Genomic DNA, 108,207 nt, shown 5'->3' with positions numbered 1-108,207 from the left:
CTCAGCGCTGATGGTACTGCAGGGGGGACCCTGTGGGAGAGTAAGACACCGCCGGACTTAACGTCGCAACAAACAGGAAAGCCATCCCTCACGGGATGGCTTTCCTGCGTTAACCAGCAACGCCGTTCGTCGAGCCTGCCGAGACCACCGCGGGTGCCGGAGCACGATCAAAGGCCACCCGACGTCAGCGGCGGCGAAGACCGTCCAGAGCCACGGCGAGCACGTCTTTAGCGAGCTGGGCGGTATCTTCGGTGCCCTCGGGGCGGTACCACTCGGCAATGGAGTTGACCATGCCGAAGAGCAGACGCGTGACGACCCGCGGGTCGATGTCGCTGCGCAGCGAGCCCTCGTCGCGAGCCTCGACGACGAGCGCCGAGACGGTGCGGTCGAAAGCGCGGCGGCGGGTGAGGGCGAGACGTTCAACGTCGGTGTTTCCGCGCACACGCAGAAGCAGGGTGACGTATGGCAGGCGTGACGTGAGTACGTGCACGCCGCCGCGAAGGACGTAGGCCAGGCGGTCAATCGCGCTGCCGGTCAAGGCCCCCGGTTCCAACAACACGCCCTCGAGGCCGTTGAGGGCCTCGTCGAGGGCGAGCTGTAGCACTTCTTCCTTGGAGGAAAAGTGGTGGTAAATGGCCGCTTTCGAGAGACTCAGGCGCGTTGCGAGCACTCCCATAGACGTGGCGTCGTAGCCGAACTCGTTGAACGCGGTGACCGCGATTTCGAGAATGGCGCGCTGGTCGTAACCGGGGCGTCCGCGTTTGGGCGTATGTACGTCAGGCATAGATACTGAGTCTCTCACGCAGGCGTGCCGTCTACGACCGCCTAGCGCAGGTCGTAGACGCGCTTGTGCTTGCCGGTGCTGCGTTCCAGGGTGCCCGGTTCGACGATGAGCACGTCGACACTCGAACCGATTCGATCCTTGATCAGGGCGATGAGCAGGGCGCGGGCAGCCGCCGAAGCGGCATCGTCGGCGTGGTCGTGCCGTTCGATGCGCACGGTCAGCTCGTCCATGCGCGACGGACGGGTCAGTTCGAGCACGAAATGCGGCGAAAGGTGCTCAATGCCGAGAACGATCTCTTCGATCTGGGTCGGAAAGAGGTTCACCCCACGCAGAATGATCATGTCGTCATTGCGGCCGGTGATCTTCTCCATGCGGCGCATACCCGGCCGGGCGGTGCCGGGCAGCAGTCGGGTCAGGTCGCGCGTGCGATAACGGATGACCGGAAACGCCTCCTTGGTGAGGGAGGTGAAGACGAGCTCGCCAGTTTCACCATCGGGCAGCGTGACGCCGGTATCACCGTTGATGATTTCGGGCAGAAAATGGTCTTCCCACAGGTGCGGGCCATCTTTCGACTCGATGCACTCATTGCCGACGCCCGGGCCCATGACTTCACTGAGGCCATAGATGTCGAGCGCATCAAAGTCGAGGCGACCCTCAAGTTCGAGGCGCATCTGGTTGGTCCACGGCTCAGCTCCGAGCACACCGGCCTTGAGGCTGGAACGGCGCGGATCGAGGCCGGCAGCGACCATGGCGTCGGTGATGGTGAGCAGATAGCTCGGCGTCGACAGAATGACGTCCGGCTCGAAGTCGGTGATCATTTGCACCTGCTTGTTGGTCTGCCCGCCGGACATCGGGATGGCGCAGGCGCCGAGCGCTTCAATACCGGCGTGGGCGCCGAGCCCGCCGGTGAACAGGCCATACCCGTAGGCGTTGTGGACTTTCATACCGGGGCGCACGCCTGAGGCACGTAGGCTGCGGGCCACCAGGCCAGACCAAATCGCGAGGTCGTTCTTGGTGTACCCGACGACGGTCGGCAGCCCGGTCGTGCCCGAGGAAGTGTGAATGCGCGCTACCTGGTCCATGGGTACCGCGAACATGCCGAACGGATAGGAGACGCGCAGGTCTTCCTTGGTCGTGAAGGGCAGCAGCGCCACGTCTTCGAGCGTGCGAATATCATCGGGGTGCACACCGGCAGCATCAAACTTGCGCGTATACAGGGGAACGTTCTCGTAGGCGTGCCGCACGGTGTGCTGAAGGCGCGTGAGCTGAAGCGCACGGATCTCGTCGCGGGACATCCGCTCGGCCGCATCGAGTTCCGCGAGTGCCGGTGCGTGCAGACGGGTCTTGGTCAGCGTTGACATGATGCCTTCCGGAAGGGCTAGAGGTGGTTGCGGGCGGGGACGGACAGGTTGGTGGTGCGGCTGCGGCCGCGAAATTCGGCCACCGTCACATCGTTATCGACGGTGACGCGTACGTCATAGATGCCGTTGCGGCCGCTTTTCACGCGCAGTATCGCGGTCGCGGTGAGATTCTGGCCGCTCGTTGTCGGCTTCAAGAATGTGATGTCGGCGCCAGCAGCGAGCGTGACGTGGTGCGAATCGTTGCAGGCAATAGCGAAGGCCGTGTCGGCGAGGGCGAAGACGAAGCCGCCGTGGGTCACATCGAAACCGTTGAGCATATCGTCGCGCACGATCATCGAGACGACGGAATGGCCCGGCTCGTTACGGAGCACGATCATGCCGAGAGAAGCGGATGCCCGGTCGCGCTGCATCATGGCCTGGCTGCCGACGGGCAGTGCTTCGGTCATTCGGTTCTCCTCGTTGAGTTGCCGTGCGGTGAGCGATCAGCGTTGCGCTGATGAAGCTCATGTCCTCGGGGGTTGCCCGCCCGATAATGTGACTATATACTAACTGAACGATCGGTTGGTAATAGATTGCCGACCAGTGCGCAAAATTCTCAACGCGCATTACCGTAGCGCCGCCCGCACTCTCCACGACCACCGCAGTCAACGCAGACCAGGAGCCGATGATGACAAGCACCATCACGCCCGATACGAGCGCAACCGTCGCTATCAGCGTCGAAGAGCAGCAGTTCAACGACTTGATCGAAGCGGACTCGCGCATTGAGCCGCGCGACTGGATGCCCGAGGGGTACCGCAAGTCGCTCGTGCGCCAGATCTCACAGCACGCGCATTCCGAGATCATCGGTATGCAGCCCGAGTCGAACTGGATCACTCGCGCCCCAAGTCTCAAGCGCAAGGCCATCCTCATGGCCAAGGTGCAGGACGAAGCCGGTCACGGACTGTACCTCTACTCCGCCGCGCAAACCCTCGGTGCCACCCGCGACGACATGACGGATGCTCTCATCGCCGGCAAGGCGCGATACTCCTCGATCTTCAACTACCCGACCCCGACCTGGGCTGACATGGGCTCGATCGGTTGGCTCGTCGACGGTGCCGCCATCTGCAACCAGGTGCCGCTCTGCCGGGCCTCCTATGGTCCCTACGGCCGCGCGATGGTGCGCATCTGCAAGGAGGAGTCCTTTCACCAGCGTCAGGGCTTCGAGATTCTGCTCGAGCTCATGGCCGGCACCGAGGAGCAGCGTGAGATGGCTCAGGACTCGGTCAACCGTTGGTACTGGCCCGCGCTCATGATGTTCGGCCCACCCGATGACGACTCGCCCAACTCGGCGCAGTCGATGGCCTGGAAGATCAAGCGGCACTCCAACGACGACCTCCGTCAGCGCTTCGTGAACATGCTCGTCCCCCAGGCCGCCGTGCTCGGCGTCACCCTGCCCGACCCCGACCTGCACTTCAACGAGGTGACCCAGCAGTGGGATCTCGGTGAGATCGACTGGACCGAGTTCCACGAGGTGCTCGCCGGTCGTGGCCCGAACAATGCCCAGCGTTTGCAGCGCCGACGCGACGCCCACGAGGAAGGCCAGTGGGTGCGCGAAGCCGCCGCGGCCTACGCCCGCAAGCAGTACGCACTCACCACCACTCTCGAAATGGCAGCCTCATGACCACTCCCGGTGATTCTGCAGCAGAAATCTGGCCCCTTTGGGAGGTGTTCGTTCGATCCAACCGCGGCCTCAGCCACGTGCACGTCGGCTCGCTGCACGCTCCCGACGAGACCCTCGCCGTGCGCAATGCGCGTGACTTGTACACCCGCCGCAGTGAGGGCGTCTCGGTCTGGGTCGTTCCCGCCGCTGCCATCACCACGAGTGACCCCGACGCCAAGGGCGCCTTCTTTGAATCACCCGCTGGCAAGAACTACCGCCACGCGAGCTACTACTCCAAGAGCGAGGGAGTGAAGCACCTGTGAGTGAACGCATCAATTCTGACGCCGACAGCCATGCCGACAGCCACGCCGACGACCACGGCCACGCCGACGACCACGGCCACGTCGACGACCACGGCCACGTCGCGGTCGATGTCACCACGCTCGACGCCGAGCTTATTGAGGGCCCGTCCGTCGCCACGGCGGACGTGGCGGAATACGCCCTGTGGCTCGGCGACGACTCGCTCATTTTGGCCCAGCAGCTCGGCGCCTGGATCTCCCGCGCACCCGAGCTTGAAGAAGACGTCGCCCTCGGCAACGTCGCCCTCGACCTGATCGGGCACGCTCGTTCCCTGCTGCACTACGCCGGCACCGCATCGAACCGGACCGAGGACGACCTCGCCTACTGGCGCACCGAGCCGGATTTTCGGTCGCTGCACATCGTCGAGCAGCCCAACGGCGACTTCGCCCACACGATCGCGCGCCAGTTCATCGTGGCCCATTATCTGTTCGAGCTGTACAGCCGGCTGCGGGCATCCGCTGACGCGACCCTCGCCGCGATCGCGGCCAAAGCGGTGAAAGAGGTCGACTACCACCGCGACCACTCCACCCAATGGGTGCTGCGCCTCGCGCACGGCACCGACGAGTCGCGCCGTCGCATGATCACCGCGCTGTCCGACCTGTGGCCCTACGTGGACGAGGTCTTTCGCGACAACCCGCTCATCGACCGTCTCGAAGGAATCGCGGTTCGCCCTTCGACCCTGCGTTCGGCGTTTGACGCCGCCATCGCGCCGGTGCTGGCCGAGGCCGAGCTCGAAATTGCGCGCGGATTTGTAGCCTCCGGTGGCGGCCGCACCGGCACGCACTCCGAGCACCTCGCCTTTCTCCTCGCCGAAATGCAGGTGCTCACCCGCGCCCACCCCGGAGCATCATGGTGACCACCGACCGCCACTCGTCTGAGCTGCACGAGGCCCTGGCCCGCCCCCGTCCCACCGACGCGGTGTCGCTCGCCGCATGGGCGGTTGCCGCCCAGGTCGTCGACCCCGAGATTCCGGTGCTCACGATCGAAGACCTCGGCGTACTGCGCTCGGTGAAAGTCAGCAGCGACGCGGTCGCTGTCACCCTGACGCCGACCTACAGTGGATGCCCCGCCATGGATGCCATGCGCGACGACGTTCTCGAGGTGCTCACGGGCGCCGGCTACGAGAATGTGTCGGTGCAGCTCGTGCTCAGCCCGGCCTGGACCACCGACTGGATGAGCGAGATCGGCAAAGCCAAGCTCCGCGAATACGGCATCGCCGCTCCTACCGGGCGTGCGACCGTGCGCGGTTCCGGCCCGGCCGGTCCGATCCGGCTACAACTGGCCGTGAAATGCCCGCGCTGTTCCTCGCTCAATACCCGCGAGCTCGCTCACTTCGGTTCCACCTCCTGCAAGTCTCTCTACGAATGCCGAGACTGCCTCGAGCCGTTCGACTACTTCAAGGTGCTCTAGTGGCTGCAACACGTCTCGAATCCGTCAACCAGAGCGCCACGACCCTGGCGTCGGTCAAGCACCGCGGGCGTTTCCACACCCTCACGGTGGCCGAAGTGCGCCCGCTCACCGCCGACAGCGTCGAGGTCACCTTCACCGTTCCGCCCAAATTGCAGGGCGCTTTCGACTATCTGCCGGGCCAGCACCTCGCCCTGCGCGCCACGGTCGATGGCCAGGAGCTGCGTCGCAGTTACTCGATCTGTCGGCCGGCGACATCGGGTTCGATCAGCGTCGCGATCAAACGTGACCTCGGTGGCGCGTTCTCCACCTGGGCCAACAGTGAACTGCACCCCGGCGACGAAATCGATGTGATGAGCCCGCAGGGCAGCTTCACCTCGACCCTGCAGAGCCTCGACCACAAGCACGTCGTCGGCGTCGCCGCCGGCTCGGGAATCACCCCACTCATGGCCCTCGCGCACACCGTGCTCTCCGCCTCGACGACATCACTGTTCACGCTCGTCTATACCAACCGCACGGCGCTTGACGTGATGTTCCTCGACGAACTGGCCGAACTCAAAGACCGGTACCCGGCCCGCCTCGCGCTTTACCACGTACTGTCCCGCGAGCAGCGCTCCTCGTCGTTGCTGTCCGGGCGCATCGACGAAGAAAAGTTTCGGCGCATGCTCGACACGATTCTGCGCCCGACCTCGGTCGACGAGTGGTTTCTGTGTGGCCCGTTCGAACTGGTGCAGCTGTGCCGCGACACGCTGGAAAGCACCGGAGTCGAGCGTGCGCGCGTGCGCTTCGAGCTGTTCACGACCGGTGAGCCCTCGGCGGCTAGCGGCGACCGCGGACGGCCGGTCATCATCGGCACGGGTGATAAGACCTTCCAGATCGAGTTCACCCTCGACGGCCAGAGCAACACCGTCACCACCCCGGTCAACGCGAATGAGAGCATCCTGAACGCTGCCCTGCGCGTGCGTTCCGATGTGCCGTTCGCCTGCGCAGGCGGAGTCTGCGGAACCTGCCGCGCCAAACTGGTCAGCGGCGACGTCACGATGACCGAGAACTACGCGCTCGAGCCCGAAGAACTCGCCCGCGGTTACGTGCTGACCTGCCAGTCGCACCCGACCACCGACACCGTGGTCGTCGACTACGACGTTTAACACCGTGACGTTTAACACCGTGACGTTTAACACCGTGACGTTTAACACCGTGACGCCTAACACCGAAGAAAGCGGATGCCGTGATTGAGCTCTCGATAAACAAGGACGTCGCGCACGTGGTGCTGAACGCGCCCGACAAGCTCAACGCCCTCGATGAGGCTGCGATCGTGGAGCTCGACTTGGCCTACCAGACCGCCGAGCGGGCCGGCGTGCGCGCGCTCGTGCTGCGCGGTGTGGGCCGGGCTTTCTGTGCCGGCCGAGACATTTCAGCGGTCGATCCGCAAACCGACGACGTGCTCGGCTACCTCGGCGACCTCGTCACGCCGCTGCTGCAACGAATGAACCGGTTTCCGGCGCCGACCTTCGCGGCCGCGCACGGCGCGTGCCTCGGAGTGGGCCTGGGCCTGCTCATCGCCACTGACGTCGTCTACGTCGCCGACTCCGCACAGATCGGCTCGCCGTTCGCGAACCTTGGCGCGACGCTTGACTCGGGCGGGCACGCCCTGTTCGTGGAACGCCTCGGCGCGCACCGCACCCTCGACCTGATCTACAGCGGGCGGCTCATGTCCGGGGCCGAAGCCGTAGCCGGCGGCCTTTTCAGCCAGGTATTTCCGGCCGTGGACCTGACCGAGGCGACCGTGCAGGCGGCCTCGCGCGCGGCATCCGGTGCAACGCAGGCATTTCTCGCGAGCAAGGCGCTCGTGCAGTCGCTGCGCGACGAACGGCTCGGACTCTGGCAGAGCATGAGCGACGAGACCGCCGCCCAGGCCGCGCTCTGCGCCACCGGCGACTACCGTGAGGGGTTTGCCGCGTTCCAACAGAAGCGCAAACCCTCCTTCACCGGCCGCGCCTGAAGCTGGGCGCCGGTCAGACGGATCCCGCTGACCTGCGCGCACGTTCACCAGGTCGCGGATTGTGGGAGCGGCAGAAGGAGTATTTGGCGGTCGACGCGACGTACTCTGGTGAGGTGGAGGTACGAAAGATATGACGACGCGGTGGGCCCGCTTCGCGCGCGGCTGGATAGTTGCCCTGTTCTCGACTTTTGTCGCCGCTCTCTCACACGCTCTCGGTGGCGCATCAGCGCCCAGCCTGCTGGCGGTCGTGATGTCGCTCGCCTTCGCTGGCATGGTGTGTGTCACCCTCGCGGGCCGCACCCTGTCATTCTGGCGCGGCGTCGCATCCGTTTTAATCAGCCAGTTCATTTTTCACGGGCTGTTCTCGCTCGGGGCATCGGGCGGCGCCCTGTCTTCTGAGGCAATCGCCGCGTCGGGCACGCACCAGCATGAGGTGCTGCCCGGCCTGATCAATGCTGCGCTCGTGCCCCCGGCCCCCCACGGTGGGCATGACGGTACCGCCATGTGGCTCGCTCACCTCGGCGCTGCGATCGTGACGGTCCTCGCCCTGCGTTTCGGGGAACGCGCGTTCTGGGGTCTCGTTGACAACCTTCACCTGGGTATCCGTAGCCTGTTCAGGTCGGCCCGGTGCAGGGTATCGGTGGCGGCCCCGCTGCGCATCGCGCACGATGCCCCGGTACGGACGCCGCGAGATCTGGCTCTTGTGCTCTCTCCCATGCGCCACCGTGGTCCGCCTGCCGCCGCGCTCGTCGCCTGACCCAGCAGACCAGACCATCTTCCCCGCCGCCCCGAACGAGTACCAGAGGCTTCACTCTGCTCCGGTCGGCTCACGCCGGGCACCCCACGCCGAAGGATCATCATGAAGTTCACGACCCCCATTTTCGCTGCAACTGACCGTACCGCTGCCGCCACGCTCGCGCTCGCCTCCCCGCTCGCCGCGAGCAGTCGGTCGAATACCGTGCGCGGCAACACGACGCTTGGCAGAGTGACTCCCCGCATGGTTCGACGTGCGCATCGCCGGCCGGCCGGTCCGACGGGTCGCCGTACGGCCCGAGCCGTGTTCGCGGTCGTCGTCGTAGCCGGGGCCCTCGGCTGGGGAGCGGCTCCCGCATCGGCTCACAACTCGGCCGTTGGCTCATCTCCAACCGCCGACGCGGTCGTGACCGAGCAACCCGGAGTGTTCTCGGTCACCACCAGTGATCTGTTGCTCGATCTAGGCGGAACAGGCTCGGGCAGTGCGATCGTCATCACCGGGCCCGCCAGCGCGCCGCTGTTTTATGGTGATGGGTGCGCAACCGTCTCCGGTGCCACGGTCGAAACTGCGGCTCAACTTGGCGCGGCCGGGCTGTACACGGTGATCTGGCAAACGGTCTCCACCGACGGCCACTCGATCTCCGACGAGTTCACCTTTGACTGGCAGCCGGCTCCAGACCAGTCGCTTGCCGACGGGGCGGCTACTGCTCCGTCTTGCGGAACCGAAGCGGATGCGGCCACCTCGCCCCCCGCAGCTGCCGGAACGACCGGTTCTGGCGCTAACGACAGCACCCTTCAAACCATCGCCTGGATGGGGGGAGCCTTCGGCGCAGTGCTGCTCGTTGTGGGAGCAACCCTCGTCATACTGCGTCGCAAAACCCGCCCCTGACTCTCGCTGGTGCACACTCGCTCGGTGCGGGAACGTGTCAGGGGGCGCGGGTAAAGTTATGCAGGTGAGTTGGAACGCTGAGCTGCCATGGAACCCTGACGACGTCGAACCACCGAGCTCTACTGAACCACCGAGCTCCTCTGAACCACCGAGCGATTTCGACGCCCCCGACGACTTTGACGCACCACCCCCCGAAGCAGACCCGCAATTCAGCGGGCGGCAGCCCGCGTACGCGGGCGCAGCATCCGCTTCACACCAGACCACCGCGACCCGGCCTGCGACTCGCGCCGCGGCACCGGTTCGCGCCGCGACACGCAAATTCGCCACCGCCGCCGAAGCATTGCACACCGTCTTCGGCTACGACTCATTCCGTGGCGACCAGGCCGAGATTATCGCGCAGGTCGTCGACGGCGAGGACGCCGTCGTGCTCATGCCGACCGGCGGCGGCAAGAGCCTCTGTTATCAGATTCCCGCCCTCGTGCGTGCGGGTACCGGCATCGTGGTGTCGCCGCTCATCGCCCTGATGCAAGACCAGGTTGACGCACTCACCGCCGTCGGCGTACGTGCCGAATTTCTGAACTCCAGCCAAGATTCCGCGACCCGTAGCCAGGTCGAGCGCGACTACCTGAACGGCGACCTGGACCTGCTCTACGTCGCCCCCGAGCGACTCTCCAACGAGGCCACCAAACGGCTGCTTGACCGCGGAACCATCGCCCTGTTCGCCATCGACGAGGCCCACTGTGTATCGCAGTGGGGTCACGATTTTCGGCCGGACTACCTGGCTCTCAGTGAACTCGCTGACCGCTGGCCCGACGTGCCGCGCATCGCCCTCACCGCGACGGCGACCGATGCCACGCACCAGGAGATCACAACCCGCCTGCAGCTGGGCGACGCCAAGCACTTCGTGGCGAGCTTTGACCGACCCAATATTCAGTACCGTATCGTCGGCAAGGCCGAGGTGCGCAAGCAGCTGCTGGCATTCCTGAAGACCGAGCACCCCGGCGACGCTGGAATCGTTTACGCCCTCAGCCGCAAGACCGTCGACCAGACCGCCGAGTTTCTGCGCGCGAATGGTGTGAACGCTCTGCCGTACCACGCCGGTCTCGACGCGGGCTTGCGCGCCCGCACCCAGTCCAGGTTCCTGCGTGAGGAGGGCGTCGTTATCGTCGCCACGATCGCGTTCGGCATGGGAATCGACAAGCCCGACGTGCGTTTCGTTGCCCACATCGACCTGCCCAAATCGGTCGAGGGTTACTACCAGGAGACCGGTCGCGCTGGACGTGACGGCGCCCCGGCCACCGCCTGGCTCGCCTACGGCCTGCAAGACGTGGTGCAGCAGCGCCGCATGATCGACGAATCGCCCGGCGACCTCGGCCATCGGCGCAAACTCTCCGCCCACCTCGACGCCATGCTTGCCCTGTGCGAAACGGTGCATTGTCGCCGCGTGAACCTGCTGCGCTACTTCGGTCAGACCAGCGAATCCTGCGGCAACTGCGACACCTGCCTGGAGCCTCCCGAGGCCTGGAACGGCACCATTCCCGCCCAGAAACTGCTCTCCACCATTGTGCGCCTGCAGCGTGAACGCAACCAGAAGTTCGGCGCCGGTCACCTCATCGACATTCTCCGCGGCAAAGAAACCCCCCGCGCCACCCAATACGGACACTCTGCTCTCAGCACCTGGGGACTCGGCGCCGATCTCAGCGACCAGGCTTGGCGCGGCGTCGTCCGGCAGATGCTGGCCCAAGGCCTGCTCGCCACCTCCGGTGAATACGGCACCCTGGTGCTGACGGATGCCGCGGCCGAGGTTCTCAGCGGCGGCCGCGAGGTGCAGTTGCGGCGTGAACCCGACCGCCCCGCACGTTCAAGCGCCGCACGCCGCCCCAGCGCGGCGAAGGTTGCTGCCGCCGACCTCAGTACGGCTCAGGAAACCCTGTTCGAGGCGCTGCGCGTTTGGCGCTCGGCGGAGTCGAAGGAGCAGGGCGTGCCCGCCTACATCGTCTTCGGCGACGCGACACTGATCGCCGTCGCCGCGGCCGGCCCCACCACCCTCGCGGCCCTCGACGGCATCACCGGCATCGGCGCCAAGAAACTTGAGGCCTACGGAGAAGCCCTGCTCGAGGTCGTCGTCGCGTCCGCCTGATCGCAATTTTAGTTCCCTGGTCCCCGAACCGCCTCATCTCAGCATCTCCCGCTCGCCGAACTGTGAGTATTGATCTAAATAAATCGTTTCAACGTCTCAAGTCTCCCGGGCCGAGCCGGGTGCCAATTGGCTAGGTCCTTGTGGGGGTGCGCAGGTCTGCGCGGCTCTGAGTTGTAGTGAACCTACAAAACGGATGCCGTGGGCGGCATATATCGTTGTCGTCGGGGTACCGGGCATTTCGCGACCGTGACCTGCGGTCCTAACGTTGCGATCACCACTCTCGCGCGAACAGTTAGGACCAACCATGGTTGACACGGCCCTGCGCCTCAGCAGCCGATCGACGACGATCGACCCTCGCCTCGACGTCAGCGTTGACACCGGCCCGATCAAGTCCATCGGCGACCCGACCGCCCCGGCGGTCAATGTTGAGGTACTCGGACGTCAGCTGCTCGGCACCTGGGCCGACGTGCGCCTCGCCGCCCGTGAAGTCACCGCGCGCCCCGACATGCAGCGCATCGAGGGCCTCTCGATGGCTGACCACCGCCTGCGCGTGCTCGAGCAGCTCAAGGTGCTCGCCGCCAACGGCCACGTGCTGCGTGCCTTTCCCAAGCACCTCGGCGGGCAAGACGACCACGGCGGAAACATCGCCGGCTTCGAAGAGCTCGTCATCGCTGACCCGAGCCTGCAGATCAAGGGCGGCGTGCAGTGGGGCCTGTTCGGTGCCGCCGTGCTGCACCTCGGCACAAAGACCCACCACGACAAATACCTGCCCGGTATCATGAACCTGAGCGTTCCCGGGGCATTCGCCATGACCGAGATTGGCCACGGTTCCGACGTCGCGAGCATCGGCACCACCGCGACCTTCGACGCCGACACCGGCGAGTTCGTCATCAACACCCCGTTTCGCGCCGCGTGGAAGGACTACCTCGGCAACGCCGCGAAAGACGGCATCGCCGCCGTGCTGTTCGCGCAGCTCATCACCCAGGGCGTCAACCACGGCGTGCACGCCTTCTACCTGCCCATTCGCGACGCGAACGGCGACTTCCTGCCCGGTGTCGGCGGCGAAGACGACGGCCTCAAGGGTGGCCTCAACGGCATCGACAACGGCCGACTGCACTTCGAGAACGTGCGCATCCCGCGCGAAAACCTGCTCAACCGGTACGGCGATGTCGCCGAAGACGGCACCTACACCAGCCCGATCGGCAGCCCCGGCCGCCGCTTCTTCACCATGCTCGGCACCCTGGTGCAGGGTCGCGTGTCGCTCGACGGTGCCGCCACCGCGGCATCCGCTCTAGCTTTGACCATCGCGATCACCTACGGAAGCCAGCGCCGCCAGTTCACCGCCGGAAGCGACACCGACGAAGAGGTCATCCTCGACTACCAGCGCCACCAGCGCCGGTTGTTCCCGCGCCTCGCCACGACCTACGCGCAGACCTTCGCGCACGATGAATTCCTGGTGAAGTTCGACGAGGTGTTCAGCGGCAAGGCCGACACCGACGACGACCGGCAAGACCTGGAGACCCTCGCCGCCGCGCTCAAGCCGCTCTCCACCTGGCACGCGCTCGACACCCTGCAGGAGGCCCGCGAAGCCTGCGGCGGCGCCGGATTTCTGGCCGAGAACCGCCTCGTCGGCCTGCGCGCCGACCTCGACATCTTCGCGACCTTCGAGGGCGATAACAACGTGCTGCTGCAGCTCGTTGCCAAGCGACTGCTCACTGATTACAGTCGCAAATTCGCCAAAGCGGATGTCGGCGCCCTCGCCCGCTACGTCGTGCAGCACGCTGCTGGTCGCGCGTACCATGGCACCGGTCTGCGAACCCTCGGGCAGACGGTTTTCGATCGGGGGTCCACGGCCCGCTCCGTCGGCGCCCTTCGCGATGCCGATGTGCAGCGCGAGCTGCTCACCGATCGGGTCGAGAGCATGATCGGCGAGGTCGCCGGCAAGTTGCGCGGCGCCACCAAACTGCCCAAGAAGCAGGCCGCCGACCTGTTCAACGCGCACCAGAACGAGCTCATCGAAGCGGCCCGGGCCCACGGGGAACTACTGCAGTGGGAGTCGTTCACACGGGCACTCGAGGCGACGGCGGATTCCGGTACCAAGCAGGTGCTCACCTGGCTGCGCGACCTGTTCGGCCTCAGCCTGGTGGAGAAGAACCTGGCCTGGTACCTCATCCACGGTCGCCTTTCCGCCCAGCGCGCTCAGGCCGTCACGGCGTACATCGACCGGCTCATCGCGCGCATTCGACCGCATGCGCTCGATCTCGTCGACGCGTTCGGCTACTCGCCAGACCACCTGCGGGCGACGATCGCGAGTGGCATTGAGCGCGAGCGGCAAACCGAAGCCCGCGATTACTACGCCGCCCAACGGGCGTCTGGGACCGCGCCCGCCCCCGAGAAGCCGGTCAAGAAGTAGTCCTGCCCGTCGTACTCAGGTACGACACAGGTGGCGCACAATCATCCCCATGGTTGATGCGCCACATTGAGGGGAGACCATACCGTTTGATAGGGGGGCTTCAGAGCAGTGAAACGAGGCTCTCCCACTAACGGAATGAGGCGGTCGTGATCCAGGCACAGTCCCTGACCAAGCACTACGGAAGCAAGACCGCGGTCGACGCGGTCGACTTCGTGGTGCAACCGGGCAAGGTCACCGGTTTTCTCGGGCCGAACGGCGCGGGCAAGTCCACAACGATGCGCATGATCGTCGGCCTGGATCGTCCCAGCGCCGGCTCGGTCATCGTCAACGGCAAACCGTACCACGAGCACAAGGCTCCGCTGCGTGAGGTCGGCGTGCTGCTCGACGCCACGGCCGTGCACACCGGTCGCAGCGCCTACAACCACCTGCGCGCCATGGCCGCCACGCACAACATCCCCACCAGCCGGGTACACGAGGTCATCAATCTCACCGGCCTCGAGTCCGTCGCCCGCAAACGCGCTGGCGGATTCTCGCTCGGCATGGGCCAGCGCCTCGGCATCGCCGCGGCGTTGCTCGGCGACCCGGCCACGCTCATCCTCGACGAGCCGGTCAACGGCCTCGACCCCGAGGGCGTGCAGTGGGTGCGCAAGCTCACCAGACAGCTCGCGGCCGAGGGCCGCACCGTGCTGCTCTCCTCGCACCTCATGAGCGAGATGGCGCTCACCGCCGACCACCTCATCGTGCTCGGTCGCGGCCGGGTGATAGCGGATGCCTCGGTCGCCGATATCATCGCCTCGGCTGCCCAGAATACGGTTCGCGTACGCACCCCGCACACCGCGGCCCTCGCAACCCTGCTGGCGCAGACGGATGTGACCATCACCAACATCGAGCAGGACGTACTCGAGATCAGCGGACTGACCGTGTCCGAAATTGGTGAGTGCGCCGCCGCCGCCCAGATCTCCCTGCACGAACTCTCCGCGGTAAGCGCCTCGCTCGAGGACGCCTACATGAAACTCACCCAGAACGAAGTGGAGTATCGCACCGGCGACGCTTCCTCCCCCACCGAAGCGGAGGCGGCTCGGTGAGCACCGTAGCCCACCCCACCCCGCCATCCACTGCGCGCACATCCTTCGCGTCGACCGGCTCCGGGCTCAGCTTCACCGGCCTGCTCCGCTCCGAATCGATCAAGTTGTGGAGCCTGCGCTCCACATACTGGACCTTCTCCCTCGTTGTCGTGGCCGCGCTTGGCATTGCGGTGCTGATGTCGTTTGCCATGTCGGCCGGGTACGACCCGGCCACCGGTGCTGCCATGGGTATCGACACCGCGCAGATGTTCGTTATCGTCTCAACATCTGGGTTGAGCCTCGGACAGCTGATCGTCGCCGTGCTCGGCGTGCTCTCGATCAGTGGTGAGTATTCGAGCGGCATGATCAAGTCGACGTTCAGCGCGGTGCCGAACCGTCTGCCCGCACTCTGGGCCAAGGTCTGCGTGTTGTTCGGATTCACCTTCGTGGTGGGCCTGGTCAGCGTGATCGGGTCGTACCTCGTGGCCATCCCCATCCTGGGAGCCAAAGACATCACCGCGAACCTATTCGACGTTGACGTGATTCTGCCGTTGCTTGGAAACGTGCTGTTCCTGGCTCTGATCGCAGTCTTCGCCATCGGCATCGGCACGATCGTGCGCAGCAGCGCCGGCGGCATCGCGACGGTGCTTGGAATCATCCTGCTCCTGCCGACCGTCGTTGGCCTTTTTTCGATGCTCGTCGGGTGGGTAGCCGACATCGTGCCGTTCATGTTCACCGTGGCCGGCTCCGAGATGATCACCCCGAACACCATGGAATCCTGGCAGGCGTTCCTGGTTGTTCTCGCCTGGGTCGCTGTGAGCCTCGGTACGGCCGCCCTGCTGCTCAAGCGCCGCGACGCCTGACCCGTACCATCGAAGAATGAGAACCCACACGTCTCCCCCCGAGCGCGCACTCGCAGCGGGGGGAGACGTGCGTCTGCCCACCCCTCCCGGAGTCGTGCGGCGGTTCTGGACCCGGCATCCGCACCTGGCCGACACGCTCATCGCGTTGATCTACGTCGTGCCGATGGCGCTCACCCTTCTTGTAAACCTGCTTGACGCCGAGCCGGCCCCGCTGCGTGATATTCTCCCGAACGCCGCCATCATGCTGCTCCTGGCCGCTGCCCTGTTCTGTCGCCGACGGATGCCGCGGCTCGGTCTGGCCCTGACCTGGGTCAGCCTGCTCACCTTTGCCGACTACGGCGAAGCCCACCTCGTGGCTCAGCTCCTCGCGCTCTACGCTGTCGCGGTGTACTCCGACGTGCGCAGCGCCTGGATCGGCTTCGGTGCGTCGACGGTGCTGACGAGTCTGGCCGCGTGGCACACCGTGAATCCGGCCGAGGTGCCCTGGATCCCCGTGGCCATCCAGGTGGCGATCATGATGTTCGCCGCCACCCTGGTCGGCGTCAACATGGGCAACAGCAAACGCTATGTGGCCTCGCTGCTCGAGCTGGCAGCGCAATTGACCCGCGAACGCGACCAACAGGCGCAGTTCTCGCGTATCTCCGAGCGGTCTCGCATCGCTGCCGAAATGCACGACGTGGTCGCCCACAGTCTGTCCGTTATGGTGGCGCTCGCCGACGGTGCCCATGCCATCGCTGCCAAAGACATCGGGCGATCCCGTGCGGCGATGCTTGACGTTGCTGTCACCGGGCGCCGATCGATGACCGAGATGCGGCGCCTGCTCGGGGTGCTCGACGTCGGTACCGCGCCGGTTCCGCTCGCACCGCAGCCGGGCATCGATCAACTCGCCGACCTCGTCGAATCCTTTCGATCGACCGGGCTCCCCGTCGTGTTGGAACGCAGCGGACGCGAACCCACCAACCCGAGCGTGCAGCTGACCATCTTTCGGCTGGTGCAGGAGTCGCTCACCAACGTGCTGCGCTACGCCGATACGCCGACCCGGGTCGTGGTGCGGCTGAATTCGGCGCCCGGAAGAGCCGAGGTCACGGTCAGCGACAATGGTCGGCTGCGCCGCGAACCGAGCGCTCATGCGTTCGGCCGCGGCCTGATCGGCATGCAGGAACGGGTGTCTATCTACGGCGGAACTTTTGAAGCCGGAGCGGGACTCCACGACGGGTGGCGCGTGCACGCCGCTATGACTTTCGAGAATGAACCGCGACAACCGGCCGTCGACGAGGAGAGATGACGGGACCAGGCATGGCCCCGCTGCCCGATCCGATCCGCATCATGCTCGTCGACGACCAGGCGCTTCTGCGCGTGGGTTTTCGCATGGTGCTTGAGGCCGAAGACGACTTCAGCGTCGTCGCCGAAGCGGGCGACGGCGCTCAGGCGATTGCGCTCGCCGCGAGTGTGCGCCCGCAGGTCATCCTGATGGACGTGCGCCTGCCGGGACTCGACGGCATCGAGGCAACCCGGCAGATTATGGCGGCCCAGCCGGAAGCCCGCATCATCATCCTCACGACCTTTGACCTCGACGAGTACGCGTTCGGTGGGTTGCGCGCCGGCGCGAGCGGCTTTCTGCTGAAAAACGCCGAACCGGGGGAACTGATCGACGCCATTCGCACGGTGGTCTCGGGGGAGGCCTCCGTTTCACCGCGGGTGACCCGGCGCCTGCTCGACCTCTTCGGCACCCAGCTGCCGCAGGCCGGCGCCCATGACGCCGATACTGCGGCCGCCGTCGCGGCCCTCACCGAACGGGAGACCGAGGTCTTTCTGGCGATCGCCGAGGGACTCTCCAACTCCGAACTGGCCGAGCGGTTCTTTCTCTCCGAGTCGACCGTGAAAACCCATGTCGGCCGCATCCTGCACAAACTCGGCCTGCGGGACCGGGTGCAGGCGGTTATTCTGGCCTACGAGCAGGGTCTCGTCGGCCGCTGATCCCGGCGGCCCCATGGGCGGGGCATAGGCTCAGGGTATGCGTACCTTCTACCCCGAGTGTGAACCCTACGAAACCGGCATGCTCGATGTCGGTGACAATCAGACCATCTACTGGGAGGCCTCGGGCAATCCCGACGGCAAGCCGGCGGTATATCTGCACGGCGGCCCGGGCGGCGCATCCGGCGCGGACCAGCGGCGGGTGTTCGACCCGGCGAAGTACCGCATCATCCTGTTCGACCAGCGTGGCTGCGGCCTCAGCACGCCGCACGCGAGCGCGCCCGACGTCGACCTGAGCGTCAACACCACCTGGGCCCTCGTGGCCGACCTGGAAAAACTGCGCGAGCACCTCGGCATCGAGCGCTGGCTGGTCTGCGGAGGATCGTGGGGCAGCACCTTGGCTCTCGCCTACGCCGAGACGCACCCCGAGAAGGTCACCGAGCTCGTCGTGCGCGGCATCTTCACACTGCGACCGGTCGAGCTCGACTGGTTCTACGAGGGCGGCGCCGCCGCGATCTACCCCGACCTGTGGGAGTCGTTCCTCGCGCCCGTTCCCGAAAATGAGCGCGGTCACCTGATTCAGGCTTATGGCCGGCTGCTGCACGACCCCGACCAGTTCGTGCGCGAACGTGCCGGCGTGGCCTGGGCCACCTGGGAATCCTCGACGATCACCCTGCTGCAGGAGCCCGACAAGATCGCACACTTCTCAGACCCTGCCTTTGCGGTGGCATTCGCTCGTATCGAAAACCATTTCTTCGCCAACCGGGGCTGGTTCACCCCGAACCAGCTCATCGACAACGCGTCCCGACTCGCCGACATTCCTGGCGTCATCGTGCAGGGCCGCTATGACATGTGCACCCCCGCGTTCACCGCGTGGGACCTGCACAAGAACTGGCCGGAAGCCGAATTCCAGCTGATTCCCGACGCCGGCCATGCCTTCGACCAGCCCGGCATCCTCGACGCCATCATCGAGGCGACCGACCGCTTCGCCGCCTAGTGCGCTGAGAATTTATCAGGCAATCCTGACCGATCTGCAATACTGACCCCATGACCGACTCGATCTTCGCCTCCCTCGCCGTCGTGGTGGTGAATTTCGGGTCGTCTACGTTGCTCGAAGAGAACCTGCAACCGCTGTCCCGATCGGCACCGGGCCTGCAGGTCGTCGTCGTTGACAACTTCACCGATGCGGCCGAGCAGGCCAGAGTGACGGCGCTCGCCGAACGAGAGGGCTGGCACCACGTGCTGTCGCCAACCAACCGCGGTTTTGGCGGTGGAATGAATCTCGGCGTCGCGCGGGCGCAGCAGACCGGCCGCACCCACTTTCTTCTGTTGAATCCGGACGCCGTCATCCCCGCCGACCAGGTCGCCCGCCTGCTCGAGGTTGTCACGGCGCATCCGCTCACCCTGGTATCGCCGCGCATCCTGCGGCCGGACGGCACGGTGTGGTTTGACGGAAGCGATCTGTATCTCGCCGACGGCCGCGTGCGCGCGACTCGCAGACGTGGGGACTTTGTGAGCGCACGGGTCACGCCGTGGCTGAGCGGCGCCTGCCTCCTGATCAGTTCCGAGCTCTGGCGCCGGGTCGGCGGGTTCAGCGACGACTATTTTTTGTACTGGGAAGACGTCGAGCTCTCGCACCGGGTGTTACAGGCCGGGGGAGCCGTTACGGTCTGTGCCAACGCGCAAGCGACCCACGCACAGGGCGGCACCCAGGGCGCCGGCCAGCACAGCGCCGGCCAGGCCAAGTCGTACTCCTACTACTACTACAACGTGCGCAACCGCCTGGTCTACGCGGCCCGCAACCTCGACGACGACGACCGCCGCCGCTGGCGTCACCGCAGCGTGCAGTCGGCCTGGGAGGTCATCTCCCGCGGGGGTCGACGCCAGTTGCTCGTCTCGTTGCAGCCCCTCATTGCTGCGGCTCGGGGGCTGCGTGACGGCCTGGCCTATCGGCCGGCTCCCGCCGCCAGGCCCACGACGGCCCCGACAGGAACGACTCCGACAGGAACGACTCCGACAGGAACGAACTAGCGCCTGCGCCGCCGAGTGAACCGTTTCGCGTATTCGCGCAGGGTCACAAAGTCGGTGCGTCGCACGCCGTAGAACTGCAGAGGGTTGATGCCGAATTTGCGATACATGAACATCAGATTCAGGTTGCTCGAGATCAGGTTGCCGGCCAGGGTTGCCAGCGCGGCCCCCATCGCCCCGAGCGGTGGTGCCAGTAGAATCAGCAGTCCAATATTCACCAGGCAGGCGATCAGCAACGACATGCTGCGCAGGCCGGGGCGTCCGCGCGCGCTCAGGCCGGAACCGCCGATCGACCCCGGCGTACCGAGCACCACCGCGGTGAGCAACACGACGGCCACCGGCAGCGCCGGCCGAAAATCTTCGCCGAATAGAAACGGCAGCCACCACAGCATGCTGATGCCGAGGAACAGCGCGGCCAGGCCGCACAGCATTGTCGAAATGCGGGCCGAGGATGCGAGGCGTGCGTCGACCGAATCGGCAGCATCCGCCACGAAGGTCACGTCACGAACCGCTTGGTTAATGATCAGCGGAAGCTCGCTCACGCTCACCGCGACCACGTACAGCCCGAGCTGATAGGTGCCGGCGAACGGCGTCATGAGCACTTGGTCCAGCCGGGAGAGCAGAATTCCCGACAGCGAGCCGACCCAGATGCGCAGGCCGTAGCTGAGCAGCCCGGCCGTGCGCGCCTCCCGGGGCACCTCGAAGGCGCGCGGGTCGAGGCTGCGCATGCGCCCGATATAGACGAACAGCCCGGTCACCGGCATAGCCGCCACGGCAATCGTCGCCACGAGCGGGGTCAGGGTGCCGGTGATCCAGAACGGAATCAGCACGGCGAGCCGGAGCGACGAGGTGATGATGCGTTCCAGCGCGACCAGCCGCCAGCTTTGGGTAGCGGATGCCACCCCGCGGAACACGCCGACCAACAGGTTGGGCACAATGGCCAGGCAGGCCACCAGGATGAGCTGCTGCACCGTGGGGTCACCGCCGCTGAGCCAGGCGGCCGACAACACGACGGCGCCCATGGCGAGCAGTCCGGCAACGACCAGAATCAGCAAGCCCCGGTTCGACGCATTGCGGGCCAGGGTGGGGTTGCGGGCGATCGCCCAGGTGACAGCTTCGGGAACGCCGAAGGTCGCGACGGTAACCACGAGGGCCAGTGGTGCGGTTGCGGCGGCCACCGCGCCGCGACCGTCGACACCGAGGGCCTGGGCCAGGATCGGACCGGAGAACAGCGCGACGAGGGGGGGGAAAGCGTTTCCAATCAGCGCAATCGTCATGTTGCGCGACACCGAGTTCGACGCCGCCGCCCGACGCGTGGTCGGGCCGGCCACAGGCTCAGCAGGCCGCTGGGCCGGCGCCGGTCCGCGGGGTCGCCTAGGCACCAACGTCGCTCACCACCGGCACGGCAGACGGCTCCAGCGGAAGACTGGACAACCCACCCGAATCGCGTGGGTCATCGCGCAGTACCCGCTGTCGTTCGAGCGCGCCGACGCACGCCGCGAACTGCGCGTCGTTACCGCCCTCGGTCACGTTCAGCCGATAGAGGGTGCCGCGTTGCGAACCGGGAATCGCCGGATATTCCGCCTGGCTTTCGCCGACCTGTCGCGCGCGAATGCCGTGCCGCACTCCCACCGAGTAGACCCACAGATCGTCGGCCCGCGGGGCGACTCGCAGAAAGGCGTCTCCCTCGGCGCGCAGGGCGTCGAGCAACCCGAGCGGGTAGTAGATGCCGGAGACGCCGGTGCAGAGCGTTCGAAAACTTGCGGCAGTGCCGCGGGCGGCGACCCACTCGGAATAGGGCGCCACCCGGTCGCCGTCGAAGGTGATGGTGTGGGCGCGCTGGCCGGTGATATCCAGCGGATGCCGAGCGGCCGCTTCGAGCAGCTCGGCCAGCCACGTGCGAGGATATAACACGTCGTCGTCGGCGGCGACCAGGGGAAGCGTCGGCCCGGTCAGGGCATACGGATATTGCTTCTTGTGCGGCCCGAAGTCGGGGCAGGAACGAATCTCCAAACCCCTCCGCTGCAAGCGACGAAGCGTGGCCGGCGGGTGTGTCACGGTCGTCGTGTCATCGAGCCAGAGGATCAGCCGTCGGGGGCGAACTCGCCCGGCAGCAATGGTCTCGAGGGCGTAGAACACCAGGTCGATTCGATGGCCGAACGAGGTCAGGTTCACCACGACGGCGCCCGATCCCGTCACGGCTCGGCGGCTGAGCCGGTTGGTCAGTCGCAGGCTGGCGAGGCGTGCCCTGATACCCGCGCGCTGGGCCAAGGCGGCCGGGTCCCGGCGCAGGTCGGCGAAGAGCCGATCGAGTTTATTGATGACCACAGGCTGCTTCCGGTCGCACGATGAAAATCTCTCATGAAATCGCCACTATACAGGGCAGGCCACCCACCCCCGCGCCCCCTTCTCGGGGGGGTGATGTTCTCTCAGTTTGAGTCGGATCGCTCTTGTCGCTACTGCACGGAGCCGTCTATTCTTATGCACGATGTGGCTGCGCAACAGGAGTCGGTGCCCGTACCGTTCCTGTGCGGCCCGGGTGGTGGTGGCTAGTGTCCCCTCAGGTGCGCTCCAACGAAACAGCACTGCGCCCCGCTCCGGCGCCGCCCCCGCGTACCCGCACGGGTCGTTTCGTGTACCGGGCGCCGCCCATCGTCAACAAATTCATCGTCGTGGTTGTTCTGGTCGTCGTCGCGATGCGGCTCGACATCGACCAGGGCGTCACCGTGGGCGCCGTGGCCTGTGTGGCACTGTTTCCCGTGTGGTTTCCGGTGCTGCGCCAGTATTGGGGCGCACGACTGCTTCTGCTCGGCGGAGTGGTCGCGATCGGCTCGGGCATCTGGCTCGCCGCTCTGTCGGCACCCACGCACGACACGAGCCTCGGCCAGGCCCTCGGCGCGATCGCCGGTCTGGTTGGTTTGCTGGCCGGCGTTGGATTCGTGCTTTGGGCGCGCACGGTTCTGCCGGATTCCCAGATCGCAATTTGGTACGGCGTCGGAATTCTGCTCGGCGTCTCGCCCTCAAGTGAGCTGTACGCGGCCAACCCGTGGCGGTTCGGATACTCGGTGGCCCTGACCATTCTGCTGCTCGGAATCACCCTGCAGCTGCGCCGTCGCTGGCTGGAACTAGCCGTCGCGCTGCTGCTCACCGTCGTCGCCACCGTGACGGATGCCCGATCCACGTTCGCGTTCATGCTTCTGACGGTGCTGTTGGTCGCTTGGCAAATGCGCCCCACCCGACCCACGCGCGGCAAGTCGGCACTGCGCGCCCTGCTCGGACTCGGCGTGCTCGCCCTCATCGTTTTCAACGTGATCCAGGCGCTCATCCTCGACGGAGCGCTCGGGGAAGCCACCCGGCAGCGCACCCTCGCCCAGCTCGAGGAGACCGGTTCGCTCATCCTCGGCGGCCGTCCTGAACTCACCGCGACGATCGCGCTCATGCAGCATCAGCCGTGGGGGTTCGGCGTGGGTACCGCACCCAATCCGCAAGATATCCTGGCCGCCAAAACCGGTATGGCGGCAATCCACTACGACCCGAACAATGGGTACGTCGATAACTACATGTTCGGCGGGCACGTCGAACTGCACTCGATCATCGGCGATTTCTGGGCAGGTTTCGGCATTCCCGGGCTTCTCCTCGCCCTCATCATTCTCGTACTCATCGTGCGCAGCATCGGCAAGCACGTGTCGTCCAATACCGCCAGTGCCGTGCTGCTCTACCTCGGCATCAAGGCCGTCTGGTTCATGTTCTTCGGCCCGTTCTTCAGCTCCTCGGTCTTGCTCGTGCTCGTGCTCGGACTGCTCATCACCCGCAAGGCGCCCGCCGCAACGGATGCCGCGCTGCTGCGCCCCGCAGCCCTCCGCCCCGCGCTGGTTCGGCTCCGACGATGAGCGGCACGAGGCCGTCGACCGAACGCATCGGTTGGGTTGACACCGGTCGGGGTATCGCCATCCTGCTCGTCGCCCTGTTCCACTCCGTGAATTGGCTGCTCGGCGCCGGTTTCGATATTCCGTACTGGCGAGAAATCAACGACGGGCTGTCGTCGATGCGCATGCCCCTGTTCTTCGTCTTATCGGGCCTGTTCGCCCCTAAATGGCTTCTCAAGCCCTGGCGCGATCTGTGGACGGTCAAGGTGCGTCTCTACCTCTGGGTGTTCCTGCTCTGGGAGGTGGTCGGCTCGATCGTGTTCCTGCTCGGCCAGACCATGAAGGGCGAGGGCTTCGGCTTGCGCCAGGCAGTGCTGGGCCTCGTGATGTCGCCGGTACTGCCCCGGTTTGAGCTGTGGTTCATCTGGGCGTTGTCGATCTTCTTCGTCGTCGCCAAGCTCAGCCGCCGGGTGGATCCTCGGCTGCAACTCGTGATCGCCGGCGCCGTGTCACTCGTCGCCCTGAGCGGACTGGAGACGGCCAACGTGGGCTGGTCCGGCTCGCTCAAGTATTACTTCTTCTTTCTGGCGGGCATCTACCTGCGCAGCTGGATCATTCGCATCGGCACGGTCGACAGCCGGCTGCTGATCGGTGCGGCGATACTACTGTGGGTGGCCGTCACCGCCACCGTCGCGCTGCTCGAGCTGCGCGACGTATTCGGCCTGTACTTTCTCAACTGCCTGGTCGGTGTCATCGGCGGCATCGCGTTCAGTCGCACCCTGCGCGGCGCGCGCTGGTTCGGTGCGATCGGGCGGGTCACCCTGCCCATCTACTTGGCGCACACACCCATCGTCATCCTGATTTCCTTCGTGCTCTCCCTGCCGAACTTCTTTCCCGCCCTCGCCGGTATCGCGCCCATACTCCCGCCCATTCTCGCGGTCACGGCCGTTCTGCTCGCCCTCGCGCTCAACCGATTCGCATCGCGCAGCTGGCTGCGCTACGCCTACGAGCCGCCGCCGTTTGTCACCGAGCTCGGGCAGCGCCGCCGCCGCATTCGCCCCGCCCGATCGACCGAAGAGTCGACATGACCGGGGTGCCGGCAATAGTCCCGGGCCGAGACGCCTGGATCGACGTCGCGAAGGGAATCGCGATCACCCTGGTCGTGCTCTATCACTCCATCATGTACTTGGACGAGGTTGGGCTGGCCGGCGCACTCGCCCCGCTCAATCCGCTGTTCGACACGTTTCGCATGCCCCTGTTTTTCTTCATGTCTGGAATTCTGGCCGCGTCGGCCATCCGCTTGCCGTACTGGCAGTTGTTTCGCAAGCGTATGTCGCTGCTCCTGTATCTCTACGGTGCGTGGGTCACCATGCAGACGCTTTTTCTGCTCGCTCTGCCGCCGATCAGCCCGTCGGGAACGCCGAACGCCACGTGGGCCAGCCTTGTCACCCTGTTCCTTCGGCCCAGTTCCAATCTGTGGTTCATCTACGCGTTGCCCCTGTTTTTCACCCTGTCCTGGCTGATGCGGCGGTGGCCTCCGCTCCTGCAGGTCGCGCTCACCATGGTCATCGCGGTGCTGTTCGGTGCGCAGCTGCTGCACACCGGCTCGCCCTGGGACAAGATGGGCAAATACCTCGTGTTTTTCATCGCCGCCATCTACGTGGGGCCGCTCGTACGTCGCCTCGTGCCATCCGTACGGTGGTGGCATGTTGCGATGTTGTGCCTCGGGTACGCCGCACTCGTCGTCATCACCACGAAACTGACGCTGACCCGGGTTCCGTTCGTGCTGCTGGTGCTGAGCACGCTCGCTGTCATCGTCGGCATCACCGTGGCCGTGCTGCTCGCCAGGATGCCCGCTTTCGATTTCGTGCGCTCACTCGGCTCCCGCACCCTGCCGATTTATCTCCTGCACACCTTTCCGATGACGGCGCTCGCGGCTATTTTGGTCGCCTTCGACGTGCGCGTTCCGGCGATGATTGCGACAGCGTTGCCGCCGCTGCTCTGCGCCGGAGCGATAGTGGTTGCTCTGGCGCTGCACCGGCGGTTCCACGCGGTTCCGGGTGTCTTCACGGTGCCGGTCGCATCCTGGGTCATTACGCCGCAGCGCGCCGTGATTTCGACGAGCCCGCCAGGTTGATTTGACGTAATTTCATTTTTGGGTAACACTCTAAACACTATCGGTGACTCCCTGCGGTTGCCTCAACCGCATACCCGAACGTGCACCACCCGAAATGAATTCATGACCGATCGTATCTCGCGTACCCATCGTCGACCCTCAAGCCTCAGTCACCGCAGTACCCATCCCACCAATGTGCACCACCCGGACGTCCACCGTTTTGATCCACCTCGTCCCCGCCTCAACCGCTCCGAGTTGCCCCACCCGGTTCGCCCTGAGCGCACACGAACGTGGCGCTTCACGAGCACGCGGAGCCCGAGCTTCGTGGCCGCCGTCACCCTCGCCCTGCTCATCCCCCTGGCCGGCCTGGCCGCTCCGGCTCAGGCTGCAACCGGAGGCGTCGTGCGTATCGCCACCGCGAGCGACAGCACCACCGGAGTTCCTTCTGGTACGGTCCTGAAGGTGCACACTGGCGATCTCAATATCACCCAGGCCGGCACCGTCATCAGCGGACTGGACATTCGCGGCCTGGTCAAGATCAACGCGATCAACGTGACGATCAAAAACTCGATCATTCGCGGACGGAGTGTCAGTGCTCCCGCTGCGCTGGTCAACAACCTCGGTGGGCGCTCCGGCCTGAGGATCATCGACTCGGAGCTGTACCCGTCGACGCCGTCACCCGATATCAATGGGATCTACGGCTACAACTTTGCCCTGACCCGCGTCGACATCCACGGCGTCATTGACGGTGCTCACCTCACCGGCAGTAACGTCACTATCGCCAATTCCTGGCTGCACGGCAACCTGCACTACGCCAGTGACCCGAATCAGGGCGGCAAACCGAGCCATGATGACTCCATCCAGATTCAAAAGGGCAGCAACATCACGGTGTATGGAAGTACCCTGAGCGGCTCCCACAATGCCGGGGTACAGATCACCCAGGACACCGGAGACGTGTCGAACTTCTCCTTCAAGAACAACTTCGCTGATGGCGGAGCCTGCACCATCAATGTGGCCCAGAAATCGTACGGCCCCGTCTACGGCACCGTGATCACCGACAATAAGTTCGGCCGCAATACCAAGGTCGCCAACTGCGCCATTATTTCGCCCAGTACGACCAAGATCAGCACGGCACGCAATTACTACACACCCGACAGCACAATCGTCTCGGTGCATGCCGGGTAGCCCGCCCTTCGGCTGCCACATGATCAGCACTGTGCCCAGTGGCACTGTGCGGTAACCGATGCTCCCGTGTCGGGGCAGCCCGTAGTGCGCTCGCGCGCCTCAAGGTATTCACAACTTTCCGTTTGACCAACTCTTTCTGATACGGAAAGCTGTACCAACGACCGGCGGCTCCCTTCAGCTGCCCCGCCCAACACGTCCCGAAACGTGTGCAGGACACGAAATTACATTTATGAAACTCAACTCGAAACTAATCCACGGCTTACCCGCCCCCAGGAACGTTCGTTCCCGGTTTAGTCGTGCGCGCACGACGGCCATCGCCACTGTCGCCCTGGGACTGACCGGTGCATTCATTGGGATCGCGCCCGCCCAAGCCACGGAACCGTCGGAGGCGAACTACACGATCTCCTCGTGGGTCGCCGACCCGGTGGTGACCCCCGCGGCCGACACCGCGTCGAAAACGGGCCTGACCCCGGCCCAGTTGCGCTGGCTCCTGGCGCAGCTGTTTCCGCCGGTGGCTCCAGCGCCGGTTGTGGCGCCCGCGCCGCAGCCGGCGCCAGCGCCAGCTCCTACTCCCGTTCCTGCTCCGGCCCCGGCGCCGGTGCCGGCCCCAGCGCCCGCCCCCGTTCCGGTTCCGGTTCCGGTTCCGGTTCCGGCTCCCGTTCCGGTGCCGACTCCACCATCGACGGGAGGCACACCGAACGCCAGCAATACCGGAGTGCCTGCCGGCACCGCGCTGACGGTGCATAACGGTGACCTGACAATCACGAAGGCCGGAACCGTCATTGACGGCCTGGACATTCGCGGCATGGTCAAGATCGAAGCGCCCAATGTCACCATTAGAAACTCGATCGTGCGTGGACGGGACCTGAGCGGTCCGATGGCCCTCATTGGCAATCTCGGAGGCTTCGAAAATCTGCGCATCATCGACACCGAACTGTTTCCCTCCACGCCGTCACCCGACGTGCAAGGCATCTACGGCTATAACTTTGAGGCAACCCGCCTCAACATTCACGGTGTGATTGATGGCATTCACCTGACCGGTGGAAACGTCGCGATCACGGACTCGTGGGTGCACGACAACCTACACTACGACCGGGACCCGAATCAGGGCGGAACGCCGAGCCATGACGATTCCATTCAGATTCAGGAAGGGTCGAACATTCGCATCGACGGCAATCGGCTAACCGATGCGTGGAACGCCTCCGTGCAGGTCACCCAGGACCGCGGTGACGTGTCCAATCTCACCATCACGAATAACCTCGCCGATGGCGGTGGATGCTCGATCAACCTCGCTGAAAAAGCGTACGGCCCCCTGCAGGGCGTGGTCATCAGTGACAACACGTTTGGCCGTAACACTCGGGTCGATGATTGCGCGGTGATTGCCCAGTCGTCCACGAAGGTGAAGATGGCGCACAACTATTACACGCCCGACGACACCCTGGTCGTAGTTCACCCGGGGTAACCGGCGCACCCGGCCAGGAACGAAAGGGCGGGTCCCTCGTGCGGTGCACGAGGGACCCGCCCTTTGGTCGATGCGGTGGCGGGGGCGGTGGCTGGCTCTAGGAGGTGCCCTCAATCGTTTTCGCCTGCCAGCGTGCCGTGGCATCCGGTCGCGTCAGCGCGTCGAGCGCTCGGCGTAGCATCGTGCTGGAGGTGTTGACCGTGTACGGAAAATACACGACTTCCACGCCGACAGTCGCAAATTCATGCTCGAGGCGTGTACCCCGTAGTGTGCCACGCCAATCGTCACCCTTGAAAAAGACATCGAATCGCAGCTGGCGCCAGGTCTCCATTTTGTCTTCTACGACCTCGGCAACAGCCTCATCGACGAATGAGATGTGTCGCACGATCTCGAGACGTTCGACCAAGGGCACCACCGGGGTGACGCCCTTCGTCAGCTCCAGCATTTCATCGGACACCACGCCGGCGATCAGGTAGTCGCACTGACTCTTGGCGTGCTTGAGAATATTGAGATGGCCCACGTGAAAGAGATCGAACCCGCCAGCGGCGTAGCCGATGAGAAGAGGTTTCGCCCCGTCGGCGTCTGGCTGGTGGGGGAGGGGGTATTCTGCGGCCATAAAGTGCTCAGATTTCTCTCAGGCTGCCCCGCGTGCGCGGCAGGATTCGGGTAGGAGAATTATGTGGAAGTAGTGAGGAATCCTAACGTCTATCCAGCGACGTGACTAGGGTGCAATGCGGCGCGTCACTGTGGCCGGTCACCGGTCACCGGTCACAGTGGCTGGCGCAGCATCCGGTGCGGTTCTTTCATAATTGCGCCAATTTTTGGCCCTGCAAATTTCGATTATGCGGCTTGGGAAAAAAAGGAAACTGAGTATAATTCCCACACACCGGGGGTCGTTTCGAGGCCACCGACCAAAAGAAATTGAGGCTCTCCTATGTTGTGGCGTTTTCGCTCTCCCGTGACAGCCTTGGTCGCACCGGCAGTTCTTGTCGGCGCTATATTTACCGGGACGGGAGCGGCCCAGGCCGACACGTCACCGCCCAGCGCTTCCACCCCGAAGACCGTTGCAGCGGATGCCCTGCCCACGGCGCAGATCAACGGCGTCGTGTGGTCGCAGGTGATCGTGGGCAACACGGTCTACGTCGGCGGCGAATTTACCAGGGCGCGTCCGGCAGGAGCATCAGCCGGCACGAGCGAGGTGTCGCGCAACAATCTCATGGCCTACAACCTGTCGACCGGAGTGATGACATCGTTCAACCCCAGTTTGAACGGCGTCGTGCGGGCGATTACCGCCTCCCCTGACGGATCGCGCATCTACGTTGGTGGTGGCTTCAGCACCGTCGGCGGGGTAGCGCGCACGCGGCTCGCGGCCTTCAGCACGGCGACCGGGGCGCTGCTGACGGACTGGAAGCCCACAGCGAACGGAACGGTGCGCGCCCTCGGCGTCTTCGGCAGCACGGTATACGCCGGTGGAAGTTTCACCTCGGCCAGCGGACAAAGTCGACAAAAGGCGGCGTCCTTCAACAGTTCCACCGGTGCTCTGGGCGCTTGGAAGGGCACCATTCCCGATGGCGCCGTGAACGCGCTGACGGTCTCACCGAACGGCGATCGGGTCGTCATTGGCGGCTCTTTCACCTCGTACAACGGCGCGACGACTCCCGGCTACGGCATGGCTGCGACAGACTCAAGCACCGGAGCCGGCATGACCTGGAATATCGGGAAGCTCATCAAGAATGCCGGGCCCAACGGTGCCATCCTGTCGCTCACCTCCGATGCCGATGGCGTCTATGGCACCGGGTATGACTATGGTCCCGGCGCGATGTTCGAGGGCACATTCCGGGCCAGTTGGAGCAGTGGCAACACCGTCTGGATCGAAGACTGTCACGGTGATACCTACTCGGCCGTGCCGGTCGGAGACGTGGTGTACACCACCGCCCACGCCCACTTCTGCGGCAATATTGGCGGGTTCGGGGAGACGAACCCGCGCAGCTACCACCGCACCCTGACCTTCACCAAGGCTCCCACCGGCACTATCACCCGGAACGTGACCGGCGGCAGCTACTTCAACTTCGAGGGGAAGCCGAGGCCGACCCTGCTGGCGTTCTATCCGGACATCAACACGGGAACGTACACCGGCCAGGGGCAGGGCCCATGGAATCTCGCGGCAAACTCCCAATACGTTCTCTACGGTGGTGAGTTCACGATCGTGAACAACAAACGGCAGCAAGGCCTCGTGCGCTTCGCGGTGTCGTCGATCGCGCCCAACAAGGAGGGTCCGAAGGCCACGGGTAGCAACTTTCAGCCCACGCTCAGCACCCCGAGTGCGAACTCGGTGAAGGTCACCTGGAAGTCCAACTATGATCGCGACAACGAACAGCTCACGTACCAGGTGTTGCGAAACGGTGTCGTGGTGCGCACACAAACCGGGCTGTCGGTGGACTGGAAGCGGCCAACCATCAGTTGGACTGACACCGGGCGATCGGGTGGAACGACGTATACCTATCAACTGCGGGCCACCGATCCGTTCGGCAACACGGTGACTGGAACCTCGGCTGGTATCAAGGCGACCGGCGCCGCGAACAAGACGGCTCCCGACGCGACCATCACGCCGGATGTGCCGACAAATGCCCCCGATCAAACGCTGACGCCGGAGGTCGCGCCGGTCCCCGACGACGTACCCGCACCCGCACCCGCACCCGCACCCGCACCCGTCCCGGAGGTGAAGCCTGAGCCGGTACTGCCCCAAGAACCGCGGGCGCCGGAGCTGAAGCCGGCCCCGGACGACACTCTCCTGCCGATCCCAGAGGTGCCCGCCGCCTAGCTCTGCGTCACGACCTGAGCGATGAGGTTGCGGCGGCGGTCCTGAGAGAAGAGCGGGTTGACCTGGGCCGGTTCGGGCAGGCGCGAATGCGCCTTCACCGCCACGGCCAGGTCGACGAGGGCGGCGGTGATATCGCGGTCGGGGGAGTCGGTGCGGCGCACCCCGAGGCCGCCGACGACCGGAAGAACTTCTCCGGCGCCGCCGTCCGCAAAGCCGACCGAACGCACGCCGACCCGCCAGGCTTCGATCGGCACCAACCCGAACGGTTCCGGTGTTGATGGAAAACAGGCCACGGCATCGATTTGATCGGCGATGGCTGCCACGGAGGCCGCTTCACCGCGGTATTCGATGCGCGGGTCACGTTTCACGAGCGCCAGGACGGCACGCAAGGCGTCATCCTGTCCGGGGTACGGCGCACCAAAAAGAAGAAGCCGCCAGCCGCAACCGGACAGCGCCGACGATTGGAGTGCCTGGGCGACCTCGAGGTGTCCTTTGTGTCCGTTGACCCGCCCCACGACGGCGAGCGTCAGCGGATCATGCACGGTGCGGTCCGGGACCGCCTCGACGGCACTGAACACCGGAGAGGTGACCGTCAGGCGATCACGGCCAACACCGTGATCGTTCAACCACGCTGCAGTGGCTTCGCTGCACGCGCACACCGGAAAGTTGCCGGAGGCCAACAGGATGCGCACGAGCAGGCCGCCAACTCGACCCAAGAGCAGTTCGTGCACCGAAACATAGAATCGTCGACGTCGCAACCGCAGCAGGGGAATGTACGCGCTCAATGCCAATGTCCATAGCACCACCACATCTGCGCGGGCCACGTCATGACGCAGGGTCAGCGGATGCTGCAGGTCGGTCAATTTGCTGCGACGCAACACCACGAGCGACGGGTCAACGACGACCGACACTGCAGCACCGAAATGCGCCAAATCGGTGGCCAGCGGGCCGGTGTGCGGAACCACGACGAGCACGTCGTGCCCGAGGCTCACCAGGCATTCCACTTCCTGGCACAGCACCTTGGAGGCACCGTAGGCATCATTGCTGCCGTGCAGAATGGCAATTTTCATGTCTGTCGCCTCGTTGTTCGAATGCTGATCGGGTGTCAGTTTTTCACACTGTACAGCGTGAGCGGATACCCCCGTACGGGGCTCGCGAACCCCCTAGGAATCAAGGTGAACCCCGTGTATTAATAACTGCAACGTATTAAACAGCTGCACGACGGTTCTCCCCGATTGTGTGACTACCCGAGCAACTTGGAGATCCACCATGTCAGTGCGCCACCCCGTCGATAACAGCTCCGGCCCCACCATGGGCGGGAAGCCGAACAATCGACAGCGCGTCTGGTGGATCGTTGCATCCGCTGGGCTGGCGGTGCTCATCGTCGTGCTCGTCGTCGCCGGCGTCGCCGCGTCGAACGGGGCCGCCCCGAACGCGGCGGAAACCAGCGAAAGCCCTACGCCGAGCCAGCGGTCAACCGCCACGCCGAGCGCGGCGCCGTCGCCCACCCCGCCGCCCATCCCGTCACTCACTCCGTCTCCAACGGCGCCTCCGGCTGCCGCTCCCGCGCCGACCGAGGGCGCCGTGGCCGAACCGGCCCCGCCTGCCGCGCAGGCTCCCGTTCCGCTCACCGACTCCGCCGCGGCCCTACCTGGCGTGGTTTTCAGCATCGGCACACTCGAGGCGGTCGACGGAGTTGCACGCGGGCCGGGCGAGGTGGGCGGTCCTTCCTTGCGTTTTAGCGTGACCGTGCGCAATGACACGCGAGACACCGTGTCTTTGACCTCCACGGTCGTCAACCTGTTTTTCGGCGCCGGGCAGAGTCCCGCCACCGAATTGACGGCTTCGGGCGGGGCCCCGTTCCCCGACTCGGTCGCGCCCGGCGCGACCCAGCAGGGAGTCTTCGTTTTCACCGTGCCGAGCGACCAACGCGACCAGGTGCGCATCGCCGTGGACTACTCCGTGGGCGTGCCGATCGTGCTTTTCGAGGGCGCAGCCCCGCGCTGATCACGACTCCTGACGGCCGCGTTGGGCGTGCGGGGGATGTACCCCCGGAAAGGGGGCATCCATCAGTGAAAGATTCTCACTATACTCCGAGAAATGCTCCGGCTACCCGACTGCCCGGCAGCTGCTCCCGAGTAAGGAATCTTCGTGCGAACTCTCCCCGCGTCTCGCCTGCATGACAACCCGCCCATGTTCTCATTGCGCGACGGGACCCACTCACGTGCGGGAGGTGCTCGGCCGACGCGTGCCCACTGGCTACGCGCGCTGACCAGCATGACCGCGCTCGTGACCGTACTCGTGACCGTGCTGGCGGGTGGCGTGACTGCACCACTCATGGCACAGGCCGACACCAGCCCGGTGGATTCCCGTACACCCGTCACCGTTGCCGCCGATGCACTGCCCACGACCCAGATCAACGGGGTCGTCTGGTCCCAGGTGATTATCGGCAACACGGTCTACGCCGGAGGCGAGTTCACCAAGGCCCGGCCCGCCGGCTCGGCCGCCGGAGTCAACGAGGTCGTGCGCAACAATTTGCTCGCGTACAACCTCACGACCGGCGTACTCAACATGAGCTTCAATCCCGACCTCAACGGTGCCGTTCGATCGCTCGCGGCATCCGCCGATGGCACCCGACTCTATGCCGGTGGATTCTTCACCACGGTCGGAGGGGTGACCCGGTATCGTCTGGCAGCGTTCGACACCGCCAGCGGCACCCTCGTCTCGTCGTGGGCCCCAACGGTCAACGCGTCGGTGAAAAGTCTGGCCAGCTATGGCGACACCGTCTATGTGGGCGGTGTATTCACCTCGGCGAGCGGGGTCGCCCGCAATCAAACCGCCGCGTTTGACGCGTCAAACGGTGCAATTCGGGGCTGGACTGGTAATCCGGTCGGTGGGTCGGTCAACGCCATGGCGATTTCGCCGGACGGCACCAAGGTTCTCATCGGTGGTTCCTTCACTTCGTACAACAACAGCGATACTCCCGGCTACGGTATGGCCGCGACGGACTCGGTTACCGGAGCTTCCCTGCCCTGGGCCGTAAACGCTCTGATTCGTAATGGTGGCGTCAACGGAGCCATCACGAGCCTGACCTCATCGGCTGACGGCGCCTTCGGCACCGGATACGACTACGGAAGCGGCGCGAACTTCGAGGGCACCTTTCGGGTCAACTGGAGCGACGGATCGCTGGTCTGGATGGAAGACTGCCACGGTGACACCTACTCCGCGGTGCCGTTTGGTAACGTCGTTTACACCACCGGTCACGTTCACTACTGCGGCAACATGGGTGGACCGGTCGAGACCGCGCCGCGCTCCTATCACCGCACGCTGACCTTTTCGATGGCGGCAACCGGTACTCTCACGCCCAACGCCGTCGGCAGCTATGCCAGCTTCACCGGCAAGCCCAGCCCGAGCATCCTGACGTTCTACCCCGAAATCAATTCGGGCACGTTCACCGGCCAGGGCCAGGGGCCTTGGACGATAACCGGGAATGGGCAGTACCTGCTCTACGGGGGCGAGTTCACCAACGTCAACAACAAGGGTCAGCAGGGCCTGGTTCGCTTCGCCAGCACGGCGATCGCCCCCAACAAGGAAGGCCCGCGCGTGGCCAACGCAGCCTTCGCGGCATCTGCTTTCGTACCCACGGTAGATTCCCTGTCGGCCGGCACCGCCCGCATTGGTTGGAAAGCCGCGTTCGATCGGGACAACGAACGGCTCACCTACGAGGTGCTGCGCGACGGAGTCTCCGTCGGCACGGTGGCGGGCTTGTCGACCGACTGGTCTCGGCCGCCCATGGGATTCACCGACACCGGGCTGACACCGGGGCAGAGCTACGCCTACCGGGTGCGGGTGCGGGACTCCTTCGGCAATGTGAGAACCGGCAACCCCACCAGCGTCACCGCCGCCGGCTCGGGCGAGTACAACGCCTACGCCAAGACCGTGCAGAGCGACTCGCCGACGTCATACTGGCCGCTCGGCGAACCGGGCGGAACGACGGCCTACGACTGGGCTGCCGCCTCAAATGAAACCACCGGTACTGGCGTCACCCGAAATGTCGCGGGCGCGCTCGCGGCGGACTCGGGCACCGCCTCGCAGTTCAGTGGAACCACAGCGGGAACCGCCGCCTCCTCGGCCTTCGAGACGCCCCGAGACGCCTTCACTGTCGAAGCATGGGTGAAGACCACCACCACCCGTGGTGGAAAAATCATCGGGCTGGGCAGCGCTGTGACCGGCGCTTCCGCAGCCTACGACCGCCACGTCTACATGGATAACGCCGGGCGCCTCTGGTTCGGCGTGAAGCCCGGCGTTCTGCGCACGGTCAACACGACCGCGTCGTACAACAACGGCCAGTGGCACCACATCGTCGCATCGGTCGGTGCGAACGGAATGTCTTTGTACGTCGATGGGGTGCTGGCCGCCCAGCGCACCGACACAACCACGGCCGCGCCGATTCAGGGGTACTGGCGCATTGGCGGTGACAACCTCAGCGGCTGGACCAACCGACCAGCGAGTGACTACATCGCCGCCGACATCGACGAAGTTGCCGTCTACAATACGGCCCTCAGTGCCAGTGCGATCGCCCGGCATAACTCGATCGGTCGATCCGGTCCGCTGGCCAACGTGCCGCCGACCGCCTCATTCAGCAGCGCGATCACCTATCGCGGTCTGAGCGTGGACGCGGCGGGGTCCGCCGACTCCGACGGCACCATCACGAGCTACGCCTGGAACTTCGGTGATGGCAGCACCGCAACCGGAGCCACAACAACGCACTCCTACGCGGCCGCCGGCAGCTACCTCGTCACCCTCACCGTCACCGACAATGCCGGGGCCAGCACGGTCACGAGCCGCACGGTCGATGCCACAGACCCGCCGGCCAATGTGGCACCGACTGCGGCGTTCAGCTATCAGGTAACACCGCTTGCGATTGCAACGGATGCCTCCGCCTCCACCGACAGTGACGGAACCATCACCGGCTACAGCTGGGACTTCGGTGACGGTAGTACCGGTACCGGTGTGGGGGCGTCACACACCTACGCGTCCCCCGGCAGCTACAACGTGATCCTCACGGTGACCGATAACTCCACGGCCACCGCGCAGACAACGCAAACGGTCGTGGTGCCGAACGTGGATCCAAACATTCCGCTGGCCACCGACGCGTTCACGCGCACCGTGGCAACCGGTCTGGGTACCGCCGACACCGGCGGAGCCTGGACCACCACCGGTATGGCATCGAACTACTCGGTGAGCGGGGGCGTCGGCCGTCTCAGGGCCGCCGCCGGAGCCACCGTCAACGCCTATCTCTCCGGCGTGTCCTTGCTCGACACCGACATGATCGTCACGACGACTCTTCAGCAGGATGCGACCGGATCCGGCACGTACACCTCGCTGATCGGCCGCCGGGTCGGTACGGACGACTATCGGGTGCGCATGAAGAACCTGTCAACCGGAGTGGTGCAGCTGCAGCTCATGCGCGGTGCGACCAGCCTGAAAGCCCTGAACATCGCCGGCCTCACGTACACGACCGGAAGTGCAGTGCAGCTGCGGATGCAGGTCACCGGGTCGGCGCCGACCACGATTCGAGCTAAGGTCTGGGCGCTCGGCACTCCAGAGCCGGCGGCCTGGCAGATTACGGTAACGGATTCAACCGCCGCTATGCAGACATCCGGTGCCGTCGGTCTGGCCTTCTATCTCGGGTCGACCGCCACGGTGACGCCCGTCACCGCCACCTTTGACGATCTGATCGTGACGCGAGCCAATTGATTCCGGCCTCGTTCACGAGCGCACCGTTTCGTTTCTGCAGGATCTGCACCGATCGCACCATTACAGAAGGGGTTGGTCATGTCACGTGTCAACCGATCCACCACTGACCAGTGCGTCGTGATTGCCGTGCTGACCTATCGTCGCCCGTCCGACCTCGAAAAGCTCTTGCCGGCGCTGCTCGACCAGGCCGACATGGTGCTCGCGCCGGTGGAGATCGTCGTCATCGACAACGATCCCGACGCCGGAGCTCGCGCCCTAGTGGCCGAGACCAGCTGGTTGGAGGCGGCGGAGCCCGCATCGACTCGTCGGGCGTCCATCCGCTACGTGCACGAACCGACCCCCGGTATCGCCTCGGCGCGCAACCGTGCGCTGCAGGAAGGCCGCGACGCCGACCTCCTCATCTTCATCGACGACGACGAACGGCCCAGCAGCCACTGGCTCGTGCAACTGCTCGACACCTATTCGACTTACCGGCCCGCAGCCGTCGTTGGCCCGGTGCTCTCGCAGTTCGACACCGAACCCGACCAGTGGATTCGGGCCGGCGGCTTCTTCGAGCGCCGACGGTTCACCACCGGCACGCCGGTCTCGCTCGCCGCAACAAACAATCTGCTGCTCGACCTTGCCCAGGTGCGTCGATTGGGGCTGAGCTTTGACGAACGGTTCGGGCTCTCCGGCGGGTCGGATTCGCTGTTTACCCGGCAGCTGCACCAACGCGGCGGGCAGATGATTTGGTGCGACGAAGCCATCGTCATCGATGTGGTGCCGGTGGACCGCCTCACCCGAGAATGGGTGCTGCAACGGGCGTTTCGCATGGGCAACACCTGGAGTCGCATTAATCTCGACGAAACCGAAAACGGCAGGCGCATCCTCGTGCGCTTGAACCTGCAAGCGCGCGGTGTCGCACGAGTCTGCGGCGGGATCGTGCGCTACCTCGCCGGATCGGTCGTCGGCCAGGTGCCGTTGCGTGCCCGCGGCCTGCGTACGGCCGCCCGCGGCGCGGGCATGCTGGCCGGTTCGGTGGGGTCGGTGTACCACGAGTACAAGCGTGGCTAGCAGCCGCATTCGGACCGACCGGGCACGGCTGTACCGCACCCTGCGCAGCGCCCACCTCGAACGAGCGCATGAACTGCCGCCGGCCGTCATTCTGTTCCGTATTAAAAGGTATGACTTTCACGAGGAGCTCGCCCGGGGCCTCGTTGTCGTGCAGGCTCACCCGCTGCGCGCTGCCTGGCTTCTGGCTCGTTCCCCGGTCACGACGCTCGAAATTGGCGAACCGCTCATGCTCTCGAGCGTGTGGGCCAGCGCGTTGGCGATCAGCGCCCTCCGACTCCGGGCCCTGCTCGGCGGTCGCCGAGCGATCATCGTGAGTTACGCGCTGGAAAACGCCGACCCGTTCGAACGCGAGCTCGGCGCACGGGCACGACTGCGCCGTGGCCTCAACGGAGTCGCCGCCCGCTTTGTCTGGCGGCAGACCGACCGCATCGTTTTCGGAACGGATGCTTCCCGGGTCACCTACCGCACAGCCCTGCCCGAACCCACCCGGGATGCCATCTCTGCCGTTATTCCGGCCTTGCCGGCCCGGTGCACCTGCACGCCTGACGGTGACGTCGATGGCAGCCGGGTCGTCTTTCTCGGGGCGTTCGCCCCCCGCAAGGGGCTGCCGAACATTCTCGCAGCATGGCCGCTCGTGACCGCGGCGCTTCCCCAGGCACGGCTCACCCTCATCGGCAAGGGCGCCCTGGAAAATCGGGCGCGGCAGGCCGTCGCGGGGGACCCGACGATCGAGCTGCTGATCGACCCGCCGCGCGGCGAGATTCATCGCCAGTTGCGGCGCGCCCGCGTGCTGACCTTACCCAGCCAGCCGACCGCCACCTGGCGCGAACAGGTCGGCCTGCCGATTGTCGAGGGACTCGCGCACGGCTGCCACATCGTGACCACGACCGAAACCGGGCTTGCGACCTGGCTTACTGAGCACGGCCACGACGTGGTCGCGCCGGGTTGCACCCCGCAGCAGCTGGCAGATGCCGTGGTGCACGCACTGCAGGCCCCCCGCCCCGCCGCCGACGATCTGCCGGCCGTTGACGGTCGCCTCGCTGCCGACGCCTGGCTGTTCGCCGGCGCTTGAGCCAGGGGCCCGACTATCGGGTGCGGTCAGCGTGAGCGCAGAGCCTGAACGGCTCGGCCATACGCTTCAACGTGGTCGGCTGCCCCGACGGTCCAGCGGCGCTGCGAGAGGTCGGGTGCACGCGTGCTGCGCGGCCGCCGGGCACCCGCGATGGCATCGGCCAGAACCCGAGCCGACAGCGGTACGGAATAGGTGAGCACCCACTCGGCACCGACCTCCTCAGCCAGTGCGTTGGTCACCGCGTTCCGGGGTACCAATACCGGCCGGTCGAGCGAGAGTGCCAGCAGGGCGGCGCCGGAGTTGTGCATATCGGCATACGGCAATACCACCAGTTCGGCGGCACCGATGGCGTCGGCCAGCTCGGCATCGCTCGCGTGGCGCAGCACGAACTCGATGCGTGGGTCGCCGGCCGCGGCGAGCTGCAGGCGCTGGGCCAGCTCGCTCGATTGGGGAGACCCCACGATGCGCAGGGTCGGCGTGACGGCCGACGTGGAGTCGCCAGGAGCGCCGGCGCCGAGCTGGCGAAAAGTATCGATGAGGACGTCTACGCCCTTATACGGGCGAATGAGCCCGAAGTAGAGCAGTCGACCCGGCACTGGAGCGCCTGGCGTCTGGGCCGAGTACCAGTCCCGGTAATCGCCATGCGGAATTGTGCGCTCCAACGCGCCCGCCGGCACCGGGGTGAAGGGGTTGAGCCGAATCCACAGTGTGGTGCGTTGGTCGAAGCGTCGGAGCAACCGTTGATCGCGCCGGGGCGCTGATTCGTGGCTGCGCACGTTGTGCACGGTGCGCACAACCGCGGTACGACGCAGCCGCAGCCGCGCCAAGAACAGGCGGAACAGCATCCGTCTGGCTCGTGCCCGCACCGGCGTACGACCCTGCAACAGAATCTCGGGCCAGTGCACGTGGAACACGTCGTACCGGGCCGTGAGCGCACGGCGCCAGGTGAAGCCGAGCACCTCCACGTGCGGGCCCAGTGACCGGCTCAATTGCAGCAGGTAGGGGTTCGTCGTAACGCGGCCCTCCGGAAACGACTGGAGGACCCGCACTACGACGACCGCGTCGATTCCGACGTGCGGGAGCTGCGGCGGCCCGTCTCATCAAAGGTGGTGCGAGGTGTCCTCGTGGCCGTGACCCGGTTGGCCGTACCCGGAGTCAGTGGGGCGACGCCGGTTACCGGAGCGAGCGGCCCGTAGTACACCTCGGCGCGGCGTTCACGCACCTGGTTGAGCACGATGCCGAGGATGCGGGCATTGACCGCTTCGAGTGATTCCAGAGTGGTCGCCAACTGTTGGCGGGTGGTCGACTTGTAGCGGGCCACAACGATGGCGCCGTCGGTGAGGTGCGATAGGCCGAGGGCATCCGTGGCCGGCAGCAGGGGCGGCGAATCAACGACGATGAAGTCGTAGTCCAGCAGCAGGCGTTGCATCAGGGTCTTCATCGCCGCCGAACCGAGCAACTGCCCGGGGTTGGGCGGTACGGCGCCGGACGGCAGCACGTCGAGCCCGTCCGACCAGCGCACGATGGCATCGTCGGGCCCGACATCGCCGAGCAACACGGTGGTGAGGCCCACGTCGCCTTCGAGGTCGCACAGCTCGGCGATCGACGGGCGCCGCAGGTCGGCATCGATCAGCAGCACCCGCAAGGACCGTTCCGCCATGGCGAGGGCCAGGTTGATCGCGGTCGTCGACTTGCCGTCGCGCGTGACCGCCGATGTGACCACGGTGCTGCGCGGGGGGCTGTCCACGTCGATGAACTCCAGGTTGGCCCGCACCCTGCGGTAGGCCTCGGCTAGAGCGCTGTGCGGCATCACCCGCATCACCAGGCCGGCCGGGTCGGTGCGCTTCTTGCGACCGACAATCCCGAGCAGGGGATCGGACGAGACCCGGTCGAGGTCTTTTTCCGTGCTCACGCGGGTGTCGAGCACCTCGCGGGCCAGGGCGTAGAGGACGCCGAGAACGAGCCCGAGCAACAATCCGGTGATGATGATGAGCTGTGTGTTCGGTGCAAACGGGCTACCGGGGAGCTGCGCGGGAGAAACCGTTTTGACCGTAATCGACGGCAGTTTGTCGGGTCCCTTCGGCGCCAGATTCTCCACCGTGGTGGCGAGGGAACTAGAGACGGCATCGGATAGGGCCACGGCCTGCTCCGCAGATCGGCTGGTGACGGTGATGTTGATGAACACGGTGTTGATGGGAGTAACCGCGGTGACGCGGGAAGCGAGGGCCTGGGCGGAAATGTTCAATCCGAGCTGGCTGATCACCGGCTCCAGAACGGTCGGCGTCGTGGCGAGTTGCGCGTACGACTGCACGAGGTTTTGCGTGAACGTTGACGTTTGCAGAAGCTCGCTGGTGGTCTCACCCCGGTCGCTCGTGACGAAGACGCTGTTGGTAGCCTGGTACTGCGCGGGGAGGGTGGCCGCATAACCCCACGCCACCGCACCGCCGAGAAGGCCCACGATGACGATGAGCAGCCACCGTCTCGTGATGGTTCTCAAATAGTCGATTGGTTCCACAGCTATCTCCGTCCGGTTGGCCCCACACTACAATCACGTTGACTAATACTCACCTCTGAACGCACGAGAGAGCATCCCCAGAAGGGGTTACACGGCAGGCTCACGCGCTGAGAACAGCGAATGCCGGGCTACGGTCGGGCCACTCCGGCGCGACCCAGCGCGGTCATGTCCCGAAACCATTTGCCGAGCGCGAGCGCGAGATAAAGCGCATTGGCGACGAAGAGCAGGGCGTACAGGCCGAGGAAGGCCAGCGGAGCCCCGAGCAGCACGAAGGCCAGGCAGAGCACGCCGTAGTCGGTTGGCACACCGAGAAGGGACCGCACTACGGTGCGGGGGGCCGCGGAGAGCGGCGCTGAGGGCGCATGTTTGGCCTTGAGCAGGTCATTCAGAATCATTGCAAAGAATGACACTGCGGCCACGGCCGTGAACCCTATCGGCACGAGCAGCCAGGCCGAATTCGATAGCGGAAAGTGCGAGAACATCGTGATGAGCACCGCCAGGTGCAAAGTGGAGATCTTGATGGAGTCAACGACATGATCGAGCCATTCACCCGAGGGCGACCCACCACCGCGCAATCGCGCGACCTGGCCGTCGGCCGAGTCGAAGGCATACCCGGTGGCGAGCAACAGCCACACGACGATTCCGAGCCACCAACTCGGCTCACCGATCGCGAGCAGGCCGATGGCGCAGAAGGTGAAGCCAGCGCTGATCGCTGTGACGTTGTTCGGGGTCAGGCCCAGACGGAATGCGCCGGCCGCGAGGTACCGGCCAACCCGGCGGTTCACGTAGACGGAATACGCCGGCGCCCCACGGGCAGCGGTCTTTTGCGCGGAGGACAATCGGCGCACGGTGTCGAAGTAGGTTTCGGTCACCCTCGTGGCCTGAGCTGGAGAGCTGGTCATAATGTGATCCCCCTGGTCGGTGCGGTTGACGGTTGTGGGCTCATGCTGTCGGAAAGGCTCCAGGCCGAGACTCCGGCGCGGCCGTTGCTTTGGCGGCGGGTGCTGTAGCCCACGGCCACGCGCCGGGCGAGTTGTTCGTAGCTGGCCGTGACGCTGTCCCAGTTGTAGAGCTGCTCGGCGCGCTGTTGCAGTGCCGCCGCAACCTCCGCGACTCGCTCGGGGCTGACCTCGGCGTCTTCGATCAGGGCGCTGAGGGAGTCCGCCCGCGAGAAGTAGGCACCATTGGCGCCGAGTACCTCGCGATTGAAGACGACGTCCCACGCGATGACTTTGGTGCCGGCACCCATCGCCCGCAAGAGGGACGGGTTGGTGCCGCCGACCGAATGACCATGCAGGTAGGTGCTGGCGTGCGTGTAGAGCTGGTCGAGCTGGTCCTGGTCCCAGACGCTGCCGAGCATGTGAATGCGGGAATCGGATGCGGCCAGGTCGCTGATGCGGGTGGTGTGATCGGCCGCATACGGTGCCGAGCCGACGACGACGAGAGGCAGCAGCGCGCCGCTTGCGCGGTATCCCTCGACGATGACGTCGACGTGGTTCTCCGGCTCGAAACGGGCGACGACGAGGTGGTAGCCGCCGGGGCGGAGTCCGAGTTCAAAGAGTCGATCGGTCGGGGTGTCGTGCAAAATTCGGGTGCCGTACGAGATCAGCTCCGTCGGAATGGAAAACTCGTCCCGGTAGTAGTCGACGATTCCCTGAGCATCGGCGATGAGGGCATCCGCTTCACGTACCGAGACTTCCTCGGCCCAGCGATAGTATCGCCGACCGGCGCCGCCCCATTTATCGCGCTTCCATTCGAGCCCATCGACGTGCACGACACTGGGAATTCCGCGCAGCCGCAACAAGGGAACGAAGGGGGCGTTGGCGGCGTTGAACACGAAAGCGACATCGGCCGGGCGATGCAGGGTCGCGTGAAGCACCGACAGCCCGGTGTGGCTCAAGGTCTCGAGGATCTTGTGGCGCAGCGCCGGCAGTTCAACGAGCTTCATGCCGAGGTATTCCTTTGGCACCGGCTGGGCCGTGCGGCGACAGTAGACGGTCACGTCGTGGCCGCGGTCGACGAGTCGTCGACCGATCTCCTCGATGGCAGTTTCAAAGCCACCATAGGCTGCGGGTACTCCGCGGGTACCGATCATTGCGATACTCAGACGCCGGTGTCTGGTCGGCGCCGTGCGTTCGGTCCCCGCGGTCATGTCAATACGCCCCAACTGGTTGGATGACGGTTTTAAAGGTGCGCCAAATGATCATCAGGTCGCCAGCGAGTGACCAGTTCTCGACGTAGTACAGGTCGAGCCGAACGCTGTCTTCCCAGCTGAGATTGGAGCGGCCATTGACCTGCCACATACCGGTCAGTCCGGGCTTGATGTATAGACGGCGGTGCACGTGGGTCTCGTAGACCTGAACTTCCTCGGGTAGTGGCGGGCGCGGTCCGACCAGGCTCATCTCGCCGACAAAAATGTTCCACAATTGGGGCAGCTCGTCGAGGGAGTACTTGCGCAGCACTCGACCGATCTTGGTAATGCGAGGGTCGTTGCGAATCTTGAACAGCACCCCCGCGGCCTCGTTTTGGTCGAGCAGGCCGGCCAGGTCGTCTTCCGCCGTCCGCACCATGGAACGAAACTTGATCATGCGGAACGTTTGTCCGTTGCGGCCGCACCGTTCCTGCCGAAACAGCACGGGTCCCGGGCTGTCCAGTTTGATGAGCACGGCGATCACGGCGAGCACGGGCAGCAAGAACAACAGGGCGAGGGCCGTTGTGACGATGTCCAGGGTGCGCTTGAGGGCATGGCGCCCCCCTTCGAACCGGGGAATTTCGACGTGGATCAGCGGGAGGCCGTCAACCGGACGAAAGTGGATGCGGGGACCAGCGACATCCGTCAACCGGCTGGAGAGAACCAGCTCCGCAGACGTTCCCTCGAGGTCCCAGCCGAGGTTACGAATGTAGGAACTGCCGCCGCTGGGCTGCCCGGCCACGATGACCGTGTCGACGCCCATAGCGGCCGCCGCAGCGGCGACATGCTCGAAATCGGACACGATCGGCACCATGCGCTCGCCCGCCGAGATCTCGTCTCCGATGCCGTCTTCGAGAGCGGCACCGACGATGTAGTAGGCAGCGCCAGCCTTCGTGTCGATCTGACTGACCACGTATTCAACGTCATCGCGGTTTCCGACGACGATCACGCGCGAGAGGTAGTGGCCGAATTTGCGCTGGTGCAGCAGCCATTTGCGCCACAGCCACCGTTCCAGAACCAATGCGAGAATGCCGAGCGGAAGCGCCAGAACAAAATAGAGCCGGGCGATGTCGATGTGAAAGATCAGGAAGACGATGGCGAGCATGCCGAAGGTCACGGCGCTAGCGTTGATGACCTGTTTGTACTCGCTCGCTCCGACACCGACGACGCGGGAGTCTCGGGTGTGAAAGAGCTCGAGGGTCGTGAGCCAGGTCACCACGATCAGGAGCGACACGAGCCAGTAGTTGGCGCTGAACGATCCCGGCACTGCCGGAATACCGTCCACGCCGAACCGAGAGACCAGCGCAACACCGACTGCGAGCACAATGAAGGTGACATCGGTCAGTCTCAGCTTGGTGCGATACCGCCGCGCCCAGATCAGCCCGGAGGAGGGGGTATCGACCGCAATATCGGTGTGCGCCGATACCACCTGGTCAACGAGCCGAAGCTTGGGGGTGCGGCGCAGGGGCAGCGACTGCGCGAAGGCCGCGGGTGAATCTGATTCACTCATAAGTCATTCCCCCTATGGTCGAACGTGAAAGCGGTGCCACGTGTAGCCGGTGTAGTGCGGTGGAGCAAATACTCGTGAAGGTGATTCTGGGGGTGGATCCGCGGGGTGGTGTGGATGTCACGTTTTCATTCCCTGCAGTCGGGTTTACAGGAACAGGTGGTCGTAATGACAAGTTGACAATGCTGGCACTTGTCGTTCGATGGAGCGCGGCGTAGGAAGATGATTCTTTCTCAGCAACTTACTGGCAGACACTACCCCGATTCAAGTAGGCGGCGCTGTAACCTCTACGGGGGTCAAAATCCCCTGTCTGGGGGAGCCTGCGGGGTCTGTGTGCCTGCAGAGCGGCTACTGCCGTCTCAAGGCCCGGTATTGCGGGCTGAAATCAGGTTCGCTGCGCCGGAGTGCCTTCTGCCCGAGTACACGAAATGCCCGATGAAAGGGGTCCTAGGCTGGTCGGAGCGCATCGATTGCCGGGAAGAGTTCACATGACCGTAAGAATTCCGAAATTTGCCGTTATTGACGGGCACAACGACCTCGCCTGGGCCTGCCGCGAGCATCGTGACTATTCCGTTACCGGGCTGGACTCTGAGCACGATTCGAGGGGCAGTCAGTTGCAAACGGATGTCCCCAAGTTGCGTCGAGGAGGGGTGCAGGGCCAGTTCTGGTCGGTGTGGGTGCACACCGATCTTGAGGGCACCGATTCGGTGCAGGCGACGCTGGAGCAGATCGACTTCATTCACCGTCTGATTGCGGCTTATCCCGGTGACTTTGAACGGGCCGTCACCGCCGACGACGTCGAGCGAGCCCAGCACGGCGGAAGAGTTGCGTCGCTCCTCGGGGTCGAGGGCGGTAATCAGATGAACAACTCACTCGCTGTGCTCCGCGAGTACGCGCGACTGGGCGTGCGCTATATGACGCTGACCTGGAACTCGTCGACGGAGTGGGCTGACGCTGCTGTCGGCGATGTGACCCATAACGGCCTCAACGAGCGCGGACGGGCCATCATTGCGGAAATGAACCGCATCGGCATGATGGTCGACCTGTCGCACGTCTCCGCTGCCACCATGCAGGACGCCCTCGACGCCACAGCGCTTCCCCTTCTCTTCAGCCACTCCTCGTGTTTTGCCCTCAATCCACACCCGCGCAACGTGCCGGATGTGATTCTCACCCAGCTCGCCGCCAACGACGGTGTGCAGATGATCACCTTCGTACCGGCTTTCATCTCGGCCGACTACCGGAGCTGGGAAGATAATGGTTCGGTGGGTGACAAGCCGGTGGTCACCGTGGCGCACGTTGCCGACCACGTGGAGCACGCCCGCAGCTTGGCCGGCGTCGATCACATCGGTCTCGGCGGCGACTTCGACGGCTGCCCCGACATGCCGGTCGGCCTGGCCAACGTGTCGGAATACCCGAACCTGTTCGCGGAGCTCGAGCGTCGGGGGTGGAGCGAGGCCGACCTCGCCAAGCTTGGCCACCAGAACGTGCTGCGCGTGCTTCGCGCCAACGACCCCGCCTACCGGGCCTTCATGGCCTAAGCCCCTCGGCGCTTCACTGCTACACAGGCGTTGCCCAGTCGGCGTGCCTACGGTCGAAGCAGGTCGTGGAACGCGGCCCCGGACGACGGATCAGTACCCGGAACGCGACAAGACTGGCCGAGGAGTATCAGCCATGTTGTGGATTGTGCTTATTGCGTCCGGGGTTCTCGAAGCCGTCTGGGCGACGGCGCTCGGAAAGTCCGCGGGCTTCACCAAGTTGTGGCCGACCGTCATTTTCGGTGGTGCGCTCGCGCTCAGCATGGCCGGTCTGGCCTGGGCGATGCGGGAGATTCCGATAGGAACGGCTTACGCCGTGTGGGTCGGGGTCGGCGCGGCGCTCACCGTGATCTGGGCGATGATCAGCGGTGATGCGAGCGTGTCGTGGTTGAAGATCGCCCTGTTGCTCGGCCTGATCAGCTGCATAGTCGGCCTCAAACTCGTCGATGGTGCGCCCTGAACCCTGACGTGGCACGGTGCCGGAGCAGAAGTGGGCGCTCAAACCGTCAGGCCAGGTCACTCGTGCGGCCGTCGCTCGAAAACGCGTCGGTACCCTCGCTGAAAATCGTCGGCGTGCCCGCGCAGGGGAGCGTCGCAGGCTTCTCGTGCAAAGTTAGGAGCCGGTGCCCAATGGTTGCGCCGGGCAAAACCGCCTCGGCGAGAGCGATCTGAGCGCTGTCACCGGTCCGGGTCCTTGGAGACTGCGCGTCAGCGCGACGTCGCGCAGCGCCCCACGCAGAATCTTCGAACCGATCGGCGAGAATTTCGCGCTTCCACCCGCGGCAGCGAGGGCGAACCCGTCCCGCAGCAGCGCGGCGAACCAGACCCGGGCCAGATAGGCCGGAGCGGCGGTCTCCATGAACCGGGCGTGAAGGGCAGACATAGGGGAGAGGGTCTCGTTGCCGTCGAACATGATCACTGACGGCGTACTGTTCATGGCTCGTTCCCTTGGTTGGTTCGGATAAAAACGCACGCCGGCGCGGAACGGCGATGGCCTCGAGGTCTGAGGGCAGGCCGAGATTTTTCGTCGGGTGAAACGTGAGCGTGGGAGACCAGGTAGTCGCCCACGCGATGGATTCGAGGGCCACGAGCTGCTGCACAAATTCCGCATGCACCCGAGAAAACTCGCGAATCGACATTGCTCCAGCTCTCGAATCACGACGGGTACGCTCAAACAGCTCTACTCTCGATCTCAGTTGCCGACCCGCTCTCTTTTCGCCCTGGGAGGCGAGTGAAGCGTGCCGCAAATGTGGGCAAAGTGTGGGTTTGGGACGAAAAACACCGAAACCTGACGGGCGGTTAAACAGAAAAACTCCCGTGTGAACGGGAGCTTTAGTGGTGGCCCCGACCGGCGTCGATCCGGTGACCTTTCGATTTTCAGTCGAACGCTCTACCAACTGAGCTACAGGGCCCCAAAGACGCGTCAAAACGCCTCTTCTAAGGAAAAAAGCCCTTCCTTTCGAAAGGGCTATTGCCTTTGCGACCCTGACCGGACTTGAACCGGCGACCTCCGCCGTGACAGGGCGGCGCGCTAACCAACTGCGCTACAGGGCCTCGTTGCAAAACTGCGAATCTGTGTGCGAGGCACGTGGTAAGACTATTCTATTTTTTTGCGACTTCGTGCACGTGCTGTTTGCGTAGCCCCAACGGGATTCGAACCCGTGTTAACGCCGTGAAAGGGCGCCGTCCTAGGCCGCTAAACGATGGGGCCGTGAGCCATAGACGTCATGGCTGCCGAAGAGTAAGCATACGGTCTTGTGGGGCTGAGGCCAAATCGGCGCGCGCAACATCCGCTGGAATATTGATCAATTTGCGACGTTCGTTCACAGCGCGCCCGCAAATAGCCGGGCCAGCGAGCATTTCGCGGGTTAGATTCACCAGTAGGACTGGGCGAACCGTGCCCACCTTGTTACTCTGAGGAGTCCGCTCCGGCGCACGTTGCGACTGCCAAAAGCCTGTTGGGAAACAATGATTCATATGAGAACCGTGATTGGCCGTGGTACGTACACACCTGCTCGCCGCTTGCGTGTGGCCAATCGGTGGCCACGACACACCCTGGCGCTGACCAGCATCGTGGCGGCCATGACCCTACTAGTGACCTTGGTGAGCCCGGTATCCTCGGCCCGCGCCGTCGATTACCCCTCGTGGCAGGACCTGCAGAATGCCAAGGCGAACACCGCCTCGGCCGCCGCGCAGGTGACCGCTATCGAGAATCTCATCGCCGGCCTGCAGGTGCGGGTGCAAGAGACTCAGGCCTCCGCCGAGAAGAGCGCCAACGAGCTCGAGGTCGCCCAGCAAGATTTCGACGACGCCACCCGCCGTGCCGAAGACATTCAGTTGCAGGCGGACGCCAGCAAGGCCACAGCGGATGCCGCCACCAAGCAGGCTGGCCAGCTCGCCGCCCAGCTCTACCGCACCGGCGGCACCGATCTGAGCGTGAATCTGTTCCTCGAGGGGCAGGGTGACGGCGCCGATGCCGACCTGCTGCTGGCGAAACTGGGCAACATGAGCAAGCTCGTCGAGCGCAGCTCAGATGTGTACGACGAGGCGCAGTCCGCCACCAACAATGCGCAGTCCCTGGGCGACCAGGCCAAGCTCGCACAAGCCGAGCGCGAAACCCTCCGCCTCGCCGCTGAGACGGCGCTCGCGGCTGCCCAGGCCGCGGCCGAGTCTGCAGCGAACGCCCTCGCCGAGTCCCAAGCCAAGAGCGTCGAGCTGGAACAACAACTGCAGTTCATGCGCGACGCCCAGGCCACGACTACAGCCGGGTATGAAGCCGGTGTGGCCGAGCGCGCCCGCCTGGAAGCCATTCGTGTCGCGGCAGCAGCAGCGGCAGCCAGAGCAGCGGCGGCAGCGGCGGCGGCGGCGGCCGCGAGTAGTGGTGGCTCCGGCGGGTCGGTGAGCATGTCCGGCTGGGGTGTTCCGGCCAGCGGACGTATCACCGCCGGCTACGGACCCCGATCGGTCATCTGTAATGGTGGCGAGTGCAGCGGCAGCTTCCACTACGCGACCGACCTCGGCACCGGCTGTGGCGCGCCCATCTACGCCGCCCACGCCGGCGTTGTCACCTGGGCCGGACGCCTCGGCACCTACGGCAACTTTGTGAAGATCAGCCACGGCGACAACGTGTCGACCGGGTACGCCCACATTCGGGACGGCGGCTTCAGCGTGAGCGTCGGCCAGACGGTCTCGGCCGGGCAGCTCATCGCCAGTTCCGGTGACACCGGAGCCGCCAACGGCTGCCACCTGCACTTCGAAGTGTGGATTGGTGGAAACCGCATCAATCCCGTTCCATTCATGGCCGACCGGGGAGCATCACTTGGCTAAGAGCACCACCGCACAGAACACCGCAACCGCACGCGCAGGAGTTCGCTCAAAGTCGAAACGGCTGCTCTCCGCCGTGGCCATCGGTGCGGTCTCGGCGGTCACGGCCACCGTTGCCGCAGCCGGCAGCGCCGCTTTCGCCGCCCCCGACTACCCGAGCTGGAACGACGTCGAAAAGGCCAAGCAGAACGAGTCGACCAAGCAGGCGGAGATCGCGACTCTCGGCGAATTGCTCGATGGCCTGGCGGCCCAGGCCGCGAAGGCCGTGACGACCGCCCTGATTGCGGCCGAGGCTTACCGTGTGACGCAAGACGCTCTGGATGCCGCCAGCGCGCGGGAAACCAGCCTCAGCGAGCAGGCTGAAACGGCCGAAGCCAGCGCGGCGACATCGAAGATGCGCGCCGGCCTGATCGCCGCGCACCTCGCCAAATCCGGCGCAAACGGTCTGTCGCTCAATCTGTTTCTGAACGGCAACAGTGCTGACGACCTGCTCAACCAGCTCGGCACGGCCAGCAAACTCAGCGAACAGTCGGAGCGGATCTACACCGAGGCCATGCAGGACAAGAACGCGGCCGAGTCCCTCGGGGAGCAGGCCGCATCGGCGACCAAGGAACGTGAACGTCTCACCGAAGAGTCCAAGACCACCTTCAATGCGGCCACCACCAGTTCCGCCGCCGCCCAGACCGCGTATGACACCCAGCAGCGCAAGTCGAGCCAGCTGTTCGAACAGCTCGCCCTGCTCAAAGACACCACGGTCGAGGCCGAGCGCAGCTTCCACGCAGGCGAGGACGCGGCAGCTGCGGCCACCGCGTTCGCGCGGGCGCAAGCCTCCGCTGCTGCGATAGCGGAGGCCGCGGCGGCGCAAGCAGCGCGGGACGCGACCGCAGTCGGTTCTGGTTCTGGTTCTCGTTCTGGCTCATCAGGTTCAGGTTCCGGGCTACGTTCCGGGTCGGTCACCCCGGTCGCGCCCACCGCACCGGTCGCGTCGGCCGCACCGGTCGCGTCGGCCGCACCGGTCGCGCCCGCCGCACGGGTCGCGCCGGCCGCACCGATAACGCTCGCCGTGCCGGCGCCCGCCCCGGTCGCGCCCGCCGCACGGGTCGCGCCGGCGCCGGCACCCGCGCCCAACGCGAGCATCGTCGACACCGCGCTCGCGTTCGCTCGCGCCCAACTCGGTGACCGCTACGTCTTCGGCGGCTCCGGCCCCGACGCGTGGGACTGCTCCGGTCTGACCAAGGCCGCCTACGCCGCGGCCGGCGTGTACATCGGCACCCACTCGGCGACGAACCAGTACAACACCATGGCTCAGCAGGGCAAGCTCGTCTCCTTCGCCCAGGTGCAGGTGGGCGACTTGGTGTTCTGGGGCAGCCCGGGTAACTACTACCACGTGGCGATTTACGTGGGCAACGGCCAAGTTTTCGAAGCCCCCAACCCCTCGGCACAGGTGCGGGTGCACAGCATCTGGTCGTCTTGGGCCGTCGCGCCTTATGTCGGCCGGCCGGGCGCTTAAGCCAAGAAAAAAAACGGGCTTCTGCCGCCGGATTGCCGGTAGCAGAAGCCCGTTATCAGTCGAGGCTAGTGGCCCTCTTCGGCCAGCTTCGCAATGCCGTCGACCACGATCTGGTTGGCTTCGGAGGCGTCGCCCCAGCCCTCCGTCTTGACCCACTTGCCCGGTTCCAGGTCTTTGTAGTGCTCGAAGAAGTGCTCGATTTCTTTGCGGGTGTACTCCGGAATATCGAGGACATCCTGGATGTGGTCCCAGCGCGGGTCGCCGGCGGGAACGGCGATGACCTTGGCGTCGGAGCCGCCGTCATCGGTCATGTTGAACACGCCCACGGGGCGCACCGAGACGCCCACGCCAGGGAACAGCGGGTAGTCGAGCAGCACGAGAACATCGACGGGGTCGCCGTCGAGGCCGAGCGTGTTCTCGAAGTAGCCGTAGTCCGTCGGGTACATGAAGCTCGTGTAGAGCACGCGGTCGAGATAGACCCGACCGGTCTCGTGGTCTACCTCATACTTGTTGCGGCTCCCGCGGGGGATCTCGATGACTGCGTCGTATTCGGCCATGGCCTTGGTTCTCCCTTGATCTAAGTCTGCAGATAACGTTACTGGATGGAACCCACCCGCCGCCCGCGCCTCACGCCGGCCATCGCCGATATTCGCCGGGCCGTGCGCGTGCTGCTGCCGGCCGAAGGGCTCGTTCTGGTCGGCCTCAGCGGCGGCGCCGATTCGCTCGCGCTCGCCGCGGCGACCGCCTTCGAGGCCGGGCGGGCGGGCATCCGCGCCGGAGCCGTCATCGTCGACCACAACGTGCAAAACGGGTCCGCGGATATCGCGGCGTCCGCCGCCGTGACCGCCCGCCAGCTCGGCCTCGACCCGGTGCTCGTGCTGAGCGTGATGGTCGACAGCGACGGAACCGGCCCGGAGGCGGCGGCGCGCACCCACAGGTATGCGGCGTTCAATGAGGCTCTCGAGCAGACCGGGGCGAGGGGCGTGCTTCTTGGTCACACGCTCGACGATCAGGCCGAAACCGTGCTGCTTGGCCTCGCCCGCGGCTCCGGACCAACGAGCCTGCGGGGCATGGCGGCCCGAACCGGGCCAATTTTGCGACCGTTGCTGGGCATCCGTCGAGCGGCTACCCGGCAATTCTGTGCCGATGCGGGCCTCGAGCCCTGGACCGATCCTCAGAACTTCGATCCGCGCTACGCCCGGGTACGCGTGCGCGAAACGGTGCTGCCGCTGCTCGAGAGCGAGCTCGGCCCCGGCATCGGGGTGGCGCTCGCCCGCACCGCTGAGGCGCTGCGGGAGGATTCCGACGCTCTCGACGAGCTGGCGCGCACGGCGCTCCAGGCACACTGGGCCAATGGCGAGATCACGGCGGCCGTGCTCGCGGCATGGCCGGCGGCGGTGCGGCAGCGCATGATTCGGTTCGGGGTCGAAGAACACTGTGGGGTGTCGCTGAATAGAGTTCAGACCCTGGCCGTGGCGGCGCTCGTGACGGATTGGCATGGACAGGGGGCGCTCAGCCTGCCTGGTATTAGAGTTGAACGGCAGGACGGTATATTGATTTTTTCCGCGCCTGAACCCGCCTGAAACAAAGGAATGCTCTTCCCACATGGAACCTCGCGACATTGACGGCGACCTCACCGAGATCCTGATCAGCGAGGAGCAGATTCGAGCTCGTCTGGCCGAGATGTCACGTCAGATCGAAGCCGACTACCTGGGCACCGACCTGCTGCTGGTCGGCGTGCTCAAGGGAGCGGTCATGGTCATGGCCGATCTGGCCCGCGAACTGCATCACCCGGTCACAATGGATTGGATGGCCGTCAGCTCCTACGGTTCCGGCACCCAGTCGAGCGGCGTCGTGCGCATCCTGAAGGACCTCGACACGGACCTCTCCGGCCGCAACGTGCTCATCGTTGAGGACATCATCGACTCCGGACTGACCCTGTCGTGGCTGCTGGCGAACCTGAAAACTCGCGGTCCGGCATCCATCGAAATCTGCGCGCTGCTGCGCAAACCGGATGCGGCGCGTGTCGACATCGACGTGAAATACGTCGGATTCAACATTCCGAACAAATTCGTCGTCGGCTACGGCCTCGACTACGGAGAGAAGTACCGTAACCTGCGCTCGGTCGGCATTCTGGCCCCGCACGTCTACTCCACCGTGGCCGCGACAGCGCTCTAGGTACAGCCCGCGCACCCGCGCCGAGTTTTCCTTTGGGCGAACACACGGCATTCCCCTGTAATCGAGCGATAGCCTGAGGACACCATGAACGTCAAAAAGCTACTCCGCGGCCCGATTCTCTACATTGTCCTCGCCGTCATCGCCGTCTGGGTGGGGTCGAGCCTCATCACCATGTCTGGATTTCGCGAGGTCAGCACGCAAGAGGGACTCGGCTACCTGAAATCGGGCAACGTCGCCGAAGCCACCATCGTCGACGGCGAACAGCGTGTCGACCTCACGCTGACCAAGGCCAGCGGCGACCTCGGAACGCAGGTGCAGTTCTACTATGTCGCCCCGCGTGGCGAAGAGATCATCACCGCGGTCACTGCAGCGAACCCGAAGGACGGCTTCACCGACGAGGTGCCGCAGCCCAACTGGGTCCTCTCTGTTCTCAGCTTTCTGCTTCCCGTGCTGCTTATCGGCGCCTTCTTCTGGCTCATGATCTCGATGCAGGGCGGTGGCAGCAAGGTCATGAAGTTTGGCAAGTCCAAGGCCAAGCTCGTCTCGAAGGAAAGCCCGCAGGTCACCTTCGCTGACGTCGCCGGTGCCGACGAGGCCATCGAAGAGCTTGAAGAAATCAAGGACTTTCTGAAGGAGCCGGCCAAGTTCCAGGCCGTGGGTGCCCGGATCCCCAAGGGTGTGCTCCTGTACGGCCCTCCCGGAACTGGTAAAACGTTGCTCGCCCGCGCCGTGGCCGGCGAGGCCAACGTACCGTTCTACGCGATTAGCGGCTCGGACTTCGTCGAAATGTTCGTCGGCGTCGGTGCCAGCCGTGTGCGTGACCTGTTCGGTCAGGCAAAAGAAAACGCGCCAGCCATTATTTTCATCGACGAGATCGATGCCGTCGGCCGGCACCGTGGTGCCGGCATGGGCGGCGGGCACGACGAGCGCGAACAGACCCTCAATCAGCTGCTGGTGGAGATGGACGGCTTCGACGTGAAGGCCAACGTCATTCTCATCGCAGCCACCAACCGTCCGGACATTCTCGACCCTGCCCTACTGCGCCCGGGTCGGTTCGACCGCCAGATCGGCGTTGACGCACCCGACATGCTCGGTCGCAAGCGCATTCTCGAGGTGCACTCCAAGGGCAAACCGATGGCGGAGGGTGTTGACCTCGAAGTGCTCGCCCGCAAGACGCCCGGTTTCACCGGTGCCGACCTGGCCAACGTGCTCAACGAAGCTGCGCTGCTCACCGCGCGGTCCAACGCCCAGCTCATCGACAACCGCGCCCTCGACGAGGCCGTCGACCGGGTAATGGCCGGACCGCAGCGCCGCACCCGCGTCATGCGCGACAAGGAAAAGCTCATCACCGCGTACCACGAGGGTGGCCACGCCCTCGTCGCCACCGCGATGAATTTTACGGACCCGGTGACCAAAATCACCATCCTGCCGCGTGGCCGAGCCCTCGGTTACACAATGGTTATGCCGCTCGAAGACCGCTACTCGGTCACGCGCAACGAACTGCTCGACCAGCTGGCCTACGCCATGGGTGGCCGCGTCGCAGAAGAGATCATTTTTCATGACCCGACCAGCGGCGCGTCCAACGACATCGAGAAGGCCACGGCGACCGCCCGCAAGATGGTCACCGAGTTCGGCATGAGCAGTGTCGTCGGCCCGCTCAAGCTCGGCCAGGGCTCGGGTGAGGTTTTTCTCGGCCGCGACATGGGCCACCAGCGCGATTACTCGGAGCGGGTCGCCGAAAGCGTCGACCGCGAGGTGCGCCAGCTGCTCGAGGACGCCCACGACGAGGCCTACGAGGTGTTGATCAAGAACCGCGTGATTCTCGACAATCTCGCGACGGCTCTGCTCGAGCATGAAACGCTCGATCAGACCGCCCTCGCCGGGATTTTCTCCAATGTCGAGAAGCTGCCGCCGCGCCCGCAATGGCTCTCGAGCGATAAGCGCCCCGTCTCTGACGTGCCGCCGATCGCGATGCCCGCCCCCAAAGCTCCCATCGACGGCGCCGCCGTTGACGGTGGCATCTCCAGCGGCGACGTAGCCCCCGCCAAACCGAAGCGTGCGCCGGCCCGCAATCCCCGCCCCGCAACCGCCTAGACGCCCGTGGTAGTGGACAGGGCGCGCATCCAGGCGGCCGTCTCGGAGATTCTCGCTGCAATCGGTGAGGACCCGGAGCGGGCCGGTCTGGAGAGTACCCCGCGACGGGTGGCGGATGCCTACGCCGAGTTCTTCTCTGGCCTCGATCAAAACCCACAAGACCTGCTGCAGGACTTCATTCCGGTCGGTGACAGTACCGGCGAGCTCGTGCTGCTGCGCGATATTGCCTTTCGGTCGATCTGCGAACACCACCTACTCCCGTTTCTCGGCACCGCCCACGTCGCGTACCTGCCGAGGGATCGGGTCGTCGGCCTGGGACGGCTGCCCGATGTGGTGGAGACCATCGCCGCCCGGCCGCAGCTGCAGGAACGCCTCACCGAGGAGATTGCCGACGCTCTGCACGACGGCCTCGACCCGCTCGGTGTGCTCGTCGTGCTCGACGCCGTGCACGGCTGCGTTGGCACCCGCGGCCCGCGCCAGACCGCGAGTTCGACCGTAACCATGGCCTCGCGCGGCTCCCTGACCGAACCGACGGCCCGCGCCGAAATCATCGCCCTGATTGCGGCTGGCGGGTGACGCTCATCATGGGCGTGCTCAACGTCACCCCCGACTCCTTCAGCGACGGCGGCCAGTGGGCGTCAACGGATGCCGCCATCGAGCACGGTCTGCTGCTGCACGCTCAAGGCGCGGATCTGATCGACGTGGGCGGCGAGTCGACCCGGCCCGGGGCCACCCGCGTCGCGCCGGAACAGGAACAGCGCCGCATCATTCCGGTGGTAACGGAGCTTGCCCGGCAGGGCCTGCGCCTGAGCATCGACACGCTTAACGCCGCGACGGCCCTCGCGGCGGCGCAAGCGGGCGCGAGCATCATCAATGACGTGTCCGGTGGGCTCGCCGACCCCGGCATGGCCGCCGTCGCCGCCGACACCGGCCTCACCTACGTGGCCATGCACTGGCGCGCTCACGCCCAGCAGATGGACGCCCTCGCCGACTACGGCGACGTCGTTACCGACGTCATCACCGAATTGGGCGCCCGGATCGACGCATTGACCGCCGCCGGAGTGGCTCGGGAACGGATCGTGCTCGACCCCGGACTCGGGTTCTCCAAGAAGACCGAACACAACTGGGAGCTCATCAGCCGGCTTGACGCCTTCGCCGAGCTCGGACTTCCGGTCATGGTCGGGGCGTCACGCAAACGCTTTCTCGCCGAGGTGCTGCCGGCCGGCGCGCCCGTCCGGGACCGCGACCTGCCCACGGTCGTGGTCAGCGTGCTGGCCGCCCAGGCCGGCGCCTGGGCGGTACGCGTGCACGACGTTGCGGCGACCCGCACGGCCCTCAACGTGCTCGACAGCGTGATGCGATCGACGATTGGCACTCCACGGGAATTGCGGCGCGGCGGGTCGCGTCCGTCACAATGGACCCATGACTGATTCGATCACCCTCACCGGCCTGCGGGTGAACGCCCACCACGGCGTCTACGACTTCGAGAAAGAAAACGGCCAGGACTTCGTCATTGACGTGACCGTCTGGCTGGATCTGCTGACCGCAGCGGCGAGCGATGACGTGACCCAGACTATCCACTATGGGCAACTCGCCGAAGAAGTTACCGACGCGGTCGCGCACAACCCGGTCGACCTCATTGAAACCGTCGCCGAACGCATCGCGAACGTTGTGCTCGCTCACCCGCCGGCGCTGCGCGTGCAGGTGACGGTGCACAAACCGCAAGCTCCGATCTCGGTGCCGTTCACCGACGTGGCCGTGCAGATTACCCGGGTGCGGCCATGACCGGGCCCACCAAACGTGTCCTGCTCGCCCTCGGCAGTAACCTCGGTGACCGGTCGGCCACCCTGGCCGGTGCCGTGCACGATCTCGCCGGGCTGCCCGGCGCCACGCTCGTTGCCGTCTCGCCGGTCTACGAATCCGCCGCCGTGAAACTTGACGGCGTCGACAACAGCGCCCCGCGCTACCTCAACGCGGTGCTGACCATCGACTACACGGGCAACCCGCACGCCCTGCTCGACGCTGTCAACGCCATCGAGGCGGAGCACGGCCGGGTGCGCGCCGAACGCTGGGGCGACCGCACACTCGACATTGACCTCATCGTGTTCGGCCAGTTGAGCGTCGATGACGACCGCCTGACCCTGCCGCACCCGCGGGCGGCGGAACGGGACTTCGTGCTCGCTCCCTGGCTCGACCTCGACGCGAAGGCCGCTATCCCCGGCCGCGGGCTGGTGCGCGACCTGCTCGCCGCGACCGACACCACGGTGCGCCGGGTAGCGGATGCCGCCGCCCCCGCGCCGGCAGCGGTCCCGGGAGCGTGGCGATGAAGCGCTCGCACGCGACCGGGCTACTCGCCGTTCTACTCATCGGTCTCGTGATCGGCTTTCTGCTCGAGATCGCCTTCGCAGCCTCCGGTACCCCGATCGTCGTTCCGCCGGTGACCCTGCCGTTGACGCTGATTCTGCTGGCCGCGGTCGTCGTGAGCCTGGCCTGGCAAGTACGCCAGGGCAGCCGGCGCAAGACGCTGCGCCGCATCGATCCGTTCTGGGCCATGCGGGTGGCCGTGCTGTCGAAGGCGACGTCGCTGTCGGCCTCCCTACTGCTCGGTGCCGCCCTCGGCATCGTGCTGTACATTCTCACCCGATCGGTGGTGCCCGCCGTCACGTCGTTGTGGCTCGCGATCGGCACGGCCATTGGCGCAGCCGTTATGCTGGCGGCCGGCCTCGTGGCCGAACACTTCTGCACCCTGCCGCCCGACGACGACACCGATGAGTCGGGAGGCACGCGTGCCTGATCGTGAACTGCCCGAAGTGAACCCGCCCGCCGCGCAACTGCCCGAGCCGGCCGTACCCACGCCCGAACGCCCCGCACCGTCTGAGCGGCTCGAACTGGCCGAGGCGGGGGAGTGGAAGCGTGTCTCCACGAAATACGTGTTGGTAGAGATCGTCGGCACCATCGTGAACGCCGTCGTTGTCTGCGGCGGCGCAAGCCTGCTCTGGCTGCTGCTCGACCAGACCTGGGCGATGTGGGTTGGCATCGTGGTGCTCGTCGTGTCGATCATCGACCTTGTGTTTGAACCGCGTCGCGTGCGTGCCATCGGCTACCTGCTGCGAGCCGACGATCTGCTCTTTCGCCGTGGCATCCTCTTTCAACGCTTTGTCGCGGTGCCGTACGGGCGCATGCAGCTGATCGATATCACCCGCGGTCCGGTCGCCCGCTGGCTCGGCCTGGCCGATCTCAAATTTGTCACCGCCGCGGCAACCGCCGGGGTATCGATTCCCGGGCTGGCCGAGGCCGACGCCGAGAGCCTCCGCGACCGGCTGGTGGAGCTTGCCGAGAGCCGCCGGGCGGGGCTGTGAGCGAGCCGGTCGCTGCGGTTCCGGCGCCCCTCGCGCCGCCGCGTACCGACCTCACCGACGGTGACTGGCATCGCCTGTACCCGGCGACACCGCTACTGCGCGGCGGTATCTTCATAGTGGCCATCATCGGCTTCATCGTCGCCAACCTGCGCGAACGACTCATTGACCTCTTCATCGGCGAGGAGAACTACGGCGGCGATCCGATCGATGCGATCTACCAACGCGGAGCCACCGGCTGGGCGTTGCTGATCATCGCCGGCGTGCTCATCGTCATTCTCGTGGTGTTCTACCTCTCCTGGCGCATGCACACCTTTCGTGTGACCGGCGAGATCGTCGAAGTGCGCAGCGGCGTCATCTTTCGCAGCAACCGCAAGGCCCGCCTCGACCGGGTGCAGGGCGTCAACCTCGCCCGGCCGCTGGTTCCCCGATTGTTCGGCGCCGCCCGACTCGAAATCACCGTCGCCGGGCAAGACGGCAATGTGCAGCTCGCCTATCTCGGCTCAAAATTAGCGGATGACCTGCGCCGTGACCTCCTGCACCTCGCCTCGGGCCTGCGGCGGGCCCGGCAGCCGACGGAAGCGTCCGGCGTCCTCGCCGCACCACCCAACACCGCACCACCCAACACCGCACCACCCAACACCGCACCACCCAACACCGCACCACCCAACACCGCACCACCCAACACAGCACGGCCCGGTACCAGTGCGGCACCGACCGTGATCGGCCCGCCCACCCCGCACTCCGCCTTCGGCGACTTCGCGACCGCCCGCTACCACGACTTTGTCGCCCCGGAACTGGACCCGGATGCCGCACCGCCGGAGTCGGTCGTGCGCATTCCGTTGGGCCGCCTGATCGGGTCGATCGTTCTCAGCGGCTTCACCGTCTTTCTGCTTCTGGCGGCGATCGGGCTCATCGTCAGTGTGACCGCCGGGAGCAGGGGCTGGGTGCTCGTCGCCGTGCTGCCGGGCCTCATCGGCAGCGTCGGATACTACTTCTCCCGCATCACTAAGATGTTGCGGTTCAGCGTCGCTGGCACCCCCGATGGGGTGCGGGTCGGCTACGGCCTCCTCTCCACGAGCAGCCAGACCCTGCCGCCCGGGCGCATCCACGCGATCAAGGTGTCCCAGCCCATTCTCTGGCGTCGGTTCGGCTGGTGGCAGATCAGCATCAACACGGCCGGGCAGGCCTCCGGCCGCAGCTCGACCCCCGCGACCAGCTCCACCATCCTGCCGGTCGGCACCCTCATCGACGTCGAAAAGGTGCTCGAACTGGCGCTGCCCGGGTTCGAAACCGACAGTCATCGCGCCCTGGTCGAAAACGGCATGCTCGGCGGTCGCAGACGTGACGCCGGCGTCGCCGATTGCTACAGCAACGCGCCCGCGCGTGCGGTCTGGCTGCGCCCGTTCTCGTGGTGGCGCACCGGCTGGGCAGTCTCGGGCCAAGTCGCCCTGATCCGCCGCGGGGTGCTCTCGCGCGACCTGATTCTGGTGCCCCTGGCGCGGATGCAGGGCGTGCGCATCAACCAGGGGCCCGTGCGCCGACGCCTGCGCCTCGCGTCGGCCGACCTACACACGGTAGCGGGGCCGGTGGCTGCCTCCCTCAGCGTCATCGACGTCGATGAAGCCCTGGTTCTGTTCGAGTGGATGTCTACGGGCGCGGTGCGGTCGGCGCTCGCCGACACCAGTCATCAGTGGAGCCGGGCCGAGGCACCGGCACCAACCAAGGGAGCGACCGAATGAAAGCCAAACCGGGACGTCTCGGCGTCGGAATCATCGGTGCCGGCCACGTCGGCCCCATTCTTGGCGCCGCGCTCGCGGGCGCCGGCCATGCAATCGTCGGCATCTCCGCGATCTCGCAGGCCAGCCGGGACCGCGCCGAGGCCATTTTACCGCTCGTGCCGATTCTGACCGTGCCCGAGGTCGTAGAACGGAGCGAACTGGTCATCATCGCGGTGCCCGACGCCCAGCTGGCGAGCCTCGTGCAGGGCCTCGCCGCGACGCATACCTGGCAGCCCGGCCAGCTCGTGCTGCACACCTCCGCCCGCTACGGCACCGCAGTGCTCGCTCCGGCGCAGGCCGCCGGCGCGATCCCGCTCGCCATCCACCCGGCCATGGCCTTCACCGGCACCAGCCTCGACCTGGCCCGGCTCGCCGACAGCTACTTCGCCGTGACCGCGCCCGGCCCGGTGCTGCCGATCGCGCAGGCGCTCGCCGTGGAGATGGGCGGCGAACCGCTCATCGTCGCCGAGGCCGACCGCGCCAGTTACGCCGAGGCCATCCAGATCGCCACCGCCTTCTCCACCTCGATCGTCGAGCAGGCCACTCGTATGCTCGCCGGAATCGGCCTCGAGCATCCGGGGGCTATTCTTGGTCCGCTGCTGCGCTCCGCGATGGAAAACGCCCTGGGGCGCACGAGCCCCGAACGACTGGATCTGGCGGGATTCGACGAGATCGAACACCGCCAGCATCCGCTTGACGACGACCGGGAGGTCGAATGAGCACCATCGAAGTCCTCCGTACCGTCACTGAGCTGCACGATCGTCTGGGGCGGGCCCGCGATCGGGCGGCGCTGACCGGCGGCGATACCCGCACTGTGCTCGTGCCGACCATGGGTGCCCTGCACGCCGGTCACCTCGCTCTCGTGCGACGGGCGCACGCCCTCGGCGACATTGTGGTTGTATCGATCTTCGTGAACCCGCTGCAGTTCGGCGCTGGCGAAGGCCTCGACAGCTATCCGCGTACCCTCGACGCCGACCTCGCCGTCCTCGCGAGCGAGGACGTCTCGTTCGTGTTCGCGCCGAGTGCCCGCGAGATGTACCCGGGCGCAGCGAGCGACACCCGGGTCACCGCCGGGTCGGTCGGTTCCCTGTACGAGGGCGCTGCGCGCCCCGGCCACTTCGACGGCATGCTCACGGTCGTGGCAAAACTGCTCAACATCGTGACACCGGATGCCGCGGTGTTCGGCCAAAAAGACGGCCAGCAGGTCTTTCTCGTGCAGCGCATGGTCGCCGATCTCAACCTGCGCAGCGCAATTGAGGTCGTCGACACCGTGCGTGAACCGAGCGGACTGGCCCTGTCGAGCCGCAACCGCTACCTCGACGAGCCGCAGCACACGGCCGCGCAGGCACTCTTTGCCGGGCTCGCTGCGGCCGCCGAGACCGCGAAGGCCGGCCCCGCAGCCGCCCTCGCCGCGGCGCGCGCGCGCATTGCCGCCCAGCCGCTGGTTAAACTGGACTATCTGGTGATCGTGCACCTGCAGACTTTTCTGGCGGTGCACGACGACTACCGCGGGCCGGCTCGGATCCTCGTCGCCGCGCGGGTCGGTACCACCCGGCTGATCGACAACGTGTCGATCCGGCTCGGGTGACCCGCAGCATCCGCTCAAATTTGAACTGACAGCACCAACGGAGAACCGCATGAGCCAGAACCCCACGCCCGCCTCGAACGACGACGCCGAGGGCTTCTCCGACGCGGAGATGAACGAGCAGAAGGCCGTGCGCCTCGGCAAACGCGACCGCCTGAACGCGGCCGCTGCGAGCCCGGCCGGCGGCGCCTACCCGGTGTCGGTTCCCGTCACCCACACCATTCCGGCCGTACGCGCCGAATTCGGCGAGCTCGAAGCGGATGCCACCACGGGCGTCACCGTCGGCCTCGCCGGCCGCATCGTGCACCTGCGCAACACCGGCAAGCTGTGCTTCGCGAGCCTGCAGAGTGGTGACGGCACCCGCATCCAAGCCATGGTCTCGCTCGCCGCCGTCGGCGAGGAGTCCCTCGCCGCCTGGAAAGACCTCGTCGACCTCGGCGACCACGTGTTTGTCACCGGCGAGGTCATCTCCAGCCGTCGCGGCGAGCTGTCGATCATGGTCACCGACTGGCAGGTCGCTGCGAAGGCGCTGCTGCCGCTGCCCAACCTGCACGGTGAACTCAGCGAAGAAACCCGGGTGCGAAGCCGCTACCTCGACCTGATCAGCCGGGAGCAGGCCCGCACCAACGTGCTGTCCCGCTCGAAGGCCGTCGCGAGCCTGCGCAGAACGTTCACCGATCTCGAATTCATCGAGATCGAGACCCCTATGCTTCAGGTTATGCACGGCGGGGCATCCGCTCGCCCGTTCCAGACCCACAGCAACGCCTTCGACACGGAGCTGTTTCTGCGCATCGCACCCGAGCTTTTTCTGAAGCGGGCCGTGGTCGGCGGCATCGACCGCGTCTACGAGATCAACCGCAACTTTCGCAATGAGGGTGCTGACTCCACTCACTCGCCCGAGTTCGCGATGCTCGAAGCCTATGAGGCTTACGGCGACTACAACTCCATCGCCGATCTCACCCAGAAGCTGATCCAGGATGCCGCGTTCACCATCGCCGGATCGCACGTGGTGACCTGGGCCGACGGCACCCTGTTTGACCTCGGCGGCGACTGGGACCGCATCGGCATGTACGACAGCCTGTCGGCGGCCGCCGGCATCGTGATCACTCCCGACACACCGCTGGCGGACCTCGTGGCTCTGGCCGACGGCGAAGGCATCGACATTGACCATCCCATTCACGGCAAGTACGTCGAAGAGCTGTGGGAGCACTTCGTCAAGGGCGACCTGGTGCGCCCGACCTTCGTGATGGACTTTCCGGTCGACACGAGCCCGCTCGTGCGCGGTCACCGCTCCCTGGCCGGCGTCGTCGAGAAGTGGGACCTCTACGTGCACGGCTTCGAGTTGGCCACCGGTTACTCCGAGCTCGTCGACCCGGTCGTGCAGCGCGAACGCTTCATCGAGCAGGCGAGCCTCGCCGCCGGGGGAGACCCCGAAGCCATGCGCCTCGACGAGGAATTTTTGCGTGCCCTGGAATACGGCATGCCGCCGACCGGTGGCATGGGCATGGGTATCGACCGCATGTTGATGGCCCTGACCGGCCTCGGAATTCGCGAAACGATTCTCTTTCCGCTGGTGAAATAGTGAACTACCTGCCCGACGACGAGTTGAAGCCCAACAAGGGTGGCCGCAAAGCGCCGTCGATGAACCGAATCGCCCTCTGGGTCATCATCGGCGGCGTCGGCGTGTACTACCTGGGTAGCGGTGTCATCGGCCTGCTCAGCAAGTAGTCGGTATCTCAGCCTTTACGCGTAGGCTGAGACCGTGATTGAGAACTTTTGGGGAAATGCTGTCTTTTCGGTCGTACCCACCATCCTGCTCGGCTTGGTCTTCTGGCTGATGATGCGCTCGATCCTGCGCGCCGACCGCACCGAACGTAAGGTGTACGCCGAAATCGAAGCCGAAGAACGCGCCCGGCTCGGTCTCGACAAGCCGGTCACCTAAGTACCAATGTTTGGCATCGACGGCCTGACCATCACCGTTCTGCTGGCACTGATCGCCGACTTCTCCGTACGCGTCGTGGCTATCATCGTGGTGCCGCGCAACCGGCGCCCGATGTCGGGCATGGCCTGGTTGCTGACGATTTTCTTCGTTCCGTACCTTGGCGTGGTGCTGTTTCTGCTGATCGGCTACCGCACCCTGCCGAAAAAGCGTCTGGCCAGGCAGGCCGCGATCAATCAATTCATTCTGGAGAGCACCGAAGGTATGGAGCGCGTGCGCCGAGACCACCCCTGGCCGATCTGGCTGGAATCGGTTGTGCAGCTCAACCGGAACCTCGGATCGATGCCGCTCGTCGGTGACAATACAGCGAGCCTGATCGGTGAATATCAGGTCAGCTTTGACACGATGGTCACCGATATCGACCGCGCCGAGAAGTACGTGCACGTAGAGTTCTACATTCTCTCGTTCGACCCGACAACGGCGCCCTTCTTCGACGCGCTCGAACGTGCACATCGGCGCGGAGTCACCGTGCGGGTGCTGCTGGACCACATCCAGTCGATGCGTAAGCCCGGTTTCACTGCCACAAAGCGGCGGCTCACCGAAGCGGGGATTGCCTGGCAGCTCATGTTGCCGGTTCAGCCGTTCAAGGGCAAATGGCAACGTCCCGATCTGCGAAACCACCGCAAGCTGCTCATCGTCGACGGGCTCGTCGGGTTCATGGGCTCGCAGAACATCATCGACCGCTCCTACAACATACGCAGCAACATCCGTCGTGGGTTGCAGTGGAAAGACCTTATGGTGCGCCTGGAGGGCCCGATCGTGGCCGGGCTCAACGCCATTTTCATCACCGACTGGTACAGCGAGACCAACGAGCTACTGACCCGCGATATCGAGCCGGTGCATCCGCGCAATGTGGCCGATGCGATTGACTGCCAGGTGGTGCCCAGCGGGCCGGGTTTCAAGGGTGAGAACAACCTGCGCCTGTTCCTCGCGCTGCTGTACTACGCGCAGGATCGCATCATCATCACGAGCCCCTATTTCGTTCCGGACGAATCGATCATGTACGCGATCACGACCGCGGTGCAGCGCGGACTGCACGTTGAGCTGTTCGTGTCGGAGATCGGTGATCAGGCCGTGGTGTACCACGCCCAACGCTCGTACTACGAAGAGCTCCTCACCGCCGGGGTGCGCATCTACATGTACAAAACGCCGTACATTCTGCACGCCAAGCACTTCTCCATTGACGACGAGGTCGCCGTCGTGGGCTCGAGCAACATGGACATGCGATCGTTCAGTCTCAACATGGAGGTCACCCTCATGGTGCGCGGCCGCTCGTTTGTGCAGCAGCTTCGCCACATGGAAGACCGCAACCGCGAAAACAGTCGTGAATTGACGCTCGAGGAGTGGAACAAGCAGCCCTTGCGCTCGACCATTCTCGACAACCTCGCCCGCCTGACCAGCGCGGTGCAGTAGACGTTGCTCGGGAGGGGCCGCCGCATCCGCTGCACCATCCGTCACGCCTAGGGCGAACAAACGCGCGGGATCGCCATCGGCTGGCTACTCTCGATATAACGGCACCAAATGCCCTGGCGCCAAGGGAGCGATCATATGTTTGAGAGATTTACCGACCGAGCTCGTCGCGTCGTTGTTTTGGCCCAGGAAGAGGCCAAAATGCTCAACCACAACTACATCGGTACCGAGCACATTCTGCTCGGGCTGATTCACGAGGGTGAAGGCGTCGCCGCGAAGGCTCTCGAGAGCCTCGGCATCTCGCTGGACGCCGTGCGCGAGCAGGTTCAGGACATCATCGGCCAGGGGCAGCAGCAGCCCACCGGCCACATCCCCTTCACGCCGCGGGCGAAGAAGGTTCTTGAGCTGAGCCTGCGCGAAGCGCTGCAGCTCGGCCACAACTACATCGGAACCGAGCACATTCTGCTTGGCCTCATCCGCGAGGGCGAGGGCGTTGCCGCCCAGGTGCTCGTGAAGCTTGGCGCCGACCTCAACCGTGTGCGCCAGCAGGTCATTCAGCTCCTCTCCGGTTACCAGGGTAAGGAGCAGGTGCAGGTCGGCGCCAACGAGCAGGCGGCCAACACGGCCGGCAGCCAGGTGCTTGACCAGTTTGGTCGCAACCTCACCCAGATGGCCCGTGACAACAAACTCGACCCGGTCATCGGGCGTGAGAAAGAAATTGAGCGGGTCATGCAGATCCTCTCGCGTCGCACCAAGAACAACCCCGTGCTGATCGGTGAGCCCGGCGTCGGCAAGACGGCCGTCGTCGAGGGTCTCGCCCAGGCCATCGTCAAGGGTGATGTGCCCGAGACGTTGAAGGATAAGCAGCTCTACTCGCTTGACCTCGGTTCGCTCATCGCCGGCAGCCGCTACCGCGGTGATTTCGAAGAGCGCTTGAAAAAGGTCACCAAGGAGATCCGAACTCGCGGCGACATCATCGTCTTCATTGACGAGATCCACACCCTCGTGGGTGCGGGCGCCGCCGAGGGCGCCATCGACGCCGCGTCGATTCTCAAGCCGCTCCTCGCCCGCGGTGAGCTGCAGACGATCGGTGCAACCACCCTCGACGAGTACCGCAAGCACTTCGAGAAGGATGCCGCCCTCGAGCGCCGTTTCCAGCCGATCCAGGTGAATGAGCCGTCGCTGCCGCACACCATCAACATTCTCAAGGGCCTGCGTGACCGCTACGAAGCGCACCACAAGGTGTCAATCACCGACGGCGCCCTGGTGGCTGCGGCGAACCTCGCCGACCGGTATGTCTCCGACCGGTTCCTGCCCGACAAGGCCATCGACCTGATCGATGAGGCCGGCGCTCGCCTGCGCCTGTCGATCCTGTCGAGCCCACCCGAGCTGCGCGAATTTGACGAGAAGATCGCCGTGGTGCGCGCCGCCAAGGAGCTCGCCATTGAGGAGCAGGACTTCGAGAAGGCCGCCGGCCTGCGCGACGAGGAGAAGAACCTTCTCGGTGAGCGTCTACGCCTCGAGAAGAAATGGAAGTCGGGCGACGTCAAGACGACCGCGGTCGTCGACGAGGGCCTGATCGCCGAAGTACTGGCCCAGGCCACCGGCATCCCGGTGTTCAAGCTCACCGAGGAAGAGTCCTCGCGGCTCGTCTTCATGGAGAAGGCGCTGCACCAGCGCGTTATCGGTCAGGAAGAGGCCATCTCGGCGCTCGCCAAGACCATCCGACGCACTCGTGCCGGCCTGAAAGACCCGAAACGTCCCTCCGGTTCCTTCGTCTTCGCCGGCCCCACCGGCGTCGGCAAGACCGAGCTCGCCAAGGCGCTCGCGGAGTTCCTCTTCGACGACGAAGCCGCCATGATCTCGCTTGACATGAGTGAGTACGGCGAGAAGCACACCGTGTCGCGCTTGTTCGGTGCGCCTCCCGGGTTCGTCGGATTTGAAGAAGGTGGCCAGCTCACCGAAAAGGTGCGTCGCAAGCCGTTCTCCGTGGTGCTGTTCGACGAGATCGAGAAGGCTCACCCCGACATCTTCAACTCCCTGCTCCAGATTCTGGAAGAGGGCCGGTTGACAGATGGCCAGGGTCGCGTGGTCGACTTCAAGAACACCGTCATCATCATGACCACCAACCTCGGCACGAAGGACATCTCGAGTGGACCGGTCGGCTTCCAGTTGGAAGGCGACACCACCACCGGGTACGAGCGCATGGCCGGCAAGGTGAAAGACGAGCTGAAGAAGCACTTCAAGCCCGAGTTCCTCAACCGCGTGGACGAGATCATCGTGTTCCCGCAGCTGACCAAGCCGGAGCTGCTGCAGATCGTCGACCTGTTCATCAAGCGGCTCGGCGTGCGTCTGCTCGACCGTGACATGACCGTCGAGGTCGCCCTTCCGGCGAAGGAACACCTGATCGAGGTCGGCTTCGACCCGACGCTCGGTGCTCGCCCGCTGCGTCGTGCCATTCAGCGCGAGGTGGAGGACCGCCTGTCAGAGAAAATCCTGCAGGGCGAGCTCAACGCCGGCGACCACGTGCACGTGGACTACGTCGATGGCGCATACATCTTCACAACGACGACCCGGGTTGACCCGGTCGGCGTCGGAGTGAACACTGCCGCCGCCATCGGTACCGGTCCGGCTACGCCCGACCTCGCCATCACGAGCGACTAACAGCACCAGAGGTCTGGCCCGGTAGATTCGTCTGCCGGGCCTTTTCTCTGCCCTGGGGGTGAACCTGGCCTCGGGTGAACGTGCCTGGGGTGAACCTGCATTGGCGTGAACTGAAGGAGGCGGCATCCGCCGGTGTGGGCTGAAAGCGGGGCTAAGTCAGGAGGAACGGGGCGGGCGGGGCTCTGGAGCGGCGGAATCATGCGGCACGATCTCTAGACTGGTGGTTTGATCCTGAATGAGCCACGAGAGGGGCCGATTGGCGTGACTGCACTGCAACAGACCGCACCGGAACAACCCGAACTGGAATATTCGGTGCGCCGTGCGCGCACCAGTGACGTGCCCGGCATCGAAGCGCTCGTTGAGCCGCTCGTGCAGCAGCGCATTCTGCTGGGCAAGGATCGGGTCGTGTTCTACGAGGCGGTGCAGGAATTTCGGGTGGCCGTTGATGCCTCCGGCAAGCTGATCGGCTGCGGCGCCCTGCACGTGATGTGGGAGGACCTCGGCGAGGTGCGCACTCTTGCCGTGGACGCACAGTGGCTCGGCTGCGGCGTGGGTTACACGATGATGAAGCGCCTCGAAGCGGATGCCCGCGATCTCGGCCTGAGCCGACTGTTCTGCCTCACCTTCGAGGTGGGCTTCTTCACCCGCAACGGCTTCAGCGATATGGGCACCGAAACCGTCGATCCGGCCGTCTACGCCGAGCTCGTGCGCTCCCCCGATGAGGGTGTCGCCGAGTTTCTCGACCTGGCCAGGGTGAAGCCGAACACGCTCGGCAACACCCGCATGGTGAAGCGCCTGAGCCAGCGAATGTGAGCCGGATAGGTCTGATCGCGGCCTCAAACGCCGTCCGGCACCGTTTAAAGGTGCTCATACGAGCAAAATACGCGGGGTTTACCCCCTGGACACGGGGCGTCGCTAGGCTGCGGACTATTGCACCTGCCGGACCAATTCGCCGGGGGAACTTTTGACAGCACGAACCCGGGTGCAATGAGACGACCATCGTTCTATGAATGAGGAGATCCATGTCATCCGCCGTTCGCAGCCGTTCCAAGCTGTTTTTCGCCACACTTCTTGGGGTGAGCCTTGCGGCCGCTCCGCTCATGGCGGTACCGGCCAGCGCCACCACCGCCGGTGCCGGGGTGCTCATCAATGAGGCATATTTGAACGGGGGAAGTTCGGGGGCAACGTACCTGAACAAATTCGTCGAACTCTACAACCCGACCGCCGCCGACGTATCGCTCGACGGCACCTCCATTCAGTACCGTTCCTCGGGAGGAACCTCCAACCCGACCGGCGTCGTCGCTCTGACCGGCACCATTGCCGCCGGCGGGTACTACCTCGTGCAGGGCAGCTCGAATGCGGCCAATGGCGCTGCACTTCCGAAAGCGGATGCCTCGTTCGGCACCTCCTTCGCCGCTGGCTCCGGCACGATCTTCTTCGCGAACCAGTCCGCGGCGCTCACCGCACCCGCCACCGGTTCGCTCACCGACCAGGCCGAAATTCTTGACCTGATCGGCTACGGCAGTTCCAATACGTTTGAGGGAACGGCCGCCGCCGCAGCATCCGTTACCACCTCGGTGAACCGTACCGAATTTGTCGACACCGACGTCAACGCCGCCGACTTCAGCACGGCCGCCCCGACGCCGACGAACACGGCCGGCGACACCCGCACCCCGGTAGAACCCGATCCGGAGCCCGACCCGACCCCGGTGCCCGACGAACTGACCGCGATCGACGCAATCCAGGGTACGACCGACACGAGCCCGCTCGCCGGAACCATCGTCAAAACCTCCGGTGTAGTCACGGCGGCTTACCCAACCGGCGGATTCGACGGGTTCTACCTGCAGACGGCCGCAACCGGCGGACCGATTGACTTCGCCAGTCACAGCGCCTCACACGGCGTCTTCGCCTACTCCAGCACGGCGACCGCCGACGTGCAGATCGGCGACCATGTGCAGGTTGTCGGCACCGTCGTGGAATTCTCCGGCATGACCGAGGTCACCTTCGGCACCGTCGACGACGTCACCCAGCTATCCAGCGCCGCCGTGGTCACCCCCACCCCGGTGACGGTGACGTTGCCGATCAGCAAAGAGCAGCGCGAAACTCTTGAGGGCATGCTCCTCGCTCCGCAGGGTAACTTCACCGTCACCAGCAACTACTCGACCAACCAGTACGCCGAAATCGGCCTCGCCGCCGGCACGACGCCCCTGGTCAACCCCACGGTGACGGCACGGCCGGGATCGAGCGAGTACACGTCGGCCATCGCGGACAACGCGGCGCGCGCCGTGACCCTCGATGACGGTGCGAGCACTAATTACCTCAGCGGTACCGACCGGGCAACCCCGGTTCCGTACCTCACCGTCGCTGACCCGCTGCGCATCGGCGCGGCCGTGACCTTCACGAAACCCGTCATCCTCGACTACCGCTACGGCGTGTGGAAGTTTCAGCCCACCGAGGCGCTCACCGCGGCAAACGCTGCCACGGTTCAGCCGGCCACATTCTCCGATACCCGCACCGCCGCTCCCCGCGATGTGGGCGGCGACGTTCGACTCGCCAGCTTCAACGTGCTGAACTATTTCTCCACGGTCGGGGACTCCCTGACCGGGTGCCTGTACTACACCGATCGTGCGGGTGACCCGACGACAATACGGGGGGGCTGCCTTGCCCGTGGCGCGGCGAACACCGTCAACTTCGAACGCCAGCAGGCCAAGATCGTGGCGGCAATCAACGCCCTCGACGCCGACGTGGTCTCGCTCGAGGAGATCGAGAACTCGGCCGCCTTCGGCAAGGATCGCGATGACGCCCTCTCCAACCTGGTGAACGCGCTCAACGCTGCTGCCGGAAGCACAGTCTGGGCCTTCGTTGCCTCGCCTACAAAGCTTCCCGCGAGCGAAGACGTCATCCGCACCGCGTTCATCTACAAGGTCGGCACGGTCGAAATCGTCGGAGAGTCGAAGATTCTCACCGGTTCCGCCGCCTTCAGCAACGCCCGCCAACCACTCGCCCAGGCGTTCCAACTGGTCGGCGACACGGGCAGCACTTTCCTCACCATCGTGAACCACTTCAAGTCGAAGGGTTCAGGATCCGGCGTCGACGCCGACATGGGCGACGGCCAGGGCGCGTCGAACGCCTCCCGGGTGAACCAGGCCACGGCCCTCGTGGACTTCGCCAACGGCCTCACGACCAGCACGGGCATCGACCGGGTATTTCTCACGGGTGACTTCAACGCCTATGACCAGGAAGATCCGATCAAGGTAATCACCGATGCGGGCTTCATCAGCCAGGAGGCCAAGAGCGGCGAGTACACGTATGCCTACGGTGGCACGGTCGGATCGCTTGATCACGTGTTCGCTTCGCCCGAGGCGGACGCCACGGTGAACGACATCGACGTGTGGAACATTAACTCGGTCGAGTCGGTCGCCCTTGAGTACAGCCGTTACAACAATAACGTCACTGATTTCTACTCCGCCGACCCCTTCCGCTCCTCCGACCATGACCCGGTTGTTCTCGGACTCAACCTCACAACGCCCACCTCGGTTGAGCTCAACCTGCTCAATGTCAACGACTTTCACGGACGCATCGACGGCAACACCGTCAAGTTCGCGGGAACCGTTGAGCAGCTGAAGGCGGAGTACGGGGACGCCAACTCGCTCTTTTTGTCGAGCGGTGACAACATCGGTGCTTCCCTCTTCGCCTCGGCGGCGCAGAAGGACCTGCCTACCATCGACGTTCTTGACGCTCTCGGCCTCGCGGCCTCCAGCGTTGGCAATCACGAGTTCGACCAGGGTTTCGGTGACCTCACCGGCCGGGTGTCTGACGCGGCGAACTTCGACTACCTCGGTGCCAACGTCTACGAACTGGGCACCGCGACCCCCGCGATGCAGGAATATGCCATCATCGACGTGGCCGGCGTCAAGGTCGGCGTGATCGGCGCGGTGACGGAGGAAACCCCCTCACTCGTCTCACCCAATGGAATCGCGACCCTGAGCTTCGGTGACCCCGTCGCGGCCGTCAACCGCGTTGCCAACCAGCTCAGCGACGGCGACCCGTCGAATGGTGAAGCGGATGTTCTGCTCGCCGAGTACCACGAGGGTGCCGGCGCCGGAATCCCGGACGGCGCGACGCTCGAGCAGGAGCTTGCCGCCGGCGGGGCTTTCACGAGCATCGTCAATGACACCACGGCCGAAGTGGACGCGATCTTCACCGGTCACACGCACAAGCAGTACGCATGGGACGCACAGGTACCCGGCGCGGCCGACGGTGTGACGCGCCCGGTGCTGCAGACGGGCAGCTACGGCGGGAACATCGGCCAGGTCGTACTCAGCTACGACATCGCTTCCGGCGGCACGACCACGGTACAGAACCGCAACGTGGCGCGCTCCACCTCTGAGGATGCCGACCTCGTGGCCGCCTACCCGCGTGTTGCCGAGGTTCAGTCGATCACGACCGCCGCGCTGGCCGAGGCAGCAATTCTGGGTGCCGTGCCCGTGGGCTCAGTCACCGCCGACATCACCCGGGCCTGCACCGACGGAGTCGCACCGTGCGCCGAAGATCGTATGGCTCCCTCGACGCTGGGCACACTCGTTGCGAACTCGTTGCGGACCTCTCTGGCTGACCCGAACGTCGGCGAAGCTGAAATCGGTGTCGTCAACCCCGGTGGCATTCGTTCTGACCTGTCGCTCGCTCCGGACGGTGTCGTGACCTATGCCGAGGCGAACGCGGTGCTGCCGTTCCTGAATAACCTGTGGACGACGAGCCTCACGGGTGCGCAGTTCAAGACTGTTCTTGAGCAGCAGTGGCAGACCAACGCCGATGGCACAACTCCGAGCCGTCCGTTCCTGCAGCTTGGGCTGAGCGACAACGTGAACTACACGTTCGATGCCAGCCGCGCCGCGGGAGACCGCGTGACCGGCATCTGGGTCGACGGTGCACGGATCGACCCAGCACAGTTGTACCGCATCGGTTCGTTCAACTTCTTGCTCACCGGGGGTGACAACTTCCGCGAGTTCACGAACGGAACGGCCACCCGCGATTCGGGTCTTGTCGACCGAGATGCCTGGATCTCCTACCTCCAGGCGAACAGCCCGCTGTCCCCGTCGTTCAAGGCCAACCAGGCCTCGATCACCGGAGCGCCCACGGCCGCAGTCAACCCGGGTGACACGGTCACGTTCACGGTTGGCGACCTCAACCTCACGTCGCTCGGGGCTCCGAAGAACACGCAGCTCGCGTTGCGCTGGTCGGGCAGCGACGTGGGCACGGCATCCGTTGATGCGACGGGTGCCGCCGTCGTCACCGTCACGGTGCCGACGGACGCCGTCGAAGACAGCGTGCTTGAAATGACCACCGCCCCGTCGGGCACCATCGTGCGCCTCGCCATCGCCGTTGCGGTGAGCACCGAACCCGGAGATGCGCCCACCGCAGCGCCCGCGAAAGAGCTCATCAAGAAGCTCAAGAACGACATCGACACCGACCAGAAGTCCTACCGGGCCGGTGGCGCGGTGGTCGTCGAGGTCGGAGTGAAGCACGCCGGAGAGTACGTGTCGGTGTGGGCCTACTCCAAGAAGAAGGAGCAGGCCGACAACCTCGGAGGGTGGCTGCTCGTGAATGCGGAAGGAGCCGTGAGCGTCACACTCGCCAATGGACTCAAGTACGGCAAATACAGCATCTCCGCGCAGAACGCGGACGGTGACGTGATCGGCTGGACCGACGTGAAGGTCACTCACGCCAAGAAGGCACCGAAGCCGCCGAAGCACGGGCACCACTAAGCCCGGCGGTTTGCGCTGGCCTGTCCGCATCCGGAAATTTCCTGGTTGCGGGCGGGTCCGCGCCCATTTCCTGCTGTAATTGGCCCGACACGCACACCATTACCGGCATCTGGCACCGATCATCAATACCCTTAGGGCATGTCGACGATCAAGCAACCGGTCGGCCGCCAGTCCAGCAGGGTGTACCGGCGCCGGCGTTTCGTAGTGGGGCTCGGCCTGCTTGCCGTGCTCGTCATTCTGTTTCTCATCATCGTGCAACCGGGAGTGAGCAAGGGCGACGCAGACGCCCCGAAAACACCCGCCGCCGCTACGAGTGAGTCGCCCACGCCAACGGATGCTGCCACCACGATTCCCGAGGTCGCCACCGCCGTTGACGGGGCAGCATGCGATCCCTCCGCAGTGCAGGTTGCGGCCATCACGGACGCGACCAAGTACGCCGCCGACGCGCTGCCGCAGTTGTCGCTGAGCCTGACCAACATCGGAACCACCGACTGTGTGATCAACGCCGGCAACGCGAAGCAGGTCTTCACCGTGATGAGTGGTGAGGACGTCTACTGGACCTCGACCGACTGCCAGACCAACCCGATTGACGCCCAGGTCACCCTCAAGCCGGGCGTGGTCATGCCGCTCGCGACACCGATTACCTGGGATCGCTCCCGCTCAGCCGTGAACACCTGTGAAGCCGAAACCCGCACCGCGGTTCCGGCCGGTGGAGCGTCGTATTACCTGAACGTGGCCGTGGACGGTATCAAAGCGGCCGCCCCTGCGTTGATGATTCTGAAGTAGCAGCCCCTCACGGCATCCGTTCGCTCGTGGCGTGTGCGCTCAGCTGGGCGCACACGACCGTGCCTGATTGAATGAATGAGTGACCGATACGACTGCCAACACCCGTTCCGAGGCGCTCGGCGCCGCCCTGGCGGCGCAAGACGTCGTCGCCGTCGCCTATGCGCTGCGCAACGACTACATGATCGTGCCGCAACTCGTCCTCAACGGCGAGGCAGCGCAGGTGCGCGTGTTCGGCCGTGAAGGCTCCGACAAACGGATGCTGCTGCTCTTCTCAGCAGCGGAGAACTACGTGCGCACGGTTCCCGACGACCCGAACCCCCGGGTCATGGTCTGCGACGGCCAATGGCTGCGGGAGTTTCTCACCGTGCACGCGTCGACCCTGGAGATGGTTTTCTTCGACATCGCCGGTCCCAACGTCATGCAGGCTGCTCCGGCCGATCTGCTGGAGGCCCTGAACCCGCAGCTGGGCGAGGGCGACGCCGGCTGATGCCCCGCGCTAGAACGCCCGATCGAGTTCGGCGTCGCGCGGATTACGGCTGGTGCCGAGCGCCAAGGCGACGGCGGCGTGAATAGACCCGCAGGCGGCGTCAATCTGGGTGGTGAAGCCCAGGCGCACGGCCTCGTTGACCCGTTGCTTCGACATGAGCGCCCCGCGCACCTCGCCGGCCAGGCTGATTTCACCGAACGCGACCACGTTGTGCGCCACGGCGAGCCCGGTGAACGCTGACGCGATGGCCAGTGCGATCGCCAAATCGGCGGCCGGCTCACTCAGACGGATGCCGCCGACCGTCGACACGTAGACGTCTTTGGTCGACAGATTCATGCCCGCACGCTCCTGCAGCACAGCGAGCAACATGGCCACGCGGGCCGAGTCGACACCACTCGTGACGCGGCGCGGATTGGGCGCCTGGGTGTCGGTGACGAGCGCCTGCACCTCGACCGGCATCGCCCGTCGGCCTTCCAGAGCGACGGTCACACAGGTGCCGTCGACCGGCTCGGTCGCTCGGCTGAGAAACAGCCCGCTCGGGTCGGGCACCTCGGTGATGCCGTCGCCGGTCATCTCGAAGCAGCCGACCTCGTCGGTGGGCCCAAAACGGTTTTTGAGCGCCCGAATGAACCGCAGTGTCGTCTGCCGGTCGCCCTCGAACTGGCAGACCACGTCGACCAGGTGCTCGAGCACCCGCGGCCCCGCGATCGAGCCGTCTTTGGTTACGTGGCCGACGAGCAGCACCGGAAGATTGCGGTCTTTGGCCACTCGAATCAAAGTGGATGCCACCTCCCGCACCTGGCTGGGCATGCCCGGTGACCCGTCGGAAAGAGCACTCGACACGGTTTGCACCGAGTCGATGATGATGAGGTCGGGCTTGACCGCGTCGATCTGCCCGAGGATGACGCCGAGGTCGGTTTCGGCGGCGATGTACAGCTCGGGTTCGAGCGCGTTGGTACGCTCGGCGCGCAGCCGCACCTGACTGACCGATTCTTCGGCGCTGACGTAGAGCACGCGACTCTTCGCGGCGGCCGCCTTGGACGCGACTTCGAGCAGCAATGTGGACTTACCGACGCCGGGCTCGCCGCTGAGCAAAATTACCGAGCCCGGCACGATGCCACCGCCGAGTACCCGGTCGAATTCATTGATGCCGGTCGGCCAGTGGGCGGCAGCATCCGTTTCAACGTGGGTGATGGGGCGTGCGATGCCATCGCCGACGAGGGTGATGGCCTTGAGCTTGCGGGTGATGCCGGCTGTCTGGCCGGCGTCGACGACAGTGCCCCACTGCTGGCATTCACCGCAGCGACCCGCCCATTTCAGGGTGGTCCAGCCGCACTCGGAACAGCGGAAAGAGGAGACGGATTTTGCCATGTCTCGAGCCTAGCCGGGGCTACCGACAGGCGGCGGTGCGCGCGGTGCCGGCTCTAGTCAGCGTGCTCAGGCGCCAGGACGACAGCCGAGAAGCGGTGCGCAACATCGGCACTGATCGTCGGCAGAAACGCCTCGGCCCAGGAGCGGTAGCCGCGGTCGTTGGGGTGGAACAGGTCCTTGGCGACGTGAGTCGCGATGCTGCGAAAGCCCGCCCGTTTCGTCGTCGCGTGCAGCGGCACCACGGTCAGTTCGTGCTCGGCAGCGACCCGGCGAATGATCTCATTGGCCAGCGCAACCTTGACCTCGTTGTGCGGCAGGTGAAAGCAGGGCAGGTCGGCGACGAGGGCGTGCGGCGGAAGCGCGGCGAACACCGTGCGAATGCCCGCTTCGAACAGTGACGGGTTCCACTGGGCGATGTCGTTGGCGCCGATCGCGACCGTGACGAGGTCGGGCTCGAGCTTGTCGAAGCGAGGAAGCTGGTCGCGCACGGCCAAAGCTACGGTCGCGCCGGACACGCTGAGATTCACGACGCGCACCGTTCGACCGGTGGCCAGCCGCACGTGATCGGCGAGAATGCCGACATAGCTCTTGTTCGGACTCGACGCCCCGATGCCCTGCGCGGCGCTGTCACCGATCGCGACGTAGAGCAGCTCGCCCGCATGCTGGGCGTGGGCGCGCCACCAGGCGGAATGCACCGGCAAGGTTTCGTTGAGAATGGCCTTCTGCTGCTCGAGGTCCCGGCGGAACCACGTCGTTGCGAGAACGACGCCGGTCGCCACGACGGCGGCTCCAGTAGCAATGGCAGAGCGGATGCGTGGGGTCGGTGAGGTCACTCGCTGAGGCTACTCCGCGGCATCCGTGTGTCTGCTGCATGTTTGCCGATTCGCGTCGGCCTCCAGTCTCTACTAGAATCAACGGCGGTACCGTGTCCGAGCGGCCGAAGGTGCGACTCTCGAAAAGTCGTGTGGGGGAGACTCCACCGTGGGTTCAAATCCCACCGGTACCGCCACTACTAAACCCCCTGCATCTCTTTGTTCTACTGGGAAGCAGGGGTTTTTGCTGTGTCGGCTCCGATGCCAGCGGTAACGCAACAGTAACGAAACCTCTGCGCGCTACGGTGAGCAACTGCTGGGTGAGGTTCGCTGGGCTGATGATCCGCGCGGCGGGCAGGCCCGTACTTATTTTCTTTGCGGCGCTCAGCGCGATGGTTCGCGACGTGCCGCCTGACAGAAGACCCAATGTCTGGCATCGACCACGACGTTCGAAGCGCTCTGTCGGGCGCGGGATATCTGAACGCTGAGGGGTGCGCGATCTCGGCGCAATCGAGCTTTATGGGAGTGGACCGGGTCGAAGGGGTTCTCTGCGCGCATTTCCACATATTCCACACATTCTCGCGAAGACAACGCAAGTCAAGAAAGCCCCTGCGCGCGCTCCATTTCAGGGGAGTCAGAGAGGCATTACACATTGGTGCACATACTTATCGTGGATAAGGCAATCGGCGGAGGTTTACCAATTCCCGCGGTACACGCGGATCCCCGGTGCATCCACCCCGAGATCCTCGGGAACACGCGGGTCCCCGGTAATTCGCCTGCCGCTTTTCGCCCGACGAAGAAAATTTTATCGTCGGTACAAAAGGTACGCGGCTTGAAACTGGCCCGCGATCTTAGCTCGGAGTGACCCACGAACGCCGCGAGTCCACGATCGACATTCATAACCAGCTGGGCTCTGGAAGACATGCAGCCTACCCCAGAGGTGCTGACCCGGATCAATGCCTACGTGGCCGGAGAGATCACTCTCGACGAGGCTATCGCCGAAGCGAAAGCTCGTCATATCCCGCGACTTGGCGATGTCATTTAACACCCGCAATCAGATGTTTATCTGATGTAGTATCGAAGCATGACTACCGTAAGTTTCACTGACCTTCTGCGCAAGCCCAAGGACATTTTGGCCCTCGTTAATGAGGGCCAGGTTCGGATCACCCGTCGTGACGGCGACGACCTGGTGATCCTGCGCGGTCATGATCTCGACGTGCTCCAGAACGGCACGGCTCTCTCGAGTCGGCTGATTCGCGCGATCGGCCGGCACCAGAATGACGTAGTGGCGGCGCTGGCTGACTTGTTCGCTTGGACGGCGGAATTTACTCCGGCAGAGCTTTCCGCGTATGCGGCCGAGATCGAACAGCTCGTCTACTCGGCGAGTGAGCTGGGCACGTATGAGCGTTTACTCCGCGCGCAGCAGGAATGGCAGGAAACGGCTCTGGCCTACGCGATGGGCCAGCGGCCCGCCCCGCTTATCGAGCTACCTGCGGCACCGGTGCGGGTCGAACGCCCGTAAGTGGCGGGCAAGCGTGGTGCTCTGGTCCCTCGACCAGTAAAGATCACTGAGTACGAGATTGTCTTCAGCAGTGCCCAAGCCGAGCGCGGCTGGACCGATCTGAAGACGGTGGGCAGAAATGCTCTGGCTGATGCGTACGACCACCTCACGGCGCACCCGGCGCTGTATGACGCCGCTCATTGCTACCAGCTCAAGGGTGACCTCGAAGGCGTCCTGGTCGACGGCGTTGCTCTGCCGCAGTGGCAGTACAAGGTCACCAACGGCGCCCGGATTTGGTACGTCGTGGACGAGCCCAACGCGAAGGCCAAGAAGTTAGGCCGCGTGATTATAACCAACGCCGTGACCGGTCACCCCGATGAGACGGACTCGAAAAAGAACTTCCGGTAACGATCATCACGTCGTTGCTCAGCCACCGCACAGCATCACGTGTGGGCATGTCTGCAACTGTACTAATGACGTGACCGTCCGAACGTGATGCCTGGGTGGGAGTACGCCGCTCGGACAAGACTCAAACCACCATTTCCACCTGGCGCGATACATGCGACGGTCGCGGGATCGAGCGTCGGATGGCGTGCGCGGACTCCGTAGGGTCGCTAGAGTTTCTGACAGGCGCACTCCACGCCCGCAGCGACCAACCCGGCTAGCCTCGCGCCACGCCTCGTACATCTGAGCCAAGGTCCCTCGGATCGGTTTCCTTTCACATCACCACTCCAGGGCGATGCTATGGGCGCGAGACACAGCACGCCCGTCCACGGAAACAATGATGACGTCCAATGCTGCATTCAAGAAATCAGTCCGGGTAAATCGCGGCACGGGCAGGTATCCCTACGCGGAAGCCCGTACGCGGCTGCTGGCTGGGAAGTCCAGTACGGGGCTGCCCGGTACCTCTTCTCCGATAGACGGTACCGACAGCACGCGCAGAAGCAAGACCACAGATAGCTCGGTTCTGTCCGACGAGTACGCACTGATCATCGGGAAGGCTCTGATGGCTCGAACCACGGAGCTTGAAGCGGAAGACCTCACGTACGAGGCTGCGGAGCGCGCATGGCTCGAAGCCAAGAAACACGAGGGTCGGAGTTTGTCAAGCCGGATGAGGCCAGTGGGAGTTAGGCGACCAGTTTGACCTCGACCTTTTCTTCGGTTTTGTTGATCCAGGCGTTCGTTGGAATGGCGAGGATTTTCGGCATGCGATCGGTGGTGAATCGTTCCGGGTTGCATGCTCGGGCCAAGGCGAGTGGGCTGCTGCGGTGAGGTGACAGCGCATGGGGTGTTGTCGTTTCATTTTTGGAGAGCAGTGTTCATGGCGGACTATCGAAAAATCTTGGGGCTGTTGCTGGAGGGGCGCAGTTACCGTGAAGTCGTAGAGATCGCGGGGTGTTCGCATCGTGATGTGGCCCGGGTTCGGCGATCGTCGGACTTCATGGCCGGCTGGGCAGACGGCAGATGACGTGCCTTGCGCTGCCGAGTCTCCCGCACTAACAGAGTGACTAGCAGCACTAGCGACTAGCAGCACTATGTAAATCGCCGAACCTCGCCACGAAATCCAGTATCCAGGACGCAAAAATCCCCGGTGCCGGCCGGGCGACGGACCTGCATATGAAGCTCGAGTACCTCCGTTCCCAGCACGGCGACTGCGTCGTCACGGTGGCCACGGCGACGCCCCTGGCCCACAGCATCACCGAGGCCTACGTGATGCAGCGCTACCTGGGCCTGACCTGCTGGAAAACGCGGGCATCGGTCACTTCGATGCGTGGGCAGCGACATTCGGGCAGACGGTGACGGAGATGGAGATGGCGCCCACCGGTGGTGGTAGCTTCCGGTTGAAGACAAGGTTTGCGAAGTTCCAGAACGTGCCCGAGATGCTGCGGATGTGGCACGTCTTCGCGGACGTGAAGACCGCTGAGGACCTACACCTCCCCACACCCCTATTGCGGGAGCGCGCGGACGGGCAGCGGGATCCCGAGAACATTGTTTTGCAGCCGAGCCTGGAGCTTGAGGCGTATATCGCGGACATTGGTGAGCGGGCGGAACGGGTCGCGAACAAGTCGGTGCGGCCTGAAGAAGACAACATGCTCAAGATCTCCACGGACGGCCGGAAGGCGGCCCTGGACGTGCGGATGGTCGGCGGTGACCGGCCGGCTGGGACGACGAAGATCGACGCGGTCGCGCACCAGGTGTTGCATATCTGGAACGGCACCAAACACCTGTCGTACCTGGATGAGGTAACCAAGGAGCCGACGCCCGGGGCGTTGCAGTTGGTGTTCAGCGACCTGGGCAAGCCGAAGCCGGACCGGTGGAATGCCTACGACGAGTTGAGGGGCAAACTCATCGATGGTGGGATGCCCGCCGAGCAGATCCGCTACATTCACGAGGCCAAAACCGACCCCGACAAAGCCCGCCTGTTTGCCGCCGCGCGCGCCGGCCATGTTGCCGTTCTCGTCGGGTCGACGGCGAAGATGGGCGTCGGCACGAACGTGCAGGCGCGGGCGGTGGCGTTGCATCACATGGACTGCCCGTGGCGGCCGGCCGATATCGAACAGCGTGACGGGCGCATCGTGCAGCAGGGAAACCAGAACCCCGAGGTGGGGTTGTACCGGTATGTCGTTGAGCGCAGCTTCGACAGCTACATGTGGCAGACCGTGGAGCGGAAAGCGAAGTTCATCTCCCAGATCATGCGCGGCCGCCTCGACGTGCGCGAGATCGAAGACATCGGTGACGTTGCCCTCGGCGCGGCCGAGACCAAAGCGCTCTCCTCCGGTAACCCGCTCCTGATGGAGCAGTCGGTGGCCAACAACGACGTGGCCAGGCTGCACCGCTTGGAGCGGGCCGGGCAGCGTAATCAGAGCAACCTTGCCAGCACACGGGTCAGCGCGATCACCCGGCTCCAGACCCTGGACCGCAACATTGATATGGTCACGGCCGCGCTGCCGCGGGTCGTGGACACGAGCGATGACCTGTTCCGGATGACGGTGGCCGACCGTTAGTACGGCAAACGGGCGGACGCGGGCGTCGCAATCGAGGAGTGGGCTGCCCGCAAGGGCGTGCGCTACCTGCCACCGAACACGGAACGGAACCTGGGCGAGCTCGGCCACGTCGGAGGCTTCCCCATCGACGTGACCGCGCGTACCTCGCTCGGCCGGGTACACATTATTGCGGAGCTGAGTGGTGTCCCGGGGGCAAGCATCACTGTGCCGCGGGACCAGTTCGTGGACGCCAGGGTTGGCCTCGTTCGCCAGCTCGAGAACCGGGCCGCCTCCTTGCCGAAGCTCCTCACGGACACGCAGCAGAAACGCGTCGAGACGGCGACCACCATTACCGAAGTTGACGCGCGCATTGGCGACCAGTTCAAGCATGGTGACGAGCTGCGGGAAGCCCACACCCGTCAGGTGCGCGTCGCCACCGCTCTGGCCGCGATGGCCGACGACCAGAACCCGCGAACCGAAACCCCGAGCGAACCTGCGACCGGCATCAGCGACGAGCAGGTGGCCGGGCGTGATCGCGTCAAGGAACTCACTGATCGCGCACGCGCCAGAACCGTCACCGAGGACCGCGGCACCGACCGGGATCAGGCGCCGGGAGTCCGACCCGTTTCGGCACGGCCGCAGGTCTAGCGGCAATACGTGCGGGTGGCGGTGAGGACTGCCGCGTTCCGCTGCGCTGCACTTGCCCGGACCCGGTGGGTGCGGCTGCTAGTGGTCGATCGGCTCGGACGGTCGACCGTCGGTCTGAGGGCGGCCGGCTAGGGTCGGTACCGAGAATTATGCTGCCGGAATGTGAGCCTGCGTGCCGGTTGTCGTGTCAGTTGTCGTGTGAGTAGTGAGGGGGGTCCCCGCCTCCCCGAATTACCGCAGCGCTATTATTAGGGGAATCACATCCCGCAGTGGCAGATGAGCGACGAGACTCGGAATTGGAAAGCAAAATGAGCAGGCGTGGAATGGGCAGGCGTGGAATAGGTCTGATCGGGATCGTGTATCTGGTCATCGGGGTAGTGGTCGCTGCCACCCAGGGCTATCTCGTGGCATGGAACGTTCTCGGTAATATTCTAGAAGGCCTAGCGGCGATTGTGCTCTGGCCTCTCGTGGCCTTCTTCGGGGTCGATCTGCATGCCTTGATCGCATAGGGACCCGAAAGCACTTGCCCTGAGCTGCTGGGTGCGCTGGCCAGTGGTCACGCGGTCGACCGGCTTGGGCGGTCGACTGCCAGTCTGAACGCGGCGAGGCCATGCCTGATACCGAGACTCAGGCTGCGGGAATGCGAGCCGGTGTGTCGGGTCGGGTGTCGTGTCGGTGCTGAGCGGGGTGCCCCTATGTTTTTGTCAAGCGGCGAGGCTACGCAGGCGCTCGACTTCTTTGGGTTCCAAGGCGAGGAGGTCGGCGAACCGGGCGGTGGTCTCGCCGAGGTCGAAGAGGCGCTGCACGCTCTGCCCGATGGTGTTCTCGACGATGGTGAGCTGAGCGATTAGGTGGTCGCGTTCGTCGCCGGTGGTGAAGAACTCGGTCAGGGTCGCCTCGATCTTGTTGTCGCGCTCCGCAAAAAATCTGATCGACTCGGGTGCGGGCGAGCCGTGCGCGTTTCCGGGCGTCGAGCTTCTAACCGGTCTGTTTCGTTGCCATGACGTCAACTATCCCCACGAATCAAAAAAGCACTCTCGCAGAACGATTCCTGCACCCCCAACCTGTGTCACACAATCGTCCCTTACTACGCACAGGGAAAGATGCAAACAGAATTGACCCATCTCGTGCACTAATAGTTTCTGCGCCCGTACAGTGAATTGAGACAGGCGTTAGGAGGATCTGTTTCATAGCGAATCATCGAAAGTTCAGTGCTGAGTTCCGGGCCGAGGCCGTGGAGCTGGTGGTTTCATCGGGCCGGCCGATTGCGCAGGTCGCACCCGAGATTGGTGTCGTCGAGGGGACGCTGGGGAACTGGGTGAGGGTCTGGAAACAGGAGCACCCCGACGCCGGCGCGAAGGACCCTGGCCCGGTCGAGTGGGGCAAATACAAAGCGTTGCAAGCGGAGAACGCTGAGCTGAAACGGGAGATCGAGTTCTTGGGAAAAGTCAGCGCCTTCTTCGCCGCGTAGCCGGATAAACGACTACTTCATGCTTATCAGTGTGGAGAAGGCCACCTTCCCGATCAACTGGATGTGCCACAAGCTCAAGGTCTCTCGGGCTTCGTTCTACCGCTGGCTGCGCCCCGCCGAACCCAGCAAGACGCAGGCACGTCACGACGTGCTGGACGCGCACGTGGTGCGCGTCTACAAGCGTGAGAAGGGCAAGGCCGGGAGGGATCAGATCACCACGCTCCTGGGGCAGGAAGGCGTCAGCATCGCCACGGGCACGGTCGGATCCATCATGACCGCGCGCGGCCTTCGGGCCGTCAGGATGCGGGCGTGGAAGAAAACAACGACCGTCGACCCCGACGCCCGGACCGAGCACATCACGAACCACATGCTCGACAAGAACGGGAAGCGCGATTTCACCTCCACAGTCCCCGGGACCAGGCTCTGCGGCGATATCACCTACCTGCGGACCGGGTCGGGGTGGCTGTATTTGGCGACCGTCATCGACTTGTCGACCCGGATGATCGTGGGCTGGTCGATGGCTTCTCACATGCGCACCAGCCTGATCATCGACGCCTTGTCGATGGCCCGCGACCACGGCCACTTGGACGCGGGCGGAGCGATTTTTCACTCGGACCGTGGCGCGCAGTACACCTCTGGGGTCTTCCAGAAGTGGTGCTTCACGAACGCGGTCACTCAGTCGATGGGAGCCGTGGGCGGGTGTTGGGACAACGCCGTGGCCGAGTCGTTCTTCTTCCACATGAAGACGGAAGTGTATTACCAGCAGCACTTCGACAACCACCTTGACGCGCGCACCGCGGTGATGGAATACATCGAATCCTGGTGCAACCGGCGCCGGCCCCCCTCCCACAACAAAGGACTACAACCGGCCGCCGCTCTCGCCGCCTACCTAGACCGCCGCCAACTGGCTGCGGCATAGAAGAAAAACACATCGAACTGTCTCAAAAACTTGACGAGCGCAGACTCGTCGTAGGTGCCGTCGGGAAACAGATCGAATGTGCTTGAGTACCCGAGTTTCAGCGCGGCGACCCGGAGGTATTCGAGAAACGTACCCTGCGAAACCGTAGTCTGACGCGAGAGCGGGTCGACCGCGGGAGTCAGGCGCGACGCATCCGCATAGAGATAAAGCACGGCCGGTCCGCCGCATCCATCTTCACAGTCCAAGTCTGCATGTTGTGGCTGCTCGGGGCCAGCAGCGCCTGCGCGACAACTTTCATCCGCGGAGCGGAGAACTAGCGTGCATAGCTGGTTTGCCATGGATCGAGATAGTGGGCCGGAGTGAACAGGCCTCCAACGGCGAGCACGACCACAAGAAGGGCTGCGATCACACCGACGATCGATCCAGAGATGATGAGGAGCACCCGACGCGTGCGGTGGACGGCCGCGGTCATGATGCCACGGGAGGCAGGGCGCGGGCCGGGGTCCGCTCGGCGAGATGGACGAGCAGAACGATGACCCCTGCCACTGGCAGCAGTAGCCAGAACAACTCGGTCCATCGGCGTTCGACATCGCGCAGCCGCCGGATGGTCACCGCGAGAAGCGGCAGAAGTACGACCACGCCGAAGACGCCCGACAGACTCGCCCCGAGGAAGATCGTGTACCGACCGGTGACGATATTGAGGGAATTTAGTGCGAGGTGGCCGAGAGCGGTGAAGAGCACGAACCACCAGTATTCAGCCAGGGGGCGACCCCCTCGAAGGTGGCGTACTTCCTGAAGCCGGAGTGAATAGATTCGGTGAAACTCATGGGAGGCTCCTTGGGGCCGACGTGAATTCCGACATTTCAACTCCAGCACCCACGACCGCGACACAATAGGGTCCAAGGTCCCGCGGTGGCTGAGCAGTTATGAGTGAGAAAATTGGTCAGGCAGCCGGCGTGAGCGGATGAACCCCGTCCTGCGATCGCGATCGCGCGCCGTCTCCGGCAGGGTTCGGAATTTTGGTGGTGGCGCGATTGGCGGTGAGCGAGGCGGACTCGTCCGCGACCGTATACGCGACGTGTTCCGTCGTGGGATTGACCCCGTCGGTTTCGTAGGCGGTAGAAGCGAGTTTGATGAAATGCGTCTGGAGTCCTCATCTTCGGGGTCCCAGCGACCATGCAATACCGTATTTATCGGGACTTTCGGCTCTGGCAGCGTTGCCCACGCCCATGGAGACTGAGGAGCAGACGGATCAACACGTCCGCTCGAAGGAAAACCACGATCATGATTCGCATCACCATCGCCGCGCTGTTCGCGCTGCACGGCCTCATTCACTTTCTCGGCTTCGCTAAGGCATTCAAGCTCGCCGATATCCCCCAGCTTGTGCAGCCCATTTCACAACCCGCGGGGCTGCTCTGGCTGACCGCAGGCATACTGTGCCTGGTCGCCGCCGGGACGCTGTTCTTTGCACCCCGATGGTGGTGGGCCATTGGCGCTGGTGCCGTGGTGATCTCACAGGCCGTCATTGTCTCCTCGTGGGGGAACGCCAGTGTGGGCACCGTCGCGAACGTGGTGCTCCTCGCCGCGGTCGTTTACGGCTTCGCCTCGCGGGGCCCGCTGAGCCTTCGCGCCGAATTCGAGCATGACCTGACACGGATGTGGCCGCCGGTGCGGTCGGCGTCCGGCACGGTGATCCTCGAGAGTGATCTAGCCTCCCTCCCCGATCCGGTGCAGCGGTACCTCCGTCGGTCCGGTGTGGTCGGCCAGCTACCGGTGACCGATTTTCGAGCAACCTGGACCGGTCGGATCCGCAGCGACCCTGACAGCGCATGGATGACCTTCACCGCGGACCAGCTCGACCTTGTAGACACCCCGGAACGGTTCTTCATGATGGACGCCAAAATGAAAGGCCTCCCGGTAGACATCCTGCACGCGTTTGACGATGAGGGCGCGACAATGCGGGTGCGCTTGCTGTCTGTGCGCTCCATGGTCGATGCGAAGGGTGCTGCTCTCACGCATGCTGAAACGGTCACCCTGTTCAACGACCTGTGCTGCTTGGCACCCGGGGCCCTGCTCTCTCCTGACATCATCTGGGAACCGGTTGACCCGCACACCGCCACAGCGCATTTCACCCTCGGGGTGAACACCATCACGGCTCAGCTGCTTTTCGACGATCTCGGGGATCTGATCGACTTCGTCGCCGACGGGCGCGCAGTCATGTCCCCAGATGGCCGCACCCCCAGCCCTATGCGCTGGTCGACGCCGCTTCATGACTATGCGCAGGTGGGACCCGTACGGGTAGCGACGAAGGCGGAGGTGAAGTGGCACCCCGCTTCGGGTGCCTGGACGTACGGCGAATTCGAACTCACCTCACTGGCCTACAACGTCGCGCACCGCCATCCATCGGCCGATCGACAAAATGACCAACCAATGATGGGACACCGTGGACGGACTCGGTAACAGTCCGGAGGATAGGGCTTACCCGATCCAGCGCACCACCCCAAACGACCTAATGGCGCTCGCCACCGAATATGCAGGGTCACCAATGCAGGTCGCTGCGATTCTTATCCTCGATCGACCGGTGGACTTAGCTGCAGTGCGCAGTGTGTTAGCCGAACGCATTACTGCCGTAGCGCGTTTCCGGCAGCGGCTTCAGCGGACGCCTTTCGGATGTGGTCGGCCGGTGTGGATTGATCATGCCGACTTCTCGATCGACTGTCATGTCGTTGACCACAAGTGCCCAGCGCCGGGCGATGAAGCCGCCTTGCTGAAAATCGCCGCAACCGCAGCGGTGTATCCACTACCTCGCGACCGCCCGCTGTGGTCGATCACCGTCGTCCACGGCCTCTCGGGTGAGCGCAGCGCCCTCATCTTTGTCATCCACCACGTGCTTGCAGACGGGATCGGCGGATTGGCCGCCCTGGGGCTGCTGGTTGACGGCGCACCGGTGTTGCCTTCCGTTTCGTTCCCTTCTCCGCAGCCGAGCGCCCGCGAGCTGCTCGCGGAGGCAACCCTCTCGCGGGTACATGCTCTCCGCCAGTGGCCCGCTGCCCTCAGACTTATGCAGGGTGCGTCTGCAGAGCTCCGTGGAGGCCGCATCGACCATCCAACACCGTGCTCTCTGAATCAACCCACCGGACCACACCGCCAACTCACCGTCGCCCGCGCTGGCCTCTCAGCACTGTCGTTATCAGCACACACCAATCACGCGACGATCAACGACATCCTGTTGACAGCGGTCAGCGGGGCATTGGCTGAGGCTCTGCACCATCGCGGTGAGTCAGCTGAAACGTTCGTCTTTTCGGTTCCGGTATCCGGGCGACTCGACAAAGCCGCTCCAGCTCTCGGAAACCACGTTGGGGCGATGCTGGTAGAAGTGTCACCGCTCGAGGACACACGCCAGCGTTTGGCTGCCGTCGCCGAGGTGACCCAGGCCCGCGGGCACTCACTCGGTCGAGGCGCATCAGCAGTCTTGCTTGAGCCGGTCTTCCGGCTTTTAGCGCAGGTCAAGGCGTTCCGCTGGTTCGTGGACCACCAACGGGTAGTCACTTCCTTCCTTACCAACCTGCGTGGACCCTCAACTCCGATGACATTCCTTGGGGCCGCTGTCACCGACATCATCCCCGTCACTCAGATCAACGGCAATGTGACGATCTCATTCGCGGCGCTCTCCTATTCCGGAACTCTGGCCGTCACGCTGATCGCCGACCCCGTCCACTGCCCCGACCTTCAACTGATCTGCGGAAAACTTCAAAGCCAGCTCGACCTGCTGTCGGCAGCCGACCCCACCAGACGAACTCGATAAGGCGGGCTGTGGTGCGCTCCGACTGAGAGCGGCAGTTGAGGGAGATATGCTTTCAGATTCTCAGACAGAGGCAGTCCCTGTGCGATTGATCTTGTTTAATTAGCTGGGCGGGGTGGTGCGCACGTATCCGAGTCGACCCCGCGTGACGAGGGTAAGCGCGAGCGCGGCGACCAAGTAAACCCCGAGGATCACTAGGTCCGTTGACCCGCCGAGAGACGCGGCACCCGAATCTGACCCAGCAGGATCGACAGCGATGGTCAGGAAGTTCTGCGCGGGGGTGAAACTCGCGTGAAGCAGCAGGCAGAGAAGCACGCTGCCGGTGCGGTTGTACAGCCAGGTGTAAAAGAACGCGAGGATCAGCGGAACCACGAACCCCGCGGGGCCGTACAGCGGGATGTGCCAGATGCCCCAGGCGAGACCAAGGAGAAGGGTGGCCAACAGGGGTGACCGGCGCTCTTGGAGTCGGGGGAGCGCGAAGCCGCGCCATCCCGGTTCCTCGAATCCGCCGCCCACTTTGGCAACCATCAGGAATGTCGACAGGTAGGCCGGGGCGGTGGTGACCAGCAGCGAGAAATCGAGCCTCTGCCCAAGGGCGACGAGCACGAGATTGATCACCAAGTAGATCGCCGCGGGCAGCAGCAGCAGGATGGCGTAGTAGCCGGGATTTACACGCCACACCAGAAGTGAGCGGAGCCACCCGAGCACCGACCTGCCAGAGAGGCGCGTGACAACGAGCGCCGAGGCAGGAGGGCCGAGCCCGCCCAGGAGGAAAACGACCTGTCCGCCACCGAGCGCGGCAGCGCCCCACAGCGTCCACGATATCGCGTAGGCGAGCACGAAGAAGGAAATGACCTGATGGCCCGTGATCCAGCCCCGCAATCGGTGTCCATCGGGCGCGATGGTGTGGTCCTGCGACGCCTCGTTCATTCTGCAGACCGCCCGGTCGGGTTTTTGGCCGGCTGGCTGGCTTCGGCTCGCGACGTTGTGGGCCAGCGGGGTGAGTGTGAACCCGCCGAAGATCTATTCGCCTGAGTCGGCGTGTCAGTGGCAGGTCGGACTCCCGGTGTGTGGCCTTGACCCCGGTCCGTGGACACGGGTCAAGCCGCGACCTGGCCTGAGGCGTTGATCGCCTCACAGTCCTAGCAAATACCGGTCAACCCCATCGACCGTGTGATGCCGTTGGCGGCAGCGACCGCGGTGATCTGCGCCGACGCATACTGCGTCCCACGGTCCGATTCAAGCCGAACTTCGCCTAGTAGCGATTATGCCGAGGTCTTCGCTAAGCCGAGGAATCGTGTTCTGGTCAGTGTTGGCGGGGATCAATGATCGTTTTTCGGCCTAACGTTTCTCAAGTTTGTCGCTGGTGTCCCTTGTATTCACACGCCTTTGGAAAGGCGATTGTTACGGATACGGCGGTTACAGACATCGGTATGGTCGTTGTCGCGGCACTGCTAACGGCCGGATACAAAGTATCAACGATCGGCCAGCACCAGAAGTCGATAGCTGCTCCGACAGACTTCGTTGAATCATGGGACGTCATCTACATACCAGTGTTGGGGGCCGACTTCGCGGCGATGACGACGAGTCCCCGCACGGGTGGGTTCAGTGCACAACGCCGCTTCGGCTCCTGGCTACTGGTGAGAATATTCGACATCGGCTGGACCTGGCCGATGCCTTTGAAGCCCTCATGGTCGACTTCGCCGTCCGCTACGGTATCGAAGCCTGGAAGGGTGAATCGTGCGCCGTTCTCGCATCAGCGTTCACCGGTGAACACGAAACGGTCGAAGACCACCGCTAACGTCAATCACATCAGCTGCTGTCACAGCCACCGACTAAGCCAGCGCTCGAAAGTATGGCGACGGACCGTCAGGCAGAAGGCAACTCTGTCAGGCGCAGGACGGCTGTCAGACCGGCCGCGGTTCCCGGCCAGTGTTTCGTGATGGCGGCGTTCCCTGCGCGCCTGGTCGCGATGCGGAGAGCGATCGCGACGACCAACGCGTCATCGTCATACCCCAGCACGGGGATGAAATCCGGGATGAGGTCGATTGGGGAGATTAGATATACCGGCAGCACTCCCAACCAGATCCGGACCCCGACGAGCACCGCACGGTCGGAGGCGAGACGTCTCAGGAGGCGCACCACGCCCGGCGCTAGGTGAAGAAGGTCCACGAGCGACGCACGACCCGGGTGTTTGCGGTGCTCGAGCCACAGAACGAGAACGAGCACTAGCCACACCAGGACCAGGCCAGCAATAACGATGAACGTCACCCGACCCTCCGTGACCAGCACCGGGTTCCCCAGCGCCTGACCGGTGCGCCCCTTCAGAGCAGCGAGAGTGAACATGACGATCGCGGTCACGACCGTCCAGATGATCCCGCCGATACTCGGCGAGGCATGGTGGCCAGACAGAAACGCGACCACGGATTGGACGAGGAGATTAGACCGCCAACAGGATGAACGCGACCCGGATGAGTCGCAATGCCCGCCGCTGGCGGCCCTCGCCCGTCCCCGACAACTCCCACAACACCACCGTCGACGCAACGATCTCGATGAAACTGTCCGACCCGAACCCGGCCAGCGCCACCGACGACGCCGCGACCGCGAGCACGCCGAGCACGACCACGCCGACCGCGTTCCAGCCCAGCGTGAACCATTCCAGACGCCGGCCTCGACGTGGAAGTGTCTCGGTAACGGTGTCTCCGGCAGTTTTCATTAGTTGGATTCTGCGTTCGGCCAGCGGAGGTGAAACGTAATCGCGAAGGCGTTGAGAGCTGGCTTCCAACGCATCGTCCACCGGGCTCGGCCCGCTCCCGTGGGGTGGAGACTGCGCGTCACGAGATACAAGTATTTTAGGGCGGCTTGTTCGGTGGGGAAATGTCCTCGAGCACGCACTGCCCGCCCGTAGCGGGCGTTGAGCGATTCGATCGCGTTGGTGGAGCGGATCACCCGGCGGATCTCGGGGTCGTAGGCCAGGAACGGGGTGAACTCTTCCCACGCCGATTCCCAGAGCCTGATGATCGCACCGTATTTCTTGCCCCAGAACTCGGTCAGATCATTCAACGCCGCGTGGGCAGCATCGACGGTCGGAGCGGTGTAGATCGGCTCGACGGACCGTTGTAGCGCGTCCCAGTCCTTCTTCGAAGCGAGCCTAAACGTGTTCCGCAGCAGATGAATGACACACGTTTGCACCGTGGCCACCGGCCACGCGTTCCCCACGACGTCCGGCAGTCCTTTCAGGCCTCACAGACGAGGACAGCGCATGGGTCGTCCCTGAATGGGGTGTCCTCGTTGACTCGAGCAAGACAGTCAGGGTGTGCGCGGGTAGGCGACACCGCCGCCGTTGACCGAGACGGTGACGCGGTCGCGGGGTGCAAGGCCGGCGGCGGTCGTGGCCGGAACGGGGACGACGATCCGCGTCCCGTCCGCGAGGCGCAGGGTGACCCGGGCGTACTGACCGGCCGGAAGGAGGGAGACGATCTCGGCGTTCGGCGCGTCTTGGTGTGCATCCACTGTCAGCTGGCTCGGGCGGAGCATGAGAGTGCGCGCGCCGGTCGCTCCCGCGGTGCGGTCGTGCCACACTGCGACGAGGCCGAGCGTGGTGAGCACGGAGTCCGGATGCGCGCCGGCCTGCGCGTCGAGCAGCAGGGCGTCGCCGAGAAGCGTGGCGAGCTCACGCGTGTCTGGTGCTTCGAAGACCAGGGACGGAGTTCCGAGCTGTTCGAGGTGCCCGGCCACGATCACGCCGACGCTGTCGCCGAAGGTGAGCGCCTCCTCGTGGTCATGGGTGACGAGGATGGTCGCGGTGCCGGCCTGCTGGAGCGTGTCAATCACGGCTTGCCGCGTCTGGGCCCGTAGCCCGGTGTCGAGGGCGCTGAACGGTTCGTCGAGCAGGATCAGTCGTGGCTGGGGTGCGAGTGCTCTCGCCAGTGAGACGCGCTGCTGTTGGCCGCCGGAGAGTTCGTGCGGGTAGCGGTCGAGCAGGTCCTTGTTCAGGGCGGCCAGCTCGGCGACCTCGGTCACGCGCCGGTCGCGGGCGGCGCCGCGGGGGAGGCCGAAGCGGATGTTCTGGCGTGCGGTCAGGTGGGGGAAGAGGGCTCCGTCCTGGGCGACGTAGCCGATGCCCCGGCGATGGGCTGGCAGGTGCTCGGCCGGGCTCGATAGCAGGGTGTCGCCCAGGCTGATGCTGCCCGCATCGACGGTTTCGAATCCGGCGATCAGGCGCAGGAGGGTGCTTTTGCCGCTTCCGGAAGCGCCGACCAGTGCGAGCCGGGTGCCGGGCTGCAGGGTGAAGTCGATGTCGTACAGCACCGGCTGGTTGCCAAGGGATTTGCTCACGCCGCTGAGCGTCAGGCTCGTCATTTCGGTACCCTCTTCCGGGTGTTGGCAAACAGGATGGCGACCGCTGGGATTGAGAGCGCGATGAGGAGCACCGCATATGGGGCCGCGTTCGAGTATGCGACGGAGGAACTGACTGACCAGAACTGGGTTGCCAGAGTGCGCGTTCCGCTGGGCGCGAGCAGCAGAGTCGCGGTGAGCTCGTTCGCGCAGCCGAGGCCGACGAGCGCGGCCGCCGCGCCGATCGAGGGGGCCATCAGGGGGAAAGTGACGTGTATCCGTGACGCGAAGGGGCTCTTGCCGAGTGACCGGGCGGCCTGCTCGAGTTCCACGGGCACCTGTGCCAGTCCGCTGCGCATGCTGACCAGCGCCCGCGGGAGGAAGATAATGACATACGCGGTGATCACTGTGGCCGGAGTCTGGTACAGCGCCGGTACGAGGCGCAGGGTCACGGTCACCAGGGCCAGCGCGATGATGATCGTCGGCAGGCTACTCGCCAGATACATCGCGCCCTCGAGCACCCGGCTCAGGCGTCCCGGATGCCGCACGCTCAGCCACACCACGGGGAGGGCGACCAGGGTCGTGGCCACGGCGCCGCCGAGGGCGAAGAGGATGGTCTGGCCCAGCGCACCCGGCAGTTCCGGCTGAGCCCACGGCTGGCCGCGGGTGAGCCAGTGGATCAGGCTGGCGCCGGGCACACCGAGCGCGGTGACAGCGAGGCCGGCCAGGGCAATCAGGGCGGGCACGGTGAACACGCCGAGGTGGGCGGGCGGAGCCGGTCGGGCGGCACCGGACCCGACCCTCGCGTAGCGGCGGTGGCCGCGGGTGGAGGCCTCGGCGATGAGGAAGACCAGGCAGATGCCGGCCAAGACGACGCCGAGGGCGCTGGCGGCCGGGCCGGCGAAGGTCGATTGGAACTGGGCGACGATCGCGGTGGTGAACGTGTCGAACCGGATCAGGGCGAACGCCCCGTATTCGGCCAAGAGGTGCAGGACGACGATGAGGGCGCCACCTGAGATCGCAAGCCACAGCTGAGGCAGCACGACCCGGACGAACACGGCGAACGGGGATAGGCCGAGTGCCTGGGCCGACTCCTCGAGCTCAGGATCCAGCGTGCGCAGGGTGGCCAGGGCCGGGAGGTAGACCAGCGGGTAGTAGGCCAGCACGGCGATCAGCACCCCGCCGCCGAGGCCGCCGATCGAGGGGATCGCACTCACCCAGCCGTAGCTGCTCACAAACGCGGGTACGGCCAGTGGTGCTGCGAGCAGGATCGCCCACACTCGGCGTCCCGGCAGGGTCGTGCGCTCGACCAGCCAGGCGCCGCCCACACCGAGCACCACGCAGATCGGAACGCCGATCAGAACCAGCAGGAGGGTGTTGGTCAGGAGTTCCAGCACCTTGGGCCGGAAGATCAGCGGGGCGAGGGTCGACCAGCCCACGTCGAATCCGACCGAGACGACGAAGCCGACCGGCACGAGCATCGCGACCGCGATGATGCTCATCAGCACCGCCAACGCCACAGGGGGGCGCGACCGGTCGGTCGCACCCCCGAGCAGCGGGCGGGTAGGGGTGCTCAGCTAGATCAGGCCTGCCTGCGTCATGAGGTCGGTGACCGTCTTGTTGTTCAGCTTGCTGGGGTCGATCTCCGGGGCCTCAAGCGAGTCGAGGGTGAGCAGGGCCGCGTTGGGGGCGACGTCACTGGCGATCGGGTACTCAAAGCTCGTGCCGGTGCGCAGGATGTCCTGACCTTTCTTGCCGGTGATGAATTTCAGGAACGCCTGGGCCGCGGCCTGCTTCTTGCTCGACTTGAGTACGCCGCCGCCGGAGATGCTGACGAACGCTCCCGGATCCTGGTTCTTGAAGTAAGCGAGCTTGGTGTCGGCGCTGTTCTCTTGAGTGCCGGCCTGGTCGACGAACCAGTAGTAGTGGTAGGTGATGCCGAGCGGAACCTCGCCGGCGTTCACGGACTTCAGCACCGTGCTGTTGCTCTTGTAGGCGACCGAGTTGTCCTTCATTGCCTTGAGCCAGGCCAGGGTTTTGTCCTTACCCTCCTGCGCCAGTAGTGCCGAGACGATCGCCTGGAAGTCGGCGCCGGCGGGGGAGGCGGCCCAGCGGCCCTTCCATTCCGGGTTCTGCAGGTCGAGCAGCGACTGGGGTAGCTGGTCGGCAGCGATCTTGGCCGGGTTGTAGACCATCACCGTTGATCGTGCAGCGATGCCGGCCCACGTGCCCGTGGAAGGCTTGTATGCGGCGGGGACCTGCGCAAGCGTCATAGCATCCACCTTGGCAAGGAGACCGGCATTGTCGACGAGTGACATCGCGGGCGAGTTCTCGGTGAGGAACACGTCGGCGGGGGAAGCGGTGTCCTCCTGCACGAGCTGGTTTCCGAGTTCGGAGTCGTCGCCGTTGCGGAGCGTGACCGTGACGCCCGACTCCTTGGTGAAGGCGTCGGCCCAAGCCTTGGTGAGTTCTTCGTGCTGTGCGTTGTACACGGTGATATTCGTCCCTGCGACGGTGCCGCCCGTCGCCGAGGTTGATTGCGGTGCGGAGGCGGAGCATCCGGAGAGTGCGAGAGCGGCCGCGGTGACAGCGGCTACGGCGAAAGTCAGTCGTCTCAAGGGGTTCTTTCGGTCGGTGGTAACGAGCAAAGGTAAGGCTAACCTATTTACTCCTGTCCAGCCTACCGTGATGGCGATGATCGATGTCACGGTCGGTGTTGGACTCATCGTCGCTCTGTGGCTGTTTGTATCCCTATTCGTTTGGATAGGGGCGCGGCGAACCAAGCCAACACCAGCACTCATCCAGAGGGCCCGCTCTTCAGCGCCCTCGCACGTCACTCAACACAAAGCGCTGTGCGGCAGCGGGAGCCCCACCTCGAGCTGACCAACGAGATCGCGGAACGCGACCTGAAAGAGTCCCTGATGGATCGCATCGTCGAGACGTTCCGGAAGCTCGGTGCCGGTTACTGGTATTTGGCGGAGTTCGATTCGGCGCTATTGCGCGGCCAGAAGCGTTCGGTTGAGAGTGTCATCTTGGGCTATGAGGTGCTCATGGGATGCTGGAGGAGGTTGCTTCCCCGAGGGTGTAATTTCCCGGGTTTGAGTGTCGGATTACCGACGCAGTGAGCCCGCAGTGCGGTCACGCCGCCACCCCGGTGTGCTACGGGGGGCAGCCCTCAGCAACTCGTTCCCCTCGCGCCGCCGATGCGCGCGTATCGACCGGACGGCGTCCGCGACAAGTTGGTTCGCCAGCGTATACACACGCCAGGTGATGACGCCGACTGCGAGCGACAGCACTGTGCCGATCCACGGCGCACTCTGCTCAAACGGCGGGTATACCTGCCAGTGGGTGAGATAGATGAACATCGACGCGCCTGCGACCGCGGCGACGGCCGGCACCATCCACCGCGGCGCGCGAACCGCCGGTACCCAGACCAGCGTCAGCACGCCTCCGGCGAATATCGCCTCCCGCAGCGGGTCACCGAAGAATCCCAACGAACTCGCCACGGCGATCACCGAGACGAGGACTCGCCGAGCCGTGGTGTCGGCCCGTGCGACGAGCCAACCGAGCGCGATCAGCCACACGACCACCGGCCCGGTGTAGAGCTCTACATACTCGGCGTGGGCGCCGGTGATCGCGAAGCGTGCGATGAGAGCGATGGCGAACCCGACGAGGGCGAAGACGAACGGCGACCGCCGCTCGACCCGGTCGACGGCGCGTACCGCGAACACGACGGTGAGGCCGACGGTGGTCCAGAGCATCGCCTCGAGGAACCAGAACTGCCACTGCTCGTTCCACCGCCCGTCGCCCGGCACGAGGTTGTTCACGAGGAGGACGGTGGTGAAGTGGTACTGGCCGGTCAGAAGCGCAACCCCGCCAATCCAGAGCATCGCGGGCGCCGCGAGCTGCGCAGCGCTGCGCCCGAGCCAGCGGAACCTCGACCGCCCCGGCACCGATGCCAGCTGGAAGCGGGCAAGGTTGTACCCCGCGACGGCGAGCAGCAGGTGCGCGCCACCCTGCAGAACGAACAGGTCGGCGTGAGTGCCGACGATGAGCACGATCGCGATCGCCCGCAGCACCGCGGGCGTCTCGAGACGCACCAGGCTGGTGACACGGGGACGAGTGCGCGGACCGACGGCCGCGTCTTGGGGTCCCGTGGGCCCGGCCGCGGCTTGCGCAATCGACTCGCCGTCGGCCGCTTCGGTGGCGAACACCGCCAACTCCCGAGCGGTGCGTGTCGGCCAGTCGCGGGGCAAGTCGCCGAGCATCGCCTCGAGCCGAAGCGACACCTCGATGTAGCTCAGGGAGTCGCCGCCGAGCCCGGCGAATGAATCATCCAGGCTCACCGCAGGGCGGGAGAGCATCGTCGAGAGGAGGTCGCGAATCTTCTCCGGCGAGACCGCGGCACCGCGGTTCGCGGCAGCGCCGGGCACCACGCTCGGTGCTGCGGCGGCACGATCCTGCAGCCCGGCAAATCGCACGAGCGCCGCGGTGTCGGGCTTGCCGCTCGAGGTACGCGGGAACTGCTGCACCGCATACGCGCCGATGGCGTGCACGGGCACGCCAACGAGCGCAGCGGCGCGCTCTCGCGCGCGCTGCGCCGTGCGATCCGACGTGGCGAAGAGGAGCAGCCGTTCCTCGGCACAGGCGGCGCGCACCTCGATTCCCTCGTCGGCGAGAAGCCGCTCGACCCGGTCAAGATCGACCCGCAACCCGAAAATCTTGACGAAGCGGTTCATTCGACCGACGATCTCATACAGTCCATCGTCGCGGCGGCGCGCGAGATCCCCCGTCGGCAATTCGTGCACGGTGCGACCGAGTTCGAAATCCGCCGGCGTCTCGGCATAACCGAGCATCACGTTCGGCCCCTCGTAGAAGAGCTCCCCTTCGTCCCCGTCCGGAGCATCCATACCGCCGACATCGATGCGGAAACTGCCACCCGGAATCGGTCGCCCGATCGCCCCGGCGGCGGCGGCGATGAATTCAGGAGGCAGAAAGGCCATCCGCGCTGTGGCTTCCGTCTGGCCGTACATTACGAACAGCTTGAATCCGCGTTCTTCGCCGAGACGGGCGAAACGACGAATCATCTCGGGCGCGAGTCGGCCACCTGCCTGGGTCAGGTAGCGCAGGCTCGGCACTGAGCGTTCGGCGAAACCGCTGGCCTCGAGTATCTCGAAGGTGTAGGGCACACCGGCAAACGAGGTGATCTGATGGGCGGATGCCTCCTGCCAGAACTCACCGTCGGTAACTGACCGCTCCGTGAGCATAACGCTCGCACCGGCGAGCAGGTGGCTGTTCACCACCGACAGTCCGTAGCAGTACTGCAGCGGTAACGTCGTCGCCGCGCGATCGCTCGGGCCGAGGCGCAGATATTCAGCGATGGATTCGGCGTTGCTGCGAACGTTGTCGACAGAGAGGCGCACGAGTTTTGGCGACCCGGTCGACCCTGACGTGCTCCCGAGCACGGCTAGGTCACGATGGAAGATGTGTCGGCTGCCCGGGTTTCGTTCCTTGAGCGTCCACCCCTGTGGGCCGTTGTGGGCGACGACATCGGGGCTGAACCGCTCGGTGAGGGCGGCTTTGTGGGACAGGCTCGCGTCGTCCGCGCCGCCGGAGACGAACAACACAGGGTGCCCGGCCTCGAGTGCGGCCAGATAGGTGACGATCGGCTCGAGCGCGTTGGCGGCGGCGATCATCACGAGGCGACGGGTCTCGCCGAGCTCAACCCTGCGCTTGCGAACCAGCAGGGAGAGTTCGGCGTAGTTGATGGTCGCGCCGTCGGCGACGAGGGCTGTAGCGTCAGGTCGGCCGTGGAGGAGAGACAGACCGCGAGCAGAGGCGATCGAGACCATGGATGAGTGATACCTTACGAGACGGACCAATGCTGCATCGGACTAAGGTAAGCATAACCTAACCACGGCCAGCGGTCGGCGCCCGCGAGTCGTCCCTCGCCGAGCATGCCGTGAAGACGACGACTGTCGGTCTTGGCCCGCGTCTGCAGCGTCTTCCGCAACCCGCCAATGCGACCAAACGTCGACTGCACCTCATGCCCATTGCCCAGACCTGAAACTACACGTCGTCCATGGCGGTACCACCTGGTTGCGCATCTCCGGTTCGAACGACCGCTGCGAACCGGAACCAACCTCGTCCACACATGCCAACCATGCTGTCGGTCCGACCTTATCGGTGATGAGCTGCGGCACCCGAGGTCCGACGCGGTCTCGCGAGCAGTCGGGCAGATTCCTTTGTCGGGTGCTGCGAAGAAGCGGGCCGGTGGCGTCAGGATTGACGTGTGAAGTGTCTCGTATCCTCGATGCCTCACAATCCATGGGCAGTTTCAAACCGTGGAAGCCGCCTCGACCGACTGACCGAGATCGATGACCGCGAGTGTTAGACGCCGGAAGCCATCGGTCAAACCGTTCTGCGCACCAAGGCTCCTGCCAACGATTCCCCGACGAAGCCGGCGAATCGTTCCAGGCTCCAGCCCCGCTGCAGAACGAGCAGCTCGTAGAGCTCGGGGGAGCTGTTCAACCACATGACGTCGATGGCCTCCTCAAGGCTGACATCGTCACGCAAGAACCCGCGACTCTGAATGAAGCGCGCGTTGTGCCCCATCCGTTCCAGGCGCTGCTTATTGCTCGCCACCAGGAGTGCGGACATGTTCTCATCAGTGGCAGCCGCGGCCCGCACGAGCAAGAGGATCGGCGTGACCGCGGAGGCGACCTCGGCGGTCAACGCGCCCCACTTGCGCATGAGCGACTCAGGATCAGTTTCATGCAGTCGCATTTCGTCGGATCGCTCGTACGCCGCGGTCGTCCCTCGGCCGCCCAGGCCACGTTCATAGATCGCGCGGACCATCCCGGACTTGCCACCGAAAATCTTGTAAATCGTCTCGACAGACACACCGGACTCAGCGGCGATCTCCGCGACCGTCGTCGAAAAATAGCCAGCCTCGAGGAACTTCTCCTCGGCAACGTTGAGAATCGCATTCCCGTTGCGCCGGGCCCGTGCCTGACGACCCCGGGAGTCATAACGACGTCGACTCTTGACTGTGTCCATAAATGGATCCATACTTTTGTATTAAATACATGCCACTGTATCAGAAAGGCATGAAGTGAAAGGATTAACCGAAACCGGCGTGGCGGATACCGTAACCAGACTCGTGCGGGCGATGAACGCTCACGATCTCGACGCCTTGGTGGCGTGCTTCGCTGATGACTTTGTGAATGAAACACCCGTTCACCCCGAACGGGGATTCAGCGGCAGCGAGCAGGTGCACCGAAACTGGAGCCAGATCTTCACCGGCATACCCGATCTCGAAGCGGAGGTGGTCCGGTCGATCGTCGACGGAAACACCGCGTGGACGGAATGGGAACAGCGCGGCACCCGGAGTGACGGCGCCACACACCTGATGCGGGGCGTCGCGATCATGACCGGTTCCGAGGGCGTTTTGACGCACGTGCGGTTCTACCTCGAACCTGTCGAACAGACCAGCGGCGACGTCAATGCCGCTATCGAACGAACAATGGGCGCCGAAGTCGAAGCTCCACGGGAGGAAATGTCATGATTCTCGTTGTCGGAGCCACCGGGCAGCTCGGTGGTCGCATTGCACGGAGGCTGTTGTATCGCGGTGAAAGTGTCCGCGCGCTTGTGCGTGACCCGTCCGCATCCGCAGGCCTGGCCGAAGCGGGGGCCGACATCGTCGTGGGCGACCTGAAGGACAAGGAGTCACTTCGCCGGGCGTGCGAGGGTGTGAGTGCGGTCGTCACGACGGCCAACTCGATGTCCCGGGGTGGCAAGGACACCGTCGATTCGGTCGATCTGACCGGAAACGCCAACCTCATCGATGCAGCGGCCGAGCGGGGCGTCAAGCGGTTCCTTTTCGTGTCCGCGCTCGGCGCCGACGTAAACAATCCCATTTCGTTCCTCCGAGCAAAGGCCGAGGCCGAGCAGAAGCTCCGCGACAGCGGTATGGCGTGGACGGTGCTCCAGCCCGACTTCTACATGGAGCTCCTGCCCCTCGCCATCGTCGGCGGTCCGGCCCTGGCCGGCCAGCCGGTCACGTTGGTCGGAGAGGGCCGGAGGCGGCACTCCCTGATCTCCATGTCGGACGTCGCCGAGTACGCGGCCCTCGCGCTGGGTCGCGCGGATGCCGAGGGGCAAGTACTCGTCATCGGCGGACCCGAGCCGGTGTCCTGGTGCGACGTCATCGCGGCTTTCGAGAAGGAACTCGGTCGCGAGGTGACCGTTCGTTTCATTCCGATCGGGAGCCCGGTGACGGGCATGCCCGACATGATCGTCGGGCTCCTGACTGCATTGGAAAACTACGATTCCCCACTTGACACGAGCGTGCTGGCGGCGCGCTACGGCATCACGCCAACCTCGCTCGACGACTTTGTCCACGGTTTCGTAGCCGCGGCCTCCCGCGCAGCCACGGCTCCGGCTTAGCTGCCGGACCTCGCCTCACGCTGGCTTCGGGGACCATGGCGGATTCTTTGGGATGCCACGGAGGATCTCCCAAATGACATGGAAAAAGTGCCCGGTCGGTACACGGGATCCCGGGCTACAGGAATGACCCGCCATGTTCATCCCCCTGCTTCCCAGTGTTTTCAAGGAAGTAGGGGGTTTTCTCTGATCGCAGAACGCACCGTGCCCGCATTCGGCACGCACTGATACGTACTGGGCCTGATTCCGGGCCCCTCCAACGGCATCCGGGTCGTCGTCGAACAAGGCGGCGTAGACGTCGAGGGTCTCGAGTTCAGTGACTCCCCAAGGCCAGAATTCGCTGCCACACCGGGGCCACAGCATCCACCTCACTAGACTGTGGCTCATGTCGCTGCCGCGCTTTCTGTTCGCCGACCAGCTCGGGCCGCACTTCGACGATGGCGGGCCGATCCTTCTGGTCGAGGCGGAGGCTGTGTTGACCCGTCGCCCGTACCACCGGGCGAAGGCGCACCTCATCCTCAGTGCCCTGCGGCACCGCGCGGCTGAGCTCGGTGACCGGGCCGAGTTCCTGTCTGCACAGCACTACCGGGACGTGCTCACCGGGCGCGAGCTCGAGGTGATCAATCCGACCTCGTGGGGCTCGCGCTGGCTCGTCGAGGAACTCGGGGCGGTCGTGTTGCCCAGCCGGGGGTTCGTCACCACCGAGGCCGACTTCCAGGCCTGGGCGGCGGGGCGTGGGTCTAAACGACTACTGATGGACCAGTACTACCGTGCGCGCAGAGCCGCGACCGGCACCCTCATGCGCGGGCCGGAGCCCGAGGGCGGGCGCTTTAACTTCGATCACGATAACCGTCAGCCACCGCCAAAGAATGCGGCGAGCCTGGGCCTACCGGACGTGTATTGCCCGGTTGAGGATGAGATCGACGCCCAGGTGCGGCTCGACCTGGATGCCATGGAAGCCGACGGCCGCGCTCACTTCCTCGGCCAGGACGGCCCACGCCGATTTGCCGCGACCCGCGCCGAGGCCCTTGCAGCGCTCGACGACTTCGTGGAGACACGTCTGTCCGACTTCGGACCATTCGAGGACGCCTCTCTGCTCGGCGACAGCGAGATGAGTCACTCCCGATTGAGCGTACCCATGAACCTCGGGCTGCTGCACCCGCAGGAGGTCATCGACGCTGTCGTGGCTGCGTTCGAGCGCGGTGATGCCCCGCTGCAAAGCGTCGAAGCCGTCGTGCGGCAGATCATGGGCTGGCGGGACTGGGTCTGGCACCTGTACTGGCACCTCGGTGAGGACTACGTGCGCCGCAGCAACTATCTTGACGCCCGTGAACCGCTGCCCCGGGAGTTCCTCGAGTTGGACGGCAGCGCGGTGCGGGCGCGCTGTCTCAGCCACGTGCTCACCGAGGTGGGGCGAACCGGCTGGGCCCACCATATCCAGCGGCTGATGGTGCTCGGCAACTGGGCGCTCCAGCGCGGATACCGGCCCGACGAGTTGACCGACTGGTTCACCAATGCGTTCGTCGATGGCGCGCCGTGGGTGATGCCCGCCAACGTCGTCGGCATGTCCCAGCACGCCGACGGGGGACTGGTCGCCACCAAGCCGTATGCCGCCGGTGGCGCTTATATCTCGACCATGAGCGACTTCTGCGGCTCGTGCACGTTCAACCCGAAGAAGCGGCTCGGCGAGGATGCCTGCCCGTTCACGGCCGGGTACTGGGCCTTCCTCGACCGCGTGGAGCCCAGGATTCGTGGCAACAATCGCATGGCGCAACCACTTGCCGGCCTACGCCGACTCAGCGATCGCGCGGCAGTCGTCGAGCAGGAGCGTACCCGCACCGACTGGTGAGCTGCGCAGCAGGTCAGGCTGCTGGCTGCGGCGAGAAAGCCCCGCTCGGCAGGTCGCGTTCGCCGGCGACGATGGCGTCGACGATGCGGCGGGCCACGTCGGCGGGGTCGAAACCGGCGGGCATGCGCGGTGCCGCTCCGGCGACGGGCCTCGTGGCCAGTCCCGTCTCTGTGTGGCCCGGTCGGGCGTCGATGATCCGGATGCCGTCCCGGCGCGATTCGCGGCCGGCGGCCTGCCCGAACGCGGCGAGGGCCGCTTTGGACGCGGAGTAGGCGGCCATGTTCGCTGTGGGGGATTCGCTGACGACGCCGCTCAGGGTGAGAAAGAATGGGTCCCGCTTCGCTGCCGCCGACTCGAGCAGGGCAGGACGTGCTGCGCGTAATAGGCGCATTGGCCCGAGCACGTTCACCGCGAAGAGGACGTCCATGGTCTCGTCGTTCATGTCGGCCGCGGGGCCGAAGGCAACCACCCCGGCCGCGTTGACGACACCGTCGAGCCGTCCATGGGCGTTGAGTGCGGCCGCGACGAGTTGGTCGTCCGATCCGGCGTCAAGCAGGTCGGCATAGACGAACGTGCCCGGCACAGCGAGGGCGCGCACTTTCTCCTCTGACCGCCCGTGAAGAGTGAGCAGCGCGCCTTCGCCGGCCAGAATCCGGGCGATCGCGGAGCCGAGGCCGCCCGATGATCCGACGACGAGAATGGATGATCCTGCAAGCGAAGTCATGCGCTCACCATACTGGTTGTGGCCGTGGAATGCCGCAGCCGCACCTCAGCTGGCGGTCACGTCCCGCGTGGTGTAACTTGCTGAGGCGTGACCGAGCATTCTTTCAATGGCGGTGATGGTCGCCCGTTCTAATCGCGAAAGGAGTCACGGGGACGGCTCGCCCAATCCTCCCCGAAAGCGGTAGGGATGACAGATCAATGTCTATGATCACCGGCGGCGGATTCGGTTGATGATTTCGATCCCCAAGCATCCCGGGATCGCGGCGCCCAGGCACACGAGAAGAAGGTCGGCGCTGGGCAGCTCGAAGTCGAAGAAGTCCCGGAGGACAGGCACGACCAAGCATCCGAGCAGGCCCACATACATACCGGTGACGATCAGGCTGCGCTTTTTATGCAGCGGTCGGCACAGTACGAGGAGTACCCAGAGGCCCACGACGGAGACCGAGAGGGCCGATGCCGTTTGGGCGGCGTCCTGCGTGTTTCCGACAGTGAGGCGGGCGTAGGCATCAACGGTCAGGATGACGACGGCAATGACGGCGCCGGCCGGGACGGCGAAACCGAGTGCGCGCCGGAGGAATCCGGGAACATAGCGGTGCTGATTGGGCAGTAGGGCGAGGAAGAACGCGGGGATTCCGATAGTGAGACCGTCGACGGCGGAGAGCTGGCGGGGCAGGAAGGGGAATTCCCAGAGGAGTCCACCGAAGGCCAGCGCCAACAGGATGGCGTAGACCGTCTTGGTGAGGAAGAGGTTGGACACGAGTTCAATGTTGGCGATCACGCGTCGCCCCTCGGCCACGACGTCGGGCAGATGGGAGAATGCCCCGTCGAGCAGGACAAGTCGTGATACGGCCTTGGTGACGTCAGATCCCGATCCCATCGCAACACCAATATCGGCCTGTTTGAGTGCCAGCGCGTCATTGATACCGTCGCCGGTCATGGCGACGACATGCCCGCGTTTCTGCAGGGCACGGACCATGTCCCTCTTCTGAGCGGGAGTCACGCGGCCGAAGACGTGGTGATCCTCCAGAATCGTTCCCAGCTGGTCAATATTCGTGGGCAGGTTTCGGGCGTCGTAACCGTCGCCGTCGAATTCGAAGCCCACCTGGCGGGCGACTGCTGCGACTGTGTTTGGGTTGTCTCCCGAGATAACCCGAAGTCCTACCCCCTGCTCACGGAAATAGGCGAGGGTCTGCAGCGCGTCTGCACGGACATGCTCACGAAACGTGATCAGGGCGACGGAGCGCAGGCCAGTGGGCAGTTGCTCCTGGTCGGTCTGTTCCGGAGTCATCGCGTGCGCGGTGCGTGCAAGAACGACGGTCCGGAGCCCGGAGCCCGACAGCTCCGACGCACGGCCGAGGGTCTTGACGTCGTCTCCATTGCCGTGGCCCAGGACCATTTCGGGGTCTGAGTAGTAATGGAACGAAAACGTCCGCTAAGGGGTCGGTCGTTCCGCCTTGGCTGTTCGGACCGTGCAGCGGGCGGAGTTCCATTACTACTCAGACCCCACGGCCCCTCGGCTCCACGGCCGATTCGACATATGACCAAGAGTAACTTGGCTGTCGCAGGTCTTGATGACGCCTGCCATCACTCGACTGACGGCAACGTTGCGCCTGCACGGATTTCGTATACGTCTTCGTGATATGTGGATCGTTTCTCGATAAATCGGTCGATATCCGTCCGTTCGCCAAACTCTTGACCCCTCCCGAAACGAAGCCACCAGCCGGTCTCATGTCGGCCAATTCGAGAGATGACAAGCAGCACCGGCCGGACATCAAACGACTCAAAAAAGTCGCGAAGTTTGGGATCACCTTCCAACACTTCGACAGTAACGTCGCCGGGGGTGAGTGACACAAGCCAGAATCCGATGTATTCAATCTCACAGAAGACCCCGGATTTGGTCCCTTCCAACGTCCACGTCCCACCACTTGAGCTCTCCCTGAAACCAATCTCACGCACCGAGTTCGCCATGGCCGGGAGAAGATTCTGGCGGAGCGCGCCGAGGCGCGACTGCGCAGCTACCATTGCTATCGAGGCCTCCACGGTTGATTTGACCCGTGAACGAACAGTCGATTCGTGTGGGATCCCGGACCCGATGTGAGCTGCCGCGGGGAGTTCTTACCTGCAGATGACGTTGACTGCCATCGGTTGATCAGCTTTCGAACCCCGATCAGGTAGTGCCAATCGGTGAGTTGAGGAGAGACCAAAAGTTTCGCCGCCAGACCTCGTCCGAGTATGAATCCTGCCGAAGAAAACGCACCGACCACTCATTCACGCATTCGGCGAACTCAGCGTCCGCCAGCTGAGACCCGCCCGCGTCCGGGCGACGGAACCAACGCCAGGGAGTCCGCCAGGAGAGGAGAAAATACCAAGTTTCCTCGTGTGGCATCACCCACATGTAGCGACCGGCGAAATCGCCTGTTGTCACGACTCCAAGAAGCGGGTGGCCCGAAGAAATACTTCCTCGTGCCGGAATACGTACCAACGAACGCGTAATCGACTCCTCCCAAGACACGGGTTCATCCAGTCGCGAAGGACGTCTTAGCTGCGCCCATGTTCCGATAGCTGCAGTGACGAATACACAAGTCGCCCAGAACCAGTCCTGCAGTAAAAGCAAACCGACGAAAATTGCCAGAGCTGCAAACCACGCAAGAGGCAACCCTCGATGGCGCGCTCGTCTCAGGAAGTCCTTCACTAGTTCATACCCCTGCCCAAGCGCTTGGCGAGACCGTGCACATACCGAGTCGATTCCACTGCCCCGTACACCCTTTCCGCCACATGAAACGGACGCACAACACTTCGATTGAAGCGCCCGAAACTCTGCTTGATTTGTCGCCGAATTGGGGCGTTCTGGAGCTTGTTGCCGCGAACCCAAGTCGGATATCTCTTGAGTATTACGATCTTGGCAATTTTGGCCCCGTAGGTGAGGGCCTTGCCTGCTCCGAAAGTTGCGGCGCTTGCGATGTCACCCCATCCGTTTTGTCCATTGGCTAGTTTGTATATGCCTCGCCCGAGGGAGATCCCTGCCGACAAGCCTGCGCAGATGGCACAACCAAATAGCGCAGCCATTCCCAGAATCCCCGCCGCATTGTCTAAGGCATCGCCCCAGGCGATTCTCGCCTCACCGGTGAGGTCGAATTGGTTGATGGGGTCGCTTGGGTAGACGTAGTCGTTGTCGTTGCCGCCTTCGACGGGGTCGGTTTCGAGGAAGCGTCCGAGTGCGGCGATGTATTGGCGGGCGCCCATTTCGGTGGTGGCGATGGTTCCTTGGTGTTCGTAGAGTTTTTCGTGTTGGCCGAGCCAGCCGTAGTCGGCTGTGCCGGGGAGGTTGTCGGGGGTGGTGTCGTCGGCGGTGAGGGTGCCGATGTTTCCGGTGGCGGGGTCGATGGGTTGGCCGAAGGGGTCGTAGCTGTTGAGGGTTCCGGTGCCGTTGCCGGTCATGATGTTGTCGCCGTGGAGGTTGGGGTAGAACCAGGTTTGTGAGCCGGCTGCGTTCACTTGGACGCTGGCGCCGCCGGGTAGGGCGATGGTGCGTTGGATGCGCACGCTGGCGCTGTCGAGGACGCCGTAGGGGCTGTCGGATTCGTTCGTGTAGGTGTATCGGATGGTGCTGGCGGGGCCGCCGGGTGGGGTGCTGGTGCGTTGGGC

At 64.8% G+C, this 108,207-nt stretch carries 97 protein-coding genes, 4 tRNA genes, 2 pseudogenes and 1 riboswitch; of the genes and pseudogenes, 66 read left to right on the top strand and 37 right to left on the bottom strand.

The features are described from left to right. Window positions 1-184: 184 nt before the first annotated feature. The 3 genes from IWX77_RS12125 to paaI are packed head-to-tail and all read right to left on the bottom strand — an operon-like array spanning window position 185 to window position 2,591. Window positions 185-784 (bottom strand): TetR/AcrR family transcriptional regulator, encoded by a 600-nt coding sequence (locus tag IWX77_RS12125; RefSeq protein ID WP_196844766.1) that lies wholly within the window; start codon window positions 782-784, stop codon window positions 185-187. Between the two features lie 41 nt (window positions 785-825). After that, window positions 826-2,145 (bottom strand): phenylacetate--CoA ligase PaaK, encoded by a 1,320-nt coding sequence (gene paaK, locus IWX77_RS12120; RefSeq protein ID WP_196844765.1) that lies wholly within the window; start codon window positions 2,143-2,145, stop codon window positions 826-828. Between the two features lie 17 nt (window positions 2,146-2,162). Then, window positions 2,163-2,591 carry a hydroxyphenylacetyl-CoA thioesterase PaaI gene (gene paaI / locus IWX77_RS12115; RefSeq protein WP_196844764.1) on the bottom strand — a complete coding sequence of 143 codons (429 nt, stop codon included), beginning with the start codon at window positions 2,589-2,591 and terminating at the stop codon, window positions 2,163-2,165. Window positions 2,592-2,812: 221 nt separating this feature from the next. Here paaI and paaA point away from each other — a divergent pair, with 221 nt between their 5' ends. The 16 genes from paaA to IWX77_RS12035 all read left to right on the top strand — a co-directional run bounded on the left by paaA (window position 2,813) and on the right by IWX77_RS12035 (window position 19,680). Further along, window positions 2,813-3,805, top strand: a complete 993-nt coding sequence (gene paaA / locus IWX77_RS12110) for a 1,2-phenylacetyl-CoA epoxidase subunit PaaA (RefSeq protein ID WP_442784463.1) — start codon at window positions 2,813-2,815, stop codon at window positions 3,803-3,805. After that, a complete protein-coding gene (paaB, locus tag IWX77_RS12105) occupies window positions 3,802-4,107 on the top strand; it encodes a 1,2-phenylacetyl-CoA epoxidase subunit PaaB (protein ID WP_092106867.1) in 306 nt (101 codons plus the stop codon). Before paaA ends, paaB begins: the two co-directional genes overlap by 4 nt. After that, entirely contained in the window at window positions 4,104-5,000 is an 897-nt protein-coding gene (paaC, locus tag IWX77_RS12100) for a 1,2-phenylacetyl-CoA epoxidase subunit PaaC (protein ID WP_442784464.1), read from the top strand. Before paaB ends, paaC begins: the two co-directional genes overlap by 4 nt. After that, window positions 4,994-5,554, top strand: a complete 561-nt coding sequence (paaD, locus tag IWX77_RS12095) for a 1,2-phenylacetyl-CoA epoxidase subunit PaaD (protein WP_196844762.1) — start codon at window positions 4,994-4,996, stop codon at window positions 5,552-5,554. The genes paaC and paaD overlap by 7 nt, the downstream gene beginning before the upstream one ends. Next, window positions 5,554-6,699, top strand: coding sequence for a 1,2-phenylacetyl-CoA epoxidase subunit PaaE (gene paaE, locus IWX77_RS12090; RefSeq protein ID WP_442784465.1), 1,146 nt, complete (start codon window positions 5,554-5,556; stop codon window positions 6,697-6,699). The genes paaD and paaE overlap by 1 nt, the downstream gene beginning before the upstream one ends. A gap of 80 nt (window positions 6,700-6,779) precedes the next feature. After that, entirely contained in the window at window positions 6,780-7,553 is a 774-nt protein-coding gene (locus tag IWX77_RS12085) for an enoyl-CoA hydratase/isomerase family protein (protein WP_196844760.1), read from the top strand. Window positions 7,554-7,683: 130 nt separating this feature from the next. After that, complete coding sequence (locus IWX77_RS12080) at window positions 7,684-8,310, top strand: hypothetical protein (RefSeq protein ID WP_196844759.1); 627 nt, start codon at window positions 7,684-7,686, stop codon at window positions 8,308-8,310. Between the two features lie 102 nt (window positions 8,311-8,412). After that, window positions 8,413-9,195 (top strand): copper resistance CopC family protein, encoded by a 783-nt coding sequence (locus IWX77_RS12075; RefSeq protein WP_196844758.1) that lies wholly within the window; start codon window positions 8,413-8,415, stop codon window positions 9,193-9,195. A 58-nt stretch (window positions 9,196-9,253) separates the two neighbouring features. After that, window positions 9,254-11,335, top strand: coding sequence for a DNA helicase RecQ (gene recQ, locus IWX77_RS12070; RefSeq protein WP_196844757.1), 2,082 nt, complete (start codon window positions 9,254-9,256; stop codon window positions 11,333-11,335). Between the two features lie 304 nt (window positions 11,336-11,639). Next, window positions 11,640-13,748 carry an acyl-CoA dehydrogenase family protein gene (locus IWX77_RS12065; protein ID WP_196844756.1) on the top strand — a complete coding sequence of 703 codons (2,109 nt, stop codon included), beginning with the start codon at window positions 11,640-11,642 and terminating at the stop codon, window positions 13,746-13,748. A gap of 146 nt (window positions 13,749-13,894) precedes the next feature. After that, window positions 13,895-14,833 (top strand): ABC transporter ATP-binding protein, encoded by a 939-nt coding sequence (locus IWX77_RS12060; RefSeq protein ID WP_196844755.1) that lies wholly within the window; start codon window positions 13,895-13,897, stop codon window positions 14,831-14,833. Continuing rightward, window positions 14,830-15,675, top strand: a complete 846-nt coding sequence (locus tag IWX77_RS12055; protein ID WP_196844754.1) for an ABC transporter permease — start codon at window positions 14,830-14,832, stop codon at window positions 15,673-15,675. The genes IWX77_RS12060 and IWX77_RS12055 overlap by 4 nt, the downstream gene beginning before the upstream one ends. Window positions 15,676-15,691: 16 nt before the next feature. Then, a complete protein-coding gene (locus tag IWX77_RS12050) occupies window positions 15,692-16,960 on the top strand; it encodes a sensor histidine kinase (RefSeq protein ID WP_196844753.1) in 1,269 nt (422 codons plus the stop codon). Next, window positions 16,957-17,652 carry a response regulator gene (locus tag IWX77_RS12045; protein ID WP_297413642.1) on the top strand — a complete coding sequence of 232 codons (696 nt, stop codon included), beginning with the start codon at window positions 16,957-16,959 and terminating at the stop codon, window positions 17,650-17,652. The genes IWX77_RS12050 and IWX77_RS12045 overlap by 4 nt, the downstream gene beginning before the upstream one ends. A 37-nt stretch (window positions 17,653-17,689) precedes the next feature. Next, complete coding sequence (gene pip / locus IWX77_RS12040) at window positions 17,690-18,646, top strand: prolyl aminopeptidase (protein WP_196844752.1); 957 nt, start codon at window positions 17,690-17,692, stop codon at window positions 18,644-18,646. Window positions 18,647-18,696: 50 nt separating this feature from the next. After that, window positions 18,697-19,680, top strand: a complete 984-nt coding sequence (locus IWX77_RS12035; RefSeq protein WP_196844751.1) for a glycosyltransferase family 2 protein — start codon at window positions 18,697-18,699, stop codon at window positions 19,678-19,680. Here the strand turns inward: IWX77_RS12035 and IWX77_RS12030 are convergent. Continuing rightward, window positions 19,677-21,008 (bottom strand): oligosaccharide flippase family protein, encoded by a 1,332-nt coding sequence (locus IWX77_RS12030; RefSeq protein ID WP_196844750.1) that lies wholly within the window; start codon window positions 21,006-21,008, stop codon window positions 19,677-19,679. The two genes, IWX77_RS12035 and IWX77_RS12030, sit on opposite strands and share 4 nt — an antisense overlap. Window positions 21,009-21,051: 43 nt before the next feature. Then, entirely contained in the window at window positions 21,052-22,005 is a 954-nt protein-coding gene (locus IWX77_RS12025; RefSeq protein WP_196844749.1) for a hypothetical protein, read from the bottom strand. 224 nt (window positions 22,006-22,229) lie between these two features. Here IWX77_RS12025 and IWX77_RS12020 point away from each other — a divergent pair, with 224 nt between their 5' ends. From IWX77_RS12020 to IWX77_RS12000, 5 genes are all read left to right on the top strand, one after another. Beyond that, window positions 22,230-23,567, top strand: a complete 1,338-nt coding sequence (locus IWX77_RS12020; protein ID WP_196844748.1) for an O-antigen ligase family protein — start codon at window positions 22,230-22,232, stop codon at window positions 23,565-23,567. Beyond that, window positions 23,564-24,631 carry an acyltransferase family protein gene (locus IWX77_RS12015; protein WP_196844747.1) on the top strand — a complete coding sequence of 356 codons (1,068 nt, stop codon included), beginning with the start codon at window positions 23,564-23,566 and terminating at the stop codon, window positions 24,629-24,631. Before IWX77_RS12020 ends, IWX77_RS12015 begins: the two co-directional genes overlap by 4 nt. Further along, entirely contained in the window at window positions 24,628-25,680 is a 1,053-nt protein-coding gene (locus IWX77_RS12010; RefSeq protein WP_196844746.1) for an acyltransferase family protein, read from the top strand. The genes IWX77_RS12015 and IWX77_RS12010 overlap by 4 nt, the downstream gene beginning before the upstream one ends. Before the next feature lie 303 nt (window positions 25,681-25,983). Beyond that, the gene (locus tag IWX77_RS12005; protein ID WP_196844745.1) at window positions 25,984-26,844 is read left to right on the top strand and encodes a hypothetical protein; all 861 of its coding nucleotides are present in this window, start codon (window positions 25,984-25,986) and stop codon (window positions 26,842-26,844) included. A gap of 229 nt (window positions 26,845-27,073) precedes the next feature. Beyond that, window positions 27,074-28,306 carry a right-handed parallel beta-helix repeat-containing protein gene (locus tag IWX77_RS12000; protein WP_196844744.1) on the top strand — a complete coding sequence of 411 codons (1,233 nt, stop codon included), beginning with the start codon at window positions 27,074-27,076 and terminating at the stop codon, window positions 28,304-28,306. 97 nt (window positions 28,307-28,403) lie between these two features. On the opposite strand, the gene IWX77_RS11995 is transcribed toward IWX77_RS12000, so the two are convergent. Further along, window positions 28,404-28,922, bottom strand: coding sequence for an adenylyltransferase/cytidyltransferase family protein (locus tag IWX77_RS11995; RefSeq protein WP_196844743.1), 519 nt, complete (start codon window positions 28,920-28,922; stop codon window positions 28,404-28,406). 318 nt (window positions 28,923-29,240) lie between these two features. On the opposite strand from IWX77_RS11995, the gene IWX77_RS11990 reads away from it, so the two are divergent. Beyond that, window positions 29,241-31,127 (top strand): hypothetical protein, encoded by a 1,887-nt coding sequence (locus IWX77_RS11990; protein ID WP_196844742.1) that lies wholly within the window; start codon window positions 29,241-29,243, stop codon window positions 31,125-31,127. On the opposite strand, the gene IWX77_RS11985 is transcribed toward IWX77_RS11990, so the two are convergent. Then, on the bottom strand, window positions 31,124-32,197 hold the full coding sequence (locus tag IWX77_RS11985) for a glycosyltransferase family 4 protein (RefSeq protein ID WP_196844741.1): 1,074 nt from the start codon (window positions 32,195-32,197) through the stop codon (window positions 31,124-31,126). The two genes, IWX77_RS11990 and IWX77_RS11985, sit on opposite strands and share 4 nt — an antisense overlap. Window positions 32,198-32,396: 199 nt before the next feature. On the opposite strand from IWX77_RS11985, the gene IWX77_RS11980 reads away from it, so the two are divergent. From IWX77_RS11980 to IWX77_RS11965, 4 genes are all read left to right on the top strand, one after another. Continuing rightward, window positions 32,397-33,134 carry a hypothetical protein gene (locus IWX77_RS11980; protein ID WP_196844740.1) on the top strand — a complete coding sequence of 246 codons (738 nt, stop codon included), beginning with the start codon at window positions 32,397-32,399 and terminating at the stop codon, window positions 33,132-33,134. 270 nt (window positions 33,135-33,404) lie between these two features. Then, window positions 33,405-36,887, top strand: a complete 3,483-nt coding sequence (locus tag IWX77_RS11975; protein ID WP_196844739.1) for a PKD domain-containing protein — start codon at window positions 33,405-33,407, stop codon at window positions 36,885-36,887. A 78-nt stretch (window positions 36,888-36,965) separates the two neighbouring features. Next, on the top strand, window positions 36,966-37,940 hold the full coding sequence (locus tag IWX77_RS11970; protein ID WP_196844738.1) for a glycosyltransferase family 2 protein: 975 nt from the start codon (window positions 36,966-36,968) through the stop codon (window positions 37,938-37,940). Next, on the top strand, window positions 37,933-39,012 hold the full coding sequence (locus tag IWX77_RS11965) for a glycosyltransferase family 4 protein (protein ID WP_327012174.1): 1,080 nt from the start codon (window positions 37,933-37,935) through the stop codon (window positions 39,010-39,012). Before IWX77_RS11970 ends, IWX77_RS11965 begins: the two co-directional genes overlap by 8 nt. Before the next feature lie 26 nt (window positions 39,013-39,038). Here the strand turns inward: IWX77_RS11965 and IWX77_RS11960 are convergent, their stop codons facing one another. The 5 genes from IWX77_RS11960 to IWX77_RS11940 all read right to left on the bottom strand — a co-directional run bounded on the left by IWX77_RS11960 (window position 39,039) and on the right by IWX77_RS11940 (window position 45,228). Further along, the gene (locus IWX77_RS11960) at window positions 39,039-40,061 is read right to left on the bottom strand and encodes a glycosyltransferase (RefSeq protein WP_196844736.1); all 1,023 of its coding nucleotides are present in this window, start codon (window positions 40,059-40,061) and stop codon (window positions 39,039-39,041) included. Beyond that, window positions 40,061-41,527, bottom strand: a complete 1,467-nt coding sequence (locus tag IWX77_RS11955) for a polysaccharide biosynthesis tyrosine autokinase (RefSeq protein WP_196844735.1) — start codon at window positions 41,525-41,527, stop codon at window positions 40,061-40,063. The genes IWX77_RS11960 and IWX77_RS11955 overlap by 1 nt, the downstream gene beginning before the upstream one ends. Window positions 41,528-41,655: 128 nt before the next feature. After that, complete coding sequence (locus IWX77_RS11950) at window positions 41,656-42,429, bottom strand: CDP-alcohol phosphatidyltransferase family protein (RefSeq protein WP_196844734.1); 774 nt, start codon at window positions 42,427-42,429, stop codon at window positions 41,656-41,658. Continuing rightward, a complete protein-coding gene (locus IWX77_RS11945) occupies window positions 42,426-43,622 on the bottom strand; it encodes a DUF1972 domain-containing protein (RefSeq protein ID WP_442784466.1) in 1,197 nt (398 codons plus the stop codon). Before IWX77_RS11945 ends, IWX77_RS11950 begins: the two co-directional genes overlap by 4 nt. A 58-nt stretch (window positions 43,623-43,680) precedes the next feature. Next, on the bottom strand, window positions 43,681-45,228 hold the full coding sequence (locus IWX77_RS11940) for a sugar transferase (RefSeq protein ID WP_196844732.1): 1,548 nt from the start codon (window positions 45,226-45,228) through the stop codon (window positions 43,681-43,683). Window positions 45,229-45,713: 485 nt separating this feature from the next. Between IWX77_RS11940 and IWX77_RS11935 the strand changes: the two genes are divergently transcribed. After that, a complete protein-coding gene (locus IWX77_RS11935; RefSeq protein ID WP_196844731.1) occupies window positions 45,714-46,763 on the top strand; it encodes a dipeptidase in 1,050 nt (349 codons plus the stop codon). A 58-nt stretch (window positions 46,764-46,821) separates the two neighbouring features. Beyond that, window positions 46,822-46,885: riboswitch (guanidine-III (ykkC-III) riboswitch) on the top strand. Between the two features lie 11 nt (window positions 46,886-46,896). Continuing rightward, on the top strand, window positions 46,897-47,220 hold the full coding sequence (locus IWX77_RS11930; RefSeq protein ID WP_196844730.1) for a DMT family transporter: 324 nt from the start codon (window positions 46,897-46,899) through the stop codon (window positions 47,218-47,220). Between the two features lie 153 nt (window positions 47,221-47,373). On the opposite strand, the gene IWX77_RS11925 is transcribed toward IWX77_RS11930, so the two are convergent. The 4 genes from IWX77_RS11925 to IWX77_RS11910 form a co-directional block, all read right to left on the bottom strand. Continuing rightward, entirely contained in the window at window positions 47,374-47,697 is a 324-nt protein-coding gene (locus IWX77_RS11925; protein WP_196844729.1) for a hypothetical protein, read from the bottom strand. A gap of 399 nt (window positions 47,698-48,096) precedes the next feature. Then, window positions 48,097-48,172 (bottom strand) — tRNA-Phe (locus tag IWX77_RS11920). 68 nt (window positions 48,173-48,240) lie between these two features. After that, window positions 48,241-48,314: transfer RNA gene (locus tag IWX77_RS11915), tRNA-Asp, on the bottom strand. 84 nt (window positions 48,315-48,398) lie between these two features. Further along, a tRNA-Glu gene (locus IWX77_RS11910) sits at window positions 48,399-48,471 on the bottom strand. 266 nt (window positions 48,472-48,737) lie between these two features. On the opposite strand from IWX77_RS11910, the gene IWX77_RS11905 reads away from it, so the two are divergent. After that, window positions 48,738-50,087, top strand: coding sequence for a M23 family metallopeptidase (locus IWX77_RS11905; protein WP_327012175.1), 1,350 nt, complete (start codon window positions 48,738-48,740; stop codon window positions 50,085-50,087). Continuing rightward, window positions 50,080-51,594 carry a C40 family peptidase gene (locus IWX77_RS11900; protein ID WP_196844727.1) on the top strand — a complete coding sequence of 505 codons (1,515 nt, stop codon included), beginning with the start codon at window positions 50,080-50,082 and terminating at the stop codon, window positions 51,592-51,594. Before IWX77_RS11905 ends, IWX77_RS11900 begins: the two co-directional genes overlap by 8 nt. A 65-nt stretch (window positions 51,595-51,659) precedes the next feature. On the opposite strand, the gene ppa is transcribed toward IWX77_RS11900, so the two are convergent. Beyond that, window positions 51,660-52,151 (bottom strand): inorganic diphosphatase, encoded by a 492-nt coding sequence (ppa, locus tag IWX77_RS11895; RefSeq protein ID WP_196844726.1) that lies wholly within the window; start codon window positions 52,149-52,151, stop codon window positions 51,660-51,662. Between the two features lie 45 nt (window positions 52,152-52,196). On the opposite strand from ppa, the gene tilS reads away from it, so the two are divergent. The 21 genes from tilS (at window position 52,197) to IWX77_RS11790 (ending at window position 75,699) form a co-directional block, all read left to right on the top strand. Beyond that, window positions 52,197-53,177, top strand: coding sequence for a tRNA lysidine(34) synthetase TilS (tilS, locus tag IWX77_RS11890; RefSeq protein WP_196844725.1), 981 nt, complete (start codon window positions 52,197-52,199; stop codon window positions 53,175-53,177). Between the two features lie 22 nt (window positions 53,178-53,199). Beyond that, window positions 53,200-53,772, top strand: coding sequence for a hypoxanthine phosphoribosyltransferase (gene hpt / locus IWX77_RS11885; protein ID WP_196844724.1), 573 nt, complete (start codon window positions 53,200-53,202; stop codon window positions 53,770-53,772). A gap of 84 nt (window positions 53,773-53,856) precedes the next feature. After that, a complete protein-coding gene (gene ftsH / locus IWX77_RS11880) occupies window positions 53,857-55,866 on the top strand; it encodes an ATP-dependent zinc metalloprotease FtsH (RefSeq protein WP_196844723.1) in 2,010 nt (669 codons plus the stop codon). A 6-nt stretch (window positions 55,867-55,872) separates the two neighbouring features. Further along, the gene (folE, locus tag IWX77_RS11875) at window positions 55,873-56,442 is read left to right on the top strand and encodes a GTP cyclohydrolase I FolE (protein WP_196844722.1); all 570 of its coding nucleotides are present in this window, start codon (window positions 55,873-55,875) and stop codon (window positions 56,440-56,442) included. After that, window positions 56,439-57,296, top strand: coding sequence for a dihydropteroate synthase (gene folP / locus IWX77_RS11870; RefSeq protein WP_327012176.1), 858 nt, complete (start codon window positions 56,439-56,441; stop codon window positions 57,294-57,296). Before folE ends, folP begins: the two co-directional genes overlap by 4 nt. Continuing rightward, window positions 57,289-57,651, top strand: coding sequence for a dihydroneopterin aldolase (folB, locus tag IWX77_RS11865; protein WP_196844721.1), 363 nt, complete (start codon window positions 57,289-57,291; stop codon window positions 57,649-57,651). Before folP ends, folB begins: the two co-directional genes overlap by 8 nt. After that, window positions 57,648-58,193 carry a 2-amino-4-hydroxy-6-hydroxymethyldihydropteridine diphosphokinase gene (gene folK, locus IWX77_RS11860; RefSeq protein ID WP_196844720.1) on the top strand — a complete coding sequence of 182 codons (546 nt, stop codon included), beginning with the start codon at window positions 57,648-57,650 and terminating at the stop codon, window positions 58,191-58,193. Before folB ends, folK begins: the two co-directional genes overlap by 4 nt. Beyond that, a complete protein-coding gene (locus IWX77_RS11855; protein ID WP_196844719.1) occupies window positions 58,190-58,660 on the top strand; it encodes a DUF3180 domain-containing protein in 471 nt (156 codons plus the stop codon). Before folK ends, IWX77_RS11855 begins: the two co-directional genes overlap by 4 nt. After that, window positions 58,653-59,225 (top strand): PH domain-containing protein, encoded by a 573-nt coding sequence (locus IWX77_RS11850; protein ID WP_442784467.1) that lies wholly within the window; start codon window positions 58,653-58,655, stop codon window positions 59,223-59,225. Before IWX77_RS11855 ends, IWX77_RS11850 begins: the two co-directional genes overlap by 8 nt. Continuing rightward, window positions 59,222-60,964, top strand: a complete 1,743-nt coding sequence (locus IWX77_RS11845) for a PH domain-containing protein (RefSeq protein WP_196844717.1) — start codon at window positions 59,222-59,224, stop codon at window positions 60,962-60,964. The genes IWX77_RS11850 and IWX77_RS11845 overlap by 4 nt, the downstream gene beginning before the upstream one ends. After that, the gene (locus IWX77_RS11840) at window positions 60,961-61,722 is read left to right on the top strand and encodes a Rossmann-like and DUF2520 domain-containing protein (protein ID WP_196844716.1); all 762 of its coding nucleotides are present in this window, start codon (window positions 60,961-60,963) and stop codon (window positions 61,720-61,722) included. Before IWX77_RS11845 ends, IWX77_RS11840 begins: the two co-directional genes overlap by 4 nt. After that, window positions 61,719-62,591, top strand: coding sequence for a pantoate--beta-alanine ligase (panC, locus tag IWX77_RS11835; RefSeq protein ID WP_196844715.1), 873 nt, complete (start codon window positions 61,719-61,721; stop codon window positions 62,589-62,591). Before IWX77_RS11840 ends, panC begins: the two co-directional genes overlap by 4 nt. Window positions 62,592-62,640: 49 nt before the next feature. Next, window positions 62,641-64,170, top strand: a complete 1,530-nt coding sequence (lysS, locus tag IWX77_RS11830; RefSeq protein ID WP_196844714.1) for a lysine--tRNA ligase — start codon at window positions 62,641-62,643, stop codon at window positions 64,168-64,170. Beyond that, window positions 64,170-64,316, top strand: a complete 147-nt coding sequence (locus tag IWX77_RS11825; RefSeq protein ID WP_196844713.1) for a hypothetical protein — start codon at window positions 64,170-64,172, stop codon at window positions 64,314-64,316. The genes lysS and IWX77_RS11825 overlap by 1 nt, the downstream gene beginning before the upstream one ends. A 34-nt stretch (window positions 64,317-64,350) precedes the next feature. Next, window positions 64,351-64,530, top strand: a complete 180-nt coding sequence (locus IWX77_RS11820; protein ID WP_196844773.1) for a hypothetical protein — start codon at window positions 64,351-64,353, stop codon at window positions 64,528-64,530. A gap of 6 nt (window positions 64,531-64,536) precedes the next feature. Then, entirely contained in the window at window positions 64,537-66,000 is a 1,464-nt protein-coding gene (gene cls, locus IWX77_RS11815; protein WP_196844712.1) for a cardiolipin synthase, read from the top strand. Window positions 66,001-66,135: 135 nt separating this feature from the next. Beyond that, complete coding sequence (locus IWX77_RS11810; RefSeq protein WP_196844711.1) at window positions 66,136-68,661, top strand: ATP-dependent Clp protease ATP-binding subunit; 2,526 nt, start codon at window positions 66,136-66,138, stop codon at window positions 68,659-68,661. Between the two features lie 261 nt (window positions 68,662-68,922). After that, complete coding sequence (locus tag IWX77_RS11805) at window positions 68,923-69,474, top strand: amino-acid N-acetyltransferase (protein ID WP_297412641.1); 552 nt, start codon at window positions 68,923-68,925, stop codon at window positions 69,472-69,474. Window positions 69,475-69,683: 209 nt separating this feature from the next. Then, the gene (locus IWX77_RS11800; protein WP_196844710.1) at window positions 69,684-74,426 is read left to right on the top strand and encodes an ExeM/NucH family extracellular endonuclease; all 4,743 of its coding nucleotides are present in this window, start codon (window positions 69,684-69,686) and stop codon (window positions 74,424-74,426) included. Window positions 74,427-74,564: 138 nt separating this feature from the next. After that, on the top strand, window positions 74,565-75,212 hold the full coding sequence (locus IWX77_RS11795; RefSeq protein WP_196844709.1) for a hypothetical protein: 648 nt from the start codon (window positions 74,565-74,567) through the stop codon (window positions 75,210-75,212). A 79-nt stretch (window positions 75,213-75,291) separates the two neighbouring features. Next, on the top strand, window positions 75,292-75,699 hold the full coding sequence (locus IWX77_RS11790; protein WP_196844708.1) for a dehydrogenase: 408 nt from the start codon (window positions 75,292-75,294) through the stop codon (window positions 75,697-75,699). 9 nt (window positions 75,700-75,708) lie between these two features. Here IWX77_RS11790 and radA read toward each other — a convergent pair whose 3' ends face one another. Together radA and IWX77_RS11780 are read right to left on the bottom strand one after the other, a co-directional pair. After that, the gene (radA, locus tag IWX77_RS11785) at window positions 75,709-77,070 is read right to left on the bottom strand and encodes a DNA repair protein RadA (protein WP_196844707.1); all 1,362 of its coding nucleotides are present in this window, start codon (window positions 77,068-77,070) and stop codon (window positions 75,709-75,711) included. Between the two features lie 53 nt (window positions 77,071-77,123). Continuing rightward, window positions 77,124-77,903, bottom strand: coding sequence for an SGNH/GDSL hydrolase family protein (locus IWX77_RS11780; RefSeq protein ID WP_297412643.1), 780 nt, complete (start codon window positions 77,901-77,903; stop codon window positions 77,124-77,126). Window positions 77,904-77,989: 86 nt separating this feature from the next. On the opposite strand from IWX77_RS11780, the gene IWX77_RS11775 reads away from it, so the two are divergent. From IWX77_RS11775 to IWX77_RS11760, 4 genes are all read left to right on the top strand, one after another. Continuing rightward, a tRNA-Ser gene (locus IWX77_RS11775) sits at window positions 77,990-78,079 on the top strand. Between the two features lie 725 nt (window positions 78,080-78,804). Then, window positions 78,805-78,927, top strand: coding sequence for an antitoxin VbhA family protein (locus IWX77_RS11770; RefSeq protein ID WP_196844706.1), 123 nt, complete (start codon window positions 78,805-78,807; stop codon window positions 78,925-78,927). Window positions 78,928-78,966: 39 nt separating this feature from the next. Next, window positions 78,967-79,404, top strand: coding sequence for a hypothetical protein (locus IWX77_RS11765; RefSeq protein WP_196844705.1), 438 nt, complete (start codon window positions 78,967-78,969; stop codon window positions 79,402-79,404). Further along, on the top strand, window positions 79,405-79,791 hold the full coding sequence (locus tag IWX77_RS11760) for a hypothetical protein (protein WP_196844704.1): 387 nt from the start codon (window positions 79,405-79,407) through the stop codon (window positions 79,789-79,791). Window positions 79,792-80,510: 719 nt separating this feature from the next. Here the strand turns inward: IWX77_RS11760 and IWX77_RS17195 are convergent. Continuing rightward, on the bottom strand, window positions 80,511-80,633 hold the full coding sequence (locus tag IWX77_RS17195; RefSeq protein WP_297412645.1) for a hypothetical protein: 123 nt from the start codon (window positions 80,631-80,633) through the stop codon (window positions 80,511-80,513). A 367-nt stretch (window positions 80,634-81,000) separates the two neighbouring features. Between IWX77_RS17195 and IWX77_RS11755 the strand changes: the two genes are divergently transcribed. From IWX77_RS11755 to IWX77_RS11740, 4 genes are all read left to right on the top strand, one after another. Beyond that, window positions 81,001-81,183, top strand: a complete 183-nt coding sequence (locus IWX77_RS11755; RefSeq protein ID WP_196844703.1) for a hypothetical protein — start codon at window positions 81,001-81,003, stop codon at window positions 81,181-81,183. 11 nt (window positions 81,184-81,194) lie between these two features. After that, window positions 81,195-82,388: a hypothetical protein gene (locus IWX77_RS11750; protein WP_196844702.1), complete on the top strand. Its 1,194-nt coding sequence runs from the start codon at window positions 81,195-81,197 to the stop codon at window positions 82,386-82,388. A gap of 57 nt (window positions 82,389-82,445) precedes the next feature. Further along, window positions 82,446-83,015: a hypothetical protein gene (locus IWX77_RS11745; protein ID WP_196844701.1), complete on the top strand. Its 570-nt coding sequence runs from the start codon at window positions 82,446-82,448 to the stop codon at window positions 83,013-83,015. 308 nt (window positions 83,016-83,323) lie between these two features. Continuing rightward, entirely contained in the window at window positions 83,324-83,524 is a 201-nt protein-coding gene (locus IWX77_RS11740) for a hypothetical protein (RefSeq protein WP_196844700.1), read from the top strand. A 195-nt stretch (window positions 83,525-83,719) separates the two neighbouring features. Here IWX77_RS11740 and IWX77_RS11735 read toward each other — a convergent pair whose 3' ends face one another. Then, window positions 83,720-84,025, bottom strand: coding sequence for a hypothetical protein (locus tag IWX77_RS11735; RefSeq protein WP_196844699.1), 306 nt, complete (start codon window positions 84,023-84,025; stop codon window positions 83,720-83,722). Window positions 84,026-84,204: 179 nt separating this feature from the next. Between IWX77_RS11735 and IWX77_RS11730 the strand changes: the two are divergent. Continuing rightward, window positions 84,205-85,405, top strand: a pseudogene (locus IWX77_RS11730) (IS3 family transposase). Here IWX77_RS11730 and IWX77_RS11725 read toward each other — a convergent pair. The 3 genes from IWX77_RS11725 to IWX77_RS11715 all read right to left on the bottom strand — a co-directional run bounded on the left by IWX77_RS11725 (window position 85,372) and on the right by IWX77_RS11715 (window position 86,146). After that, window positions 85,372-85,650, bottom strand: coding sequence for a hypothetical protein (locus IWX77_RS11725; RefSeq protein WP_196844698.1), 279 nt, complete (start codon window positions 85,648-85,650; stop codon window positions 85,372-85,374). The pseudogene IWX77_RS11730 and the gene IWX77_RS11725 overlap by 34 nt on opposite strands. 68 nt (window positions 85,651-85,718) lie before the next feature. After that, entirely contained in the window at window positions 85,719-85,877 is a 159-nt protein-coding gene (locus IWX77_RS11720; protein WP_196844697.1) for a hypothetical protein, read from the bottom strand. Next, window positions 85,874-86,146 (bottom strand): DUF805 domain-containing protein, encoded by a 273-nt coding sequence (locus IWX77_RS11715; protein WP_327012177.1) that lies wholly within the window; start codon window positions 86,144-86,146, stop codon window positions 85,874-85,876. Before IWX77_RS11715 ends, IWX77_RS11720 begins: the two co-directional genes overlap by 4 nt. A gap of 543 nt (window positions 86,147-86,689) precedes the next feature. On the opposite strand from IWX77_RS11715, the gene IWX77_RS11710 reads away from it, so the two are divergent. Then, the gene (locus tag IWX77_RS11710; protein ID WP_196844696.1) at window positions 86,690-87,865 is read left to right on the top strand and encodes a DUF6544 family protein; all 1,176 of its coding nucleotides are present in this window, start codon (window positions 86,690-86,692) and stop codon (window positions 87,863-87,865) included. 52 nt (window positions 87,866-87,917) lie between these two features. Beyond that, window positions 87,918-89,210, top strand: coding sequence for a wax ester/triacylglycerol synthase domain-containing protein (locus IWX77_RS11705; protein ID WP_196844695.1), 1,293 nt, complete (start codon window positions 87,918-87,920; stop codon window positions 89,208-89,210). A gap of 99 nt (window positions 89,211-89,309) precedes the next feature. On the opposite strand, the gene IWX77_RS11700 is transcribed toward IWX77_RS11705, so the two are convergent. Continuing rightward, complete coding sequence (locus tag IWX77_RS11700; protein WP_196844694.1) at window positions 89,310-90,137, bottom strand: CPBP family intramembrane glutamic endopeptidase; 828 nt, start codon at window positions 90,135-90,137, stop codon at window positions 89,310-89,312. A 601-nt stretch (window positions 90,138-90,738) separates the two neighbouring features. Here IWX77_RS11700 and IWX77_RS11695 point away from each other — a divergent pair. Further along, the gene (locus IWX77_RS11695) at window positions 90,739-91,008 is read left to right on the top strand and encodes a hypothetical protein (protein ID WP_196844693.1); all 270 of its coding nucleotides are present in this window, start codon (window positions 90,739-90,741) and stop codon (window positions 91,006-91,008) included. Between the two features lie 68 nt (window positions 91,009-91,076). Here the strand turns inward: IWX77_RS11695 and IWX77_RS11690 are convergent, their stop codons facing one another. The 8 genes and pseudogenes from IWX77_RS11690 to IWX77_RS11655 form a co-directional block, all read right to left on the bottom strand. Continuing rightward, window positions 91,077-91,631: a YkvA family protein gene (locus IWX77_RS11690; protein ID WP_327012178.1), complete on the bottom strand. Its 555-nt coding sequence runs from the start codon at window positions 91,629-91,631 to the stop codon at window positions 91,077-91,079. Between the two features lie 16 nt (window positions 91,632-91,647). After that, window positions 91,648-91,923: a hypothetical protein gene (locus tag IWX77_RS11685; RefSeq protein ID WP_196844692.1), complete on the bottom strand. Its 276-nt coding sequence runs from the start codon at window positions 91,921-91,923 to the stop codon at window positions 91,648-91,650. Beyond that, a pseudogene (locus IWX77_RS11680) lies at window positions 91,923-92,450 on the bottom strand (transposase); the annotation flags it as partial. The gene IWX77_RS11685 and the pseudogene IWX77_RS11680, both read right to left, overlap by 1 nt. Before the next feature lie 66 nt (window positions 92,451-92,516). Beyond that, a complete protein-coding gene (locus IWX77_RS11675; RefSeq protein WP_196844691.1) occupies window positions 92,517-93,569 on the bottom strand; it encodes an ABC transporter ATP-binding protein in 1,053 nt (350 codons plus the stop codon). Beyond that, window positions 93,566-95,047, bottom strand: a complete 1,482-nt coding sequence (locus tag IWX77_RS11670; protein ID WP_196844690.1) for an ABC transporter permease — start codon at window positions 95,045-95,047, stop codon at window positions 93,566-93,568. Before IWX77_RS11670 ends, IWX77_RS11675 begins: the two co-directional genes overlap by 4 nt. Window positions 95,048-95,122: 75 nt before the next feature. Continuing rightward, window positions 95,123-96,163, bottom strand: coding sequence for an iron ABC transporter substrate-binding protein (locus IWX77_RS11665; protein ID WP_327012179.1), 1,041 nt, complete (start codon window positions 96,161-96,163; stop codon window positions 95,123-95,125). Between the two features lie 492 nt (window positions 96,164-96,655). Next, entirely contained in the window at window positions 96,656-99,397 is a 2,742-nt protein-coding gene (locus IWX77_RS11660; protein ID WP_196844688.1) for an AMP-binding protein, read from the bottom strand. A 559-nt stretch (window positions 99,398-99,956) separates the two neighbouring features. After that, on the bottom strand, window positions 99,957-100,604 hold the full coding sequence (locus tag IWX77_RS11655; protein WP_196844687.1) for a TetR/AcrR family transcriptional regulator: 648 nt from the start codon (window positions 100,602-100,604) through the stop codon (window positions 99,957-99,959). Window positions 100,605-100,659: 55 nt separating this feature from the next. Here IWX77_RS11655 and IWX77_RS11650 point away from each other — a divergent pair, with 55 nt between their 5' ends. The 3 genes from IWX77_RS11650 to IWX77_RS11640 all read left to right on the top strand — a co-directional run bounded on the left by IWX77_RS11650 (window position 100,660) and on the right by IWX77_RS11640 (window position 103,839). Next, entirely contained in the window at window positions 100,660-101,112 is a 453-nt protein-coding gene (locus IWX77_RS11650; protein WP_334353669.1) for a nuclear transport factor 2 family protein, read from the top strand. Continuing rightward, the gene (locus IWX77_RS11645; RefSeq protein ID WP_196844685.1) at window positions 101,109-101,993 is read left to right on the top strand and encodes an SDR family oxidoreductase; all 885 of its coding nucleotides are present in this window, start codon (window positions 101,109-101,111) and stop codon (window positions 101,991-101,993) included. The genes IWX77_RS11650 and IWX77_RS11645 overlap by 4 nt, the downstream gene beginning before the upstream one ends. 382 nt (window positions 101,994-102,375) lie before the next feature. Beyond that, window positions 102,376-103,839 (top strand): cryptochrome/photolyase family protein, encoded by a 1,464-nt coding sequence (locus IWX77_RS11640; protein WP_196844684.1) that lies wholly within the window; start codon window positions 102,376-102,378, stop codon window positions 103,837-103,839. Window positions 103,840-103,852: 13 nt separating this feature from the next. Here the strand turns inward: IWX77_RS11640 and IWX77_RS11635 are convergent, their stop codons facing one another. The 4 genes from IWX77_RS11635 to IWX77_RS11620 form a co-directional block, all read right to left on the bottom strand. Further along, a complete protein-coding gene (locus IWX77_RS11635; protein WP_196844683.1) occupies window positions 103,853-104,563 on the bottom strand; it encodes an SDR family NAD(P)-dependent oxidoreductase in 711 nt (236 codons plus the stop codon). 207 nt (window positions 104,564-104,770) lie between these two features. Beyond that, a complete protein-coding gene (locus tag IWX77_RS11630) occupies window positions 104,771-105,958 on the bottom strand; it encodes an HAD-IC family P-type ATPase (protein ID WP_196844682.1) in 1,188 nt (395 codons plus the stop codon). A 188-nt stretch (window positions 105,959-106,146) separates the two neighbouring features. Further along, window positions 106,147-106,530: a hypothetical protein gene (locus IWX77_RS11625; RefSeq protein WP_196844681.1), complete on the bottom strand. Its 384-nt coding sequence runs from the start codon at window positions 106,528-106,530 to the stop codon at window positions 106,147-106,149. A 723-nt stretch (window positions 106,531-107,253) separates the two neighbouring features. Further along, window positions 107,254-108,207, bottom strand: a 954-nt coding sequence (locus tag IWX77_RS11620) for an RHS repeat-associated core domain-containing protein (protein WP_196844680.1), incomplete at its 5' end; no start/stop codon positions are given.

This window comes from Cryobacterium sp. CAN_C2 (genome assembly GCF_015751745.1).
Taxonomy (GTDB): Bacteria; Actinomycetota; Actinomycetes; order Actinomycetales; family Microbacteriaceae; genus Cryobacterium.
Note: the sequence above shows the minus strand (reverse complement) of the source record. Positions and strands in the feature narration are given on the sequence as shown.

What these genes read in the sequence shown, in the direction of transcription:
- IWX77_RS12045 (WP_297413642.1), top strand. Translation starts at nt 16,957, where the DNA reads ATGACGGGACCAGGCATGGCCCCGCTGCCCGATCCGATCCGCATCATG.
- IWX77_RS11795 (WP_196844709.1), top strand. Translation starts at nt 74,565, where the DNA reads ATGTCGACGATCAAGCAACCGGTCGGCCGCCAGTCCAGCAGGGTGTAC.
- IWX77_RS11925 (WP_196844729.1), bottom strand. Translation starts at nt 47,697, where the DNA reads ATGAACAGTACGCCGTCAGTGATCATGTTCGACGGCAACGAGACCCTC.
- folB (WP_196844721.1), top strand. Translation starts at nt 57,289, where the DNA reads ATGACTGATTCGATCACCCTCACCGGCCTGCGGGTGAACGCCCACCAC.
- IWX77_RS11990 (WP_196844742.1), top strand. Translation starts at nt 29,241, where the DNA reads ATGTTGTGGCGTTTTCGCTCTCCCGTGACAGCCTTGGTCGCACCGGCA.
- IWX77_RS11940 (WP_196844732.1), bottom strand. Translation starts at nt 45,228, where the DNA reads ATGAGTGAATCAGATTCACCCGCGGCCTTCGCGCAGTCGCTGCCCCTG.
- ppa (WP_196844726.1), bottom strand. Translation starts at nt 52,151, where the DNA reads ATGGCCGAATACGACGCAGTCATCGAGATCCCCCGCGGGAGCCGCAAC.
- IWX77_RS11750 (WP_196844702.1), top strand. Translation starts at nt 81,195, where the DNA reads ATGGCGCCCACCGGTGGTGGTAGCTTCCGGTTGAAGACAAGGTTTGCG.
- paaD (WP_196844762.1), top strand. Translation starts at nt 4,994, where the DNA reads ATGGTGACCACCGACCGCCACTCGTCTGAGCTGCACGAGGCCCTGGCC.
- hpt (WP_196844724.1), top strand. Translation starts at nt 53,200, where the DNA reads ATGGAACCTCGCGACATTGACGGCGACCTCACCGAGATCCTGATCAGC.
- IWX77_RS11985 (WP_196844741.1), bottom strand. Translation starts at nt 32,197, where the DNA reads ATGAAAATTGCCATTCTGCACGGCAGCAATGATGCCTACGGTGCCTCC.
- IWX77_RS11700 (WP_196844694.1), bottom strand. Translation starts at nt 90,137, where the DNA reads ATGAACGAGGCGTCGCAGGACCACACCATCGCGCCCGATGGACACCGA.
- IWX77_RS11975 (WP_196844739.1), top strand. Translation starts at nt 33,405, where the DNA reads ATGACCGCGCTCGTGACCGTACTCGTGACCGTGCTGGCGGGTGGCGTG.
- IWX77_RS12075 (WP_196844758.1), top strand. Translation starts at nt 8,413, where the DNA reads ATGAAGTTCACGACCCCCATTTTCGCTGCAACTGACCGTACCGCTGCC.
- IWX77_RS11660 (WP_196844688.1), bottom strand. Translation starts at nt 99,397, where the DNA reads ATGGTCTCGATCGCCTCTGCTCGCGGTCTGTCTCTCCTCCACGGCCGA.
- IWX77_RS12050 (WP_196844753.1), top strand. Translation starts at nt 15,692, where the DNA reads ATGAGAACCCACACGTCTCCCCCCGAGCGCGCACTCGCAGCGGGGGGA.
- IWX77_RS11980 (WP_196844740.1), top strand. Translation starts at nt 32,397, where the DNA reads ATGTCAGTGCGCCACCCCGTCGATAACAGCTCCGGCCCCACCATGGGC.
- IWX77_RS12035 (WP_196844751.1), top strand. Translation starts at nt 18,697, where the DNA reads ATGACCGACTCGATCTTCGCCTCCCTCGCCGTCGTGGTGGTGAATTTC.
- IWX77_RS12065 (WP_196844756.1), top strand. Translation starts at nt 11,640, where the DNA reads ATGGTTGACACGGCCCTGCGCCTCAGCAGCCGATCGACGACGATCGAC.
- IWX77_RS11685 (WP_196844692.1), bottom strand. Translation starts at nt 91,923, where the DNA reads ATGAAAACTGCCGGAGACACCGTTACCGAGACACTTCCACGTCGAGGC.
- folK (WP_196844720.1), top strand. Translation starts at nt 57,648, where the DNA reads ATGACCGGGCCCACCAAACGTGTCCTGCTCGCCCTCGGCAGTAACCTC.
- IWX77_RS11695 (WP_196844693.1), top strand. Translation starts at nt 90,739, where the DNA reads ATGGGACGTCATCTACATACCAGTGTTGGGGGCCGACTTCGCGGCGAT.
- IWX77_RS11765 (WP_196844705.1), top strand. Translation starts at nt 78,967, where the DNA reads ATGACTACCGTAAGTTTCACTGACCTTCTGCGCAAGCCCAAGGACATT.
- IWX77_RS11800 (WP_196844710.1), top strand. Translation starts at nt 69,684, where the DNA reads ATGTCATCCGCCGTTCGCAGCCGTTCCAAGCTGTTTTTCGCCACACTT.
- IWX77_RS11855 (WP_196844719.1), top strand. Translation starts at nt 58,190, where the DNA reads ATGAAGCGCTCGCACGCGACCGGGCTACTCGCCGTTCTACTCATCGGT.
- IWX77_RS11640 (WP_196844684.1), top strand. Translation starts at nt 102,376, where the DNA reads ATGTCGCTGCCGCGCTTTCTGTTCGCCGACCAGCTCGGGCCGCACTTC.
- IWX77_RS11625 (WP_196844681.1), bottom strand. Translation starts at nt 106,530, where the DNA reads ATGGCGAACTCGGTGCGTGAGATTGGTTTCAGGGAGAGCTCAAGTGGT.
- IWX77_RS11905 (WP_327012175.1), top strand. Translation starts at nt 48,738, where the DNA reads ATGAGAACCGTGATTGGCCGTGGTACGTACACACCTGCTCGCCGCTTG.
- paaK (WP_196844765.1), bottom strand. Translation starts at nt 2,145, where the DNA reads ATGTCAACGCTGACCAAGACCCGTCTGCACGCACCGGCACTCGCGGAA.
- paaI (WP_196844764.1), bottom strand. Translation starts at nt 2,591, where the DNA reads ATGACCGAAGCACTGCCCGTCGGCAGCCAGGCCATGATGCAGCGCGAC.
- IWX77_RS11670 (WP_196844690.1), bottom strand. Translation starts at nt 95,047, where the DNA reads ATGAGCATCATCGCGGTCGCGATGCTCGTGCCGGTCGGCTTCGTCGTC.
- recQ (WP_196844757.1), top strand. Translation starts at nt 9,254, where the DNA reads ATGCAGGTGAGTTGGAACGCTGAGCTGCCATGGAACCCTGACGACGTC.
- IWX77_RS12000 (WP_196844744.1), top strand. Translation starts at nt 27,074, where the DNA reads ATGAAACTCAACTCGAAACTAATCCACGGCTTACCCGCCCCCAGGAAC.
- IWX77_RS11970 (WP_196844738.1), top strand. Translation starts at nt 36,966, where the DNA reads ATGTCACGTGTCAACCGATCCACCACTGACCAGTGCGTCGTGATTGCC.
- IWX77_RS11935 (WP_196844731.1), top strand. Translation starts at nt 45,714, where the DNA reads ATGACCGTAAGAATTCCGAAATTTGCCGTTATTGACGGGCACAACGAC.
- pip (WP_196844752.1), top strand. Translation starts at nt 17,690, where the DNA reads ATGCGTACCTTCTACCCCGAGTGTGAACCCTACGAAACCGGCATGCTC.
- IWX77_RS11810 (WP_196844711.1), top strand. Translation starts at nt 66,136, where the DNA reads ATGTTTGAGAGATTTACCGACCGAGCTCGTCGCGTCGTTGTTTTGGCC.
- IWX77_RS11720 (WP_196844697.1), bottom strand. Translation starts at nt 85,877, where the DNA reads ATGACCGCGGCCGTCCACCGCACGCGTCGGGTGCTCCTCATCATCTCT.
- ftsH (WP_196844723.1), top strand. Translation starts at nt 53,857, where the DNA reads ATGAACGTCAAAAAGCTACTCCGCGGCCCGATTCTCTACATTGTCCTC.
- lysS (WP_196844714.1), top strand. Translation starts at nt 62,641, where the DNA reads ATGAGCCAGAACCCCACGCCCGCCTCGAACGACGACGCCGAGGGCTTC.
- IWX77_RS11995 (WP_196844743.1), bottom strand. Translation starts at nt 28,922, where the DNA reads ATGGCCGCAGAATACCCCCTCCCCCACCAGCCAGACGCCGACGGGGCG.
- IWX77_RS11675 (WP_196844691.1), bottom strand. Translation starts at nt 93,569, where the DNA reads ATGACGAGCCTGACGCTCAGCGGCGTGAGCAAATCCCTTGGCAACCAG.
- IWX77_RS12080 (WP_196844759.1), top strand. Translation starts at nt 7,684, where the DNA reads ATGACGACGCGGTGGGCCCGCTTCGCGCGCGGCTGGATAGTTGCCCTG.
- IWX77_RS11635 (WP_196844683.1), bottom strand. Translation starts at nt 104,563, where the DNA reads ATGACTTCGCTTGCAGGATCATCCATTCTCGTCGTCGGATCATCGGGC.
- IWX77_RS11840 (WP_196844716.1), top strand. Translation starts at nt 60,961, where the DNA reads ATGAAAGCCAAACCGGGACGTCTCGGCGTCGGAATCATCGGTGCCGGC.
- radA (WP_196844707.1), bottom strand. Translation starts at nt 77,070, where the DNA reads ATGGCAAAATCCGTCTCCTCTTTCCGCTGTTCCGAGTGCGGCTGGACC.
- IWX77_RS11755 (WP_196844703.1), top strand. Translation starts at nt 81,001, where the DNA reads ATGAAGCTCGAGTACCTCCGTTCCCAGCACGGCGACTGCGTCGTCACG.
- IWX77_RS11630 (WP_196844682.1), bottom strand. Translation starts at nt 105,958, where the DNA reads ATGGTCCTGGGCCACGGCAATGGAGACGACGTCAAGACCCTCGGCCGT.
- IWX77_RS11710 (WP_196844696.1), top strand. Translation starts at nt 86,690, where the DNA reads ATGATTCGCATCACCATCGCCGCGCTGTTCGCGCTGCACGGCCTCATT.
- IWX77_RS12010 (WP_196844746.1), top strand. Translation starts at nt 24,628, where the DNA reads ATGACCGGGGTGCCGGCAATAGTCCCGGGCCGAGACGCCTGGATCGAC.
- IWX77_RS12125 (WP_196844766.1), bottom strand. Translation starts at nt 784, where the DNA reads ATGCCTGACGTACATACGCCCAAACGCGGACGCCCCGGTTACGACCAG.
- cls (WP_196844712.1), top strand. Translation starts at nt 64,537, where the DNA reads ATGTTTGGCATCGACGGCCTGACCATCACCGTTCTGCTGGCACTGATC.
- paaB (WP_092106867.1), top strand. Translation starts at nt 3,802, where the DNA reads ATGACCACTCCCGGTGATTCTGCAGCAGAAATCTGGCCCCTTTGGGAG.
- paaA (WP_442784463.1), top strand. Translation starts at nt 2,813, where the DNA reads ATGACAAGCACCATCACGCCCGATACGAGCGCAACCGTCGCTATCAGC.
- IWX77_RS11770 (WP_196844706.1), top strand. Translation starts at nt 78,805, where the DNA reads ATGCAGCCTACCCCAGAGGTGCTGACCCGGATCAATGCCTACGTGGCC.
- tilS (WP_196844725.1), top strand. Translation starts at nt 52,197, where the DNA reads ATGGAACCCACCCGCCGCCCGCGCCTCACGCCGGCCATCGCCGATATT.
- IWX77_RS11950 (WP_196844734.1), bottom strand. Translation starts at nt 42,429, where the DNA reads ATGACCAGCTCTCCAGCTCAGGCCACGAGGGTGACCGAAACCTACTTC.
- IWX77_RS11655 (WP_196844687.1), bottom strand. Translation starts at nt 100,604, where the DNA reads ATGGACACAGTCAAGAGTCGACGTCGTTATGACTCCCGGGGTCGTCAG.
- panC (WP_196844715.1), top strand. Translation starts at nt 61,719, where the DNA reads ATGAGCACCATCGAAGTCCTCCGTACCGTCACTGAGCTGCACGATCGT.
- IWX77_RS11945 (WP_442784466.1), bottom strand. Translation starts at nt 43,622, where the DNA reads ATGATCGGTACCCGCGGAGTACCCGCAGCCTATGGTGGCTTTGAAACT.
- IWX77_RS11740 (WP_196844700.1), top strand. Translation starts at nt 83,324, where the DNA reads ATGAGCAGGCGTGGAATGGGCAGGCGTGGAATAGGTCTGATCGGGATC.
- IWX77_RS11705 (WP_196844695.1), top strand. Translation starts at nt 87,918, where the DNA reads ATGGCGCTCGCCACCGAATATGCAGGGTCACCAATGCAGGTCGCTGCG.
- IWX77_RS12015 (WP_196844747.1), top strand. Translation starts at nt 23,564, where the DNA reads ATGAGCGGCACGAGGCCGTCGACCGAACGCATCGGTTGGGTTGACACC.
- IWX77_RS11930 (WP_196844730.1), top strand. Translation starts at nt 46,897, where the DNA reads ATGTTGTGGATTGTGCTTATTGCGTCCGGGGTTCTCGAAGCCGTCTGG.
- IWX77_RS11645 (WP_196844685.1), top strand. Translation starts at nt 101,109, where the DNA reads ATGATTCTCGTTGTCGGAGCCACCGGGCAGCTCGGTGGTCGCATTGCA.